At 70.8% G+C, this 115,343-nt stretch carries 99 protein-coding genes and 1 pseudogene (2 of these 100 cut by a window edge); 48 read left to right on the top strand and 52 right to left on the bottom strand.

Annotated features, from left to right (window positions below; translation table 11 throughout):
- The 3 genes in view from OG792_RS10350 to OG792_RS10340 are tightly spaced (at most 19 nt apart) and all read right to left on the bottom strand, a layout consistent with a single transcriptional unit that may run on beyond the window.
- Positions 1 to 376: the start of a Na+/H+ antiporter gene (locus OG792_RS10350; protein WP_329109080.1), read on the bottom strand. The gene continues 1,196 nt to the left of window position 1, outside the view; only the first 376 of its 1,572 coding nucleotides appear in the window; its start codon is at positions 374 to 376; its stop codon lies beyond the left edge, outside the window.
- A gap of 19 nt (positions 377 to 395) precedes the next feature.
- A complete protein-coding gene (locus tag OG792_RS10345; RefSeq protein WP_329109079.1) occupies positions 396 to 1,808 on the bottom strand; it encodes an NADP-dependent succinic semialdehyde dehydrogenase in 1,413 nt (470 codons plus the stop codon).
- A gap of 13 nt (positions 1,809 to 1,821) precedes the next feature.
- Complete coding sequence (locus OG792_RS10340; RefSeq protein WP_329109077.1) at positions 1,822 to 2,091, bottom strand: DUF6343 family protein; 270 nt, start codon at positions 2,089 to 2,091, stop codon at positions 1,822 to 1,824.
- Between the two features lie 116 nt (positions 2,092 to 2,207).
- Here OG792_RS10340 and OG792_RS10335 point away from each other — a divergent pair, with 116 nt between their 5' ends.
- Entirely contained in the window at positions 2,208 to 3,077 is an 870-nt protein-coding gene (locus tag OG792_RS10335; protein WP_329109074.1) for an SGNH/GDSL hydrolase family protein, read from the top strand.
- Here OG792_RS10335 and OG792_RS10330 read toward each other — a convergent pair.
- Positions 3,067 to 3,810 (bottom strand): EcsC family protein, encoded by a 744-nt coding sequence (locus OG792_RS10330; RefSeq protein WP_442932397.1) that lies wholly within the window; start codon positions 3,808 to 3,810, stop codon positions 3,067 to 3,069. The two genes, OG792_RS10335 and OG792_RS10330, sit on opposite strands and share 11 nt — an antisense overlap.
- A 72-nt stretch (positions 3,811 to 3,882) precedes the next feature.
- Positions 3,883 to 4,032 carry a hypothetical protein gene (locus OG792_RS10325; RefSeq protein ID WP_329109072.1) on the bottom strand — a complete coding sequence of 50 codons (150 nt, stop codon included), beginning with the start codon at positions 4,030 to 4,032 and terminating at the stop codon, positions 3,883 to 3,885.
- Positions 4,033 to 4,223: 191 nt separating this feature from the next.
- On the opposite strand from OG792_RS10325, the gene OG792_RS10320 reads away from it, so the two are divergent.
- Entirely contained in the window at positions 4,224 to 5,183 is a 960-nt protein-coding gene (locus OG792_RS10320; RefSeq protein WP_329109070.1) for a hypothetical protein, read from the top strand.
- On the opposite strand, the gene OG792_RS10315 is transcribed toward OG792_RS10320, so the two are convergent.
- Entirely contained in the window at positions 5,164 to 6,075 is a 912-nt protein-coding gene (locus OG792_RS10315; RefSeq protein ID WP_329109068.1) for a peptidase M23, read from the bottom strand. The genes OG792_RS10320 and OG792_RS10315 overlap by 20 nt on opposite strands.
- A 506-nt stretch (positions 6,076 to 6,581) precedes the next feature.
- Here OG792_RS10315 and OG792_RS10310 point away from each other — a divergent pair.
- The 3 genes from OG792_RS10310 (at position 6,582) to OG792_RS10300 (ending at position 8,827) form a co-directional block, all read left to right on the top strand.
- Positions 6,582 to 7,508, top strand: coding sequence for a proteasome assembly chaperone family protein (locus OG792_RS10310; RefSeq protein ID WP_329109067.1), 927 nt, complete (start codon positions 6,582 to 6,584; stop codon positions 7,506 to 7,508).
- Between the two features lie 116 nt (positions 7,509 to 7,624).
- On the top strand, positions 7,625 to 8,434 hold the full coding sequence (locus tag OG792_RS10305) for an exodeoxyribonuclease III (RefSeq protein ID WP_329109066.1): 810 nt from the start codon (positions 7,625 to 7,627) through the stop codon (positions 8,432 to 8,434).
- Positions 8,435 to 8,497: 63 nt separating this feature from the next.
- On the top strand, positions 8,498 to 8,827 hold the full coding sequence (locus OG792_RS10300) for an antibiotic biosynthesis monooxygenase family protein (protein ID WP_329109065.1): 330 nt from the start codon (positions 8,498 to 8,500) through the stop codon (positions 8,825 to 8,827).
- 145 nt (positions 8,828 to 8,972) lie between these two features.
- Here OG792_RS10300 and OG792_RS10295 read toward each other — a convergent pair whose 3' ends face one another.
- Together OG792_RS10295 and OG792_RS10290 are read right to left on the bottom strand one after the other, a co-directional pair.
- On the bottom strand, positions 8,973 to 9,164 hold the full coding sequence (locus OG792_RS10295; RefSeq protein WP_329109063.1) for a DUF397 domain-containing protein: 192 nt from the start codon (positions 9,162 to 9,164) through the stop codon (positions 8,973 to 8,975).
- On the bottom strand, positions 9,155 to 9,952 hold the full coding sequence (locus tag OG792_RS10290; protein WP_329109061.1) for a helix-turn-helix domain-containing protein: 798 nt from the start codon (positions 9,950 to 9,952) through the stop codon (positions 9,155 to 9,157). Before OG792_RS10290 ends, OG792_RS10295 begins: the two co-directional genes overlap by 10 nt.
- Positions 9,953 to 11,529: 1,577 nt before the next feature.
- Here OG792_RS10290 and OG792_RS10285 point away from each other — a divergent pair.
- Together OG792_RS10285 and OG792_RS10280 are read left to right on the top strand one after the other, a co-directional pair.
- Positions 11,530 to 11,709, top strand: a complete 180-nt coding sequence (locus OG792_RS10285) for a hypothetical protein (RefSeq protein ID WP_329109060.1) — start codon at positions 11,530 to 11,532, stop codon at positions 11,707 to 11,709.
- Between the two features lie 11 nt (positions 11,710 to 11,720).
- Positions 11,721 to 12,002: a hypothetical protein gene (locus tag OG792_RS10280; RefSeq protein WP_329109058.1), complete on the top strand. Its 282-nt coding sequence runs from the start codon at positions 11,721 to 11,723 to the stop codon at positions 12,000 to 12,002.
- A gap of 198 nt (positions 12,003 to 12,200) precedes the next feature.
- On the opposite strand, the gene OG792_RS10275 is transcribed toward OG792_RS10280, so the two are convergent.
- The 3 genes from OG792_RS10275 to OG792_RS10265 all read right to left on the bottom strand — a co-directional run bounded on the left by OG792_RS10275 (position 12,201) and on the right by OG792_RS10265 (position 14,439).
- A complete protein-coding gene (locus OG792_RS10275; RefSeq protein WP_329109056.1) occupies positions 12,201 to 12,929 on the bottom strand; it encodes a hypothetical protein in 729 nt (242 codons plus the stop codon).
- A gap of 110 nt (positions 12,930 to 13,039) precedes the next feature.
- A complete protein-coding gene (locus OG792_RS10270; RefSeq protein WP_329109055.1) occupies positions 13,040 to 13,897 on the bottom strand; it encodes a class F sortase in 858 nt (285 codons plus the stop codon).
- Positions 13,898 to 13,908: 11 nt separating this feature from the next.
- Complete coding sequence (locus OG792_RS10265; protein WP_329109054.1) at positions 13,909 to 14,439, bottom strand: hypothetical protein; 531 nt, start codon at positions 14,437 to 14,439, stop codon at positions 13,909 to 13,911.
- Positions 14,440 to 14,569: 130 nt separating this feature from the next.
- On the opposite strand from OG792_RS10265, the gene trmB reads away from it, so the two are divergent.
- The 6 genes and pseudogenes from trmB to OG792_RS10235 all read left to right on the top strand — a co-directional run bounded on the left by trmB (position 14,570) and on the right by OG792_RS10235 (position 19,836).
- Positions 14,570 to 15,289, top strand: coding sequence for a tRNA (guanosine(46)-N7)-methyltransferase TrmB (trmB, locus tag OG792_RS10260; protein WP_329109053.1), 720 nt, complete (start codon positions 14,570 to 14,572; stop codon positions 15,287 to 15,289).
- 90 nt (positions 15,290 to 15,379) lie between these two features.
- Positions 15,380 to 17,881, top strand: a complete 2,502-nt coding sequence (locus tag OG792_RS10255; RefSeq protein ID WP_329109052.1) for a DEAD/DEAH box helicase — start codon at positions 15,380 to 15,382, stop codon at positions 17,879 to 17,881.
- 88 nt (positions 17,882 to 17,969) lie between these two features.
- On the top strand, positions 17,970 to 18,311 hold the full coding sequence (locus OG792_RS10250) for an ArsR/SmtB family transcription factor (RefSeq protein WP_329109050.1): 342 nt from the start codon (positions 17,970 to 17,972) through the stop codon (positions 18,309 to 18,311).
- Positions 18,312 to 18,314: 3 nt separating this feature from the next.
- On the top strand, positions 18,315 to 18,821 hold the full coding sequence (locus tag OG792_RS10245) for an SRPBCC family protein (protein ID WP_329109049.1): 507 nt from the start codon (positions 18,315 to 18,317) through the stop codon (positions 18,819 to 18,821).
- Positions 18,821 to 18,890 (top strand): annotated as a pseudogene (locus OG792_RS34660) (dihydrofolate reductase family protein); the annotation flags it as partial. The gene OG792_RS10245 and the pseudogene OG792_RS34660, both read left to right, overlap by 1 nt.
- 253 nt (positions 18,891 to 19,143) lie before the next feature.
- Positions 19,144 to 19,836, top strand: a complete 693-nt coding sequence (locus OG792_RS10235) for a hypothetical protein (protein WP_329109046.1) — start codon at positions 19,144 to 19,146, stop codon at positions 19,834 to 19,836.
- 120 nt (positions 19,837 to 19,956) lie between these two features.
- Here the strand turns inward: OG792_RS10235 and OG792_RS10230 are convergent, their stop codons facing one another.
- The 5 genes from OG792_RS10230 to OG792_RS10210 all read right to left on the bottom strand — a co-directional run bounded on the left by OG792_RS10230 (position 19,957) and on the right by OG792_RS10210 (position 24,947).
- Positions 19,957 to 20,838 (bottom strand): DUF559 domain-containing protein, encoded by an 882-nt coding sequence (locus OG792_RS10230; RefSeq protein ID WP_329109045.1) that lies wholly within the window; start codon positions 20,836 to 20,838, stop codon positions 19,957 to 19,959.
- A gap of 200 nt (positions 20,839 to 21,038) precedes the next feature.
- Positions 21,039 to 21,983 carry an ABC transporter substrate-binding protein gene (locus OG792_RS10225; protein WP_329109044.1) on the bottom strand — a complete coding sequence of 315 codons (945 nt, stop codon included), beginning with the start codon at positions 21,981 to 21,983 and terminating at the stop codon, positions 21,039 to 21,041.
- Positions 21,929 to 22,816 carry an ABC transporter ATP-binding protein gene (locus OG792_RS10220; protein ID WP_329109042.1) on the bottom strand — a complete coding sequence of 296 codons (888 nt, stop codon included), beginning with the start codon at positions 22,814 to 22,816 and terminating at the stop codon, positions 21,929 to 21,931. The genes OG792_RS10225 and OG792_RS10220 overlap by 55 nt, the downstream gene beginning before the upstream one ends.
- A complete protein-coding gene (locus OG792_RS10215) occupies positions 22,816 to 23,904 on the bottom strand; it encodes a FecCD family ABC transporter permease (protein ID WP_329109041.1) in 1,089 nt (362 codons plus the stop codon). Before OG792_RS10215 ends, OG792_RS10220 begins: the two co-directional genes overlap by 1 nt.
- Positions 23,901 to 24,947: a FecCD family ABC transporter permease gene (locus OG792_RS10210; RefSeq protein ID WP_329109040.1), complete on the bottom strand. Its 1,047-nt coding sequence runs from the start codon at positions 24,945 to 24,947 to the stop codon at positions 23,901 to 23,903. Before OG792_RS10210 ends, OG792_RS10215 begins: the two co-directional genes overlap by 4 nt.
- A 115-nt stretch (positions 24,948 to 25,062) precedes the next feature.
- On the opposite strand from OG792_RS10210, the gene OG792_RS10205 reads away from it, so the two are divergent.
- Entirely contained in the window at positions 25,063 to 25,425 is a 363-nt protein-coding gene (locus OG792_RS10205) for a YciI family protein (protein WP_329109039.1), read from the top strand.
- A 62-nt stretch (positions 25,426 to 25,487) separates the two neighbouring features.
- On the top strand, positions 25,488 to 29,660 hold the full coding sequence (gene hrpA / locus OG792_RS10200) for an ATP-dependent RNA helicase HrpA (protein ID WP_329109037.1): 4,173 nt from the start codon (positions 25,488 to 25,490) through the stop codon (positions 29,658 to 29,660).
- Positions 29,661 to 29,681: 21 nt separating this feature from the next.
- Here the strand turns inward: hrpA and OG792_RS10195 are convergent, their stop codons facing one another.
- From OG792_RS10195 to OG792_RS10180, 4 genes are all read right to left on the bottom strand, one after another.
- Entirely contained in the window at positions 29,682 to 29,972 is a 291-nt protein-coding gene (locus OG792_RS10195; protein WP_329109036.1) for a DUF1540 domain-containing protein, read from the bottom strand.
- 119 nt (positions 29,973 to 30,091) lie between these two features.
- Positions 30,092 to 32,665 (bottom strand): hypothetical protein, encoded by a 2,574-nt coding sequence (locus tag OG792_RS10190; protein ID WP_329109034.1) that lies wholly within the window; start codon positions 32,663 to 32,665, stop codon positions 30,092 to 30,094.
- The gene (locus tag OG792_RS10185) at positions 32,659 to 34,200 is read right to left on the bottom strand and encodes an NACHT N-terminal helical domain 7-containing protein (RefSeq protein WP_329109032.1); all 1,542 of its coding nucleotides are present in this window, start codon (positions 34,198 to 34,200) and stop codon (positions 32,659 to 32,661) included. The genes OG792_RS10190 and OG792_RS10185 overlap by 7 nt, the downstream gene beginning before the upstream one ends.
- A gap of 39 nt (positions 34,201 to 34,239) precedes the next feature.
- Positions 34,240 to 35,289: a LacI family DNA-binding transcriptional regulator gene (locus OG792_RS10180; RefSeq protein WP_329109031.1), complete on the bottom strand. Its 1,050-nt coding sequence runs from the start codon at positions 35,287 to 35,289 to the stop codon at positions 34,240 to 34,242.
- 114 nt (positions 35,290 to 35,403) lie between these two features.
- Between OG792_RS10180 and OG792_RS10175 the strand changes: the two genes are divergently transcribed.
- Complete coding sequence (locus tag OG792_RS10175; protein ID WP_329109029.1) at positions 35,404 to 36,141, top strand: cupin domain-containing protein; 738 nt, start codon at positions 35,404 to 35,406, stop codon at positions 36,139 to 36,141.
- A gap of 12 nt (positions 36,142 to 36,153) precedes the next feature.
- Here OG792_RS10175 and OG792_RS10170 read toward each other — a convergent pair whose 3' ends face one another.
- Positions 36,154 to 36,459 (bottom strand): hypothetical protein, encoded by a 306-nt coding sequence (locus OG792_RS10170; protein WP_329109028.1) that lies wholly within the window; start codon positions 36,457 to 36,459, stop codon positions 36,154 to 36,156.
- Positions 36,460 to 36,539: 80 nt separating this feature from the next.
- The gene (locus OG792_RS10165) at positions 36,540 to 37,208 is read right to left on the bottom strand and encodes an NADPH-dependent F420 reductase (protein ID WP_329109027.1); all 669 of its coding nucleotides are present in this window, start codon (positions 37,206 to 37,208) and stop codon (positions 36,540 to 36,542) included.
- 265 nt (positions 37,209 to 37,473) lie between these two features.
- On the opposite strand from OG792_RS10165, the gene OG792_RS10160 reads away from it, so the two are divergent.
- From OG792_RS10160 to OG792_RS10140, 5 genes are all read left to right on the top strand, one after another.
- Positions 37,474 to 38,412 (top strand): ABC transporter permease, encoded by a 939-nt coding sequence (locus tag OG792_RS10160; RefSeq protein WP_329109026.1) that lies wholly within the window; start codon positions 37,474 to 37,476, stop codon positions 38,410 to 38,412.
- Between the two features lie 60 nt (positions 38,413 to 38,472).
- Complete coding sequence (locus OG792_RS10155; protein WP_329109024.1) at positions 38,473 to 39,474, top strand: ABC transporter substrate-binding protein; 1,002 nt, start codon at positions 38,473 to 38,475, stop codon at positions 39,472 to 39,474.
- Between the two features lie 7 nt (positions 39,475 to 39,481).
- Positions 39,482 to 40,279, top strand: a complete 798-nt coding sequence (locus OG792_RS10150; RefSeq protein WP_329109023.1) for an ABC transporter ATP-binding protein — start codon at positions 39,482 to 39,484, stop codon at positions 40,277 to 40,279.
- Positions 40,280 to 40,395: 116 nt separating this feature from the next.
- Positions 40,396 to 41,481: a hypothetical protein gene (locus tag OG792_RS10145; protein WP_329109022.1), complete on the top strand. Its 1,086-nt coding sequence runs from the start codon at positions 40,396 to 40,398 to the stop codon at positions 41,479 to 41,481.
- Between the two features lie 175 nt (positions 41,482 to 41,656).
- Entirely contained in the window at positions 41,657 to 45,106 is a 3,450-nt protein-coding gene (locus tag OG792_RS10140; protein WP_329109021.1) for a ThuA domain-containing protein, read from the top strand.
- Positions 45,107 to 45,198: 92 nt separating this feature from the next.
- On the opposite strand, the gene OG792_RS10135 is transcribed toward OG792_RS10140, so the two are convergent.
- The 3 genes from OG792_RS10135 to OG792_RS10125 all read right to left on the bottom strand — a co-directional run bounded on the left by OG792_RS10135 (position 45,199) and on the right by OG792_RS10125 (position 47,079).
- Positions 45,199 to 45,636, bottom strand: a complete 438-nt coding sequence (locus tag OG792_RS10135; protein WP_329109020.1) for a hypothetical protein — start codon at positions 45,634 to 45,636, stop codon at positions 45,199 to 45,201.
- Between the two features lie 14 nt (positions 45,637 to 45,650).
- A complete protein-coding gene (locus tag OG792_RS10130; protein WP_329109019.1) occupies positions 45,651 to 45,842 on the bottom strand; it encodes a type II toxin-antitoxin system HicA family toxin in 192 nt (63 codons plus the stop codon).
- 301 nt (positions 45,843 to 46,143) lie between these two features.
- Positions 46,144 to 47,079, bottom strand: coding sequence for a LysR family transcriptional regulator (locus OG792_RS10125; RefSeq protein ID WP_329109018.1), 936 nt, complete (start codon positions 47,077 to 47,079; stop codon positions 46,144 to 46,146).
- A 72-nt stretch (positions 47,080 to 47,151) separates the two neighbouring features.
- On the opposite strand from OG792_RS10125, the gene OG792_RS10120 reads away from it, so the two are divergent.
- The 4 genes from OG792_RS10120 (at position 47,152) to OG792_RS10105 (ending at position 51,197) form a co-directional block, all read left to right on the top strand.
- Positions 47,152 to 47,838: a succinate dehydrogenase cytochrome b subunit gene (locus OG792_RS10120; protein ID WP_329109017.1), complete on the top strand. Its 687-nt coding sequence runs from the start codon at positions 47,152 to 47,154 to the stop codon at positions 47,836 to 47,838.
- Between the two features lie 2 nt (positions 47,839 to 47,840).
- Complete coding sequence (locus OG792_RS10115) at positions 47,841 to 49,778, top strand: fumarate reductase/succinate dehydrogenase flavoprotein subunit (RefSeq protein WP_329111186.1); 1,938 nt, start codon at positions 47,841 to 47,843, stop codon at positions 49,776 to 49,778.
- Positions 49,775 to 50,539, top strand: coding sequence for a succinate dehydrogenase/fumarate reductase iron-sulfur subunit (locus tag OG792_RS10110; protein WP_329109015.1), 765 nt, complete (start codon positions 49,775 to 49,777; stop codon positions 50,537 to 50,539). Before OG792_RS10115 ends, OG792_RS10110 begins: the two co-directional genes overlap by 4 nt.
- A gap of 106 nt (positions 50,540 to 50,645) precedes the next feature.
- Positions 50,646 to 51,197: a hypothetical protein gene (locus tag OG792_RS10105; RefSeq protein ID WP_329109013.1), complete on the top strand. Its 552-nt coding sequence runs from the start codon at positions 50,646 to 50,648 to the stop codon at positions 51,195 to 51,197.
- Here the strand turns inward: OG792_RS10105 and OG792_RS10100 are convergent.
- Positions 51,164 to 53,671, bottom strand: coding sequence for a putative bifunctional diguanylate cyclase/phosphodiesterase (locus OG792_RS10100; protein ID WP_329109011.1), 2,508 nt, complete (start codon positions 53,669 to 53,671; stop codon positions 51,164 to 51,166). The genes OG792_RS10105 and OG792_RS10100 overlap by 34 nt on opposite strands.
- Before the next feature lie 273 nt (positions 53,672 to 53,944).
- On the opposite strand from OG792_RS10100, the gene OG792_RS10095 reads away from it, so the two are divergent.
- Together OG792_RS10095 and OG792_RS10090 are read left to right on the top strand one after the other, a co-directional pair.
- Entirely contained in the window at positions 53,945 to 54,922 is a 978-nt protein-coding gene (locus tag OG792_RS10095) for a serine hydrolase (protein WP_329109010.1), read from the top strand.
- A 215-nt stretch (positions 54,923 to 55,137) separates the two neighbouring features.
- Positions 55,138 to 56,166, top strand: coding sequence for an MBL fold metallo-hydrolase (locus tag OG792_RS10090; RefSeq protein WP_442932459.1), 1,029 nt, complete (start codon positions 55,138 to 55,140; stop codon positions 56,164 to 56,166).
- Positions 56,167 to 56,183: 17 nt separating this feature from the next.
- On the opposite strand, the gene OG792_RS10085 is transcribed toward OG792_RS10090, so the two are convergent.
- Together OG792_RS10085 and OG792_RS10080 are read right to left on the bottom strand one after the other, a co-directional pair.
- Positions 56,184 to 57,695, bottom strand: a complete 1,512-nt coding sequence (locus tag OG792_RS10085) for a deoxyguanosinetriphosphate triphosphohydrolase family protein (RefSeq protein ID WP_329109009.1) — start codon at positions 57,693 to 57,695, stop codon at positions 56,184 to 56,186.
- Between the two features lie 52 nt (positions 57,696 to 57,747).
- Positions 57,748 to 59,250, bottom strand: coding sequence for an APC family permease (locus OG792_RS10080; RefSeq protein ID WP_329109007.1), 1,503 nt, complete (start codon positions 59,248 to 59,250; stop codon positions 57,748 to 57,750).
- A gap of 235 nt (positions 59,251 to 59,485) precedes the next feature.
- Here OG792_RS10080 and OG792_RS10075 point away from each other — a divergent pair, with 235 nt between their 5' ends.
- The 3 genes from OG792_RS10075 to OG792_RS10065 all read left to right on the top strand — a co-directional run bounded on the left by OG792_RS10075 (position 59,486) and on the right by OG792_RS10065 (position 63,168).
- A complete protein-coding gene (locus tag OG792_RS10075) occupies positions 59,486 to 60,139 on the top strand; it encodes a GOLPH3/VPS74 family protein (protein ID WP_329109006.1) in 654 nt (217 codons plus the stop codon).
- Positions 60,140 to 60,238: 99 nt separating this feature from the next.
- Positions 60,239 to 62,650, top strand: coding sequence for a Tex family protein (locus OG792_RS10070; protein ID WP_329109005.1), 2,412 nt, complete (start codon positions 60,239 to 60,241; stop codon positions 62,648 to 62,650).
- A gap of 83 nt (positions 62,651 to 62,733) precedes the next feature.
- On the top strand, positions 62,734 to 63,168 hold the full coding sequence (locus tag OG792_RS10065) for a hypothetical protein (protein WP_329111184.1): 435 nt from the start codon (positions 62,734 to 62,736) through the stop codon (positions 63,166 to 63,168).
- Positions 63,169 to 63,190: 22 nt separating this feature from the next.
- Here the strand turns inward: OG792_RS10065 and OG792_RS10060 are convergent, their stop codons facing one another.
- Both OG792_RS10060 and OG792_RS10055 read right to left on the bottom strand, forming a co-directional pair.
- Positions 63,191 to 64,069, bottom strand: a complete 879-nt coding sequence (locus OG792_RS10060) for a maleylpyruvate isomerase family mycothiol-dependent enzyme (protein WP_329109003.1) — start codon at positions 64,067 to 64,069, stop codon at positions 63,191 to 63,193.
- 288 nt (positions 64,070 to 64,357) lie between these two features.
- Positions 64,358 to 65,161 (bottom strand): aminotransferase class IV family protein, encoded by an 804-nt coding sequence (locus OG792_RS10055; protein ID WP_329109001.1) that lies wholly within the window; start codon positions 65,159 to 65,161, stop codon positions 64,358 to 64,360.
- A gap of 1,162 nt (positions 65,162 to 66,323) precedes the next feature.
- Here OG792_RS10055 and OG792_RS10050 point away from each other — a divergent pair.
- Both OG792_RS10050 and OG792_RS10045 read left to right on the top strand, forming a co-directional pair.
- A complete protein-coding gene (locus OG792_RS10050) occupies positions 66,324 to 67,034 on the top strand; it encodes a response regulator transcription factor (RefSeq protein ID WP_329109000.1) in 711 nt (236 codons plus the stop codon).
- Positions 67,031 to 68,800 carry an ATP-binding protein gene (locus OG792_RS10045; protein WP_329108998.1) on the top strand — a complete coding sequence of 590 codons (1,770 nt, stop codon included), beginning with the start codon at positions 67,031 to 67,033 and terminating at the stop codon, positions 68,798 to 68,800. The genes OG792_RS10050 and OG792_RS10045 overlap by 4 nt, the downstream gene beginning before the upstream one ends.
- Before the next feature lie 82 nt (positions 68,801 to 68,882).
- On the opposite strand, the gene OG792_RS10040 is transcribed toward OG792_RS10045, so the two are convergent.
- The 8 genes from OG792_RS10040 to OG792_RS10005 all read right to left on the bottom strand — a co-directional run bounded on the left by OG792_RS10040 (position 68,883) and on the right by OG792_RS10005 (position 78,473).
- The gene (locus OG792_RS10040; protein WP_329108996.1) at positions 68,883 to 70,562 is read right to left on the bottom strand and encodes a hypothetical protein; all 1,680 of its coding nucleotides are present in this window, start codon (positions 70,560 to 70,562) and stop codon (positions 68,883 to 68,885) included.
- Positions 70,559 to 71,746: a glycosyltransferase gene (locus OG792_RS10035; protein ID WP_329108995.1), complete on the bottom strand. Its 1,188-nt coding sequence runs from the start codon at positions 71,744 to 71,746 to the stop codon at positions 70,559 to 70,561. Before OG792_RS10035 ends, OG792_RS10040 begins: the two co-directional genes overlap by 4 nt.
- Complete coding sequence (locus OG792_RS10030) at positions 71,743 to 72,945, bottom strand: glycosyltransferase family 4 protein (protein WP_329108994.1); 1,203 nt, start codon at positions 72,943 to 72,945, stop codon at positions 71,743 to 71,745. Before OG792_RS10030 ends, OG792_RS10035 begins: the two co-directional genes overlap by 4 nt.
- Positions 72,942 to 74,237 (bottom strand): glycosyltransferase, encoded by a 1,296-nt coding sequence (locus tag OG792_RS10025; protein ID WP_329108993.1) that lies wholly within the window; start codon positions 74,235 to 74,237, stop codon positions 72,942 to 72,944. Before OG792_RS10025 ends, OG792_RS10030 begins: the two co-directional genes overlap by 4 nt.
- Positions 74,238 to 74,323: 86 nt before the next feature.
- Positions 74,324 to 74,959: a GNAT family N-acetyltransferase gene (locus OG792_RS10020; protein WP_329108991.1), complete on the bottom strand. Its 636-nt coding sequence runs from the start codon at positions 74,957 to 74,959 to the stop codon at positions 74,324 to 74,326.
- A complete protein-coding gene (locus OG792_RS10015; RefSeq protein WP_329108990.1) occupies positions 74,953 to 76,221 on the bottom strand; it encodes a hypothetical protein in 1,269 nt (422 codons plus the stop codon). The genes OG792_RS10020 and OG792_RS10015 overlap by 7 nt, the downstream gene beginning before the upstream one ends.
- Positions 76,222 to 76,224: 3 nt before the next feature.
- The gene (locus OG792_RS10010; protein WP_329108989.1) at positions 76,225 to 77,280 is read right to left on the bottom strand and encodes a GNAT family N-acetyltransferase; all 1,056 of its coding nucleotides are present in this window, start codon (positions 77,278 to 77,280) and stop codon (positions 76,225 to 76,227) included.
- Positions 77,277 to 78,473 (bottom strand): aminotransferase class I/II-fold pyridoxal phosphate-dependent enzyme, encoded by a 1,197-nt coding sequence (locus OG792_RS10005; RefSeq protein WP_329108988.1) that lies wholly within the window; start codon positions 78,471 to 78,473, stop codon positions 77,277 to 77,279. Before OG792_RS10005 ends, OG792_RS10010 begins: the two co-directional genes overlap by 4 nt.
- Before the next feature lie 191 nt (positions 78,474 to 78,664).
- Here OG792_RS10005 and OG792_RS10000 point away from each other — a divergent pair, with 191 nt between their 5' ends.
- Together OG792_RS10000 and OG792_RS09995 are read left to right on the top strand one after the other, a co-directional pair.
- Positions 78,665 to 79,981, top strand: coding sequence for a lipopolysaccharide biosynthesis protein (locus tag OG792_RS10000; RefSeq protein WP_329108987.1), 1,317 nt, complete (start codon positions 78,665 to 78,667; stop codon positions 79,979 to 79,981).
- Positions 79,982 to 80,204: 223 nt separating this feature from the next.
- On the top strand, positions 80,205 to 81,401 hold the full coding sequence (locus OG792_RS09995) for a phosphotransferase (RefSeq protein ID WP_329108986.1): 1,197 nt from the start codon (positions 80,205 to 80,207) through the stop codon (positions 81,399 to 81,401).
- Here the strand turns inward: OG792_RS09995 and OG792_RS09990 are convergent.
- The 5 genes from OG792_RS09990 to OG792_RS09970 are packed head-to-tail and all read right to left on the bottom strand — an operon-like array spanning position 81,383 to position 86,355.
- Positions 81,383 to 82,225, bottom strand: a complete 843-nt coding sequence (locus OG792_RS09990) for an FkbM family methyltransferase (protein WP_329108984.1) — start codon at positions 82,223 to 82,225, stop codon at positions 81,383 to 81,385. The genes OG792_RS09995 and OG792_RS09990 overlap by 19 nt on opposite strands.
- Positions 82,226 to 82,245: 20 nt before the next feature.
- A complete protein-coding gene (locus OG792_RS09985; protein WP_329108983.1) occupies positions 82,246 to 83,262 on the bottom strand; it encodes an NAD-dependent epimerase/dehydratase family protein in 1,017 nt (338 codons plus the stop codon).
- The gene (locus OG792_RS09980; protein WP_329108982.1) at positions 83,262 to 84,602 is read right to left on the bottom strand and encodes a nucleotide sugar dehydrogenase; all 1,341 of its coding nucleotides are present in this window, start codon (positions 84,600 to 84,602) and stop codon (positions 83,262 to 83,264) included. The genes OG792_RS09985 and OG792_RS09980 overlap by 1 nt, the downstream gene beginning before the upstream one ends.
- Positions 84,603 to 84,655: 53 nt before the next feature.
- The gene (locus OG792_RS09975; protein ID WP_329108981.1) at positions 84,656 to 85,579 is read right to left on the bottom strand and encodes an NAD-dependent epimerase/dehydratase family protein; all 924 of its coding nucleotides are present in this window, start codon (positions 85,577 to 85,579) and stop codon (positions 84,656 to 84,658) included.
- Positions 85,576 to 86,355 (bottom strand): sugar phosphate nucleotidyltransferase, encoded by a 780-nt coding sequence (locus OG792_RS09970; RefSeq protein ID WP_329108979.1) that lies wholly within the window; start codon positions 86,353 to 86,355, stop codon positions 85,576 to 85,578. Before OG792_RS09970 ends, OG792_RS09975 begins: the two co-directional genes overlap by 4 nt.
- A gap of 116 nt (positions 86,356 to 86,471) precedes the next feature.
- Here OG792_RS09970 and OG792_RS09965 point away from each other — a divergent pair, with 116 nt between their 5' ends.
- On the top strand, positions 86,472 to 88,373 hold the full coding sequence (locus OG792_RS09965; protein WP_329108977.1) for a polysaccharide biosynthesis protein: 1,902 nt from the start codon (positions 86,472 to 86,474) through the stop codon (positions 88,371 to 88,373).
- On the opposite strand, the gene OG792_RS09960 is transcribed toward OG792_RS09965, so the two are convergent.
- The 3 genes from OG792_RS09960 to OG792_RS09950 form a co-directional block, all read right to left on the bottom strand.
- Complete coding sequence (locus tag OG792_RS09960) at positions 88,358 to 89,638, bottom strand: cytochrome P450 family protein (protein WP_329108976.1); 1,281 nt, start codon at positions 89,636 to 89,638, stop codon at positions 88,358 to 88,360. The two genes, OG792_RS09965 and OG792_RS09960, sit on opposite strands and share 16 nt — an antisense overlap.
- 18 nt (positions 89,639 to 89,656) lie before the next feature.
- On the bottom strand, positions 89,657 to 90,370 hold the full coding sequence (locus tag OG792_RS09955; protein WP_329108974.1) for a TetR/AcrR family transcriptional regulator: 714 nt from the start codon (positions 90,368 to 90,370) through the stop codon (positions 89,657 to 89,659).
- A gap of 99 nt (positions 90,371 to 90,469) precedes the next feature.
- Complete coding sequence (locus tag OG792_RS09950) at positions 90,470 to 91,693, bottom strand: helix-turn-helix domain-containing protein (RefSeq protein WP_329108973.1); 1,224 nt, start codon at positions 91,691 to 91,693, stop codon at positions 90,470 to 90,472.
- A gap of 500 nt (positions 91,694 to 92,193) precedes the next feature.
- Here OG792_RS09950 and OG792_RS09945 point away from each other — a divergent pair, with 500 nt between their 5' ends.
- Positions 92,194 to 92,382: a DUF397 domain-containing protein gene (locus tag OG792_RS09945; RefSeq protein WP_329111183.1), complete on the top strand. Its 189-nt coding sequence runs from the start codon at positions 92,194 to 92,196 to the stop codon at positions 92,380 to 92,382.
- 146 nt (positions 92,383 to 92,528) lie between these two features.
- Complete coding sequence (locus OG792_RS09940; RefSeq protein WP_329108972.1) at positions 92,529 to 93,221, top strand: GNAT family N-acetyltransferase; 693 nt, start codon at positions 92,529 to 92,531, stop codon at positions 93,219 to 93,221.
- A gap of 98 nt (positions 93,222 to 93,319) precedes the next feature.
- Here the strand turns inward: OG792_RS09940 and OG792_RS09935 are convergent, their stop codons facing one another.
- Positions 93,320 to 94,369, bottom strand: coding sequence for an aldo/keto reductase (locus tag OG792_RS09935; RefSeq protein WP_329108970.1), 1,050 nt, complete (start codon positions 94,367 to 94,369; stop codon positions 93,320 to 93,322).
- Positions 94,370 to 94,425: 56 nt separating this feature from the next.
- Here OG792_RS09935 and OG792_RS09930 point away from each other — a divergent pair, with 56 nt between their 5' ends.
- Positions 94,426 to 94,848: a MerR family transcriptional regulator gene (locus OG792_RS09930; RefSeq protein WP_329108968.1), complete on the top strand. Its 423-nt coding sequence runs from the start codon at positions 94,426 to 94,428 to the stop codon at positions 94,846 to 94,848.
- Here the strand turns inward: OG792_RS09930 and OG792_RS09925 are convergent.
- The gene (locus OG792_RS09925; protein ID WP_329108967.1) at positions 94,832 to 97,291 is read right to left on the bottom strand and encodes a lantibiotic dehydratase; all 2,460 of its coding nucleotides are present in this window, start codon (positions 97,289 to 97,291) and stop codon (positions 94,832 to 94,834) included. The two genes, OG792_RS09930 and OG792_RS09925, sit on opposite strands and share 17 nt — an antisense overlap.
- A 162-nt stretch (positions 97,292 to 97,453) precedes the next feature.
- Here OG792_RS09925 and OG792_RS09920 point away from each other — a divergent pair, with 162 nt between their 5' ends.
- Together OG792_RS09920 and OG792_RS09915 are read left to right on the top strand one after the other, a co-directional pair.
- Complete coding sequence (locus OG792_RS09920; protein WP_329108966.1) at positions 97,454 to 100,585, top strand: M14 family metallopeptidase; 3,132 nt, start codon at positions 97,454 to 97,456, stop codon at positions 100,583 to 100,585.
- 147 nt (positions 100,586 to 100,732) lie between these two features.
- Positions 100,733 to 101,572 carry an alpha/beta fold hydrolase gene (locus OG792_RS09915; RefSeq protein ID WP_329108965.1) on the top strand — a complete coding sequence of 280 codons (840 nt, stop codon included), beginning with the start codon at positions 100,733 to 100,735 and terminating at the stop codon, positions 101,570 to 101,572.
- Between the two features lie 21 nt (positions 101,573 to 101,593).
- Here OG792_RS09915 and pgm read toward each other — a convergent pair whose 3' ends face one another.
- Positions 101,594 to 103,240: a phosphoglucomutase (alpha-D-glucose-1,6-bisphosphate-dependent) gene (pgm, locus tag OG792_RS09910; protein WP_329108962.1), complete on the bottom strand. Its 1,647-nt coding sequence runs from the start codon at positions 103,238 to 103,240 to the stop codon at positions 101,594 to 101,596.
- A 43-nt stretch (positions 103,241 to 103,283) separates the two neighbouring features.
- Positions 103,284 to 104,516 (bottom strand): glucose-1-phosphate adenylyltransferase, encoded by a 1,233-nt coding sequence (gene glgC, locus OG792_RS09905; protein ID WP_329108960.1) that lies wholly within the window; start codon positions 104,514 to 104,516, stop codon positions 103,284 to 103,286.
- A 72-nt stretch (positions 104,517 to 104,588) separates the two neighbouring features.
- On the opposite strand from glgC, the gene glgA reads away from it, so the two are divergent.
- The 8 genes from glgA (at position 104,589) to OG792_RS09865 (ending at position 113,956) form a co-directional block, all read left to right on the top strand.
- Positions 104,589 to 105,821 carry a glycogen synthase gene (gene glgA, locus OG792_RS09900; protein WP_329108958.1) on the top strand — a complete coding sequence of 411 codons (1,233 nt, stop codon included), beginning with the start codon at positions 104,589 to 104,591 and terminating at the stop codon, positions 105,819 to 105,821.
- 74 nt (positions 105,822 to 105,895) lie between these two features.
- A complete protein-coding gene (locus tag OG792_RS09895) occupies positions 105,896 to 107,914 on the top strand; it encodes an alpha-1,4-glucan--maltose-1-phosphate maltosyltransferase (RefSeq protein ID WP_329108956.1) in 2,019 nt (672 codons plus the stop codon).
- Between the two features lie 20 nt (positions 107,915 to 107,934).
- The gene (gene glgB / locus OG792_RS09890) at positions 107,935 to 110,046 is read left to right on the top strand and encodes a 1,4-alpha-glucan branching protein GlgB (protein WP_329111182.1); all 2,112 of its coding nucleotides are present in this window, start codon (positions 107,935 to 107,937) and stop codon (positions 110,044 to 110,046) included.
- Between the two features lie 60 nt (positions 110,047 to 110,106).
- Positions 110,107 to 110,712: a TetR/AcrR family transcriptional regulator gene (locus tag OG792_RS09885; protein WP_329108954.1), complete on the top strand. Its 606-nt coding sequence runs from the start codon at positions 110,107 to 110,109 to the stop codon at positions 110,710 to 110,712.
- Between the two features lie 171 nt (positions 110,713 to 110,883).
- The gene (locus OG792_RS09880; RefSeq protein ID WP_329108952.1) at positions 110,884 to 112,179 is read left to right on the top strand and encodes a cation:proton antiporter; all 1,296 of its coding nucleotides are present in this window, start codon (positions 110,884 to 110,886) and stop codon (positions 112,177 to 112,179) included.
- Positions 112,180 to 112,233: 54 nt separating this feature from the next.
- The gene (locus tag OG792_RS09875; RefSeq protein ID WP_329108951.1) at positions 112,234 to 112,788 is read left to right on the top strand and encodes a Uma2 family endonuclease; all 555 of its coding nucleotides are present in this window, start codon (positions 112,234 to 112,236) and stop codon (positions 112,786 to 112,788) included.
- A gap of 147 nt (positions 112,789 to 112,935) precedes the next feature.
- A complete protein-coding gene (gene rnhA, locus OG792_RS09870; RefSeq protein WP_329108950.1) occupies positions 112,936 to 113,409 on the top strand; it encodes a ribonuclease HI in 474 nt (157 codons plus the stop codon).
- A 259-nt stretch (positions 113,410 to 113,668) separates the two neighbouring features.
- Positions 113,669 to 113,956 (top strand): hypothetical protein, encoded by a 288-nt coding sequence (locus OG792_RS09865; protein ID WP_329108948.1) that lies wholly within the window; start codon positions 113,669 to 113,671, stop codon positions 113,954 to 113,956.
- 97 nt (positions 113,957 to 114,053) lie between these two features.
- Here OG792_RS09865 and OG792_RS09860 read toward each other — a convergent pair whose 3' ends face one another.
- Both OG792_RS09860 and OG792_RS09855 read right to left on the bottom strand, forming a co-directional pair.
- The gene (locus OG792_RS09860) at positions 114,054 to 114,446 is read right to left on the bottom strand and encodes a hypothetical protein (RefSeq protein ID WP_329108947.1); all 393 of its coding nucleotides are present in this window, start codon (positions 114,444 to 114,446) and stop codon (positions 114,054 to 114,056) included.
- Between the two features lie 291 nt (positions 114,447 to 114,737).
- Positions 114,738 to 115,343, bottom strand: the 3' portion of a protein-coding gene (locus tag OG792_RS09855) for an aldo/keto reductase (protein WP_329108945.1). 438 nt of this gene lie beyond the right edge of the window; 606 of the gene's 1,044 nt are visible here — the last part of the coding sequence; the start codon falls outside the window, past its right edge — the gene reads right to left on this strand; its stop codon occupies positions 114,738 to 114,740.

The raw sequence follows: 115,343 nt of genomic DNA, 5'->3' as shown, positions 1-115,343 counted from the left end.
CGTCCGGCGGCGCGACGACCGCGCCGAGAGCCAGGCAGATCGCCAGCGGTACGTCCGGCAGCACGGCGTGCACCACGAAGCCGACCAGGAACGCGGTGAACAGCACCAGCCCGACGGCGAGCAGCAGGATCGGCCGCAGGTTGTACCGGAACGCCGGCACCGAGGTCTGGATCGCGGCGACGTACAGCAGCGGCGGCAGGATGCCGACCAGCACCAGTTCGGGGTCCAGGCGTACCAGCGGGAAGCCGGGGACGAACGACAGCGCCACCCCGACCACGAGCAGCACGATCGGCGCGAGCAGACCGAATCGGCGGGCCAGGGCGGCGCCCAGGGTCGCGATCGCCAGGAACAGAACGACCTCGAAGAGTGCCTCCATGCGGCACAGCCTAGGGGCGTTACTCGCTGTGCGAACCGGCGCCACCGCTGGCCGCGCCGTCACCCACCCACACCGTCTTGGTGTTGCAGAACTCCCGGATTCCGTACGCGGACAGTTCCCGGCCGTACCCGGAGTTCTTCACCCCGCCGAACGGCAACTCGGGGTAGGAGGTGGTCATGCCGTTGATGAAGACGCTGCCCGCGTCGAGGTCCCGGGCGAAACGTTCCTGTTCGTCCGGGTCGGTGGTCCACGCGTTCGAGCCCAGCCCGAACTTGGTGCCGTTGGCGAGTTCGATCGCCTGCTCGTACGACTCGGCCCGGAACAGTCCGGCCACCGGGCCGAACACCTCCTCGGTCCACATCCGCATCGACGGGGTCAGGTCGGTCACCACCGTCGGCGGGTAGAACCAGCCGTCGCCGTCCGGCCGCTGCCCACCGCAGAGCACCCGCGCACCGAGCCGTACGGCGTCGTCCACCTGCTCCTCCACGTCGATTCGCCCCTGTTCGGTGGCGAGCGGGCCGACGTCGGTGCTCGGGTCCATCGGGTCGCCGACCTGCAACGCGTCCATCCGGGCGGCGAACGCGGCGGCGAAGGCGTCGAAGACGTCGGTGTGCACGATGAACCGCTTGGCGGCGATGCACGACTGGCCGTTGTTCTGGCAGCGGGCGGTGGTGGCGACCTCGGCGGCCCGCTGGATGTCGGCCGAGGGCATCACCACGAACGGGTCGCTGCCGCCCAGTTCCAGCACCGTCTTCTTGATCTCCTGGCCGGCGATCCGGGCCACCGAGCGGCCGGCCCGTTCGCTGCCGGTGAGGGTGGCGGCCCTGACCCGTGGGTCGACCAGCACCTGCTCGACCGCCTCGTAGCCGACGATCAGGGCCTGGAACGCGCCGACCGGGAAGCCCGCGCGGCGGAAGAGTTCGTCGAGGTAGAGCGCGGTCTGCGGCACGTTCGACGCGTGCTTGAGCAGGCCGACGTTGCCGGCCATCAGGGCGGGCGCGGCAAACCGCATCACCTGCCAGAGCGGGAAGTTCCACGGCATCACCGCGAGCACCGGGCCGAGCGGTTGGTAGCGGGTGAAGGCCCGGATGGCGCCGACCGCCTCGGCGTCGCCCGGCTCGTCGGCGAGGAAGCCCTCGGCGTTCGCGGCGTAGAACCGGCAGGCCGAGGCGCACTTGGCCACCTCGGCGCGGGCCGAGGCGAAGGTCTTGCCCATCTCGACCGTCATCAGCCGGGCCAGCTCGTCGCACTCCCGCAGCAGCAGGTCGGCCGCCGCGTTCATCCACCGGCCGCGTTCGGCGAAGGTGGTGGAGTGCAGCGTACGGAAGGCGTCGTCGGCCCGTCCGATCGCCGCGTCGACCTGCTCCGTCGACATCGAGTCGTACGTCTTGAGCAGCTGTCCGTTGGCCGGGTTGATGGTGGCGATCGACATGTCGTACCCCCTGCTACTCGAAGAGCGAGTGGCGCGTACCCGGTGGTTCCTCCCGGCGTCGCTGGGCCCGCCGACGCAAAATGATCACCAGGTCGACGACGGCCACGGCGGCGAGCACGAAGAGGATCACCGCCGGCACCCAGTGGCCGGTGAGCACCACCAACACGCCCAGTCCGGCGGAGACCACCAGCCCGAACAGGGCCAGCACCAGCCGCAGGTTGAGCGCACTGTACGGATGCCCGACCGTCCCCTTCGCCCCGGTGGGCTGCGATTTTCCCGCCACCTGCCTGAACTACCCGGCCGAGTCCCCGGTTAACCCGTTCGCGTGTTCCGACCATCGTCGGGATCAGCGTAGAGTTACCGCACCCGTGCTTTCGGCTGAAGAATCGGGGTAATAAAGTGCCTCGTCGCTGGACCACCACGGCCGCTGTCGCCGTGCTCGCCCTCGCCGCGCTCGCCTGCGAGAGCGGCGGCGGTGGGATCGGGCAGCCCAGTCCCGCACCGCCCGCCTCCCCCTCCGTCCGGCCCGGTCTGCCGGCCGCGATGGCCGCGATCGGCGACTCGATCAGCACCGGTTTCGGCACCTGCCTGCTGCTGAGCGACTGCCAGCGCAACTCCTGGTCGACCGGGGACGGCCTGCGGGTCGACAGCCACTACCGGCGACTGCTGGCGGCCAACCCGGCGATCCGTGGCAACGGGCACAACGAGGCGGAGGCCGGCGCCCGCGCGCGACAGCTCGCCGGTCAGGCGACCTCGGCCGTGAACGACGGGGCGGACTACGTCACCGTGCTGATCGGGGCGATGGACGCGTGTCGGAGCCGGATCGAGGACATGACCGAGGTGACCCAGTTCCGGGCGGAGGTCGACCGGGCGTTGGCCGTACTCAAGCAGGGGCGGCCGAAGGCGCGGGTGCTGGTGATCAGCCTGCCCGACCTGTACCGGCTCTGGGAGATCGGCCACTCCGATACCCAGGCGGTCCGGGCCTGGAACCGGGGCATCTGCCCGGCCCTGTTGGCGAACCCGACGTCGACCGCCGCCGCCGACGTGAGCCGCCGATCGGTGTTCCGGGCCCGGATCGACGCCTACAACAAGCAACTCGTCGCCGCCTGCCGGGCGTACGGCTCCCGCTGCCGGCACGACGGCGGTGCGGTGCACCGGGTGCGGTTCAGCCTGGACATGCTGAACCGGCTGGACTACTTCCACCCGGACGTGGACGGTCAGAACAAGCTCGCCGAGGTCACCTGGGCCGCCTCCGGCCTCACCGGTTGAGCGCCCCGCTGACCGCCCGCCGGCCGTAGAGCTCGACCGTCCGCTCGGCCAGGTCGGTGGTGGCCGACGAGTTGGCCCAGGTGCCGAGGATGATCGCCGCGCCGGGAATCACCTTCGCGAAGACCCGCTTGGCGGCCCGGATCCCGGCCATCTTGGCCAGCCGTACGCTCAGCCGCAGCACCGCCTGACGCAGCGGGGTGTTGCCGCGACCGAACAGCGCACCGGCGCGTTCCCGACCCGCCGCCACCCCCAGTGCCAGCCTGGCCGTCTCGGCCGCCTTGTGCACCTTCTGCAACACCAGCAGGTCGGTGGCCCGGTCCGGGTGCTCCGGATCGTGCCCGTACGCGGCCGCGATGTGCAGCACCATCCGGGCCTGGGTCCAGGCCAGCACCCCGATGTCGAGCACCGCGCCGGGCAGCCCGGCGGCCCCGGAGACCGCGCCGGACAGCCGGGCCCGCGCGACGAATCGCTTCTTGGCGAGTTGGGCCACCCCGTCGCGATCGAGCCCGGGATGGGCCGTCCGGGTGGCCTCGACCCAGGCCCGCGCCTCCGGGCCGAGCCGGCGGACCGCCTCCAGGGCCAGGTGCTCGGGGGCGTACTGCGGGTCCTCGCGCATCCGTTCCCAGAGTCCGACCGGTGGCGCCGCGGTGGCTTCCCCGGCGTCGGCCGGGTCGGCGTCGGGAACAGCCAGGGACGGGTCGGGGCGGGTGGCGGCGGGTTCAGCGTCGGTCACGGGGAACTCCGAGGGGGGATCGCTGTGCGGACAACGGACGGTATGGGTGGGCCCGGTAGGGGTTGGACGCGGTCAGCGACGACGACCGTTGAACCGGGCCATGAGCTGGCGCAACCGCTGCTGGTTGCTCGGCTTGGCCAGCTCGCGCCGACCCCGGTCGACCAACTGCCGACCGCGGGGTGACTGAAGGAAAGCTCGGACCCGTCGTACCAGTGATGACATCTCGTACCCCTCTCGTGGTCCCTCAGTTGTACCCACCCCGGTCGAGCGCCACACCGGTCGTGCCGGGGACCGGTCCACAGTGGCCCGGAAGATCAAGGCACGGGCATCGATCCGGCGCCGGCTCGCCGACCCGGCTGCGGTAGCGTCGTCGGGCGTTGGAAACGGGTCCGGGACGCATACGGAGGACAACTTTGGCCGGGACAGGCGACGAGGATCCGGTGCCGCTGCGGATCGGCGGGTGGCTACCGCCGACCGGGCGCCGACCGGTACGGCCCGAGGACGCGGCGGCGACCGCGCTGCTCCCGGTGGTGCCCGCGTCCGATCCCGAACCGTCGGGCTCGGCACCGGTGCGGGGGCAGGCCGCCCGACGGCGGCGCGGTCCGTCCCGTGGTGGGCGGTGGCGGGTCACTGCGCTCGTCGCGGTCGCCACCGTGGCGGCCGCAGTTGGCGTACCGGTGCTGCTCGACCGGGGTCTGGCCGGTTCCGGGCCGGACCGGCAGGTCCAGCCGGCCCCGCCGGCCGTCACCGGGCCGACGGACCCGCAGCAGCCGCAGGCCACCTCGCCGGTTCCCGGCGTCTCCGACGGTGGCAGCCGAACACCCGCGGCCAGCCGGAGCGCGACCCGGACAACGAGTGCCACCCCGAGCGGCGCCCCGGCGGTCGCGCCGGGCACCGACGGCGGTACCGGGGCACCGCTGGCGGCACCGCAACCACCGGCGCCGAACCAGCCGGCCCAACTTCCGCCGCCGGCGGCGTTCACCGTGTCGGTCGAGGCGGAGGGTCCGGCGGCGGAACGCCGGGGCCGGACCGGCGTACGGTCGCGCGGCGGCGCCTCCGGCGGCTCGGTGGTCACCGGCATCGGCGACGGATCCGGCAACACTGTCCGGTTCTCCCGGATCACCGTGCCGACCGCCGGCCGTTACACGCTCACGTTGTACTACGCCAGCGGCGAGCGACGGTCCGGCACGGTCACCGTGAACGGCCGGCAGACCGAGGTGTCGTTCGCGGACACCGGTTCCGACAGTGATCCGGTCGCGGCGGTGTCGGTCACGCTGTCGCTGCGGGCCGGCGCCAACACGGTCGAGTTCGGCAACCGGCGCAGCCGGACGGCCGACCTGGACCGGATAGTGGTCAGCGCTTCGGCGGGATGATCGCGTCGACCACCTCGGTCGCCGCGCCCTCGTGCCGGGCGTAGTAGCCGGGGAACGCCGACACCTGTACGGCCTGCGCCGCGTCGGTCAGCGGCAACTGCTGCCAGCCGGGGATCCGCCGCAGCGCGTTGAAGAACTGGGCGGTCGCGTACGCGGGGTCCATGAGTTTGTCGACCGGGCCCCAGCCGCTGCTGGTTCGCTGCTGGAACAGGCCGACCGAGTCGTGGTCCCAGCCGGTGCCCTGGTTCGAGTGGTCCAGTGACTCGGGCAGGGCGTCGTTGGCCAGGTTGAGCAGGTTGCTCTCCTGCATCGCGGTCGCCACGCCGATGATCAGAGCGCGGCGGGGCATGCCCATGTCGTGACCGGTCCGGACGATCGCCTTGGCGTTGTCCATCTGCACCCCGGTCAGGCCGGCGACCGGGCCGGGGTCGACCGGCGGCGGGGGCGGCGCGGGGGCGGCCGGGCTCGCTGCCGGTACGTCCGGATCCGGGGTTGCCGCCGGGCTGGCCTCCGTACGCTTCTCCGACCGGGAGGCGGGCTGTTCCGCCCGGGCCCGCTGGACGAGGGCGGCCCGCTCGGCGCTCGACCCGCTCTCGGCGGGTGTGTTCCCGGTCACTATCCGGCCCTGGGTGAAGGCGAGCAGGCCGAGGGCGCAGAGCAACCCGACGGCCACCGTACGCGGCACCGGGCGGGTGTGCCGCAACGAGCCCCACAGCCGGGCCCACGTACGCGTCACGCTCCGCAGTCCGGTGGCCATCCGGTCGAGCCGGCCAGGGGTGTCGTCGTGCTCGCCGTACGGATCGGGAACCGGCTCGACGGAGGCCGCCTCGGCCGAACGGTCAGTGGTGCCCACGGCGTCTTCCTCGGGAACAAGTCTGTCGTCGTCACGCATCCGACGAGGCTAGGCACGGAAAACCGCGACTACGCAGGGTGACGCCGTGGCGCTCGCCACACTTGCCGCTCGGTAACCGGGCAGCCGGCGACAGGCACGAACCCCAACGGTCACATCCGGCGAAACGGCCATACCTCCGATAGCCCGTTCGTCGGATCATCCGGGCATTTACCTTCGAATCAACGGGTACGACCGGCGGCAGCACCTCCCTTCCACCGTTAGGGTGACCGCCACACCGAACGATCAGAGTCTCCGGTATCCACCGTTCGGACAACCGCCCTGGTCGGAGACGGTGCCGCCGACGCGCGGCAGTGGGCGTACGGCCGGGTGTTCCGAACCGTTGGCAGCAAACCGACGGCGCCGACCCCTGCCCAGAGCCCGAATCGCGAGTCATGCTCAAGGGGGGTGACAGAGTCGCCGGACGGAATGGACCAAGATGGCGTAAGCGTTGCGTACACCGAGGTGCCGTCTGTCGTAGGCGCATCCCGTTGAGGAGGTCCTTACCGGTGCTCGATCCGCACGAGCTCTACCAGCTCACCGACGACCTGCCCGAGCTGGGTCAGCCGGTGTTGATCCAGGCGCTGACCGGCTTCACCGACGCCGGCAACGCGACCCGGCTCGCCCGGGAGCAGCTCCTGTCGACGCTGGAAGGTCGGCCGATCGCCACCTTCGACATCGACCAGCTGCTCGACTACCGCTCCCGCCGACCCACCATGGTCTTCGTGGAGGACCACTGGGAGTCGTACGAGGATCCCAAACTCGAACTGCACCTGCTGCACGACGACGCCGGGACGCCGCTGCTCCTGCTGACCGGCCCGGAGCCGGACATGCAGTGGGAACGGTTCACCAGCGCGGTGATCGCGCTGTCCAGCCAGCTCGGCGTACGGCTGACCGTCGGGCTGAACTCGATCCCGATGGCCGTACCGCACACCCGGCCCACCGGGGTCACGGCGCACGGCACCCGACCGGAGCTGATCGCCGGCCACGAACCGTGGTTGCAACGGGTGCAGGTGCCGGGCAGCGCCGGACACCTGCTGGAGTTCCGGCTCGGTCAGATCGGCCGCGACGCGGTCGGCTTCGCGGTGCACGTGCCGCACTACGTGGCCCAGACCGAGTACCCGGCCGCCGCCGAGTTGCTGCTCAGTTCGATCTCCCGCTCCACCGGGCTACTCCTGCCCACCGAGGGCCTGCGCACCGCCGCAGAGCAGGTCCGGACCGACATCGACCGGCAGGTCGCCCAGACAGACGAGGCCGGCGCTCTGGTGCACGCCCTGGAGGAGCAGTACGACGCGTTCACCCGTGGTCGCGGTGGCGCCAACCTGCTCTCCGCGCAGACCGGGCCGCTGCCGACCGCCGACGAACTCGGCGCGGAGCTGGAACGCTTCCTCGCCGAACAGCAGGGCCCCCGACCGGGCGACACCCCGAACACCTGACGGTCCCCGTCCGGTCGGCGGCGCTCCCCCGCCGCCGACCGGACGGCCGTCGGGCGCGCGGGACGTCCGGCGCGGCAAGGCCGGCGACCAAGCCCGGCGTACGGCAGGCTGTGCACATGCGCCTGGCTACCTGGAACGTCAACTCGGTCAAGGCCCGCCTCCCCCGGTTGCTGGCCTGGCTCGCCGACACCAAACCGGATGTCGTCTGCCTTCAGGAGACAAAGTGCCCGGACGGCGGCTTCCCGGTCACCGAGGTCGGCGAACTCGGCTACACCACCGCCAGCCACAGCGACGGCCGCTGGAACGGGGTGGCGATCCTCTCCCGGATCGGGCTCGACGACGTGGTGGTCGGCTTCCCCGGTGAGCCCGGCTTCCCCGAGCCCGAGGCGCGTGCCCTAGCGGCGACCTGCGGCGGCGTACGGGTCTGGTCGATCTACGTACCGAACGGGCGCACCCCGGACTCGCCGCACTACGCGTACAAGCTGGCCTGGCTGGCGGCGCTGCGCGGGGCACTGGCCGCCGAACTGCGACCGGACCGCCCGCTGACCGTGTGCGGGGACTACAACGTCGCCCCGACCGACGCCGACGTGTGGGACCCGGCGCTGTTCGTCGGCTCGACCCACGTCACCCCGGCCGAGCGACAGGCCCTCGCCGACCTGCGCGAACTCGGCCTGAACGACGTGGTGCCGACGCCGATGAAGGGCCCGCACCCGTACACCTACTGGGACTACCGGGCCGGGATGTTCCACCAGAACAAGGGCATGCGGATCGACCTGGTGTACGCCACCGACACGTTCGCCGACGCGGTCTCCTCGGCGTACGTCGATCGGGAGGCCCGCAAGGGCACCGGACCCTCCGACCACGCGCCGATCGTGGTCGACATTGAATCGGCGATCGGTGGCGGGCCCGTGGTCGCCGTCCTGTGACACGCCACCGTTGCAGCAGCCTGGCGGGAGACGTCGGGCGGCGCAGCCCCTAGGCTGGGTGCCATGGCAGTCGTGAAGATCAACGCGATCGAGGTCCCTCCGGGCGCGGGCGAGGAACTGGAACGGCGCTTCGCCGCCCGCAAGGGCGCGGTGGACAAGCAGCCCGGCTTCCTCGGCTTCGAGCTGCTCCGCCCGGTGGGCGGGGAGACCCGCTACTTCGTCTACACGAAGTGGGAGAGCGAGGAGGCGTACCAGGCGTGGGCCGCCGGCCCGTCCCAGGCAACGCACGGCCAGGGCGGCACCACGCCCGGCGAGCGCCCCAAGCCGGTCTCCACCGGCGCCAACCTGCTGGAGTTCGAGGTCGTACAGCTCGCCGGCCCGCCGGCCGCGTAGCCGGCCCGACCGGTCAGGGTCGCGGGCGGCGCCCAGCGCGACGGTGACGGGGCTCTCGGCGTAGGCGATGCCCAGCGTCGTCGCCCCGGCCCGGACACAGCGCCGCCCCCGCGCCGGTCCGGTCACGGGGGCGGTGCGAGGTTTGCTAGTGGTGGTGCTTGGCGAGGTTGACGAACGCCCGCCACGCGCTCGGTCCGAAGGCCAGGGTGCCGCCGTCACGGTCCTTGGTGTCCCGCACGAAGACGCGCCCGGGGAGGTTGTCGGCTACCTCCACACACGACCCGCCGTTGCCGCTGGACTTGGTCGACTTCCGCCAGTTGGCGCCGGTCACGTCCATGTCTTTGCCACTTCCTTGATCCGCTGGAGTGATTGCCGACCTGGGAGGGTGTGATTCCGGACTATCTCCCACGTCTGGGCCAGCCTAGCAACATCACTAGCATCATCAACGATCTGTGCGCGGAGCTGGTTGTCCGCATGCGCGACCCGCCGCCCATCGGGCAGCTCGGCGATGATGAACTGTCCGGACATCCCGATGTACATTCCCGCGTCGGCCGGTACTAGCCCAACCTGAACATGGTCAAGCTCCCCCAGTTCGATAATTCGCTCGCACTGAGCCAGCATCAATCCCGGCCGATCGAGCACCGGTCGATGGATGATTTGCTCATCGATGATCACGTTCAGTTGAGGTGGCGTCTCGCGCTCCAGAATCTTCTGTCGGTCCAGTCGGGACGCCACCGCCTGGCTGACTTCCTCCGGAGTGAACCGCCCGCCCGCCAACGTTGCCCGCGCGTACGCCTCGGTCTGCATAAGTCCTGGTACACAGGTTGCCTCGTACCAGCGAAGCGTGAGTGCGGCTGCCTCGTACTCAATCCACTGCCGCAGCCAGGTTGGGGAGAGTTCGAGCTTCGCCAGCCTGCGCATCATCCGCGCGTACCTACCGCCGGTCTTGAACACCTCATCGATCTTATCGACGTACGGAGGCGTCGGCGGACGCTGGCCGGTCTCGACGGAGCTGACATGTGACCCGGAGTATCCGATAGCTTTCCCGAATTCCTCCTGACTCATGTCGCGATCGGTGCGCGCCAAGCGCAGCTCCTCCAGGACATATTCGATCAATTCGCTCATCGATTCCCCATCCGTTGCTCGCGTGTTCCGTCCCGTTGCGCTCGATTGCTCGATCAGGCCCTGACCTGCACAGACCCTGCGCACCTCTATCGACGGTAGTGCAGTCCTCATCAGACTGTCACTAAGCAGTTCCGCTCGAATTCACACCCATCGGATGTCGCCCACATCCACAGGGACGGGCGGGACTGCGCGGGGCTACCCCGGACTCCCAGCCGGGCTGCTCCGCTTTCAACACTGAGGAGATGCGATGTTCGACTACCGCCGATGGCGAAGCCGCCTATGGCCCTGGGCCCTCGAAAGCACCGAAGCGCAACCGCCCGTCCCACCCGCTGCTCCGCCTCCACTGGCCCGCCCGGCGCGAGCCGACGCGCCGACGATGAACCTGGGGCCGCTGCTCATGTTCGGGCAGCGCACGGACCACCGCGTGCCCCGCAACGGGGGCCGGCATGCCCGATGAGCCGTTGGTCAAGGTCGGTGACGTGTTCACGATCGATCCGACGTCGTACCTGCTCGGTCATGGGCCGTTCGAGTGGCCCGAGGGTTGGCAGGACCTGCGTCTGCGGGTGACGCACTACCCCGTTGACGTGGACTTGGGTCGTACGGATTGGGTTGCCCTGGTGGGGGTGGAGCTGGGTCCGGACGGTGAGCGGGTGGCGGGTTGGGTTGGTGTCGTGCGGACCACTGCGCTTCCGGGTTACCACCGGCCTCCGTGTCCGTTCGGGTGTGTGCGGTGTCCGACCGCGAGCGACCCGAGTCGGTGGTCATGACGCGACGATGTGCCGGTCCCTGCGTACTGCCGCGCCTGCTGCGCGATGTTCACCCGGCTGTTCGAGATGGAGGCGCATCTGTGAGCGATGACGAGACGAACCCGACCGCCGCTCCGGAGATCTCCGGTGAGGGGCCGGGCGCGTCCGGCGGAATCCCGTCGTGTGACTGATGGGTGGGGAATTGAGTATTGAGACGTTGAAGTGGATCGCTCGGAGTGAGGTTATGCGGCACCGTAATTCGCGCCTCTGGCGGCCGGTCTGCCTCCATTGTACCCAGTACGGGTGCCCGTATATGGATCGTGCGATCGAGTTTCTTCAGGCTCTCGCGCGGGACGTGTGCACCGGTACGCAGAACGGTGCAGAGGAAGGTGAATTGTGAGTAGGCAGGATGAGCCGTTGACGAGGGCCGGTATCTGGTGGGCCGCCGGGATGACGCTTCGGGGTCATGTCAATGGTCGGCGGTGTCCGCAGTGTCGGGCGGATGGGTGCGAGCAGTTGGCCTGGGCCCAACGCGAACGCCAAACAATGGCACCGGTGCCACTGGAGGCCCGGTGACGGACGAGCCGCCTACCCCGGCGGCGGACGGGCCGCTGTGCATGAACTGCGGCAGCGACAACAGGAAGTGCGACCGGTGCGGGGGTTGGGTCAAGCCGGGGTCGAAGTCATGGCTGCCGTGGGCACCATGCTCCTGCCCATGCTGGACGCGCAAGACCCGACCACCCGCCCCGACGATACCCATGATCGAGATCGGCAAGCGTCGTCGTGGCTGACCCGGACCGGTCGACGCTCACGAAGATCACAGTCAACCTGATGCCCCGCGCGGTCGACGCACTCACCTCGGCGTGCGCCCGGTCACGGGACACGAAGACCGACACGATCAACCGGGCACTGGTCGCCTTCGACCTGGTCCTCCACCTGACGGAACAAGGCGAGGGAAGCCTCACGGTGCGGAACCCCGACGGCAGCACCGAGCGGGTCCACCTGCTCTGAACGGAGGAACCGTGGAACACGACCCCGACGACGGCGACCCGAAGGGCGCCCCGCACCGGCCGGGCGACGACTGGCGGTGCAAGGACGACAACGAGGAATGGCCCTGCCAGGTCTTCCGCCGCCGCATGTGGTCCCTCTACCAGGGAAACCGGCCCCGACTCGCCGAAGTGATGGGCGGCTTCCGCGACAAGGCAACAGCGACCCTGCCCGACCTGACCCCCGAACAGGCCGAAACCCGCTTCATCGGCTGGGTCCACGACCCACCGGTCCGCCGCCGACTACGGGCGATCTGACCGCAAATTGGCCGACGAGGCACTACCAACTGTGGCCGGGTGGGCAGCAGGGCGCCGCCAGGGAAACTCATGCTTTTAGTTCGTACACCATCTTTTGTGTGCGTACGTCAAAGATGGTGTACGAGAAGAACGCGTTATACGTCCGCCCGGGGTGTCCCGACGGCGTCGGTTGGCGGGTGTGGTGGTGCTGGTCACGGGTCACATCGGCCGGGTGTGGTCCGGGGGCGTGGGAGGCGGGCATCTTGCCGGGAGCGTGACCTGCCCCGGCAGGTGGCTGAAGGTTGTCATCGTGAACCACTCGTCCAGTTGCGGGTCGAAGAGGTTCTGGAAGCCGAACTGCAACACCTGCCACCACCGGCTCGGATCCCGCTGGTCAACGTAGACATCACCGAGCGCGATCGGGAAACGGAAGAACTCACCCGGCTCGGTGAAACCGCCGACGACACCGACCCGCCAATGATCGACGTACCGGTCCTTGCGGCCTTGCAGGACCTCCGGTCCCACGAAGCGGGCGGTCCTCAGCGTCTCGTTCAGAATCTCGCGATTGAAGACTCCTGGAATTTTGCTGCACGGGCGCGGTGGGTCCAGTGGGATGTTCGGCCACTTGTACGTGAGCGTGTAGAGCGTGTTCTGGTAGATCAGATTGGTGAACCAGATTGGATGCTCCGGTCCCCCGGCGATCATCTGACTGTCGCCGCCCCTTCCCTGCCAGGTGAAGGGAACGTCTATACCGAGGTCACGCACTATGTATCGGCCGGTTCCCCGGAAGTCCGCCGGCAGTTGAGGGGGACGCGGCTCCTTCGGGCCGATGGTCCCAGTGGTCGCGGTGGCGTCGGCCGGAGCCATCAGCGGAGCGCTCGCGCCGAGCACCAGGACGAGGAGCAGTACGGACCCTGCGGCCCCCACCACGGTGGTCAGCTTCCGCATGGCTGCCCCATTTCTAGAGGATGATCCCGCCTCGATCCTCCTCGCCGACCACGCGAATCCGTTTCTCATCACGGGTTGAATCCACCGGGTGGGTGAACGGCGGTCGGGGGTCAGGCGTCGCGGGAGTCGACCAGGGAGGCGAAGGCGACGATGTTGTCCGCGTACCCGATGCTGCCGCCGATCCATTGGCCGCCGCAGGTGATCAGGCGCAGCGCCGGGCGCTCGTACGAGCCGTAGAGTCGGTCATCCGGGAGCTTGGCCTTGTCGAAGTGCTCGACCGAGTTGACCTCGAAGATGGCTACCGAACGGTCCTCGCGGGTCACCCTGATCCGGGCGCCGGGGCGGAGCTTGGACAGGTCGTGGAAGACCGAGGGGCCGTCGCGGGTGTCCGCGTGACCGACGATGATCGCCGGGCCGAACTGCCCCGGCGTGGGGCCGCGCTCGTACCAGCCGGTCTCGTTGTGTTTGTCCAGCGCCGGTACGGCGATCGAACCGTCGTCGGCGAGCCCGACCCGGTGCACCGGCGCCCGTACGTCTATCGAGTCGATCTCCACCTTGATCGGTGGACTCGGCTCCAGCACCGGGAAGTCCAGCGGCGGCGGTCGGTCCGATCGGCTCAGCAGGGTGGCCCAGAGGCTGCCGCCGGACTGCCCGAGCCCGGCACCGGTGGCGAAGACGCCGACCAGCACGAGGACCACCGCCAGCGGCCCGATCCAGCGGCGGCGGCTGGGCTTCTCCGAGCGACCGGGCCGGGGTCGGGGCGCCGGCTGGGCGACCGTACGGGCCGGGGCCGGGGCCGGGCCGGGGCGGCGAGCGGTGGTCGGACGGGTGTGGTCCGACGTCCACCAGGACTGGTCCGCCGGGCGGGACGGTGCCCCGGTGGACCGGGGCTGACCAGCGCCCGAGCGGGACTGGTTGGTCGACCGGGACGGGTTGGCCGGGCGGCCGGCGGAGGACGGGCGGGCCATCGGCGTACCGATCAGGGGTTGTGCTGGCGACGGACCGGTGCGGACGGCACGGCCCCGGACCGGCGGCGCAGCGCGACCAGGCCGAGTACGCCGCCGATCAGGGTGACCGCGAGCCCGCCGCCGAGCAGCAGCGTGCCGGCGTCCGGGCCGGCGGAACCGCCGAAACCGGTCGCCGGGCCGCGCTTGGGCCGACCGGCCGCCACCACGTTCAGCATGGTCGAGGCGTTGCGGCCGTCCGGGCAGTTGAGTTTGACCCGGAACGTGCCGGCATCGGTGCCCTCCGGCACCAGCGCGGCCGCGGTCAACAGGCCGTCCTGCGGCTGGGCGGTGACGGTGCCGAAGCCCGCCGACTCGACCGTGGCCGGCATGGTGTTGTCACTGCAACTGGCCCGGATGCCGACCAGGTAGCCGGCCTCGACGGTGCTCGGGCTGAGCTGCACGTAGATGTCACCGGCCAGGGCCGGGGACGGCACGAGCAGGACGCCGGAGAGGGCGAGGGTGGCGGCGAGCAGCGCGCCAGCACGTCGATGTGGAGTCGCCATGACACCTCCCGGCACCCGTCGGGCAGCACCTGGCGGGCAGCACCTGGCCTGCCGTACGGAAAAGATTCTCTCATTGCGTGACGACGAGCACACGCGTTCGCTCTCGCTGATCGCGTAGGCTCACATTCCTGTGACCTCCACCGACCACCCCCCGACCGACACCACCGTGCCCGCACGGCAGGTCGTCGGGATCCGCACCTTCCATCCCCGCCGGGGTCGACTCAGCGGGCGGCATCTCGACGCGCTGGACCGGCTCTGGCCCAGTTGGGGACTGATGGTGCCGGACCCACCCGAGGTGCAGGTGGATCTGTCCACCCTGTTCGGTCGCCGGGCCCCGGTGGTGCTGGAGATCGGCTCCGGAATGGGCGACGCCACCGTGACGATGGCGGCCGCCGACTCTGGCCGAGACTATCTCGCGGTCGAGGTGCACACGCCGGGAATCGCGAACCTGCTGGCGGTCACCGAACGTCGCGCGCTGACCAACGTACGGGTGGCCCGGGGCGATGCGATCGAGCTGCTGCACTGCCTGCCCGAGGCGAGCCTGGACGCGGTGCACGTCTTCTTCCCCGACCCGTGGCCGAAGGCGCGGCACCACAAGCGCCGGCTGGTCCAGCCGGCCCACGTCGAGCTGCTCTGCTCCCGGCTCGTTGCCGGCGGAACCCTGCACTGCGCCACCGACTGGCCCGAGTACGCCCAGCAGATGCGCCAGACGCTCACCGACGAACCCGCCCTGGTCAACGCGTACGCCGGGTACGCGCCCCGGCCCGAGCACCGCCCGGTGACCAAGTTCGAACGGCGTGCGCTGGCCGCCGGCCGCCCGATCTTCGACCTGATCTTCCGCCGCCGCTGATCCCGCCGCTGATCCCGCCGCTGAGCACCCAGGGGGTGGACAGGAGGTGGATTGGCGTTGGCGGGGTGATCCAGGCACGATTGACCGGCCATGACGCTCACCGATCAGCTGCCGGGCAGCCCCGACCCAGACCTGCTCTTCGACGCCTTCGCCAACTGGGCCAAGGATCAGGGGCTCACCCTCTACCCCCATCAGGAAGAGGCGCTGATCGAGATCGTCTCGGGCGCCAACGTCATCCTGAGCACCCCGACCGGCTCCGGTAAGAGCCTGGTGGCGACCGGTGCCCACTTCGCCGCCCTCGCCGGTGACCGGGTCAGCTTCTACACCGCCCCGATCAAGGCGCTGGTGTCGGAGAAGTTCTTCGCCCTCTGCGACGTCTTCGGCGCGGAGAACGTCGGCATGCTCACCGGCGACGCCAGCGTCAACGAGGACGCGCCGATCATCTGCTGCACCGCCGAGATCCTCGCCAACATCGCGCTGCGCGACGGCGACCAGGCCGACGTCGGACTCGTGATCATGGACGAGTTCCACTTCTACGCCGAGCCGGACCGGGGCTGGGCCTGGCAGGTGCCGCTGATCGAGCTGCCCCAGGCGCAGTTTGTGCTGATGTCGGCCACGCTGGGCGATGTCAGCCGGTTCACCGATGACCTGTCTCGGCGTACCGGGCGGGACACCGCCGTGGTCAAGAACGCCGAACGGCCGGTGCCACTGCTTTTCTCGTACGTGACCACGCCGATGCACGAGACGCTCGAAGAGCTGCTCACCACCCACCAGGCGCCGGTCTACGTCGTGCACTTCACCCAGGCGGCGGCCCTGGAACGAGCCCAGGCGCTGATGAGCATCAACATCTCCACCCGGGCCGAGAAGGACGCCATCGCCGAGGCGATCGGCAACTTCCGGTTCACCGCCGGCTTCGGCCGTACGCTGTCCCGGCTGGTCCGGCACGGCATCGGCGTACACCACGCGGGCATGCTGCCGAAGTACCGCCGACTGGTGGAGACGCTGGCCCAGGCCGGACTACTCAAGGTCATCTGCGGTACGGACACCCTCGGCGTCGGCATCAACGTGCCGATCCGGACCGTGCTGTTCACCGCCCTGTCGAAATACGACGGCATACGGACCAGGCTGCTCAAGGCGCGCGAGTTCCACCAGATCGCCGGGCGGGCCGGTCGGGCCGGGTTCGACACCATGGGCCGGGTGGTGGTGCAGGCCCCCGAGCACGTGATCGAGAACGAGAAGGCCCTCGCCAAGGCGGGCGACGACCCGAAGAAGCGGCGCAAGGTGGTCCGCAAGAAGCCACCGGAGGGCTCGATCGGCTGGGGCCAGCCGACGTACGAGCGGCTGATCGAGGCCGAGCCGGAAACGCTCACCTCCAGCTTCCACGTCAGCCACTCGATGCTGCTCAACGTGATCAGCCGGCCCGGTGACGCGTTCGCCGCCATGCGGCACCTGCTCACCGACAACCACGAGGAGAAGGCCGCCCAGCGCAAGCACATCCGCCGGGCGATCGCCATCTACCGGGCGCTGCTCGCCGGTGGCGTGGTCGAACAACTCGACGAGCCGGACGCGTCCGGCCGGCGGGTCCGGCTGACCGTCGACCTCCAGTTCGACTTCGCGCTCAACCAGCCGCTGTCGCCGTTCGCGCTGGCCGCGATCGAGCTGCTGGACACGGAGTCGCCGACGTACCCGCTCGACGCCCTGTCGGTCATCGAGGCGACCCTGGACGACCCGCGCCAGATTCTCTCCGCCCAGCAGTTCAAGGCGCGCGGCGAGGCAGTCCAGCAGATGAAGGCCGACGGCATCGAGTACGAGGCCCGGATGGAGCTGCTCAACGACGTCACCCACCCCAAGCCGCTGGCCGAACTGCTCGACGCCGCGTACGAGATGTACCGGCAGGGCCATCCGTGGGTCGCCGACCACCAGCTCGCCCCGAAGGCCGTCGTCCGGGACATGTACGAGCGCGCGATGACCTTCGTCGAGTACGTCGCCTTCTACGGGCTGTCCCGCTCCGAGGGGCTGGTCCTGCGCTACCTGGCCGACGCGTACAAGGCGGTCAAACAGACCGTGCCCGAGGACGCCAAGACCGAGGAGCTGATCGACCTCATCGAGTGGCTGGGCGAGCTGGTCCGCCAGGTCGACTCCAGCCTGATCGACGAGTGGGAGCGGCTGCGCAACCCGACCGAGGAGGGCGTCGAGCAGGTGGTCGACCTGCGCCCGCCGGCCGTCACCGGCAACCTGCGCGCGTTCCGGGTGCTCGTACGCAACGCGATGTTCCGCCGGGTCGAACTGGCCGCCCTGCGCCGCTACGACGAGCTGGGCGAGTTGGACGCCGAGTTCGGCTGGACCGGTGACGACTGGGCCGACGCGCTGGAGCCCTACTTCGAGGCGTACGACGAGATCGGCACCGGTCCGGCGGCGCGCGGCCCGGCGTTGCTCCTGCTCGACCAGCAGCGGGACAAATGGACGGTCCGGCAGATCTTCGACGACCCGAACGGCGACCACGACTGGGGCATCAGCGCGGAGATCGACCTGGCCGCCTCCGACGAGGCCGGCGCGGCGGTCGTCCGGGTGACCGAGGTCGGCCAGCTCTAGCCGCCCGCGCTGGGCTGAGCCAACGAGGTCCGGGCGCCTCTGATTCGTCTGGCTTGACGTATACCGATAACGGCATATGATGGCGCTCATGGCACGAGCAGCGACGACGTCGGACGTCTTCAACGCGATCGCCGAGCCGCAGCGCCGGGAGATCCTGTCACTGCTGCGGGCGGGTGAGCGGCCGGTGACCGAACTGGCCCAGGAGCTGGGGATGACCCAGCCGGGGGCGTCCAAACACCTGCGGGTGCTCCGGGAGGTCGGGCTGGTGCGGGACCGCAGGGCGGGCAAGCAGCGCCTGTACGGCCTCGACGCCCGCGGGCTGCGACCGATCCACGAGTGGACCGGCGGGTTCGAGCGGTTCTGGAACGAGAGCTTCGACCGGCTGGACGCGTATGTGCAGGACCTCAAGCAGGCAAGGCAGGAGGAGTGACCGATGGCAACGACAGGACGGGACGCGCCGGCGCGGTCAGCGACGGCCGACCGCGAGATCGTGATCTCCCGGCTCATTGACGCGCAACGGGAGCTGGTGTTCGAGGCGTTCACCGAGGTCCGGCACCTGTCGCGATGGTGGGGACCGGAGGGGTTCACCACCACCACGCGGGCGTTCGAGTTCCGCGTCGGCGGGGAGTGGGACTTCGTGATGCACGGACCGGACGGGACGGACTACCAGGAGTGGATCTCCTGGACCGAGATCGCCCCGCCGGAGCGGATCGCGCTGCGCCACGGTGAGTCCCGCGGCGACCCGAACGCCTTCGAGTCGGTCCTGACGTTCGCGCTCGACGGCGCGGCGACCCGGATCGAGATGCGCACGGTGTTCCCCACCAGGCAGCTGCGCGACGAGGCGGTCGAGAAGTACCACGCGATCGAGGGCGGCCAGCAGACCCTGAGCAACCTGGCTGCCTACGTCACCGAGATCGTTCGAAGGGGAGCTGGGGGCTGATGGCCGGGAAGGTGTTCTTCAGCGTGTCGATGTCGCTGGACGGGTTCATCGCGCCCGAGTCCCTCGGGGACCTGATGGGGCAGCAGTGCGCGGAGCCCTCCCCGAGGGTGACACACCTGACCTACGCCGTCCGGGAGCGGTAGGCGCACGCGCGGCGTCCTTCGGTAACCGGACACTCGCAAGGTTCGGGCGGACGCGGCAAATCTCGCCGTACCGGACAGCAATATTTCGCTGTCCGGTACGGCCGTTTTCGGCTGGGCGGAGCGGTGCCGATCAATTAGAATGGGTGTACTAATCCAGCTCCTGACCTGGGAGGACAGCCGTGACTGCGCCCGCCTCCAGTGCGCCAACCGCAACCACCGCGCCCGCCGCCGCCACCCAGCCCGCCGCCCCTGTCCTGCCCTACGCGACCCTGCTCGCCTTCTCCCGTTACGTTGACCGCACCGGCCCGGCGAAGGCGAACTTCGTCGGCGGGCTGCGCAAGCAGCGGGCCAGCCGCTCCGGCTTCAACCCGCACGGTCAGTTCGTCAAGGCGCTCAAGGCCGACCTGGCGTTCCACACCGGCGGCACCCACCTGAACCAGGTTCCCGATCTGGTCAAGCCCCGCTGGCGCCCGCTCTACCAGGCGCTGGTGCCGGGCGCGCTGGCGTACCTCAACTCGCTCGGCGACCCGCGCTCGATCGAGTTGGCGCAGACGCACGACGCGCTCGGCCTGCTCGGCGGGCTACCCGTCAAGATCAACCCACACCTCGGCCTGCGGTTCGCCGACGGTCACGCCGAAGCGGTCCGGCTGCACTTCGACGAGACACCGCCGAGCGACGAACTGGTGCTGGCCAGCCTGCACCTGATGGCCCGGCACATGGACCAGGTGCTCCCGCACGCCGAGCCGGTGCTGGTCGACCTGCGCCGGGGCGTCACCCACCGCCGCAACCCGTCCACCCGAGCCGAACAGGTCGAACGCTGGCTGGCCGGCGAGGCCGTCGCCTTCAGCGCCATCTGGTCCACCGCCGCCTAACCCACCCGCCCCACCCGCCCCACCACCAAGATCCTCACTCGTGTAGAGAAAGAGTGGCTATCCAGGCCCCGGATAGCCACTCTTTCTCTACATCCGTCCCCTCTGGCAGCCAGCGCGGAGTCAGCGACGGGACCCGAGTGCGGCGCGGATTTCAGTGACGATGCCGTCGAAGTCCTCGCGTAGGCGCTTGGCGGTCACGTGGATGACGATCCAGCCGTCCCGTACCAACTGGTTGAGTCGTTGCCGATCCCGGTGGAACTGGGACGGGTCGTTGTGCCAAAGGCCGTCGTACTCCACGGCCACCTTGCGATCCGGCCAGGCGAGATCGACACGGGCGAGAAACTGTCCCGCCCGGGCGATCACGTACTGGGTGATCGGGACGGGCAGCCCGGCCAGCACCAGCCGGACCCGCAGCCGGCTCTCCTGTGGCGACCCGGCACCACCGTCCAGGAGTTCCGCCGCGCGGACCAGCTTCCGCCAGCCTCGGTCGCCGGCATGCGCCAACGCATAGTCGCGCAGCCGCGCAACGGTGACCGCACCGGCCGCCGCCAGCGAATCGAGAACGACAACCGCCTCCACCGGCTCCGCCCAGCAGGCAACATCCCAACAGGTCCGTTCAATCCCGGTGACCGGAATCCCGTCGATCCGGTGTGCTTCTCGTTCATCCCAGGTCGCGACGTGGACAGACATTCCCCGCATCGGCCCGAACCGAGACTCGGGCCGAACAAGCACCTCGACCGGCGCATCGGCAGCCGGGGAGACGCCGCCGTACAGCGCCGCCGCGGAGCGGCCGGCAAGCAGACAACCGGGCGGGAACAACCAGTTGGCGGCCGCCCGACACCGAGTCCGATGAGATATCTCGACCCGAGAATCGGCGTACACATTGTGCAGCACCTGCCGCCAAGCCCCACTACGCAACTGATTCTTCGTCAACACTCCCCGATTAACCACATCCCGCCCATAAAACACCCTTCCCACAAGCTCCACCGGACGCCAAGCCATTCGACCCATCCCCCCACCCTCCCCCACCCACCCCCGCCCCAAAACCCCCTGTGGATAACCCGCTCCGCAGGGCACTAATGTAGAGAATGAGTGGTTATCCGGGCCCGGATAACCACTCATTCTCTACATTAGTGCGGATCTTGGGGCGCGCGAAGCGCGGAGGGGGAGGGGGAGGGGGAGGGGGAGGGGGAGGGGGAGGATCAGGCGGTGGGAAGGTACTTTTCGAGGTCGTCGAGGATCTTGCCGGCGGCGGTGACGCCGATGCCGGTCATCCAGGTTTCGTCGGCGACGGTGTACGCCTTGCCGGCCTTGACCGCGGAGAGGTTGCGCCAGAGGTTGCCGCCGGTGACGGTTGTCTGCTGCACGACGGCCTTCTCACCGTACGCGGACACGAAGATGACGTCGCCGTCGACCTCGCTGATCCGTTCCGGGCTGACCTTGTCGAACCGCTTGTCGTCCTTGTTCGCCAGCAACTGCCGCTCGGTACGGCCGAGGCCGACGTCACCGAGGACGATGCCGGAGAACGACTCGGGCCCGTACACCCGGATCTCGGTCGGCATGAAGCGGACGATGGAGATCTTCTTCGCCGCCGGGTCACCGATTGTGGTGCCGACCTCCTTGGCCCGCTTCTCGTAGCCGGCCATCAGGTCCTTGGCTTCCTGCTCCTTGCCGAGCGCCTGGCCGTCGAGGAGAAAGTTCTCCTTCCAGGTGATGCCCACCTTCTCGGTGAACACGGTCGGGGCGATGGCGTTGAGTTCGTCGTAGAACTTCTCCTGGCGGAACTTGCTGCCCAGGATCAGGTCCGGCTTGAGCGCGGTGATGGCTTCGAGGTCGGGCTCGTTGAGCACCCCGACATCCTTGATCGAGCTGACCTTGTCGCCGAGGTAGGTCGGGAAGCCGCCCGACTCGCCGGCACGGGCGGCGCCGACCGGGACGATGCCGAGCGACAACGCGCTGTCGATCTTGTCGGTGTCGAGCACCACTACCCGCTGGGGGTGGACCGGGACCTCGGTGGTGCCCATGGCGTGCACGACCGGGTGGGTCTGCGCCTCGTTCGCGCTGGCCACCGGGTCGCTCTTGGCGCATCCGGTCAGGCCGACACCGAGGGCGAGGACCGCGGCGAGGGTGGCGGCGGGACGGCGCATGGTGTTCCTTTCGGTTCAACTTCGACGGGTACGGCGGGTGCCGTACCCGCTGGGGACGGGGTGGTGAGGGCGGGGATCACCAGTGGCGCACCGCTCACCGGGCAGGGCACGACCACGCAGTCGAGTCCGAAGACGTCGCGGACCAGGTCGGCGGTGAGAATCTGCCGTGGTGGACCGGCGGCGACGACCGCACCGGCGCGCATGGCGACGAGGTGGTCGGCGTACCTGGCCGCCTGGTTGAGGTCGTGCAGGACGGCGACGACGGTCCGGCCGCGCTCGACCCGCAGGCGGTGTAGCAGGTCCAGGATCTCCACCTGGTGGGCCAGGTCGAGGAAGGTGGTCGGTTCGTCGAGCAGCAGCGCGTCGGTCTGCTGGGCCAGGGTCATCGCGATCCAGACCCGCTGCCGCTGGCCACCGGAGAGGGTGTCGACCGCACGGTCGGCCAGTGAGTCGACGGCGGCGAGCCGCATCGCCTCGCGTACGGCCTCGGCGTCCTGCGTCGACCACTGCCGCCACCAGCTCTGGTGCGGCTGCCGGCCCCGGCCGACCAGGTCGGCGACGGTCACCCCCTCGGGCACCAGCGGGCTCTGCGGCAGTACGCCGAGCCGCCGGGCCACCTCGCGGGTGGGCAGTTCCCGGATGGCGGTGCCGTCCAGCAGGACGGTGCCGGCGCGCGGGGTGAGCAGCCGGGCCATGGTGCGCAGCAGGGTGGACTTGCCGCAGGCGTTCGGGCCGACGATGACGGTGAAGGCGTCGGCCGGCAGGTCGAGGTCGAGCCGGTCGAGCACGGTCCGCTCGTCGTAGCCGGCGACGAGTTCACGGGTGGACAGCATCACGAATTCCTCCGGCGGCCGCGAACGAGCAGGAACAGCAGGTACGGCCCGCCGATGGCCGCGGTGAGTACGCCGGCGGGCAGTTGCGTCGGTGCGAACAGGCGCCGCCCGGCGAGGTCGGCGAGCACCACCAGCAGGGCCCCGACCAGCGCGGCGCAGAGCAGTGGTGGCCGTTCGGCGCGGACCAGCCGCCGGGCCACCTGGGGTGCGACGAGGGCGACGAAGTCGACCGCGCCGACCTGGGCGGTGACCATCGCCGCGGCGAGTACGCCGACACCGGCCAGGCCGAACCGTCGGGCGGTCGGGCGCAGTCCGAGCCCTCGGGCGGTGTCGTCGTCCAGGGCGCTGGTGTGCAGTGCCCAGCCGGCCCACACCAGTGCCGGCAGCAGCAGCGCGAGGGTGATCGCGATCCAGGTCGCCTCGGTCCAGCCCTTGCCGGCCAGGGTGCCGACCAGCCAGATCTGGGCCCGTTGGCCGTCGATCGGGTCGGCGGAGAGCATGACGACCTCGGTGACGGCGCGCAGCGCGATGGCGACGGCGACGCCGGCCAGGACGAACCGCTGGGCGGCCAGTCCGTGCCGGGCGCCGAGGGCGAACACCGCCCCGGCCGCGACCAGGCCACCGGCGAGCGCGCTCGGGGCGATGATCGCGGCGGAGGCGCCGGTGGTCAGCGCGATGGTGGCGACCAGGCCGGCGCCCTGGGTGATGCCGATGACGTCGGGGCTGGCGAGCGGGTTGCGGGCGACGCTCTGGATCAGGGTGCCGGCGATGCCGAAGGCCGCGCCGACGGCGACCGCGAGCACCACCCGGGGCAGCCGGAGCCGGTTCACGACCACGTCGTACGGGGTGCCGGTGCCGTACGGGGCGCCGAGGTTGCCCAGCGAGTGCAGTACGTCGACCGGGGCGACGTACGGGGTGCCGAGCGAGAGGCTGAGCACCATGGCACCGGCGAGCAGGAGCAGGAGCGCCGCCGCGACCAGGACCGAGCGGCGCCGGACGAGCAGGCTGATCCGGCCGAGGTGCAGCAGGGAACGACCGGGCAGCAGGTCCGCGTCCCGAACGGGGGCAACGGTGGCGGGGGCGCTCATGCGGTTACCACCCGCGCCCGGCGGACCAGCAGGATCAGCAGCGGTGCGCCGATCAGGGCGGTGACGATGCCGGCGGGGATTTCGCCGGGCGGGGCGATCAGCCGGCCGACGATGTCGGCGGCGAGCAGCAGCGCGGGGCCGAGTAGCACCGAGACGGCCAGCGTCCAGCGTTGGTCGGCGCCGACGAGTGCGCGGGCCAGGTGGGGTACGGCGAGTCCGACGAAGGCGATCGGGCCGGCGGCGGCGACTCCGGCGCCGGTGAGCAGCACCGCCGCCGCTCCCCCGCCGATCCGGATCAGCCCGACCCGGTTGCCGAGGCCGCGGGCGACGTCGTCGCCGAGGGCTAGCGCGTCGAGCCCTCGGGTGACCATCGCGGCGAGCAGCAGGCCGGCGAGGATGAACGGGATGACCTGGGTGGTGACGTCGACGTCGCGTCCGGCCAGCCCGCCGACCACCCAGAACCGGTACTCCTCGAAGGTGCGGGCGTCGACGGTGAGCAGACCGATGGTGATCGCGCCGAGGCTGGCGTCGAGGGCGGCTCCGACCAGGGCGAGGGTGACCGGGCTGGCGCCGTCGCGGGTTCGGCTGGCGACGGCGAAGACGAGCAGGCCGGCGAGGAACGCCCCGACGATGCCGAACCAGACGTACCCGTTGAGGGTGCTGACGCCGAACGCGGCGATGGCGGTGACCACGCCGAGCGACGCGCCGGCGCTGATGCCGAGGATGCGCGGCTCGGCGAGCGGGTTGCGGGTGAGTGCCTGGAGCAGCGTCCCGGCGACGGCGAGGGCCACGCCGACGGCCAGCCCGAGCACCGTACGGGGGATGCGCAGGTCGTTGACGATGCTGCTGGCCTCTCCCCCGTCCGGGTCGAACAGGGCGTGCCAGACCTGTGCCGGTGCGAGTGGTTTGCTGCCGAGGGCCAGGCTGGCCAGCACCATCAGGCCGAGCAGGATCAGCGCTCCGAACACGACGGTGGTCCGGGGCAGCCCGGACCGGCGGGACGGCGTCTGCGCCACCCGCGGTCGTTCCGCAACGTCCTGCACCTGTCCTCACCTCCCCTGCTTAGGATCGCCTTACCTTAGGATCCGGTCGGTCCCCGGCCTAACAAGAGATGACCGATCTCACCGCCGGCCGCCCCGGGCGCCCTAGCCTGGAGGCATGCGCTTCGAGCACCACACGGTGGTCCTGGTACGCCGACCGACCGCTCCGCCGGAGCTGCCGGTGGCGGCCCTGACCCGGCTGTGGGATGCCCACCGGGCCCACCAGGAGGGCCTGGTCGAGCAGGGGCACGTGATCGCCGCCGGTCCGCTGGTCGGGCCGGACGGTTCGGACGGCGGTGAGCTGTGCGTGTTCGTCGGCGAGCCGGAGCTGGCCGGACGGCTCTACGACAACGACCCGGCGGTACGGGCCGGGCAGCTCTCGGTCGAGGTGCTGATCTGGGGTACGCCGCCGGGCAACGTCCGGTTCGGCAACGTGGCGTTGCCGCCGTCGCTGCTCGAACCCGGCCCGTCGGGCGAGTGATTTCGGCGACGGGGGATAACCGCGGGCGCTCGTCGGCGACGCTGCCTATCCTTGGCGACGACATGCAGACACCATCCGCCCGCGCGCTGCCCGATCCGATCCGCGAGGTGCAGGCCCGCCTGCCCGAACTGATCTTCCGCGACCAGCGCCGCATCCAGCGCCGACTAGACGGCATACGCCGGATCCGGGACCCGCTCAAGCGGGAGCTGGCCGGCGAGGAACTGATCGCCGAGCTGGCCGGCGCGCAGGAGCGGCTGGCCCGGCGACGGGCCGCCGTACCCGTGATCACGTACCCGGCCGAGCTGCCGGTGAGCGAGAAGCGGGACGACATCGCGGCGGCGATCCGGGACCACCAGGTGGTGATCGTCGCGGGCGAGACCGGCTCCGGCAAGACCACCCAGATTCCGAAGATCTGCCTGGAGCTGGGGCGGGGCGTACGGGGGCTGATCGGGCACACCCAGCCGCGCCGGCTGGCCGCCCGTACGGTGGCCGACCGGATCGCCGAGGAGCTCGGCACCGAACTGGGTGGGGCGGTCGGTTACAAGGTGCGTTTCACCGACCAGGTGAGCGACCGGAGCCTGATCAAGCTGATGACCGACGGCATCCTGCTGGCCGAGTTGCAGCAGGACCGGATGCTGCACCAGTACGACACGCTGATCATCGACGAGGCGCACGAGCGCAGCCTGAACATCGACTTCATCCTCGGTTACCTGCGGCAGCTGCTCCCCCGCCGACCCGACCTGAAGGTGATCATCACCTCGGCGACGATCGACCCGCACCGCTTCGCCCGGCACTTCGGCAACCTGACGGGCGAGGCCGGCGGCGGCGGAAACGGGGACGGAAACGGCGACGGCAGCGGGGTGCCGCCGGTGGTGGAGGTGTCCGGGCGGACGTACCCGGTCGAGATGCGCTATCGGCCGCTGGTCGAGGTCGCCGAGGAGGAGACCGAGGACGGCGAGAACGTACGCGACCAGGTCCAGGCGATCGGCGACGCGGTCGAGGAACTGGCCGCCGAGGGGCCGGGCGACATCCTGGTCTTCCTCAGCGGCGAACGGGAGATCCGGGACACCGCCGACGCCCTGGGCCGGCTGGTCCAGGGCAAACCCCGGCTGCGCGGCACCGAGATCCTGCCGCTCTACGCCCGGCTCTCCACCGCCGAACAGCACCGGGTCTTCCAGTCGCACGCCAATCGTCGGGTGGTGCTGGCCACCAACGTGGCCGAGACCTCGCTGACGGTGCCCGGCATCAAGTACGTGATCGACCCCGGTACGGCCAGGATCTCCCGCTACAGCCACCGACTCAAGGTGCAGCGGCTGCCGATCGAGGCGGTGTCGCAGGCGTCGGCCAACCAGCGCAAGGGCCGCTGCGGGCGTACGTCGGACGGGATCTGTATCCGGCTCTACGACGAGTCGGACTTCCTCAGCCGGCCCGAGTTCACCGAACCGGAGATCCTGCGGACCAACCTCGCCTCGGTCATCCTCCAGATGACCGCGATCGGGCTCGGCGACATCGCCGCGTTCCCGTTCATCGACCCGCCGGACCGGCGCAACATCGCCGACGGGGTCAATCTGCTGCACGAGTTGGGTGCGCTGGACCCGGCCGAGACCGACCTGAACCGCCGACTCACCCCGCTCGGCCGCAAGCTGGCCCAACTCCCGGTCGATCCGAGGTTGGCCAGGATGGTGTTGGAGGGCGAGACCAACGGCTGCGCCGAGGACGTCATGGTGATCGCCGCCGCGCTGTCCATCCAGGACCCACGGGAGCGACCGGTCGAGAAGCAGGCGCAGGCGGACCAGTCGCACGCCCGCTTCGCCGACCCGGAGTCGGACTTCATCACCCTGCTCAACCTCTGGCGCTACCTGCGCGAACAGCAGCGCGAGCTGTCCTCCAGCGCGTTCCGCCGGATGTGCCGGGCCGAATACCTCAACTACCTTCGGGTACGCGAGTGGCAGGACATCTTCAGCCAGCTCCGCCAGGTCGCCCGTACGCTGGATGGCGGCAACCCGCGCGGACAGCGACCGGGCCGCGACCGCCGGGACCGGGGCGGCGCCGAGCCGGCCGCGACAACCGGGCGCGAGGTCGAGCCGGCGCGGTCCGCCGAGCCGGCGCCGGACGGGGACGACACCGTGGTCATCGTCGATCCCCGGCGGATCCATCAGTCGCTGCTCGCCGGCCTGCTCTCCCACGTCGGCGTCAAGGACATCCAGGGTTCGGCGAAGGACGCGGCGGCCGGCTCGGGCGGCGGCAGACGCGGCAGCGAGTACATCGGCGCCCGGGGCGCGAAGTTCGCCATCTTCCCCGGCTCTGCGCTGGCCCGCCGTCCCCCACTGTGGGTGATGGCCGCCGAACTCGTGGAGACCTCCCGCCTCTGGGGCCGGGTGGCGGCCAAGGTCGAACCGGAGTGGGTCGAGGCACTGGCCCAGCACCTGGTGAAACGCACCTACAGCGAGCCGCACTGGGAAAAGAAGCAGGCGGCCGTGGTGGCCCAGGAGAAGGTCACCCTGTACGGCATCCCGCTGGTCACCAACCGCAAGGTCAACTTCGGGCGGATCGACCCGGAACTGTCCCGCGAACTGTTCATCCGGCACGCCCTGGTGGAGGGCGACTGGCAGACCCCGCACACGTTCTTCCACGCCAACCGGGAACTGCTCGGCGAGGTCGAGGAGTTGGAGAACCGGGTCCGGCGGCGGGACATCCTGGTCGACGACGAGACCCTGTTCGACTTCTACCAGCAGCGCATCCCGGCCGAGGTGGTCTCCGGCCGGCACTTCGACAGCTGGTGGAAACGGGCCCGGCGGGAACAGCCGGAACTGCTCACCTTCGACCGCAACATGCTGATCAACAACGGTCGCGCCGGCGTCGCCGCGACCGACTACCCGGACGAGTGGCACTCGGGCGGACTGGCGCTGCCGTTGACGTACCGCTTCGAGCCGGGCACGACCGCCGACGGGGTCACCGTCGACATCCCGCTGCCGATGCTCAACCAGGTGCCGGCGGAAAGCTTCGACTGGCAGGTGCCGGGGCTGCGGGAAGAGGTGGTGATCGCGCTGATCCGATCACTGCCGAAGGCCGTACGCCGGAACTTCGTCCCGGTGCCCGACTATGCGCGGGCCGTGCTCGCCGCGATCAAACCCGGACCGGAGTCGCTGGTCGACGCGCTCACCCGCGAACTGCGCCGGATGACCGGGGTGACCGTGCCCCGCGAATCGTGGGACGTGGAGAAGCTGCCCGCCCACCTGCGGGTCAACTTCCGGGTGCTGGACGACAACAACAAGGCGGTCGCCCAGGGCCGGGACCTGCCCGCGCTGCAACGCCAACTCAAGACCGAGGTACGCCAGACGGTCGCCGCCGCCGCGCCCGAGTTGGAACGGCGCGGGCTGCGAGAGTGGAGCATCGGCACCCTGCCCCGCGCGATCGAGCAGGTCCGGGCCGGTTACCGGGTGAGCGCCTATCCGGCACTCGTGGACGAGGGCGAAACCGTCGGCGTACGGGTCTTCGACTCCGAGGCCGAGGCGCAGCAGGCGATGTGGGCGGGCACCCGCCGGCTGTTGCGGCTCACCGTCGCCTCCCCGGTGAAGTTCCTCCAGGGTCGGCTGAGCAACGAGGCGAAACTGGCGCTGAGCCGAAACCCGCACCGCAACGTACTCGACCTGCTCGACGACGCGGCCGGGGCGGCGATCGACAAACTGATCGCGGACGCGGGCGGGCCGGCGTGGGACGCCGAGGGCTTCGCCGCGCTGCGCGACAAGGTCCGGGCCGACCTGGTCGACACCGTGGTCGAGGTCGTCGGCCGCGTGCAGCGGGCGTTGAGCGCGGCGTACGCGGTGGAGCAGCGGCTCGGTCGGACCACGAGCCTGACCCTGGTGGCGGCACTGGCCGACATCCGGGCCCAGCTCTCCGCCCTGGTGCACCGGGGCTTCGTCACCGAGACCGGCTATGCCCGGCTGGCCGACCTGCCCCGCTACCTGACCGCTGTCGAACGGCGACTCGACCGGCTGCCGCAGGATCCCGTACGCGACCGCAACCAGTTGGCCCGGATCACCCAGGTCCAGCAGGAGTACGACCAACTGCTGGCCAACCTGCCACCGGGCCGCCGCAACGACGACGCCGTACGGCAGATCCGCTGGCTGATCGAGGAGTTGCGGGTGAACGTGTTCGCCCAGGCGCTCGGCACCCCGTACCCGGTCTCGGAACAGCGGATCTACCGGGCGATGGACCTGGCCGAGGGCCGCTGACGGCGCTTGTCGGGCCGTGGGTCAGGCCATCGTGAAGGTCTGGCAGTCGGCGGCGTCGAGTCCCGGTGCAACGGTGATCGCCGAGGCGTGACATTCGAGGCCCTCGTTGTGCCGGCACTCGGTCCGCTTGCACGCGCCCACCTGGGCGCTGGCGGTGTCGAGGCCGCCCTTGTCCGCGCTGTCGAAGAACGTGTCGCACTGGGAGTTGCCGAGACCGATCGTGATCGCGAAGGCATGGCAGCCGTCGTGGTTGTAGCCGCAGCCGGTAACCGAGCAGTCCTGTACGCGCGGCATTTCCAACATCTGGGTCATGGGTTTTCCTCTCCCTATTTCCCCACACGTTAGAGCGGCCCGCTGGCGGCGGCAGCCGGTTCGGCGAATCAATCGGTCCGCGTATTTCACGCTTCCCAGTCGATAAGGGTTGCCTTTCCTTAGGAGCCAGATCGCGGTTCCGGCGGCGGTGCCGCGCCCTGCTCACCGGTGACCTGAGCCTCCAGCCAGGCAAGGTCGTTCGCCGTACCGACAGTGAGGACGTACTGATCCGAGGCCCTGCCGCCCCCGTGGACCAGGCGCCGAATCCACCTCAGTTCCGGACTGCCACCGTCCGCTTCGAGGGGGTCGAAGGGGTCGAATGAGTTGAAGGGGTCAAAGGGGTCGAAGGGCTCTCCGAGAGTGGGCGTGTCGAGCAGCATATTTCTGACGAACAAGAGCAGGTGTTGTCCCTTATCCCAACGTCGGGCCGCCCGAAGGAGGACCACCAGGATCCTGCGAGCCAATACGTCATCGACAGCGCGCAACGCTCGACTTTCGCCATCACGGTTTCCACGTCGTTGTTCCCAGGCTTCCCCGTCCAGGGTCATCGCCGTCAATAGTTCTCGGCTACCATTTTCACCGCTCGACAGCAGTTGAACGCTGAGGTCACGTAGGAGCGAGGCCGATCGGGGTAACGCGGTATCTTCCGTCCCCACAATCTCAAGCAGTTCGATCCAGGACAGAACCGGAACCTGCATGAGGCTTGTGGCGGAACTCAACTGGACCGCGAGCACCTCATCGGCATTGCTGTTCCAGCTTGGCGCCAAAAACTCGACGCAGGCGCGGGCATACTCGATTGCTGTCTCGACGTCAAGGGCCGGCCCAGGCTCAACTTGACGAAGCATCTCGGAGAGAGATTCGTATCCCCAGGTCCGCGCCCGCAAGCGCGCCGCCCGTAACAATGGGGCAGCCAGCGGCGTTTGAAGCAGCTCGGGCATCGACATCGTCACTTTGCCAATAAGATCGTTCTGCCAGAGCGGCTCGAACCTGCTCTTGACCCCGGTCAGTAGGGCCACCTCATAGGGCGACAGGGTGACAAGGCGCTTAGGGAGGTCGGCGTGGCGCACCGGATTTCGATGGAGAATTGCCTCCGGCCCGCCGGACGCTTGCAGTAGTTCGAACACGCTCCAGACCGAGCCTGGGCGCAGATCGTCGGTGGAAGACAGGGCCGACGCGTATCCGACTACGTTCCACAACGTCGTCTGGAATCGTGTCCGATACAGTGCAGTCCGATCCTGACGTGCCGCGTGCGCCAGCCGCTCTACCGATGCGTCTATCCCCTGTCGTTCGAGCGCGTCGAGCACACTCATTGTCCTGCTCGACGACAGCCCGTGCAGGCGTTCCATCGCAAGACCGGCGAGACCAGTGGATAGGTCATCCGACAGTGCCTCGCTCAGGTTCAGTAGTGCCTCGACCGACGACCTATTTAGCGGCACGGGTCGGCTAATTTGGGGCCATATGAGGACAACCTCCCTGGCACGCTCGGTCCGCAGCGCGGCGGTCACACCGGCCATCGCATCGAGCGAGAACCATGACCGCCACTGCTGGATCAAGCGATCCCACGGACGAGTGGTGGCACCGCCGCCGCCCGGATTGGAATCGCGGAACTCGTACGCGTCGTCGCCGACGACCGCTGCCAGGACCACCAGGTTCAGCGTGTAGATCGACAAATGGCCCAGCAGCGCGACAGGCTCGTACGGCGTCTTGTCCGCGCCGGCGGTAAACCAGGACGGGGGTGCGGCATGGAGAATGTCCTCCAACTGCCGGTCCACGACCAGACGGAGGCAGGTGGCGATCTCCGCCCGATCACGGCCGACTTGGGCCAGCCGGTGCGGTAGCCACTCACGCAGCATCTCCAGCACCACCGGACGGCTGTGTAGCACCGTGTACGAGAGACAGGCGAACCAGTTCTTGTCCGGGAGCGTCAACTGCTCCTGCAACACCGTTGCCAACCCGGGATTTTTCCGCAGGTCGGAAACCCGCTCACTGTGGGCGAGGACCTGCCGTAGGAGAAAGTCCGCCGCGAGAAACTCACCGAAGGTGTTGTGCAGGAACTCGAACGCGGCGGCCTCGCCCTGCGAGAAGTCGTCCGGGTCGCCCGACCGGCTCCGCGACTCGTGGATGAAGAAGAAGATCCCCAACAGGAGATCGGCCTGGGTGAGCGGCACGGCACCCGCTCGGGTCGGCACGGTTTGCCCGGTATCGAAGTAGGCAATCTCCGCGTTCAGGTCCCTGCGGTTCAGGTGGAGCGCCTGCCGGTTGAACATACCCATGGCGGCCACGCCGAGCCGTCCGAGATCGGCGTCAATCAACGCCTGACGCTCAGCGGGCGGGAGTGCTTTGAACCGCGGGCCAGCCTCGCCTTTTGTCCGCTCCCGTTCCACGAAGCGGCTGAGCAGACTGTGATAGAGCATGGTCTGGTCCAGGTTGACATCGCCGAGCTGGTTGGCCTGGGAATCGTAGAGCGCGAGCATCAGCAGCAGTAGCGGTTGACGGGCCAGGTCAACCAGTCTGCCCACTTCCGGCAGATCGAACGGCCGCACCTGGGTCTGCTCGAAGTAGCCCGCGTTGACGGCGTTCCAGGTCTTGCTCCATTCCCGACGCCGTGACTCGTCGAACTCTTCCAGGCGCAGTACCGACGAACCGATCGGGATGACCGCCTTGTCGATCAGCGTTATCCGGCTCGTCACCACGATCCGGACCGGCCGACCTGCGCCTCGCGCCGTTGGAACCGGTGCACCTCTTCGAGATAGTTACTGAACACCCGTCCGTTGGCCTGTAGCAGCTCGTCGTAGCCGTCAAGGATGATCACGAGCGGGTTGTCGGCCAGGCTCTCGGCGAACACCGCCCAGTTGACCTCGTCGCCCGAGTCGTCGTAGATCTGGCCCTCGATCTGGCTCTGGAACTTCGTCTCCGGGTCGATGTCGCGCAGCTCGATCCGGACCACGTTGAACGCGGGCGGCGCGAGCCGGGCCGCGATCACCTCGGTGAGCAACGACTTACCAGAGCCCGCTTGACCGAGGACGAGCAGCGGCGCCTCCGTGCTGTACGGCGAGGAGAGGTACCGCACGACGAACCCGGCCAGGTCTTCCTGCCTACTCGCCGCATTCCAAACGCGCTCGTCCTCAAGGTTGAGCTGCCGACTGGCGTAACGAACCGTCCGGTACGCCTGCGGAACGAACGCCTCGGCCTTACTGGGGTAAGCCAGTGCTGGTCCACCGTCCGGGTCGTCGTAGTCGTCCTTGATGATCGGCTCTTCGATTCGCGCCGCGTAGACGGCGGCGAGCGCCGCCGTCACCCGTTTCGTGTCTGCCGAGCCGGGCGCGGAGGGCCGCGCCGGTTGCAGTGCGCGGATCGAGTGCGCCAGCCGACGGAGTCCGACGTCAAGGCCGACGATCGCGCCCAGCACTGCCCGCAATTGCTCGTTTGTTTCGGCCGCCTGGTCCACGATCAGCGACTGGGTCTTGGCGTGTTCGTACATGGTGGCCCAGGTGAAGAAGTCACGGTTGCTGAGCATGAGATCGAGATACTGGGCGTAGTAGTAGCGGACGGCAAGGTTGGGCAGGCCCCCGATCCGCTGCTCAATCATCTCCCGTTGAGTGGCCTCAACCCTGTCTGCGAGGTCGAGGCGATGAAAAGTGAGAGCCAGCTGCTGGCTCATTCCCCGATACAGCGTCAGCCGTTCCTGGTCCTCGGTGCCGAACGTCGCCGTTGGATGCGGAAGGGATACCGGCGGAAGACCGGCGTACGGATCGGTCGAAGGCTCTCTGGGTTCGGAGACGCGCTCGGTCGTATGCCGCTGGAGGGTGTACTCACGCTCCGCGTCGGACAGCTTCAACGGCGCGAGCAACGGGCCCACAATCTCGTCATACGCGGAGAAAAACGCGGTGTAGGTGATCAGGAAGTGCCCGGCGGCGAGGGATTCGCTGCGTTCCAGGAAGGTGCCGTTACGGCCGACCAGCTTTCGGGCAACTTCGTTGGCGCGTAACACAAGATCGTTTTTCATGTCGAAGAGCCCGAGCGACGGCACCGCGGCCGGTCCCAGCAGCACCGGCGAGAGGATCAGACCGGCCGAGAGGAGACGGTCGACGGCCTGGATCACGGCGCTGTCCGAACCGGCGTCCGCTACGAGTTTGCGTACCTCGACATAGGTGACCTTGGTACCGAACTGCCGCTGCGCGCGTACTCCCCGAAGCGTCGTGTTTGCTGCCCAGGCGCATGCTTCCACAGTGGTCGGAGCGGAATCAATTGGCGTACGGAATCGTGATCACGGGTTGCTGCGCAGCGGTTTCGGGGTCGTGTGAGTTGGCGGCGGTGGGGCGGTGCTCTGGCGGCGGATGAGTTCGGCCGGGATCTGTTCGGCGTGGTTCGGTTCCGGCGGTTGCAGGGCGAGGGTCATGGCGCGGGCGCCCATGTCGGCGAGGGGGAGGCGGACGGTGGTGAGGGTGGGGGTGACGTCGCGGGCGATGGGCATGTCGTCGAAGCCGGTGATGCTGATGTGTTGGGGGACTTTGATGCCGCGGGTGCGTAGGAGGGCGAGGGCGCCGATGGCCATGGTGTCGTTGAGGGCGGCGATGGCGGTGAGGTGGGGTTGGGTGTCGAGGAGGTGGGCGGTGGCGGTGGCGCCGCCGTCGCGGTCGAAGTTGGCGTAGGCGATGTTGCGGGTGGGGAGTTTGTGGCCGTGGTCGCGGGCGGCGTGGCGTAGGCCGGTGAGGCGGTCGGTGGTGGTGGTGAGGTGTTTGGGGCCGGCGATGACGCCGAGGTGGGTGTGGCCGAGTGCGTAGAGTTCGGTGCCGATGAGGTAGCCGCCGGTTTCGTTGGCGGGGATGACGGCGTGGCCGGTGTGTTCGTGGCGGCCGATGACGGCGATGTGGCCGCCGGTGGCTTGGTAGACGCGGAGTTTGGCGTCGAGGGTGTTGGTGAAGGTTTCGTTGTGGTGGCCGCTGCCGGCGAGGATGATGGCGGCGGCTTGGTGGGCGCGGAGGAGTTCGACGTATTCGAGTTCTTTGTCGGGGTCGCGGTAGGTGTTGCAGATGATGACGAGTCGGCCGTGTTCGGTGGCGATGCGTTGGAGTCCGCGGGTGATTTCGGCGAAGTAGGGGTCGGATACGTCGTGGACGATGACGCCGACGGCGGATCGGTGGTTGCGGGCGAGTAGTTGGGCGTGTGCGTTCGGGACGTATTGGAGTTCCTCGACCGCCGCCAACACCCGCTCCCGCAACTCGGGCGCGACCCGGCGGGAACTGCGACTGACGATCCGGGACACGGTCGCCGGGGACACCCCGGCCAGCCGGGCGACGTCGGCGAGTGTGGTCATCGGCGGCCTCCGTCCGGACCAGCTCCGGCACGCGTACGCGTTGACGGTCGTCAACGCCGGAGACTAGCGTCAGACGGGCCGCAGGAAAACCCTTTCCCATGAACGGTGGTCCGCATGAACGGCCAGTCCGCCCCGTTTCCCCTGCCCCTGCCCGGTGGAGTCGGTGTCTCCCGGCTCTGCGTCTACGACACCGTCGCCCCGGACGGCGCCGTCGGCGGTACGCCGCACCTGCACCTGTGCTGCGCCGAGGCGTACGTGGTGGCGGCCGGCGCCGGGCTGGTGCAGACGCTGACCCTGAGCGGGTACGCCGAGACGCCGCTGCGCCCCGGCTCGGTGGTCTGGTTCGCCCCGGGCACCATCCACCGCCTGGTCAACCACGGCGGGCTGGAGATCGTCGTACTGATGCAGAACAGTGGGCTGCCGGAGGCCGGGGACGCCGTGTTGACCCTGCCCCCGGAGGTGCTCGCCGACCGGGCCGCGTACGCCTCCGCCGTGGCCCTGCCCGGAGGCGGTGCGCCCGGCGGCGACCCGGCGGCCGCGTACGCCCGACGTGACCTCGCGGTGCGCGGCTTCGAGGCGCTCCGCGACAGCGTGACCGGCGGCGACCCGGCGCCGTTGCGGGAATTCCACGCCGCCGCGATCCGACTGGTCCAGCCGCAGCTCGACGCCTGGCGGGGGCGCTGGCGCGAGGGCGCGCTACGGGCGGCCGAGCAGACCGGTCGGCAGTTGGACGCGCTCGCCCGGGGGGAGGCGCCGCACCTGGCGGACGCGGCCGTGTACGGGTTCGCCGAGCCGCGCGAGCAGGGCCGGCAGGGCATGTGCGGGCTGCTGGACACCTACCCGGTGCACTGAGGTGCCGACCCGTCAGGTCGGTCGCCGCCGTCGACCGGCGTTCGGGTCGGGGATCCAGCCGAAGAAGCGGGCGTCGAGCTGTCGGGTCGACAACTCGGGCAGCTCCAGCATGGCCCGGTCGTGGAAGTGGCGTAGGTAGATGCGCAGTCTGGCCGGTTCCCGCCGGTAGAGCACGAGCAGGCGACGCCGGATGACCGGGCACGGCCATTCGCCGTGGCAGTCGACGCAGCGCCACCGTTGGTCGTTGCGGTGCACGGCGGTCAGGTCGTCGCTGTCACCACGGGTACGAAGGTCTTCCACTGTCGACAGACCGGTCACGAGCTGTCACCTCCCGATGCCCATACCACCACCGGGAGCGGGGTGGGCGACGCACCCGAGGTGCGTCGCCCACAGCGGAGTCAGCCGAGCAGGGCGCGGAGCGTGTCGGCGTCGACCGACACGGCCGGCACCTGCCAGAAGTCGGGCTTCCCACCGGTGTACGAATCGCCGTACGCCCTGGTGCCGGGCGCGAAGCGGCGGCCCTCGACGAGCGGCCCGGCGTCGACGGTGTCGTAGCCGATCGCGTCGAAGAACGCGGTCACGGTCGCCTTCGCGGCCGGGTCGTCCCCGGCGACGGCCAGCGCGCTGCGGTCGGCGGCACCGACCGGTCGGGCCAGCGCCTGGAGGTGGACGTAGTAGATGTTGTTGAAGCCCTTGACCACCCTGGCCGCCGGCAGGTGCTGCTGCAACAGCTCGCTGCTGGTGGTCGAGTCGTCGTCGAGTTCCGCGATCTGCCCGTCGCGTTCCGGGTAGTAGTTGTTCGTGTCGATCACGACCTTGCCCGCCAGCGGCTCCACCGGCACGCTGCGGTACGCCTTCAGCGGGATGGAGACCACCACCAGGTCCCCGGCCTCGGCAGCCTCGGCCGGCGTCGCCGCGCGCGCCCCGGGCCCGAGTTCGTCGACGAGTGTCTGGAGCGTCTCCGGCCCGCGCGAGTTGCTCAGCACCACGTCGTAGCCGGCGGCGATCGCCAGCCTAGCCACGGTGCCGCCGATGTTTCCGCTGCCGATCAGTCCAACAGTTGTCATGTCTGGCCCCAACCCCCGGTCGGTCGGCCGCATTCCCCGCGCCGGAGTGTTCCGTCCGCCACGCCCGTCGGTCCGGGGCGTGGCCCGTCGGACCCGGCACCGATCGATAACGATCGCATCGATGATCGTTATGGGAAAGCCCTTGCCCAAAGCGGTACAGGGCTTCTACTGTCCCGAGAAAGCGCTTGCCCGCCCCCGAGCGCCCGTACCCGCACCGGCCCCCGACCATCCTGACGGGACACCCGATCACCGAGGAGGAGTGCCCGTGTCCGACCGCACCGTCGACGACGGGATCGACCTCGCCGCCCCGGTCCAGCCGACGGCGACAACGGCCGAGCGCCCGACCGGGCCCACCGGTCGCACCGGCACGCAGTCACCGCCGCAGCGCCGCCCGCGTACGCGCCGCAGCCTCGGCAGTCGCCTCGGTCGGCTGGCCGACGCACTGTGGCGCCCCGCGCTCCTGCTCGCCGCGCTGTTTGCCGTCTGGTGGTTCGTCGCCGCCCGCGAGTACGTACCGAACTACCTGGTGCCGACGCCCGGCCAGGTCTGGACCACGATGGTCGACCAGTGGGCCTTCCTGCTCCGCAACACCTACGTCACGCTCTACGAGACGGTCATCGGTTTCGTGCTCGCCGCCCTGCTCGGGCTCGGCACCGCGATCCTGATCGCGTACTCGCCGACGATGGAGAAGGCGCTCTACCCGATAGTGCTGTTCGCCCAGGTCATCCCGAAGATCGCGATCGCCCCGCTGCTGGTGGTCTGGTTCGGCGTCGGCTTCACCCCGAAGATCGTGCTGGCCGTACTGATCGCGTTCTTCCCGGTGGTGATCTCCGGCGTCGCCGGCCTGCGGTCGACCGACCCGGAGCTGATCGACCTCGCCGCGACGATGGGCGCCGGGCCGTGGAAGACGTTCCGCCGGATCCGCTTCCCGAACGCCCTGCCACACCTGATGTCCGGCCTCAAGGTGGCGGTCACCCTCGCGGTGGTCGGCGCGGTGGTCGGCGAGTTCGTCGGCGCCGACGAGGGCCTCGGGTACGTGCTGCTGCTGGCCAACGGCAACCTCGACGCCGCGCTGCTCTTTGCCGACCTGTTCCTGATGTCGCTGATCGGCATCGTGCTGTTCGTCATCGTCGAGCTGGCCGAGGCGCTGCTCATCCCCTGGCACGCCAGCCGCCGCTCCGCCGTACCGCTGACCACGTCCTGATCCCGGCCCACGGATTCACCCACCACACCGTCCCGCCACCCGTACAGGAGGCGCACCACCATGAGACGTCTCGCGTTCACCGCCGCCGCGTTCCTGCTGCTCGGATCGGTAGCCGCCTGCGGCGGCTCCGACGGACAGCCCACCACCGCCGACGGCCGCAAGCAGGTCACGCTCACCCTGAACTGGGTCCCGTACGGCGAGCACGCGCCGTTCTACTACGGCCTCAAGAACGGCTTCTACGAGGCCGAGGGCATCGAGCTGGAGATCAAGCCCGGCGGCGGCTCGGGCAAGACCATCCAGGCGGTCGCCCAGCAGCAGACCGACTTCGGCTGGGCCGACACCCCGCCGCTGCTCAAGGCGATCGCCACCGGGATGAAGGTGAAGAGCGTCGGGGTGTTCCTCCAGAAGGGACCGACCTCGATCGAGTTCCTCGCCGACAAGGGCATCAGCAAGCCGGCCGACCTGAAGGGCAAGACCGTCGGCGGCACCCCGGGCGACGCGATCTACGCCACCTTCCCGGCCTGGCTCAAGGCGAACGGGCTGTCCGACAGCGACGTCAAGGTGGTCAACCTGGATGCCGCCGGCAAGGTAGCGGCGCTGGCCGAGGGCCGAGTCGACGCGATCCAGGGCTTCTTCCACGACCAGGCCCCGACGATCGAGGCGAAGACCGGCAAGAAGGTCGACTACCTGCTCTACGCCGACTGGGGCATGAACATGCTCGGCACCGGCGTGGTGGTCAACGACGCCACCCTGAGCAAGGACCCGGAGCTGGTCAGGGCGTTCGTCCGGGCCACCCAGAAGTCGTGGGCCGAATCGGCGAAGGACATCCCGGCGGCCACCGACGCGATGGTGGAGCTTGCGGAGAACGAGCCGGCCAAGGACGTACTGGTCAAGCAGTTGACGTTGGCCGTACCGCTGCTGGAACTGACCGGCGGCGCGCCGGGGGTGAACCCGCCGGCCAAGTGGACCGAGACGATCGACCTGATGACCCGGTACGCCGAACTCAAGGACGCCGGGGCACCGGAGAAGTACTGGGACAGCGGCTACACCAGCCAGGGATGAGTCACCGATGACCAGCGCCCCGAGCACCACCGCCACCGGCACCGCGGTCGAACTGACCGGGCTGACCGTACGGTTCCGGTCGAAGCGGTCGCAGACCACCGCGGTCGAGGACGTGACCCTGCGGGCGGAACCGGGTGAGTTCGTCACCATCGTCGGCCCGTCCGGCTGCGGCAAGTCCACCCTGCTCAAGATCGTGGCCGGGTTGGTCCGGCCGACCAGCGGCTCGGTGTCGCTGCTCGGCCGACCGGTGACCAAGCCGCAGCGGGACATCGGCTTCGTGTTCCAGCGGGCGGCCCTGCTGGAGTGGCGCGGCGCCCGCCGCAACATCCTGCTCCAGGCCGAGATGCGCGGGCTGGACCGCCGGCAGTCCGCCCGCCGGGCCGACGAGTTGATCGAGCTGACCGGCCTGACCGGCTTCGAGGACGCGCTGCCGCACGAACTCTCCGGCGGCATGCAGCAACGGGTGGCGCTCTGTCGGGCGCTGCTGCACCAGCCCAGGGTGCTGCTGATGGACGAACCGTTCGGGGCGCTCGACGCGCTGACCCGCGAGCAGCTCAACACCGAGCTGAACCGGATCTGGCGGGAGACCGGCACCACCATCCTGCTGGTCACCCACTCGATCGCCGAGGCGGTCTTCCTCGGCACCCGGGTCGAGGTGATGAGTCCCCGACCGGGCCGGATCGTCCGTACGCTGCCGGTCGACCTGCCGGCCGAACGCAACTACGCGGCGGTGATGTCCGACCCGCGCTTCGACCGGTTGTCGACCGAGATCCGGGAACTGCTGGGGGCGGGAGCCAACCACTGATCGCCCCGCTGGGCGGGCAGTCCGCCCGACTCGACCAGCCCCGTCGGTGGACCGCCGCCGCCGGGGCCTGGCTCGGCCTGGGCGCCGCGCCGGCCGCCCTGATCCTGGGCGCGGGCATGGCCGACCGGCACCACGGGGCGGTGCCCGTACTGGCGTTGGTGGGTGGGGCGGCACTGATGGCGCTGCTGCTGTTCGGGCAGGGCGCGCTCGGGGTCCGGCCACCGTACGGCGACGGCGGCACGCTGACCGAGGTGGCGCCGCGTTACCTGCCGGCGGCCGGGCGGGCCGTACTGAGCGTGGTGCTCGGCGTCGCCATGATCGGCTGGTTCGGCTTCAACGTCGGGCTGGGCGGGGCGTCGCTGGCCACGGTGCTGCGGCTGCCCGGCCCGGTCGGGGCGCTGCTGCTGGCCGGGGCGGTGCTGGCGGTGTCGTACGCCTCGCCCCGGCTCGGCAACCGGATAGCGGTGGCCACCACGCTGGCGGCACTCGGCCTGGTCGCGCTCTGTGTGGCCCAACTGCCGCCGACGTCCGCGCCGGTCACCCTGGATCCGGGCGGCTGGGCGACCGCCGCCGACATCGCCGCCATGACCGGGTACGTCTCCGTGTTCGCCCTGCGCGCCCCGGACTTCAGCCGGGGGCTGGCCAGCCGGCGTGACCTGGGCTGGTGCGTGCTGCTGCTGGTGGCGCCGGCGGTGGCGGTCGGCGTGGCCGGGGCGGGGGTGTGGCTGCGCACCGGCTCGACCGACGTGGTGGCGGTGCTGGCCGGCAGCACCGGGCTGGCCGCGTACGGCAATCTGTTCGTCACCGCGGCGGTGTTCGCACCGGCGCTGACCACGACGTACTCCGGGGCCCTGGCGCTGCGTGGCGGCTGGCCGGCGCTCTCCCCCACGGCCGGGATGTTGATCGTCGCGGTGCCCGGCGCGGTGCTTGCCGCGGCCCGGTTCGACCGGTTGCTGCTGCCCTGGCTGGCGGTGCTCGCCGCGACGTTGCCGCCGCTGATCGTGCCGATGGCGACCGAGGCGTGGCGGCGCCGGCGCGGGCATCCGGCCAGGATCGTGCCGGTCTGGACCTGGCTGCCGGCGGGCCTGGTGGCGACCGCGCTGACCGCCGCCGGGCTGACCGTCGCGGCGGTCACCGGACTGGCGCTCGCGGCCCTGGCCACGGCGGTGCACGTGGGTGCCGGCCGACCCCGACCAACATGATCGATTACGGCTATGCCAGAAAAGGCTATCCCGATTCTTTGCCGGTACGCGAAAACGCCCGCACCGGGATCCGGACCTTCACACATTGACCATTTCGGATTGGTTACGTAGGCTTGATCCGTCGGCGGCAGGAAAGCGCTTTCCATTATCCGTCCCTATTACCGGGAGCGCCTGCATGAGACGCTTACGATCCATCCCGATCGCCCTGCTCGCGATCACCGCCCTCGTCCTGACCATTGCCCCGGCTCCCGCATCGGCAGCGGCCCGGTTCCGGGTACTGGTCTTCTCGAAGACGACGAACTTCTACCACGACTCGATCCCGGCCGGCGTCGCCGCGATCCAACAGCTCGGTCTCACCCACGACTTCGAGGTCGAGGCGACCACCGACGCGGCGGCGTTCACCGACGCCAACCTGGCCCGGTTCGACGCCCTGGTGTTCAACAACACCAACTCCACCCCGGCCGCCGGTGACCTGCTCAACGCGGCCCAGCGCACCGCCTTCCAGAACTTCGTCCGCTCCGGCGGCGGCTGGGTCGGGCTGCACGCGGCGACCGCCAGCGAGCGCGACTGGGTCTGGTACGAGGGCCTGGTCGGCACCATCTTCGACTACCACCCGGACTTCGGCTCCACCGGTGGCGTCTTCCCCGGCCGGATCAAGGTGTTGGACAAGGCCCACCCGTCCACCCAGGGCCTGCCGGAACTCTGGGAACGCAGCGAGGAATGGTACAACTGGAAGACCAACCCCACGAACAAGGTGCACACCCTCGCCCAGATCAAGGTCCGCGACGGGATCAACGGCCTGGACGAAGGCGTCGACCACGCCTATTCCTGGTGCCAGAACTATGACGGCGGTCGATCCTGGTACACCGCCGGCGGGCACGCCTCGTCGTCGTTCAGCGAACCGTACTTCCTCAACCACCTGCGCGGTGGCATCGAATGGGCGGCCGGCGCGATCCCCGGCGACTGCGCCGCCACCAAGAGCAGCAACTTCCAGAAGGTCCCGCTGGTCAGCGCCGACCTGGCCGACCCGTTCGAACTGGCCGTGGCGGCCGACCGGCGGGTCTTCTACATCCAGCGCACCGGCGCGGTGAAGGTGATCAACCAGAGCACGCTCGGCGTCACCACCCTGGTCGACTTCGCCTACACCCCGGCCCAGACCAGCCAGTCCGACGGGTTGATCGGCATGACCCTGGACAACAACTTCGCCACCAACAACTGGATCTATCTACTGTGGTCGGACAAGACGCTCAACCAGCTCAATCTGTCCCGGTTCACGGTCACCGGCAACTCGATCGCGCTGACCAGCGAGAAACGGCTGCTCACCATCCCCACCTACCGGGGTGAGGGCCGGGCCAACTCGCACATGGGCGGCTCGCTGGCAATGGACAAACAGGGCAACCTGTACGCGGCCATCGGCGACAACACCGACCCGTTCGACTCCAGCGGCTTCGCCCCGATCGACGAGCGCCCCGGCCGCCGGGCCTGGGACGCGCAGGCCACCTCCGGCAACACCAACGACCTGCGTGGCAAGATCCTGCGGATCAGGCCGCAGACCGACGGTACATACACCGTGCCGACCGGCAACCTGTTCGCCCCCGGCACCGCGTTGACCCGCTCGGAGATCTACGCGATGGGCATGCGCAACCCGTTCCGGATCACCGTCGACCCGATCACCAATGCTGTGCTGGTCGCCGACTACGGACCGGACGCCACCGCGGCCAACCCGAACCGGGGACCGGACGGAATCGTCGAGTTCAACCGGATCACCACCGCCGGCAACTACGGCTGGCCGTACTGCGTCGGCAACAACATCCCGTACAACGACTACAACTTCGCGACCTCGACCTCCGGGGCGAAGTTCAACTGCGGGGCGCTGGTCAACAACTCGCCGAACAACACCGGCCTGACCAACCTGCCCGCCGCCCGTTCCGCGCTGGTCTGGTACGGCTACGGCGCGTCCACGCAGTTCCCCGAGGTCGGCACCGGCGGCGGTGGCCCAATGGGCGGCCCGTCGTACGACTTCGACCCGGCCAACACCCGGACGACCAAGTTCCCGCAGTACTACGAGGGCAAGTGGATCGTCTACGAGCTGACCCGCAAGTGGTTCAAGACGCTCTCCATCCACAGCACCGCGCAGACATTCACCAACGCCCGGTTCGGGCCAACCGCCGTCGGTGACCTCCAGTCGATCAACGGCGTACTCGGTGACTTCTCCTGGATCCAGCCGTTCGACGCCGAGTTCGGGCCCGACGGTTCGCTCTACGTGATCGACTTCGGTGCCGGCACCGGCAGCGGTCGGGGCGGCACCAACGAGGGCGCCGGCATCTACCGGATCGACTACGTGGCCACCGGCCGCCCACCGGTGGCGAAGGCGAGCGCCAACCGGGACAGCGGGCCCACGCCGCTGGCCGTGACGTTCTCCAGCGCCGGTTCGGCCTCCGGCGACGGGGCGCCGATCAGCTATGCCTGGGACTTCGACGGCAACGGCAGCACCGACTCCACCGCCGCGAACCCGACGTACACGTACACCGCGCGGGGCCGGTTCACCGCCCGGCTGACGGTGACCGGAACGGGTGGGCAGAGCGCGGTGGCGACCACCGAGGTCATCGCCGGCAACACCCGGCCGGTGGTCACCCTGAGCGTGCCGAACGGCGGCTTCTTCGAGTTCGGCGACCGGGTGCCGTACACGGTGACGGTCACCGACCCGGAGGAGGGCACGATCGACTGCTCGCGGGTGATCGTGCAGACCCAGCTCGGCCACGACTCGCACGCCCACCCGCTGGACAACTACACCGGCTGCTCCGGGGTGGCGGTCACCGACAGCAGCGCCGGTGACGGGCACGGACCGGGCCAGAACCTGTTCACCCTGCTCACCGCCCAGTACACCGACGGCGGCGCGACCGGTGGGGTGCCGGCACTGGTCGGCTCGACCCTGGTCGAGTTGCAGGTGAAGCCGAAGGAGATCGAGCACTTCGACGGCGCCCACGCCGGCATCCAGGTGCTCGACCGGGCGACAGCCAAGGCCGGCAAGCGCCTCGGCGACGTCGACCACAACGAGTGGGTCAACTTCGGGCCGGTGAACCTCCAGGGGATCAACTCGGTGACCGTCGGGGCCAGCTCCGGCAGCAGCGGCGGGACGATCGAGTTCCGGTCCGGCTCACCGACCGGGCCGGTGCTCGGCACCGTCGCCGTCCCGAGCACCGGCGGCTGGGACAACGTCATCTCCCCCACCGCCAACCTGACCAACCCCGGCGGGACCATCACCCTCTACGCCGTCTTCGTCAACCCGGCGCAGGTGGGCGGCACACCGGACCTGATGGCCGTGGACTGGTTGCGGTTCAACGGCACCGGCGTCAAACAGGAGAGCGGTACGACGGTGAGCATCACCGCCACCCCGACGAGTGGCACGGCACCCCGGACGGTCGCGTTCACCGGTACCGCGGTTGTCGCGCCCGGCCGCACCATCACCGACTACTCGTGGGACTTCGGCAACAACGCCGCGGTCGTACACACCGCCAACGCCAGTCACACCTTCACCCGCAAGGGCAGCTACACCGCCCGTCTGACGGTGACCGACAGCAGCGGCGCCACCACCTCAGCCCAGGTGGTCATCACCGTCACCTGACGTACCTCCGTGATTGTGACGCCGGATCGGAACGGGACAACCCGTCGAGATCCGGCGTCACCACCACAGGAGGGCGGCCCGGTCCGACGTACTCAGGCGGCAGCCGTCCGCCCGGATCCTGTGGCTGGCTTGCCACCACGTTGCCCGACCTTGCGTAGCTTCGTTTTCGAGGCGGTCAGCTGAGAGACCCGCTGCGGCGAAATGCCGAGTAATTTGCCGGCGTCGCGCACCGTGTACCCCTCCGCGAGCAACTTCCGAGCCGCCTCGACGGTGGCCTCCTCGGCCGACCGCTCAGCTTCGACCAGCCTGGCGCGTGCCCGACGCGCTGCGTTCACCTCGCCGGGCACCTCCGGCCGCACCTCGATGTCGAAGCTCTCGGGAGACACGTCAAGGAGCGCTGCGATGGCGTCTCGGGCCATCGCTTCCACCTGGTCTAGCCTGCGCGCCTGCGAAAAGACACCCGGCAGTTCGGCAACGGTGATCGCCCACCAGTTGTCCGTCCGCGTGCAGGTGGCGGTGTATGTAGCCATCGACTGGTCCCCCCTTACCTGAGCCCGAGGTTGCGCAGGATGCCCCGCGCCGTCAGCTCGTTGATCTCTTTGTGGCGTGGCACGGTGAACTGCTGCGATCCGAACCGGTAGACGGTATGGCTGCCGCCTTCGCGCACGAAAATGAAGTCGCAGCCCGCCTCGGCGGCGGCCTTGCTGATCACCGTGAGGAGGTCGGCCCGCTTCATGCCGTAAGTCTAGTGCGGTAGACGCTTGTTGTCTAAGGCACTAGACGAACGTGTCCGTCGAGATCAGGCGTCGCCACCGCCGACGGTGACCAGATGGGGATGACGGGGAGCTGATCGTCGACGCGTCCGAGGATCCGGGTCCATTCGGCGAGGACACGCCACTCGTCTTCGGGCGTGGTGGTGACGACGGCGCCACGTACCCTGTCCCATCCTGAGGCGGTCATTCTGCCTCGGGCACTTTCAAGTGGCCAGCACCGCGATGCCGGCCGGGACGAGGCCGGCGGGCAGCCGATCGCGGGCCCTACAGCGGCTCGACACCGGGCGGCAGCGCCCCCTGTTCGGCGGCCGTACGGACGTAGTTGAGCAGGATTCCGCGCAGTGCCCGCGCCGCGTGCGTCGGTACGGCCTCCCGGCGCCGGGCCAGCGCGATCGTCCGCCGTACGCCGGGCGGGGCGAGCTGGGTGACCCGGATCCGGGGCCGTCGGGCGACCACGATGCCCGGCACCAGCGCCACCCCCAGCCCCGCCTCGACAAAGCTGAGCACGGCGTCCATTTCGCCGCCGTCGACCGCCAGCGTCGGTTCGAAGCCGGCGTCCCGGCACGCCGCGAGGGTGACGTCGCGCAGGTCGTAGCCCTCGCGGAACATCACCAGCGGTTGGTCGCGCAGGTCGACCAGGCGCAGGGTGCCCATCGGGCTGGCCGCCGGTAGCGGGTCGAGGGAGGCGACGACCAGGCTCTCCCGCAGGATCGGTTCCACCCGTAGGGCGGGGTCGGGTCCGGGTGCCGGTTGGATGATCAGCGCCAGGTCGAGTCCGCCGCGCAGCAGGTCGCGTACGAGGTCCTGGGAGCCGCCCTCCTGGACGGAGAGGTCGACGCCCGGGTGGGCGTCGCGGAACCGGCGCAGCACCTGCGGGGCGAGCGAGGTGACCAGGCTGGGCGTCGCCCCGAGCCGGACCCGACCCCGGCGTACGCCGACCAGCTCCTGCACCTCGCGCCCGGCGGTTTCGACGTCGGCCAGGATGCGCTTGGCCAGTGGCAGCAGGACCTCACCGGCGGCGGTGAGGGTGATGTTTCCCCGGATCCGGTCGAACAGCGGGGCGCCGAGGTCGACTTCGAGGGCGTGAATTTGCTTACTCAGCGAGGGCTGGGTGATGCCGACATTGTCGGCCGCATGAGTGAAATGCCGGGTTTCGGCGACCGCTACGAAGTACCGCAACTGGTGGAACTGCACCTGCATAGCCTACGACTATCGAGACTGCGACTCCGATGCATTGGACGACTAATCACAGCTCCTCCTAGCGTCGGTGAGGTGGCAGTAGAGACGCGGTCGCCGGTCCGCTCGTCGGTCGGCAAGAAGGCAGTGATGGCGGTGACGGGCATCCTCCTGGTGCTCTTCCTCATCGCGCACATGCTCGGCAACCTCAAGATTTTCTTCGGTGCGGCCTCGTTCGACCACTACGCGCACTGGCTGCGGACCATCGGCACGCCACTGCTGCCCGAGGTCTGGTATCTCTGGCTCCAGCGCGGCGCGCTGACGATCGCCCTGCTGCTGCACATCTGGGCCGCGACCGCGCTCGCCGTGGCCGCCCGCAAGGCCCGCCCGATCCGGTACGCCCACCGCAAGCCGGTCCAGGCCAGTTACGCGGCCCGGACGATGCGCTGGGGTGGGGTGATCATCCTGCTGTTCGTGGTCTACCACCTGCTCGACCTGACCACCGGCACACTCAACCCGCTCGGCGACCCGGGTCACCCGCACGCCAACGTGGTGGCCGACTTCGCCCCGGAACGCTGGTACGTGACCCTGTTCTACACCCTGGCCATCGTCGCGCTCGGCTTCCACCTGCGGCACGGCATGTTCAGCGCGTTCCGCAGCCTCGGCCAGCAGTCGCCCCGGGGTGAGCGCCGGGCCCGCGCCACCGCCCTCGTCTTCGCCGTCGGGCTCTGCGGCGGCTACCTGCTGGTCCCCTTCGCCGTACTAGCCGGATGGGTGTCATGACCATGGAAATGTTCCGCTACGGCGAACCGGTCGCCGATTCGAAGGCACCGGACGGGCCGATCGAGACCCGCTGGGACCGGCGCCGCTTCGAGGCCAAGCTGGTCAACCCGGCGAACCGCCGCAAGCTGACCGTGCTGGTGGTCGGCACCGGGCTGGCCGGCGGTTCGGCCGCCGCCACCCTCGCCGAGCAGGGCTACCGGGTGAAGTCGTACTGCTACCAGGACAGCCCGCGCCGGGCACACTCGATCGCCGCCCAGGGCGGTATCAACGCGGCGAAGAACTACCGCAACGACGGCGACTCCGTACACCGGTTGTTCTACGACACGGTCAAGGGCGGCGACTTCCGCGCCCGCGAGTCGAACGTGCACCGGCTCGCCGAGGTCTCGGTCAACATCATCGACCAGGCGGTGGCCCAGGGGGTGCCGTTCGCCCGCGAGTACGGCGGACTGCTCGACACCCGCTCGTTCGGCGGCGCCCAGGTGCAACGGACCTTCTACGCGCGCGGACAGACCGGTCAGCAACTGCTGCTCGGGGCGTACCAGGCGCTGGAGCGGCAGATCGCGCTCGGCCGGGTGGAGATGCACACCCGGCACGAGATGCTGGAGCTGATAGTGGTCGACGGCCGGGCCCGGGGCATCGTCGTCCGCGACCTGGTCACCGGCAGGACAACCACGGAGTACGCCGACGCCGTGGTGCTCGCCTCCGGTGGTTACGGCAACGTGTTCTACCTGTCCACCAACGCCAAGGGCTGCAACGTCACCGCCACCTGGCGGGCGCACCGCAAGGGCGCGTACTTCGCCAACCCCTGTTACACGCAGATCCACCCGACCTGCATCCCGGTCTCCGGCGACCACCAGTCGAAGCTGACCCTGATGAGCGAGTCGCTGCGCAACGACGGCCGGGTCTGGGTGCCGAAGCGGGCCGGCGACGACCGCAACCCGGCCGACATCCCCGACGACGAGCGGGACTACTTCCTGGAGCGAATGTACCCGGCCTTCGGCAACCTGGTCCCGCGCGACATCGCCTCCCGCGCGGCGAAGAACGTCTGCGACGCGGGAAACGGGGTCGGGCCGACCGGGCTCGGCGTCTACCTCGACTTCGCTGACGCGATCGGCCGGCTCGGCCGGCACACCGTGCAGGAGCGGTACGGCAACCTCTTCGAGATGTACGAGCGGATCACCGGCGAGGACCCGTACCGGGTGCCGATGCGGATCTATCCGGCCGTGCACTACACGATGGGTGGGCTCTGGGTCGACTACGACCTCCAGGCCACCATCCCCGGCCTGTTCGTCATCGGTGAGGCGAACTTCTCCGACCACGGCGCCAACCGGCTGGGTGCCTCGGCGCTGATGCAGGGGCTGGCCGACGGCTACTTCGTGCTGCCGAACACGATCGCGAACTACCTGGCCGCCGGCCCGTTCGGCCCGATCGACGACAACCATCCCGAGGTGGTCGCCGCCCGCGCCGACGTCGAGGACCGGGTGGCTCGACTGCTCGCGGTCGACGGTGACCGTACGGTCGACTCGTTCCACCGTGAGCTGGGTCAGATCATGTGGGAGCACTGCGGGATGGAACGCAGCGACGCGGGGCTGCGCAAGGCGATCGAGCAGATCCGGGCCCTGCGGGAGCAGTACTGGCGTCGGGTCAAGGTGTCCGGCGACGCCGACGGCATCAACCAGTCGCTGGAGAAGGCCGGCCGGGTCGCCGACTTCTTCGAGCTGGCCGAGCTGATGTGCGTCGACGCGCTGCACCGTACGGAGTCCTGCGGTGGGCACTTCCGGGCCGAGAGCCAGACCCCGGAGGGTGAGGCGCAGCGCGACGACGAGCACTTCAGTTACGTCGCGGCGTGGGAGTTCGCCGGGGCCGACCACCCGCCGGTGCTGCACAAGGAAGACCTGCACTTCGAGTACGTCCACCCCAGCCAGCGGAGTTACAAGTGAATCTGACCCTGCGCATCTGGCGACAGTCCGGCCCGGCCGACCGTGGCCGGATGGTCTCCTACCGGGCCGCCGACGTCTCCCCCGACATGTCGTTCCTGGAGATGCTCGACGTGCTCAACGAGCGGCTGATCCTCGACGGCGACGACCCGGTGGCCTTCGACCACGACTGTCGGGAGGGGATCTGCGGCTCCTGCGGCATGGTCGTCAACGGCGTACCGCACGGGCCGGAGCGGGCGACCACCATCTGCCAGCTGCACATGCGGCACTTCTCCGACGGGCAGACGATCGACATCGAACCGTGGCGGGCGAGGGCCTTCCCGGTGATGAAGGACCTGGTCGTGGACCGGAGCGCGTTCGACCGGATCATCGCCGCCGGCGGTTACATCTCGGTGCCGACCGGCAGCGCCCCGGACGCGCACGCATCTCCGGTGCCCAAGGTCGACGCCGACGCGGCGTTCGAGTCGGCCGCCTGCATCGGCTGCGGAGCCTGCGTCGCGGCCTGCCCGAACGGGTCGTCGATGCTGTTCACCGCCGCGAAGGTCACCCACCTGAGCATGTTGCCGCAGGGTCAGCCGGAGCGGGCCGGTCGGGTGCTCGACATGGTCGCGCAGCAGGACGCGGAGGGATTCGGCGGCTGCACCAACATGGGCGAGTGCACCGCCGTCTGTCCGAAGGTGATCCCGCTGTCCACCATCGGGCGACTGAACCGCGACTTCCTCAGGGCCGCGAGCACGCGCGGTGGCGCACCGGGCACAGACTGAATCCCCTGGTACGCCGCCCGACACAACGTTCGACGGGGTGGTCCGGACTCGGTAGTGTGACCCGCGAGTCAGGGGATCATGAGGTGACGGTGGCGGGGGCGACAACATGCTCATCACGGCGGACCAGGTGGTGCCGGAGCATCTGACCGAGGCGACGTGGCGGCTCTACAACAACGCGTTCGACGAGTTGCGGGCCGCCGCCGTGCAGCGACACGTCATGGTCCGGGACGAGTTCGACGTGGTGCTCGCCGACGCCCGGGTGACGAAGTACCTCGGGCTCGACCCGGACCAGCCGGACGAGGTGCTGGCGCTGGCCACGTTCACCAACGACCTGGACGCCGTACCGTTGATCTCGCCGGACTACTTCGCGCGCCGCTGGCCGGTGCTCTACGCCGAGCGGCGGATCTGGTACATCGGCTTCTTCGCGATCGACCCGCAGATCCGTGGCGACGGGGTGTTCGAGACGGTGATCGAGCGGATGTGGCAGCGGGTGCTGGCCAGCCGGGGCATCGCGGCCCTGGACATCTGCCGCCGGAACAACGACATCGGCCTGCCGAAGGCGATCCACCAGACCCTGGACCAGCTCACCACCGGGGTCCGGAGCGCCCCGCTGGACGAGCAGGTCTACTGGTTGTTCGAGCCGCCCGAGTCGAGCTGAGCGGTGTCCGGCCCGACCACCGGGCCGGCCCCGTCCGCGCCGACGGCCAGACCTGACCAGCGTTGCGCGAACAGGTTCGGGCGTACCGGGCCGCCCCAGAGCCGGCCCTGGCCGAGCAGCACCCCGAGCGCCTCCAGCACCGCCCGCTGGGTCGGCGTCTCGACCCCCTCCGCGACGACCGTCAGCCGCAGCGCGCTGCTCATCGCGACCACCGCCCGTACGATCTCCTCGTCCTCCGGGTTGCCGCCGAGCCCGCCGACGAACGCCTGGTCGACCTTGACCCCGGTGACCGGGTGCCGGCGCAGGTAGCCCAGCGCGGAGTAGCCGGTGCCGAAGTCGTCCACGACTATCCGTACGCCCATCCCGCGCAGTTCGAAGAGCACCTGGTCGGTGCCGGCGGACGGGTCGACCATCACCGACTCGGTGATCTCCAGGACCACCACCCCGGTCGGTACGTCGTGCCGCAGCAGTGCCTCGGCGATGCTGTCCGGCAGGCCGGGGTCGCGCAGTTGCCGGGGCGAGACGTTGACCGAGATCCAGAACTCGTCGTCCACCACGCCGTGGCGCCGCCAGTCGGCGAGCTGCCGCAGCGCCTCGTCCAGCACCCACCGGCCGATCGCGGCGATCAGGCCGGTGTCCTCGGCGATGGAGATGAAGTCCAGCGGTGACACCGCGCCCCGGACCGGGTGGTCCCAACGCAGCAGCGCCTCCGCCCCGACCAGGCGGCCGCCGCGCAGTTCGACTATCGGCTGGTAGACCAGGTGGAGCTGCTCCTTGGCCAGGGCGTGCCGGAGGGCGAACTCGATCTCCACCCGGTCGCGTACCCGGTCGCGCATGGAGGTGTCGAACAGGGCCCACTTGCCCGGCCCCTCGGCCTTGGCGTGGTACATCGCGATGTCCGCGTCCCGCATCAGCGACTCGGCGGTCACCGGTGCCGCGTCGTGCTGTTCGGCCGCCGCCGCCGTGGGCAGGCCGCCCCAGCCGCCGGTGCTGCCGGTCGGCTCGTCCACGCCGTACGCCAGCCCGTCCCGGCTGCCGGTGTGCTCGCCGGTCGGGACCACGGTGGTGCCGACCAGACCGACGGACGTGCTGACCACCACCTCGATCCCGCCGACCTGCAACGGTGCGGCGAACGAGCCGAGGATCCCCTCGGCGAGTTCGACCGCCTCGTCGCGGGTCCCGCTGAGTACGACCACGAACTCGTCGCCGCCGACCCGGGCGACCACCGCCGCCGACGGCACCAGTGCCCGTAACCGCTGTCCGACCTGGACGATGAGCTGGTCGCCGGTGTCGTGGCCCCAGGAGTCGTTGACCATCTTGAAGCCGTCGAGGTCGAGAAAGTACACCCAGATCCCGGTCGGTACGGCCGCCGAGCGGCGCAGTAGCCGGCCGACCTCCCGGGACAGCGCCCGCCGGTTGGGCAGGCCGGTCAGCGGGTCGTGGGTGGCGTGGTGCTCGTACCGCCGTTGCGCGGTGGCGTAACCCTGCACCGCCGACACGGCCCGGACCAGCAGCAACGCCACCATGACGGCCCCGGCGAGGGCGGGGACGAGCCGCTCGACCAGCGTCGGCTGGTGCAGTGCGGCGATCAGCACGAACGGTGCGGCCAGCGCCGGGCAGATCAGCAGCAGCCTGGGCCAGGACCAGGCCTGCACCGGCAGCGGCATGGCCCGGCCGAGGTAGACCACCGAGGGGTGCAGTGCGGCGGCGCCGACCATGGCGAAGCCGATCAGGAACGGCAGGTCCAGGATCGGTGCCCCGGACAGGGTGCCGGTCAGCCCGACGATCGCGTACGCCAGGTCGCCGAGCAGCAGGGACGTCATCATGCCGACCAGCAGCCAGTAGCTGGGCCTTCGGGCGGCGGTGGTGAAGGCGAGGTTGACCAGGAGCAGGAGCAGCACCACGTCGAAGACCGGGTACGTCCCGGCGAGCGCCGACACCATCACCGACCGGCCCTGGATCGACGCCGCCGGTACGGCCAGCAGCAGCACCGAGACACAGGCCGCGCCGAGGCAGACGATGAGCCCGTCGATGACGGCGTGCCGTTCGAGCCCTCCCCTGGCCCGCAGCAGGCCGCCGACGCCGAAGATCATCAACAGGTAGCCGGGGACGGTGAACGCGTCGGCGGCCAGGGCGGAGATTCCGGTCCGGTGCGCGGCCCAGGGCCGGACCAGCGCCCCGATCAGGAACAGGAAACTGGCGGCGCTGAGCAGGTACCAGGGGTGGCGCGGGGCGGCCCGGTGCCACCGGGGGCCGAGCACCAGGACGGCGGCGGTGCCGACGCCCACGGCGGCGAACAGCAGGGCACCGAGTGCGTCGGAGAGGTGGGCGGCGTACAGCAGCGCGGCGAGGACGCCGGCGGTGAGGTACGCCAGCGAGCCGGACGCGGAGGCCCGGTCGACCGGGGTCGAGCGTCGCATCGAGATCGCCCCCAGCGAACCTTCCGTCTTCTGACCGACCAGCAGGCGCACCACGCTACCAACCGGATCATCCGACGTGCTGTGGATGATCGACTGAACTTCGTGGGCCGATCGGATGAGTGAGTGCCAACAACCTGTCCCACCCGCCACGACCACTACCCCGAACGCTGGCGGCGGAATCCGACCGCCGTCGCCGGACGATCAACGGGCACCCGGAGCGATCCGCGGTGCTCTATCGTGACCGGATCGAGCCCACGGGGGGTTCGTCACGGCTCCGATCGGAGAACCACCTTGTCGAAAACGGTTAACCGCAGGACTGCGCTGGGCATGGGCACGGCGGCAACGGCGGGCCTGGTGTTCGGCACCGGCACCGGCGCCTCGGCCGCGACCGAGCGGGGTTCGGCGACCGACGCCCTCGGACCGGCGGAGCGGCGGGTCGGGAAGATCTACTACCGGGCCTCGACCGAGGCGGGCGGGACCTGGCGGGCCCGGATCAGCGTCACCGCCGCCGACGGCAGCGCCCTGCCGGCGGTGGAACAGGGCGCCGACGAGCAGGTCGAGGCGTACAGCGTGAACAAGGTGGCGGTCGCCGTCGCGGTGCTGGACAAGGTCGATCGTGGCCTGCTCCAGTTGAGTCAGACCGTCGAGGTGACCGCCGCGATCGTGATTCCCGACGGTGACGGCATCTTCCGGCTGGACGGGGCGTACCCGAGCACGGTGACGGTCGGCCACGCACTCGCCGCCCTGCTCACCGTCTCGGACGACACCGCCGTACGGCTCTGCGGCCTGGTCTGCCCGGCGTTGGAGATCAACCAGATCCTGGTCGCCAAGGGCTTCCCGAACACGCAGGTCGTACCGGTCGCCAACCCCAACCGGTTCTTCCTCGGCACCACCACGCCCCGGGAGACCCACGACCTGCTGCGGGCCCTGGTCGCGGGCACCCTGCTCTCCCCCGGCTCGACCGCGTTCCTGCTGGCCGCGCTGCGGTCGCCGATCGCCTATCCGGACGGCATCCGGCACGACATGTCGTCGGGCGAGCGGGAGCGGGTGGCGACCAAGGCCGGCTGGTTCGACGGTGGCCGCAACGAGGCCGGCGTGATGTTCGGCATCGACGGCACGCCCAGGCTGACCTACGCGATCTTCGCCGACGGTCAGGCCGACCCGGACAACTTCGGCCCGACCCACCCGGCCACCCGGGCCCGGTCGGTGATGGGCCGCCGGTTCCTGGAGACGGTCACCGAGCCGGGTCCGGCCTCGGCCAGGTCCCGTACCGGTTCGGCGTACCGGCCGAGCAACGGCGGCTGACGAATCCTTGCTCGATCCGGGGGGCCGGCTACCCGCCGGTTCCCCGGACGGGGAAGGATGGACGGATGGGTAGGCGGGGGGCGACGAGCGAACCGAGCCGGGGCCGGGACGACCGGTCGCGGGCGGGGCGCCGCTGGCGCCGTCGGGCCGGTGGGCTGCTCGCCCTGGCCGCCGTCGCGACCGCCGCCTGGGCCGTTCGGGACGTCTCGGTGGCAATGGGCGCGCGGGCCGCCGGGGAGCGGGCGGCCAGACTGCGGTCGTCCCCGCAGTTCGAGGGCGAGGGTTTCCGCAACCAGGCGAGCACCCGGGCGGTGATGGCCGAGTCCGGCCGCAACGTCCTGCTGGAGTTCCTCTTCGGCGGGCACCGGCGCAAGCCCACCGACCCGGTCCCGCTGGTCGACCCCGGCACCGCCGACCCGGCCTCGGCGCCCGCCGACGAACTCAACATCATCTGGTACGGACACGCCTCGCTGCTGGTCGAGATCGAGGGCCGACGGGTGCTGGTCGATCCGATGTGGAGCCAACGGTGCTCGCCGTCGCGCCTGGCCGGGCCGCGCCGGTTGCATCCGCCACCGGTGCCGCTGGAGCAACTGCCCCCGGTCAACGCGATCCTGATCTCGCACGACCACTACGACCACCTGGACCTGGCGACCGTACGGGGGTTGCTGCGGACCCAGTCGGCGCCGTTCCTGGTCCCGCTCGGCGTCGGCGCCCACCTGGCCCGGTGGGGGGTGCCGGAGGCGCGGATCATCGAGCTGGACTGGACCGAGAGCGCCGACGTGGCCGGGCTGCGGTTCACCGCGACCGCCGCGCAGCACTTCTCCGGGCGCGGGTTCACCCGCAACCGCACCCTCTGGGGCTCCTGGGTGATCAGCGGGCAGACCCGCCGGGTGTTCTACTCCGGCGACTCCGGCTACTTCGCCGGCTACGCCGAGATCGGCCGCCAACACGGCCCGTTCGACGTCACCCTGATCCAGGTCGGGGCGTACGCACCGGCCTGGCCGGAGATCCACATGTTCCCGGAGGAGGCGATCACCGCCCACCTGGACCTGCGCGGGGAGCTGCTGATTCCGGTGCACTGGGCGACGTTCAACCTGGCCGTGCACCCGTGGGCCGAGCCGATCGACCGGCTGTGGCGGGAGGCGAAGGCCCGCGACGTCCGGTTGGCCGTACCGCGACCCGGTGAACGGGTGGTCGTCGACGCGCCACCGCCGGTCGACGGCTGGTGGCAGGCCATCGTCTGACCCGGTGGGTCGGCCGGTCAGAGGACGAAGGCGTCGGTCCAGAGCTGCCCGGAACGGCCGGAGAGGGCGTCGAGCAGCGCCACCGCCTGACTGTCGGTCAGCGAGGCGACGAAGTCGATGATCGCCCGTCCGCGCGCCTTGGCCGCCCGATCGACCGTACGCGGATGAAGTTCCGCCTCGGCGAGGTCGATCAGGTCGTGCAGCCGGCGCGGCAGCCGGGCCTCCTCGCGGGGGTCGAGAATCCAGTCGAGCAGGGCCTGGACCAGGGTGTCCAGCAGCCGGGCCTGGCCGCGCTGGTGCAGAGCCAAATCCGGCCGGGCCAGCACGAACTGGTGGTGGACGAACTTGAGCACCTGCACCTCGTGCCACTGGGCCGGGGCGAGCAGCACGTGTCCGGCCCGGACCGGCGGCTCGGCCACCACCGTGATCGCGTCGACCAGCCGGCGGGTCCACCGGGCCGAGAAGCCCGACACGCCCTGCTCGGCCTCGATCGAGCCGTCGAACGGTGCGGCCAGCAGCCCGTCGACCAGTTCCAGCCGTACGTGTTCGACCGCCGCGGCGAACGCCACATCGTCGCTGATCCAGGCGTCCTTGCGGTGCAGTTGCCGGCGCAGCCGCTCGATCGAGGCACCGGGGCGGCGCAGCCCGTGGTCCAGGATGGCGTCGGTCATCGCCCGGAACCGGTCGCTGTCGCGCTGCCAGGCCAGCAGTTCGGCCGCCACCGCACCCTGGCGCAGGACCCCGACCCGGTGGAAGTCCTCCACGTCGTGGATGGCGTACGCGATGTCGTCGGCGGTGTCCATGATCGATGCCTCGACGGTCTGCTGCCAGTCGGCGATCCGCCCGGCGAACGGCGCCCGAGCCTGCCGCAGGTCCTCGACCTCGGTGCCGTACGCGCCGAACTTCCCCGAACCGCTCGTCGGGTCCTCCGGTGGCGCGGTCGCCCCGCGCGGCGGCGGGTCGAACTGGCTCGGGTGCGGGTCGGGGTAGCCGGACCGGGTCCACGGGTACTTGAGGATGGCGGCGCGTACCGCGGCGGTCAGGTCCAGGCCGATGGTCGCCATGCCCCGGATCTCGGTGCTGGTGACTATCCGGTACGACTGGGCGTTGCCCTCGAACCCGTCCGGCAGCCCGAGCCGCTGCCGGGCGATCCGGTCGAGCACCTGCTCACCGAGGTGCCCGAACGGTGGGTGACCCAGGTCGTGGGCGAGCGCCGCCGCCTCGACCACGTCCGGGTCGCAGCCGCCGAGCGAGTCCAGCAGGTCGCGGTAGCGCTCGTCGGCGCTCAGCCGTTCGGCGACCGCCCGCCCCACCTGGGCGACCTTCAGGCTGTGCGTCAACCGGTTGTGTACGAGCAGCCCGGAGCCGCCCGGTGAGATCACCTGGGTGACGCCGCCGAGCCGGGCGAAGAACGGTGAGCTGACAATCCGGTCCCGGTCGGCGCGGAACGGGCTCCCGGCGAGGTCGCCGAGCGCACCGGCGCTGCCGCCGAAGAGCCGCCTGGCCCGGGGATCCGCCGAAGACTCCATGATCAGACGCTAGCCCAGCCGGACCGGGCGGGTGTGCCCAGCCCCGGTCACCTCACGCCTGCGCCTCGACCCGGTCGGCGGCACCGGCCGGCTGTGGCGTCGGGACCGGCTCGCGGGTGCCGCCGCCGATCCGGGCGTAGACCCCCGGTCGCAGCGACCGGAGGGCGACGCCGCGCAGCAGGCCGAGCAGTGCGGCGAGCACCGGCAGGGCCGGGAGCAGGGCGCGCAGGTAGGTCGGGGTGCCGGGGGCGAGCAACGTACCGAAGTCGGCCAGCAGCACCACCAGGACCACACTGAGTCCCATGGTGGCCAGCGTCGGTGCGATCAGTCGCTGCCAGCGGGACTCGGCGGTGACCGTACGCCCGTTGAAGAACCCGACCACGGCCACCGACGTCAGCGTGAGCAGCACCAGTACGCCGACCGCGCCGACGCCGCTGAGCCAGGCGAACATGTCGGTCAGCGGGTCCCGGCCGGCGGCGGCGAAGCCGAGCAGCACCGCCAGGGCGAGCCCGGTCTGCACCAGCGAGCCGGCGACCGGGGCACCGGTGCGTACGCCGACCCGGCCGAGCGCGGCGGGCAGCACCCGTTCGAAACCCAGGGCGTAGAACTGCCGGGCCACGCTGTTGTGCCCGGCGAGCAGCGCGGCGAGTACCGCCGTGCCGAGCAGCACCTGGGCGGCGACGCCCAGCGCGGCCCCGCCGTGCCGGGCGAGCACGTCGGCGACCAGTTGGGGACCGGCCACCGCGGCCACCGTCGCGGTGTTCTCCGGCCCGGTGGCGACAGTCAGCGCCCAGGCGCAGAGCGCGTAGCAGACGCCGGTGCCGGCGATGGCGAGGTAGCCGGCGCGGGCGACGGTCCGGCCGGGATCGGTGACCTGCGTGCGGTGGACCGGGCCCGACTCCACCCCGACGAAGGCGGCGGTGGCCAGGGCCAGCACGGCACCGAGCCCGGCCACCGGGAGGTTCGCCGGGTCGAGTCCGGCGGCGTCGACCCGGCCGCCGGCCGGGTTGTCGAGCGCGAGCGCGACCAGGGCGGTCAGCACGAGCAATTCCAGGAACAGCAACCCGACGAGTACGGTCCCGGACAGGTCCACCTGGAGTACGCCGAGCAGCCCGACCACCGCCCAGGCGAGCAGCGCCCAGATCCACCAGTCGAGTTCGATGGAAATTTCATCCCCGACGAACTCGCCGACAATCGCGCCGATCAGTCCGTAGAGGCTGATCTGGAGCGCGTTGTAGGCGACCAGTGCGGCGAAAGCGGCGCCGACCGCCCCGGCCCGGCCGAGCCCATTCGCGATGTACGAGTGGACCGAGCCGGGGTTCGGCACGTACCGGCCCATCGCGGCGTAACCGACGGCGAAGACGCCGAGCAGGATCGTCAGCATCAGGAAGCAGAACGCGGCGCCGACGTTGCCGCTGACCGCGTACATGATCGGGATGGCCCCGCCGACGGCGGTGAGCGGCGCGGCGGTCGCGGCGACGAAGAGCGCGAGCCGCCCGGTGCCGATTCGACCGGGGCGCAGCGGGATACCGGGGACGGGCGGCTCGGTTGGCATCTGCGGTCGCTCCTGACCGGTCAGAACATTGTCGATCGACAATCAGGAGAGGCTATGGCCGAATCCGGCGGCCGACAAGTTCGTACGGGGATCCGACAGTTTCGTCCCGGTCGAGTCCATTGCCCGACGTAACGATGGGAACGGGTTGAGTGACGTGATTCCTTGCCGTAGCGTCCTGCATCAACACGCGGAGCAATCGAAGCGTCACGACGGTACCGGGCGGGGCCGGAGAGCCATGAACAACTTCCTGGGCGATACCGAACGACTCGCCGATGAGCTGTTCCTCATCGGGCACGACGACTACAACGGCCGCCCGCTGGCCGCACCGAACCTGCTCGACCCGGCCCTGGCCGGGGCGATCCTCGCCGAACTGGCCCTGGCCGGGCGGATCCGGATCAACCGTGGTGAGGTGTTCGTCGCCGACAACCGGGCCTGGCAGGATCCGGTCGCGGACCGGGCCCTGGGCGAGATCGTCCGGCACGGCGACGGCTACGACGCCCAGGGCTGGCTGGAGTTCATCCGCCCCCGGGTGCACGAACAGGTCGGTCTCCGGCTGGTCAGCGCGGGGGCACTGCGGCGGGAGAGCAGGCGCGGCCTGAGCCTGCGGGTGAAGGTACGTTGGCCCGGCCGCGATCCGAACCGGGTGGCCGCACCCCGGGTCCGGCTCGCCGCCGTCCTCGAACGCTCGGACCAACCGCTGGACATTCGCAGCGCGACGCTGGCCGCACTGGTCCGGGCCGGGGGCATGATCCGGGTGCTCGGCCTGCCCGAGCACGCCGTGGCGCAGCGGATCTCGGCCGCCCGCCGACTGCTGCCGCCCGCCCTGGCCGACCTGCTGAACGCGGTCGACGCCACGGTGGCCGCCGCGACCGTCACCCCCCGCCGCTGACCCCCGCCCTTCCCATCCACCGGGCGGGTGGCGCGACGCGGACCGGCGACAGACGGCAGAATGCGTACGTAACCCACCCGGAAAAGGCGGACCTGGATCGTGACGACGTCTGTTCATCAGCGGATCGCCGAGGAGCTCGGCGTACGCGAGCGGCAGGTAACGGCCGCCGTCGAGCTGCTCGACGGCGGGGCCACCGTGCCCTTCATCGCCCGTTACCGCAAGGAAGTCACCGGCATGCTCGACGACGCGCAGTTGCGCACGCTTGAGGAGCGGCTGCGTTACCTGCGGGAGTTGGCGGAGCGGCGGGCGGCGATCCTGGAGTCCATCCGCAGTCAGGGCAGGCTGGACGACGCGCTCGAAGCGCAGATCATGGCGGCCGACTCGAAGGCCCGGCTGGAGGACATCTACCTGCCGTACAAGCCGAAGCGGCGGACGAAGGCGCAGATCGCCCGCGAGGCCGGGCTGGAGCCGCTGGCCGAGCGGCTGCTCGCCGATCCGGGTCTCGACCCGCGTACGACGGCGGCGGCGTTCGTCGACGCCGAGCGGGGCGTGGCCGATCCGACGGCGGCGCTCGACGGCGCGCGGGCGATCCTGGTCGAGCGGTTCGCCGAGGACGCGGACCTGATCGGGTCGCTGCGCGAGCAGATGTGGTCGCGGGGCCGGCTGGCCGCCCGGGTACGCGACGGCCAGCAGGACGCGGGCGCGAAGTTCTCCGACTACTTCGACTTCAGCGAGCCGTACACCCGGCTCGCCTCGCACCGGGTGCTGGCCATGTTCCGGGGTGAGAAGGAGGGCGTGCTCGACCTCACCATGGAGCCGGAGGAGGCGCCCGAGGCGGAGTCCGGCCCGGTCGGACCGACCAGGTACGAGGCGGAGATCGGCGCCCGGTTCGACGTCTACGACCGGGGGCGGCCGGCGGATCGCTGGCTGACCGACACGGTGCGCTGGGCGTGGCGTACCCGGATCCTGATCCACCTCGGCGCGGACCTGCGGATGCGGCTGTGGCAGGCGGCCGAGGACGAGTCCGTACGCGTCTTCGCGATGAACCTGCGCGACCTGCTGCTCGCCGCGCCGGCCGGCAGCCGGACCACGATGGGCCTGGACCCCGGCCTGCGTACGGGCGTGAAGGTGGCCGTGGTCGACGCGACCGGCAAGGTGCTGGCGACCGACACGATCTACCCGCACGAGCCGCGCCGGCAGTGGGACGCCTCGATCGACTCGCTGTCCAAGCTGGCCCGCGCCCACTCGGTCGACCTGATAGCGATCGGCAACGGCACCGCCTCGCGGGAGACCGACAAGCTCGCCGGTGACCTGATCAAGCTGCACCCGGACCTGAACCTGACCAAGGTGGTGGTCTCCGAGGCCGGCGCGTCGGTCTACTCCGCGTCGGCGTACGCCTCCCAGGAACTGCCGGGCATGGACGTGTCGCTGCGCGGCGCGGTCTCCATCGCGCGCCGGTTGCAGGACCCGCTGGCCGAGCTGGTCAAGATCGAGCCGCGCTCGATCGGGGTCGGCCAGTACCAGCACGACCTGTCCGAGGCCAAGCTCTCCCGCTCGTTGGACGCGGTGGTCGAGGACTGCGTGAACGGTGTCGGCGTGGACGTCAACACCGCCTCCGCGCCGCTGCTGACCCGGGTTTCCGGGATCGGTGCCGGGCTGGCGGAGAACATCGTGCTGCACCGGGACACGCACGGCCCGTTCCGGACCCGCCGGGCGTTGAAGGAGGTCCCCCGGTTGGGGCCGAAGGCGTTCGAGCAGTGCGCCGGCTTCCTGCGCATTCCGGGCGGCGAGGACCCGTTGGACGCCTCCGCGGTGCACCCGGAGTCGTACCCGGTGGTGCGACGGATCCTCGCCAGCACCGGAACCGACCTCGGTTCGCTGATCGGCAGGAGCACCCTGCTGCGGGCGCTCAAGCCGACCGACTTCGTGGACGACACGTTCGGCCTGCCGACCGTCACCGACATCATCGGCGAGTTGGAGAAGCCGGGGCGGGACCCTCGGCCGGCGTTCCGTACCGCTACCTTCGCCGAGGGTGTGGAGAAGATCGGTGACCTGACGCCGGGCATGCTGCTGGAGGGTGTGGTCACCAACGTCGCCGCGTTCGGCGCGTTCGTCGACGTCGGCGTGCACCAGGACGGGCTGGTGCACGTGTCGGCGATGTCGAACAGCTTCGTCAAGGACCCTCGGGACGTGGTCAAGTCCGGTGACGTGGTGCGGGTGAAGGTGCTCGACGTGGACGTACCCCGCAAGCGGATCTCACTGACCCTGCGGCTGGACGACGAGGCCACGCCGGGCGCTCCGCGTACCGGTGGTGGTGGTGAACGTCGCGACCGGCCGGCGGGCGGCGACCGCCGGGACCGGGGCGGCGCCGACCGGGGTGGGCAGCGCGGTGCCGGCGGCCAGCCACGGCAGGGGCGCGGTTCGTCGCCGGCCCCCGCTGCCGGCGGGGCGATGGCCGACGCGCTGCGCCGCGCCGGCCTGGACAAGGGGCTCGGCAAGTCCGGCCGCTGACCCACCGGACGACCTCACCGCCCGCCGCGACGATCCCGGTCGCGGCGGGCGCGGTCTTCTTCAAGACCCTGGCGTACGGTCTGCTGATGGTCGAGGACGGGCGGGCCGCCTGGCGGGAGGAGCACCGCCGAGCGGTCGAGGTACGTGCCGAGGCGGACCGGGCACGCCGCGCCGCCGAGACCGGGCAGGCGCGGGAACTGGTGACCGCGTTCGTCCGGGAGGCCGAGCGACGTGGTCTGCCGGTGGTCGCGCTGACCGCCGTCGCCCCGACCGGTGCCCGCTACCGGACCGGACTGACCGGCTGGTACGTCGACGTCAACCTGACCAGGGCGGTCAGCCCGGCGGGCGAGTTCTACCTGTTGACCGTGCCGACGAGTTGGCGGGCGCGGCTGACCGGGGTGACCGTCGAGCCACGGGAGCCGAGACTCGTCGTCGGTGAGGGTGGCCGCGACGGCGAGTCGATGCCGCTGCGCCAACTCCTCGACCGCCGCCTCGACGCCGGCACTCGCTGGCCCTGATCCGGGCCGCCCGCCGGCACTTTCACCCCGCGCTGGGTGGTCCGGCCCCGGCGGCGCCCGGGGGCATTGCCACCGCTCCCGACATGATGAGACCGAGCAGGCTCATGGCGTTGACGACGGGCTCCGGCGCCCGCAGGGCCTGGGCCAGTCCGGCGCCACGGCCGGTGAGGCTCTCCATCACCTCGATCGTCGACCCGTGCCCCTGCGGGCCGGAGTCGGTCCCCATGACGACGTACACGTCGCCGTCGTCGATGCCGATCTCGTAGCGTGACTCGCCGCCGTTGCGAAGTTCGAGCGTCACGGACTGCGGGTTACCCGTGCCGGCGGCGACACCCGCGGCGATCAGGAGGCCGTACATGGTGATCATGGGGAAGTCCTCGGGCTTGGACTCCGGCTCCACGCCGAGGGCCAGTGCCACGTCCCGCTCGTGGATCCAGGCGTCCCAGAGGGAGTGCAGGGATCGGGTGGACCAGTGCACCTGACGGCCGGTCGGCGCCACCATCATGCCGTCCTCCGGCACGCCGGGATGTTTCGCGAACTGCTCCCGCTCCTCCTCCACCAGGCTCCGCAGTTTCTCGATCGTCGCCTCCGGGCTGAGCTGTGGCGAGTCCGCCAGCCACCTGGCGGGAGTGCGGTTCGGGTCGAACGGGGTGTGCCGCATGAAGCGCTCGATCCCCGGGCCGCCGCTCAGTGAGATGACGTGCAACTCGGCAATGTTGATCACGTGTCCGACCAGGTCGTGCACCGACCAGTCCGGGCACCGGGACTTCGCGTTCCAGTCCGCCGGATCGAGCTTCGAGATGAGATTTATGAAGTTCGCCCGCTGCCGGCGGAATTCCCCGCCGATCATCTCCGGCCCGGCGTCGGACCCGCGCTTCTCGGTCAATACATATTCACTCACCGGCTACCCCTCCCCACGGAAAACACGATGGTACGTCATAACCCGCGCCACAGACCCGACCGTACGACGAAAGAATCACAACATCTCTCGACTGTCTGTCCACACCCGAGGGTGCCGTGACCCATCTACGCGCAATGGGCGCAACTGTGACCGGCGGCAGGCGACGAAACACCGGTCAACCCCTCATACAGGGAACAAGTTATGAATTCCGCCATCTACCAGGGCGCCGACCGGCATCAATGCGGGTCACCCACGATTCTCGGGAGTTCGGCTGCACCCGGCCGGCCGTTATGGTGAGGTCAGAGGTTCGTCCCGGTGGGCCCGGTGCAGCAGCTCCACGAAGGACGGCGCCTCGGGCAGCGACACCCCGCCTATCCGGTGTACGGCAACGCCCGGCGTCCACGAGTTCATCACCACCGCCCCGGCCAGGCCCGGCAGGTCGGCGAGCGTGATCTCCCGGGTCCGCTGGGGAACCCCGAGTCGGTCCAGCCGCCGGCGGACGATGCCCATGGTGGTCCCGCCCAGCATGTCCGCCTCCGGCCACACCACCGAGGTCCCGTCCCAGAAGGCCAGGTTCCAGATGGTCGCCTCGCTCAGCCGCCCCCGGCGGTCGACGAACACGGCGTCGTCGAAGCCCTGTTCGACGGCTCGACGGACGAAGTACGTCTTGGCCACCTCGCCGACGTGCTTCACCGCCGGCAGGGCCCGCTCGTACTCGACCGTCGTCAGCGTCAGCGGGCCCGGCGGGCCGGACACCGCCGGCCCGGTACGGACCAACACCTCGGGCTCGGCCATCACCCCGTCCGGGGTGAACCCGGCCGTCGGCGAGTACAGCGTGGCCGTCAGCGAGAGGTCGGCCGGTCCCGCCCCGATCGCCGCCCGCAGACAGGACCGTACGCGCTCGTCGGGCAGCGCCCGGCCGAACATCCGCACCGAGGCGACCCGCAGCCGCTCCAGGTGAAGGTCGAGGCCCCGGACCCGGCCGCCGCGTACCTGCATGGCGGTGAAGTGGGCGTAACCCGCGAAGGCCAGCGGCGCCAACTCCGCGACGGTCGCCGGCCGGCCGTTACGGTGAACCACGAAGGAGGTCATGCCGCCAACCTAGGTTCCCGCACCGAGACGAGCGCATCGGGCTCCGCACACCGCGGGAGCGTACGTTGCCGCACTGGTGCCACGTCGGCTAGTCGCGTTTGGATTCCACCGGCCGGGGCGGACTCATTTCGCGGTTACGGTTACGGTTGCGAAAGCGGACGGCCGTCCGCTGCACCCGGTCGTGGCGACCCGTGACCGGGAATTCATTAGAGCGCTCGTCGGCGAGCGGACGGAATTGAGCGAATGAGCGTCGGCACGGCGATTCAGTCGTCACCGCGACTGCCGGGCACCCCGATCCCGCGCAATCGCCGAATGCGTTGTCACCGCCCGTTCGGCGGTACGGCGCTCGATCCCTGCACTCGTCCACCGCATTGACCCGGGCCAGCGGGTTGGGGGCGCGGGCCGGGTGGCGGTGAACAAACACGCTGCTGATCCCGACGCCGCCCTGACCACCGTGACCGCCGTCCGGGTCGACCAACCGACCCGGGAGACACCGGGGCAGGTCGACGCGACCGGGGCGGCGATCCCGAACGGGCTGTCGCCGATGACGATTGTGACAATTGTTGCGGCCATCGCCACCGGACGCGTACGGGCACCACGATACCCTTCTTGGTATTGATGCACGCCCATATAGATGCACCGTTCGGCGTCATCCCCGCCGGCGTTGTCCAGCAGGTGCTACGCGGCCCACTCCTGCTCTCGGTGGCGTTGCCGGCGCAGGTGTACCTCGGCCACGGCGGTTGCGTCGGAGAGGGCCGCGACCCCGTACGATCCGTGATCGCCAGTGCCCTCGTTCGGAGCGGGCACGGGCGGTGGCGCGTACCCGTGCTCGGTCTGCGACGGCGGGCCGGAAGCGCGGGTGACGGCCGCCGCCTCGGCGCGGCGGACCGCCAGGGTTACCCTGATCCGGCGCCGAGCCTCCCATCGCAATCGCGCATCGTGGCTGGTCAGACGCGATCCGAGCGAGCCGCCCGGTAGCTGAGGTACCGACATGCGGGCTACCGTAGGCGGCCGGGTGTGAAGAACCGATCAAGAAGCGGTTGCCTCACCGTGCGCCGAACCGGACGTTCGGTGCCGTACGGCTTCCGCATCCTGTCTTCACGAATACTTAACGGGTCACCGGTTGAATCCGCCCGACCGATACCCGTCAGGATGGGGAGTCATGGGCGCACGGATCCTGGTTGCCGAGGACGATCGCAAGCAGGCGAACCTCGTTCGGATCTACCTCGAACGGGAGGGACACAGCGTCCTGCTGGTCGGCGACGGTCGGGCCGCCCTCGACCAGGTACGGGCCCGCCGCCCCGACCTGGTGGTGCTCGACGTGATGATGCCGGTGGTCGACGGGCTGGACGTGTGTCGGGTGCTGCGGGCCGAGTCGGACCTGCCGATCCTGCTGCTGACCGCCCGTACCACCGAGGACGACATCCTGCTCGGTCTCGATCTCGGCGCCGACGACTACCTGACCAAGCCGTACAGCCCTCGTGAGCTGGCCGCCCGGGTACGGGCACTGCTGCGCCGCGCCGGTGTGGTCAGCGCGGGCGGGCAGGCGGTACTGCGGGTCGGTGACCTGGAGATCGACGCCGGCCGGTTCGAGGTACGGATCTCCGGGCGGCCGATAGTGCTGACCGCCAAGGAGTTCGGCATCCTGGAGGTGCTGGCCAGCGAACCGGGCCGGGCGTTCACCCGGGCACAGATCATCGACAAGGCGTTCGGGTTCGACCACTACGTACTGGAACGCACGGTCGACGTACACGTGATGAACCTGCGCCGCAAGATCGAGGCCGACGCCACCGAACCCCGGTACGTGCAGACCGTCTTCGGCCGCGGCTACCGGTTCTCCGACACGGGTGTTCCGGCGGCGGTCACGTCGTGAGCTTCCGGTTCCGGGTGCTGGGGCTGGTCATGCTCGTGGCGCTCAGTGCGACCGGGGCAACCGCCTGGCTGACCCTGCGCCAGGCCCGTCAGCAGCTCAGCGCCACGGCCAGCGCCGACCAGGCACAGATCGACATGATCAGCTCCGAACTCAGGGCGTACGCCAGCCGCCAGGGCACCTGGGAGGGGGTACCCACCCTGGTCCAGCGGCTGCACCGCGACACCGGCCAGCGGATCCATCTGGAAACCGACGTCGACGTGGTGGTCGACACCGACACCGAGGAGAACCCGGACCGGGCCACCCGACCGCTCGGCCCGCTCAGCGCCTTGGTCAACCCGCGACCGACCCTGTCGCTGGCCGGCGTACCCACCGCGCAGCTCGCCGCGAGCACGGTCAACGCGATCGGGAACTACCGCTCCGGGATTCTCCTCGCCGCCTGCCTCACCCGATCGGGGGTCGGAGTGACCACCACACCCGGCGCGCTCGGTGTGCCCGCGTTCGAGCCCACCGCGGACGACGAGCGGTTCGCCCCGGACCTGACCGAAAACTGCCGGGTCGGCACCGCCCAGGCGGGACGGGACACCGAGGCCGACCTGACCAGGACCGACAACTGCATCGCCTCGAAAGACTCCTTGCCGGCACCCAACAGCCCCGACCGGGCCACGCCGGATAGCGGCAGCCCGCTCGCGCCGACGCAACCGACGGGCAGCAGCTCGGTGCGACCCGTACCGATCCCCACCGATGGCTCCACGACCCCGGACGACACGATCAACTGCCTGACCCAGGTCTTCAACCTTCAGATCAACGACGTGGCGCCGCAGCCGGCGCGGCTCTACCTGGGCGCGCAGGGCGACCCGGCAGCGGCGCTGACCAGCGGGCCGATGCTGGCCGGGGTGGCCGGCGTGGCCGGGGTCGCGATCCTCTGCACCGCGTTGCTGAGCCACCGGGTGCTCCGCCCGATCGGCCGGCTCACCGCCGCCGCGCAGCGGCTCGGCCGGGGCGACCTCGGGGGCAGGGTGCCGGTCGAGGGCCGGGACGAGCTGGCCGAACTGGGCCGCTCGTTCAACCAGATGGCCGACTCGCTGCAACGGGGTGAGGAGCGACAACGCCGGCTGGTCGCCGACGTCGCGCACGAACTGCGCAGCCCGCTGGCGAACCTGCGCGGCTACCTGGAGGCGCTCAAGGACGGGGTGATCACCCCGGACCCGGAGCTGTTCGCCTCGCTGCACGAGGAGGCGGTGCTCCAGCAGCGGATCGTCGACGACCTCCAGGAGCTGGCGCTGGCCGAGGCGGGCACGCTCGCGTACCACAGGGTGTTCGTCGACCTGGCCGAGTTGCTGGAGACCTGCCGTACCGCCCACCTGGCGCTGGCCGAGGCGGCCGGGATCACCCTGCGGGCGGTCGCCGAGCCGGTCACCGTGCACGCCGACCCGGACCGGTTACGGCAGGTGGTGGGCAACCTGATCACCAACGCGCTGCGGGCCACCGCACCGGGCGGCAACGTCACCCTGTACGCCTCCCGGATCGACACCACGTCCGCGCTCGTACGGGTGTCCGACGACGGCTCGGGCATCGCGCCCGACGCACTGCCGCACGTGTTCGACCGGTTCTGGCGGGCGGACTCGGCCCGTGGGCGGGGCACCGGCGGCAGCGGCCTCGGACTCGCCATCACCCAACAGATCGTCACCGCCCACGGCGGCACCATCACCGTAACCAGCACCCCCGGCACCGGCACCACCTTCACCCTCACCCTCCCCCTCCCATAACCCCCTCCCTCCCCTCCCCTCTCCCCCCTCCCCCACCCCCCTCTTTCGCGATCTAGGGCGAATGGTGGCGATCGGAGATCATCTAGCCCCCATTCGCCCTAGATCGCGGAGACAGGGGGCGGGGGGAGAGGGGGCGGGGGGAGAGGGGGGTGGAGGTTAGGGCTAGGAGGGTTATGGTGGCTAGGGGGATGAAGCGGCCGAGGAGGAAGACGACGATGTTGTCGAGGTCGCTGCTGAGGACCAGGACGGTTGCCACGCCTAGTGCGGGAGCCAGCAGTTTCGGCACCAGGTCGGGCTGGTCACGGGCACGTCGGTAGAACCGTCGGGACCAGCGGACCAGCAGGCCGAGCGGGACGAACGAGGCGACCGCGCCGACCGGGCCGAAGTTGAGCATCGCCTCGCCCGCGATGCCGTAGATCCTGGTCGCCCACTGGCCGGTCTCCCGGTCGTAGCTGCCCGGCCCGAGCAGGACCTCGGTGCCGATGACGAGCTTGGTGGTCGGGCGCTCGGGCAGCAGCCAGCCCGGCGCCAGCAGGGTGACCGCACCGAGGTACGTGACGCCGTACCCGAGGTCGCCCTCGCCGTGGCGCTTGCGTTCCAGCAGCACCGCCTGCATGTCGGCCCGAGCGAGGTCGTTGAGCAGGACTTTCGGCAGGTCCCGCCCGGTTTCCGAGGAGATCTGCTCGATGCTGCGGTCACCGCGTACGACGTCGACCACCTCGACCCCGGCGCTCTTGTAGAGGCCGTACAGGTACATGAACAGCACGAAGATCAGCCCGCAGACCAGCAACGCCTTGCGGGAGATGGTGAAGACGATGAGGTGGACCAGGATCAGGGCGAGCAGCATCGGCCAGACGGTGTTGCTCCGGCTGCCCCGCAGCCCGCCGACCAGGAACTGGACCGCGGCCAGGCTGACCAGCAGCCACACCACCAGCGACCGGCGCCGGGCCAGCGCCTCCCGCCACCTGACCAGGACCAGCGCGAAGGCGATCAGCGGGAACGACTCGGCGAGCATCAGCAGCCAACCCATGCCGGTGAGCGCCTCGCGGTCCTGGGTCATCACGGCCAGGAATCCGCTCAGGCCGCCGAACACGACGATCTCGAAGCCGAACGCGAGCACCCCGGCGGCCACCGCCAGCGAGCCGACCAGGTAGAACCGGGACACGTTGAGTCGCACGCGCCACGCGGTGTGCCGGCCGCGGACCGGGTACGACAGCAGCCACCGGTAGATCAGCAGGCCGATCAGGTTCAGGATCGCCATCGCGCCGAGCGCGTCGCGCCACTCCTGTGGCGGGCTGACGAACAGTGCCCAGTGGTCGAGTGTGACGTGCAGGATCGGGGCCAGGTAGAAGAAGTGCAGCCCGAGCAGTCCGAGCAGGGCCTGCGGGTCGAAGATGTCGAACTGGCGGCGGAACCAGCCGACCACGTCGAGGGCGATCAGCACCCCGCAGGCGGTGACCGGGAGCAGGAACCAGTGGTGCAGCCGGGCGTCGAGGATCGCCAGCAGCAGGCTGACCGCCGACACCAGCCCGCCGGCCAGGGCCCAGTTCACGGTGTCCGGCCCGGTCCGGCCCGACCGCCGGCCGCGACCGGTGGGCCGGTTGCGGCCCGCCGGCCCGATCCGGCCCGCCGGGCGTGGCGCGTCCACGGTACGGGGCGAGCCGGCCCGGTCGACCGGACCGCTGACCTGGTTCGGCGGACCGCCGACGTGGCCGACCTGACCGTTGAGGTGGCCCGCCGGACCGGGCGGTGTGGACCTCATCGGCGGCCGATCGTCCAGAGGGTCCGCCACTGCGCGACGGCGTTGGCCAGCAGGAACGGCGACGAGTGCAGGCTCCGGCGGATCTCCGCACGCTCCACCGGGCCGAGTTGGATCTGGGCCACCGCCGCGTCCGCCCACCGCTGCGGGCCGTCGGCGAGCGGCAGCAGGGCGAGTCCGCGTACGCGGGGTTCGACCTCGCGCAGGCACGGCAGGTCGGTCGCGAGCACCGGAACCCCGGCGGCCAGCGCCTCCAGCACCACGCCCGGCAGTCCCTCCCGCCGCGACGGCAGCAGCAGCACGTCGGTGGCGGCGAGCACGGAGGCGATCTCGTCGGACTCCCCGGCGAGCACCACCAGCGGGTCGTCGACAATCTCCGGGTACGCCCCGAGCAGGTCGTCGGCGCCGCCCGGCCCGACCACGAACAGCCGGGCGTCCGGCCGGTGGGCGCGTACGGCGCGGTGCACCTCGATCAGGAACGGCCGGTTCTTCTCCGGTGCCGACCGACCCAGGTACGCCAGCACCGGCACGTCGCTCGGCAACCGCCACCGGGACCGGGCGGCCTCGCGTTCCCAGCCGCCCACCCGGCTCGGGTCGACGCTGTTGTAGAGCACCCGGTAGCGGCGGTCCCCGGTCGGCGGGCCGGCGAGGGCGAGCGCCGCCGTGGTCACGCCGAGCACGTCGGTGGCGACCCGGCGGAGCAGTCGGCGCAGCACGGCCCTGCGGATCCGGCGGGCGCGGGTGTCGGGGCGGCCGTCGCCCTCGCTCCACATCCGGGCGATCCGCACCGGCACCCCGGCGAAGCGGGCGACCAGCAGGATCACCGCGCTGGTGAGGCTGACGTGGGAGACGACCACGTCGGGTCGCAGCGCCCGCAGGCAGCGCCACAGCCGGGGCCCGAAGGTACGCAGCGGGGTAACCGGGCACTGGGTCACCCCGGCGCCGGTGGCCCGGAAGTCGTCGGCGAGGCTGCCCTCGCGCCCGTTCAGGGTGACGAAGGTCTGCCGTACGTCGGTGGACGGGATCGCCCGGCACAGGTCGAGCGAGACGGTCTCCGCCCCGCCCCGGTCCAGCCAGCCAATCACGTGCGTCACCCGTACCGCCCGGTCGGTGACCGGGTACGGGCACTCGCCCGGCCGGGTGGGGTGGTCGCCGAGCCGGTCCCGGCGGGTCGGTGAGCTGGTCATGTCCGACCACCGACCGGGGTGCGGCGTGCGGTCGCGTCGCGCACCGTGCGGTAGAACTGGTCCCGGCGCGGGCGCAGCGAGGCGAGCGAGTAGTCCCGGGCCCGGTTCAGGTTCCGGGCCGAGGCGGCGGAGAGCCGCTCCGGCTGGGTGAGGAACCGGCGGATCGCCTCGGTCAGGGCGGCCGGGTCGTCCGGCGACACCAGGTCGGCGTCGGCGAGCAGTTCGGGGATGCCGCCGACGGTGGAGCCGACCGCCGGCAGGCCGCGCGCCATCGCCTCGATCAACGCGCGGGGCAGGCCCTCGGTCCGGGACGGCATCACCACCAGGTCGGCCGCGTCCAGGTGCGCGCGGACCGCCGCGCCCGCCGGTACGGTGCCGGCGAAGGTGACCCGGTCGGCCACCCCGAGTCGGGCGGCGAGCTGTTCGAGGCGGGGCCGGAACCGGCCGTCGCCGAGGTGCACCAGCCGGGCGTCGATTCCGGTGCCGGTGAGCTGGGCGAGCGCCTCGATCACGGTGTCGATGCCCTTGTAGAGCTGGTCCAGCGAACCGATCGAGATCAGGGTGCCCGGCCTCGGTGACCGCTCGATCCGCCGGGGGCCGGACACGAACGCGTCGGCGGGCAGGTCCACGCTGGAGTAGGCGGCGCTGACCGTACCGGGCCGGGTCGGGTAGCGGGACTGGAGGTGGCGCTCGGTGACGTACGCGACCGCGCCGGCGCGGCGGCACAGGTGGCGCAACCGGGTGGTGCCCCAGTGCCGCAGGAACGGGCGCAGCGGGTGGTCCACCACACCGGGGGCGAACACGTCGTACGGGTCGCCGACGACCTCCACCGCGTACGGCAGCCGTTGCCGCTCCCGCCAGCCGGCCAGCATCGACCCGGTGGGCGACGGAACGCGCAGGATCACCGCGTCGCCGGGCCGGGCGGCGGCGCACACCGCCTGCCGGATCTCCCGCCAGCGGGACAGGTACTGGCGCGGCCCGATGTAGTGCGGCACCGGCCAGAGTTCGACCCCGGGACCGTCGACCCGGTGCGAGCCGCCGGCCGGCTCGTCGACCTGCCGGATCCGGGCCACCACCCGGACGGTGTCGAACGCCGCCAGGTACCGGCTGAAGAACGGGTACGCGGGACCGTCCTGGGTCCAGACCGAGCCGTCCGGCGTACGGGAGAACCGGGTCTCGCTGGTCACCACCACTCTCATCGGGACCGTACCTCCGCCGCCGTCCGTTCCACGATGTCGGCGATCGCCTCGGCCGCCGGTCCGTGGTCGAAGAACCGCACCATCCGTTCGCGGGCGGCGTCGCCCCGGCGCGGCAGCACCCCCGCACCGAACTCCCGGTACGCCGACGCCAGCGCCGCCTCCAGCGGCCCGACCCGGCCCGCCGGTACGACCCAACCGCTGGCCTTGTCGACCACCTCGGGCAGCCCTCCGGCGTCGCTGACGATGCTCGGCAGGCTCATCGCGCCCGCCTCGACCGGGGCGCCGTGCCCCTCCGACAGCGACGGGCTGACGCTCAGGTCGGACGCGTTGTAGTACGGGCGTACCTCGGTCACCGATTCCAGCCAGGTGATGCTCGGGTCGGCGTCCACCTCGAACCGGTGCACGAGTTCCCGGCGGTGCCGCTCGCCGGCCGGGGAGAACCCGCCGCCGATCAGCAGCAGGTGGGAGCGGGGGCGTCGGGCCTGGAACGACTGCCAGGCGGGGAGCAGGATGTCGTGCCCCTTGATCCCCCGCCCGTGGTACGTCAGCCGCTTGGGCGCGTACACGTAGGCGACCATGACCACGACGAACGCGTCCTGGTCGATGCCCAGCTCGGCCCGGATCTTGGCCCGCAGGTCCGCTGCGGTCGGCCCGTCGGTCCCGGTCGGTCCCGACCGCTGCCCGTCGGAACGCCGCTGGGCCACCACCGGTTGCCGCCCGGTGACCGCCGGCCCGGCCACGGCACGCTGCTCGGCGACGAAACGTTCCCGGCTGAAGTGGCCGGTGTCGATGCCGGGGGTGGTCGACGGGCGGCGTTCCGCCGGTACGCCGAGGGCGCCGTAGCGGCGGGAGGTGTACTCGGTGCCGCAGACGATGACGTCGTCCGCGCGCCAGAGCCAGCGTTCGACCAGCCGGATGATTCGGGATTCGAGGAACAGCGGGCCGACGACCACGTGCACCCGGCCGAGCCGGAGCCCGACCGAGGTGAACCGGGCGGCGAGGGCGGACGCGTACAGGTGGTATTTGAGGATGTCGAGCCGCAGGTCGCGCAGCAGCCGGCGCAGCCGCCACAGGCCGCGCAGCGTCGCCGGGCTGGGCCGGAAGCGGAAGTCGAACGGCGACTCGACCACCTCGAACCCGCGCCGGGCCAGTTCCGCCGGCAGTGGTCCGGGGCCCGGTGGCAGCACCACCAGCACCTGGTGGCCACGGCGGCGGAGCTCCTCCACCTGCGGGAGGAGCCATCGGCCGCTCTGCCGGTGCTTGAACAGGATGGCCACGCGCAGTCCTGTCACTGTCGGTCTGTCCCTTCTGGACTGTTCGGGTGCTGAACGGTTCGGGTGCTGGACGGTTCGGGTGCTGGACGGGGAACGGTCGAACGTCAAATACGGGCGGCCGGGTCGAGGTGCCGGGCCGGGTGGTCCGGGGTGGGCTGGACCGGCACCGGGGTCGGGCCGCAGGCGCGCTCGACGTACTCCGGGGCGTCGGGCAGGGCGTCGAACTCCGGCCGCAGGATCGCCACCCGGGTCAGGTCGTGCCACCGGCCCCGGCGGAACACCGCCTCCCGGTCGCACCCCTCGACCTGCCAGCCGCATCGCCGCACGTAGGCGCCGAGACTGCCGGCATTGAAGTCGAGGATGGTGCTGTGCAGCCGGCGCAGCCCGACGTCGTAGAACGCCCAGGCCATGGTCAGCATGATCGAGTCGGTGCCGGCGCCCCTCGGCGTCGCGCCGGGCATGAGCTTGACGGCGGTCAGGGCGGACCGGTTGTGCCAGTCGACCTCCCACAACCCGGTCAGGCCGACCGGTCCCCCGGTGATCCGGTCGACCACGGTGAGCCGGCGGTTGCGGGGATCGCGGGAGGCGCCCTGGAACCAGTCCCGCTGGGCGTCGCGCGCCACCGGCCAGTCCCAGCCCACGACGTTGCCGCGTACCTGCGGCGCGTTCGCCAGGTCGGTGAGAAAGTCGAGGTCGTCGGCCTGCATCGGGCGCAGTCCGACCAGTCGGCCGGTCAGCATGGTTCTCCTCGTCGGCTGCTGCTCGGGACGCCACCGTCGGTGGGGATGACCTTCGGGACGGCACCGCCACCATCGGCGGGAACGGCCTTCGGGACAGCACCGCCACCATCGGCGGGAACGGCCTTCGGGACGCCACCGCCGCCGGTCGGGACGGCGTTCGCGGCTGTTGCCGGGTGGATCTCGCGTACCAGTTCGGCGACCCGGGCCAGGTCGGAGCCGGTGCTGCGGTAGTCGGTGTGCAGGAAGAGCATCCGGCGGGAGAAGCCGACCCGCTCGTCCATGGTCAACTCGACCGGCAGCCGGTCCGTCGGCGCCGGGTCGAGGCCGAGCCGCCAGAGCACCGCCGGATAGACCCGGCGGTCGACCAGCGCCTGCCGGACCGCCTCGCGTCGCCGGTGCGAATCGAACTCCAGCACCACCCCGAGGGTGTGCGCGCGGGCCCGAAGCCCGGACAGCCCGGACAGGCCGGCGGCGAGCAGGGCCGCGTTCTCGATCCGGCGGCGCCGCAGCCGGTCGACCGGCAGCACCCGCAGCATCTGACGGGACAGCTCCGAGATGCCGCTGACGCCGCTGTCCCGGAACAGATCCTCGCCGGCCGCGTACCGGGCCAGGTACTGCTCCTTGTCCACCGGCCCGCCGGCCAGGTACGCCGCCTTCAGGTACATCGCGGACAGGACCCGGTCGACCAGGCCCAGGTGCCGTGCGGTCGGTGGGCCCGCCGGGGGCACCGGACGGCCGGTGTCCGACCAAAGGGCCCCGCCGTCGGGCAGCGGCAGCGTCTTGCGCAGCGAGGCGAAGACGTAGTCGGCGCGGACCGAGGCGAGCCAGGGCGCACGCGGATCGTGGGTGGCGTCGACCACCAGCGTCGCACCGGACGCCGCCGGCACCACCGGGGGCGCACCGAAGTACGACACCGCCACCACCGCGTCGGTCGGCTCGGCCACCGGCGGCGTCCCACCGGTCGGCCCGACCGGATAGCGCCGGACCGGCAGTACGTCGACCACCGCGTCGACCACGTCATCGCAGTAGTACGCGGGCAGGTGCAGCGCGGTCCAGCCGTACTCGCGCCGGCCGAACTCGACCAGGGCGCGCAGGGCCTGGCGGCCGGAGCCGAACAGTTCGCCGTACGTGGGGGCCGGGTCGGGGTGGGCGGGCGTACCGGCCCAGTCGGGCTCGGCCGGCAGGTGCAGCGGGAAGCTGGAACCGACCTCCCAGGGCCGTCCGAGCAGGGCGGGGCCGGGGTCGCGGCGATCGTCGGCCATCGGTCAGCCCCGACCCAGCCGGTAGCCCGGGAAGTAACCCGAGCAGCGCAGGTCGTCGGCGGTCCGGCCGAGCGTACGGGCGTGCTCGTCGAGCAGGGCGGTGTAGTGCCGCTCGTCCAGCACCACCGACCCGGTCCAGAACGGGGTCCGTCGGCCTCCGAAAGCGCGCTTGAACTGGAACAGGCCGTCGTCGGCGCGGACCCCGCCACCGAGGTGGACCAGGGTGCAGCCGCTCTCCGAGGCCCACTCCAGGATGGTCCAGAGCAGCAGGTTGTTGGCGCCGTCGCGGACGGTCCTCGGGTCGGAGCCGGCGAGATGGTAGTGCGCCCGGTCCCGGTGGCGCAGGACGAGGGCGGCGGCGACCACGGCGCCGCTCGGGTCGCGTACCTCGGCGATCAGCAGGGCCTTGCCGAGGCCGTCGACCAGGGAACGGTAGTAGTCCTCGGCGAACAGGTATCCGGGAGCGCTGCCGACCCGGAGCATGGTCTGCTCGTACAGTCGTCGGAAGGGTGAGCCGGCGACCACGTCGTCGTGACCGGCGGACCGGATGGTGCCGGCGAGGCCGGCGTTGCGGGCCTTGCGGATGGCGGTACGGGAGCGCCCCTCCATCCCGGCCCAGATGGCGGTGCTGCCCCGGCTGACCGCAACGGTGACGGTGTCCGCGCGCCGGGTCAGCTCGATCACGCCCAACTGCTGTACGGCGCCGACCGAGGCCGGGTCGAGCGGGGAGAACCGGAGGAACAGGGTGACCAGTCCGGCGTCCCGCCAGTGCTCGACGGCGCCGTTCCAGAACCGCTCCAGTTCGGCCGGGGTGCAGCCGGGGTCGACGTGGATCCCGGAGTAGCCGTACGGGCTGACCGCGTCGGATGTGCTGTCGTCGAGCCGGCGGACCACGTACGGCAGCAGGATCCGGTCGGCCCGGTGGACGAGTTGCCAGGTGCCGGGCTCGGTGCCGGCGGCGGCCCGGCCGTAGCCGGCGGTGAAGTAGACGTCCGGGCAGTTCGCCTCGAACATGGCCCCGGTGGTGTCGCCGTCGACCGGCGCCAGGTCGGTGCTCATCGCCGCACCAGGAACTGCTCGATGGCGTGGAAGATCCTGCCGGTCTGGGTGTCGTCCAGCGCCGAACCGCTGGGCAGGGTGAGGCCGTCCTCGAACAAACGCTGGGCGGCACCGGTGAGTACCGCGCGGGCCTGGTCGAAGACTGGTTGCAGGTGCATGGGTTTCCACACCGGACGGGTTTCGATGTCGTGGCCGGCGAGGTGGGCGCCGAGCTGCTCGGCCCGCCAGCCGGCCCGGTCGGGGTCCACGACGATGGTGGTGAGCCAGCAGTTGGCGCCGCGCGCGCCGGCCCCGTCGGCGGCGATCCGGACCCCGACCGGCCCGCCGTCGCCGCCGGGCCCGTGCTCGTCACCCTCACCGAGCAGCCGTACGCCGGGCACGGCGGCGAACAGTTTGGCGTACCGTTCGCGCAGTTCACGGCGTCGGGCGAGCATCTCGTCCAGCCGGCTGAGCTGGGCCCGGCCGAGGGCGGCGAGCAGGTTGCTGAGCCGGTAGTTGTAGCCGATGTCGTGGTGTTCGTAGTGCGGCATGGGTTGCCGGGCCTGGGTGGCGAGGTGGCGGCTGCGGGCGATCAGCCCGGCGTCGTCGGAGACGAGCATGCCGCCGCCCGAGGTGGTAATGATCTTGTTTCCGTTGAACGAGAACGCGGTGATCCGGCCGAACGACCCGGCCGGTCGACCCCGGTACGTCGCGCCGAGCGACTCGGCCGCGTCGACCAGCACCGGCACCCGGGCGGCGGCGCAGACCGGCAGCAGTTCGTCGTAGTCGGCGCAGGCGCCGAACATGTCCACCGGCACCACCGCGGCGACCTGCCGACCGGCGACGCGCAGCCGGTGCAGCAGCTCGGCGAGCAGGTTGACGTCGATGTTGCCGGTGGCCGGTTCGCAGTCCACGAAGACCGGTTCGGCACCGGTGTAGACCACCGCGTTGGCGGTGGCCACGAAGGTCAGCGTGGGTACCACCACCACCCGACCCGGACCGGCGCCGAGGGACAGCAGGGCGAGGTGCAGTGCGGCGGTGCCGGAGCTGACCGCGACCGCGTGGGCGGCTCCGACCCGTTCGGCGACCTCGCGCTCGAACGCGTCCACCTCCGGGCCGACCGGCGCCACCCAGCCCGAGCGCAACGCCCGGACCAGGTACGACTCCTCCAGCGCTCCGACGTCGGGCGGGGAGAGGTACACCCGGCCGGTCATCGTGCTGGCGCCCGGTCGGGGACGGCGCGACGCCGCCCGGAGTTGCCAGGACGAAGCTTCACAGACACGGCCTCCGACCCCAAACGCTCCCAAAGTATTCAAAGGGTTTGTATCAGTTCGAGGCCCGTACAAGGGTGCGTTTTGGCTATTCTGGTCGAATTCACTGACCTGCCCGGACAAGGCGGTACAGCATGGAGAACGCGGGAACGGGCAGGCGGGTCGCGGCTCACCGCCGGCAATCCCCGCTGGCCTTCCTGACCGGTTCCAGCCTGGCCCAGTCGGCCAGCTACGCGCTCAGTGCCGTACTGGCCAGCAAGTTGCTCGGGCCGCACCAGCGCGGGCTGATGGTGCTGGGCATCACCACCGCCAGCATCGCCGGCCTGCTCTCCGGGCTGGGCACCGGCTCGGCCCTGCGCTCCCGCCTGCCCACCGTCACCGGCACGCCGGCCGGTCGGCACCTGCTCGCCTCGTACACCTGGTGGTCGGTGGTGTCGGCGGTGGCCGGGAGCGGGCTGGCCGTGGCGCTGACGGTGCTGTCCGCACCGCTGATCGACCCCGGCCTCGCCGATCCACCGTTCCTGCTGGCGGTACTGGTGATCACGGTCGGCTACGTGGCCCTGACTCAGTTCCCCGACGTCTGGTACGCCGCCGGCCGGTTCCACGCCGGCAGCGGCTGGGCGGCCGCCATTGCCGCCGGTGGCCTGGTCGGCGTGCTGGTCGGCGCCCTGCTCGACCGGACCGCGTGGGCCCTGCTGCTGGCCCAGGGGCTCGGCATGGTGGCGGTCACCGTGGTCCAGGGTTACCAACTGCGGGTGGTCGGACTGTTCCGACTGCGCTCCCCCGACCGACGGGAACTGGTCGACCTGCTCCGGCACGGCTGCCGGGCGCTCGGCCTGACCATGGGACTCGCCCTGGCCCTGCGCGCCGACCGGTACGTGCTCGGCGCGGTGGCCGGCGCGGCCACGGTCGGCATCTACTCCGTCGCCGCCACCCTGAGCGAGGGGCCCAGGCTGGTGCCCGCCGCCCTGGGTCAGATCGTCAACCGGGAGGTGTCACTCGGTGGCGGACTGTCCCAGGTGGCCCGAGCCCGGCGCAGCGCCCTGATCTCGTCGGCACTGATGGGCCTGGTGGTGGCGGTCGGCGGCTGGTTCCTGGTCGTACCGGTGTTCGGTGACGCGTTCGCCGACGCGCGCCCGCTGCTGCTGGTGCTGCTGGTCGCCGAGATCGCCTTCGCGCCGTTCGCGGTGGCCAGCCGGGCGCTGCTCGGTGGCGGCTGGATGACCACCGCAGGGCTGCTCGGTGCCGGCGGCAGTGTGGCCGCACTGATCCTGTTCGCGCTGGCGATCCCGCTCTGGGGCGGGTACGGCGCGGCCGTCGCCTGCATCCTCACGTACGCCGGGTTGTCGGTGGCCTCCTGGCGGCTGCTGCGCCGCCGGCTCGGCCGCAACGTCGCACCCCGTCCACGCGAGACGGTCTCACCACCGATCCGGATCGGACGATCCACGTAGGGCCGATCATTTTCCGTCACGGTTGACGTCCCGCCGTCTGCCCGCCGACGTCGAGCCGGTCGGGTCACGGATCGCTTTCGGTCCTCATTCGACACCTTTCTGCCGGACACCCGATCCGGCATACTTCGCATAGAACACGGTCAATTGAGGGGTCGGGGGCCGTAGGCGAGGAGAACGGTGGTTGAACACGGGTGCGCGTACCACCACTGACCCGGAGTCCACGATGGTCGCGAGAATGGCGCGGTACGGCGGGCACGTGCTCCGGGAGCGTCTCGCCCGCCGCCGCGCCACCGGCCCGACCGACATACCCGTACGGACGAACGAGGTCACCCGCGAGTGGCTGACCGCCGTACTCTGCGCCGGTTGCCCGGGTGCGGCGGTCGAGGCGTACGAGGTGGCCGAGGTGAGCAGCGGCACCACCACCCGCTGGCGGGTACGGGTCGACTACAACGACGACGGCCGGGACGCCGCCCTGCCCACCGCGCTGTTCGCCAAGACCACCGCGCGCTGGACCCAGCGGCTACTGCTGGGCACGGCCGACGTGCTCACCGGGGAACCGGACTTCTACCGGCACCTGCGCCCGCACCTGGAGATCGAGACACCGTACGGCTACCACGGGGCGGTCGACCCGGCGTCGGGGCGCTCGATGGTGCTGCTGGAGGACGTCGCCGCCACCAGGGGGGCGATCTTCCGTACGGCCCAGACGCCGGTCTCCCGGGCCGAGATGGCGGACCTGCTCACCGGCATGGCCGGCTGGCACGGACGGTACTGGGACGATCCGGCGTTGGCCCGGCCCCCGTTCGCGCACCGGACCCCGGACGCGTTCGTCGCCAACCTCGCCCGGTTCGCCCGGCTGCGACGGCGGGGACGGGTCGGCGCCCGACGGGCCCGGATGGTCATCCCGGACGCCGTCGTGCCGCGCTACGACGATCTCTACTCGGCCCTGTGGCGGTCGCTGGAGCTGACCGCCGAGGGACCGCTGACACTGCTGCACGGCGAACCGCACATCGGCAACGTGTACCGGACCGGTGCCGGGCGGATGGGAATCACCGACTGGCAGCTGGTCATGCGCGGCAGTTGGGCGTACGACGTCGCGTACGCGATCGTGACCGGGCTGACCGTCGAGGACCGCCGGGCCTGGGAGCGTGACCTGCTCGGCTCCTACCTGGGCCGGTTGACCGCGACCGGGGTGGCGGCGCCGGATTTCGACGACGCCTGGTTGGCCTACCGGCAGCAGACGCTCTGGCCCTACTTCGGTCGGCTGCTCGCCACCGGCCGCAGCCTGGTCCAGCCGAGGTTCCCGCCCGACCCGAGCAATTTCGGGATGCTCGAACGCGCCGCGAACGCCGTCCTGGACCTCGACGCCCTCGGCGCGGTCCTGGGCGCGCCCCGCCGGCTGGGTCAGGGCCGGGAGGCGTAGACGTAGTGGCGGACCCAGGGTCGGGGGTCCTGCGGGCGGGTCCGGATGGTGTAACCGGCGTCCTGCAACAGGGCGGTGACCGGGCCGAAGGTACGTTGCCAGGCCCGGTCGGTGCCGTCGGCGTACGGGGGTTCGGAGAGGAAGTCGTGGCAGGAGACGACCAGGTTCTCCACCATCGCGAGCTCGTCGAGCGACTTCTCCAGCACCGGCAGTTCGGCACCCTCGATGTTCATCTTGAGCAGGTCGATCCGGTCCACCCCGAGCTTGCGTACGATCTCGCCGAGCGTACGGCCGACGACCTCGACCCCGCCGGTGGCCGCGCCGGTGAGTCCGTTGCGGATGTGGTCGACCCGGTCGTCCCCGAGGTACACCGGACCGGGGTCGCCGACCACGGCGCACTCCAGCGCGGTCACGTTGGACAGGCCGTTCAGCTCGACCGTACGGCGCAGGCAGGCGAACGTCCGGGGGTGCGCCTCGATGCTGACCACCCGCCCGGCGAGTCCGACCAGCCGGGACAGCAGCCGGACCTCGCTGCCGACACCGGCCCCGACGTCGAAGATGGTGTCGCCCGGCTGTGGTTGGTAGTCAAAGAGGAAGAGGTCCCGGGTGGCCTGGTCCTGGGCGCGGGCGGTGAGCCCGCCGAGGGTGGTGTTGACCACGACGCCGGTCGGGTAGCGGTGCACCCAGTGGCCCTCGGTGTACCGGACCCGGCAGCGGGACTGGGAGCGGGCGGACAGGAACAGCGAGCCGAGCCCGGCGACGACCCGCCGGTCGACCCGCTCGTCCAGGGTGTCGAAGAGCCGCTTGCGGAGGCTGCTCGGCATGGTTGGTGCTCCGATCGGGCTCAGTGGGCCGGGCTGACCAGCGGGCCCGGCTGCCGAGGAGTGGCGCCGCCGGTGCGGTCGAGCCGGTCGCGGTACCACTCGAAGGTGCGGCGGACGCCGTCGGCCAGTGGCACGGTCGGTTCGAAGCCGGTCAGCCGGCGCAGTTTGCCCAGGTCGGGGCAACGTCGGGGGACGGAACCGGGTGGGGCCGGCAGGCGCTGGATGGTGGGGCTGGCGCCGGCCAGGTCCAGCACCAGGTGGGCCAGGTCGGCGATGTTGGTCTCGGCGGTGTCGTCGCCGATGTGCACGATCTCGCCGGCCGCCTCGGGGCAGGCCATCAGCCGCAGCATCGCCTCGACGGCGTCGTCGACGTGGCAGAACGCCCGGTACTGGTCGGCGCCCCAGACCCGGAACGGGTTCTCGCCGCGCAGCGCCCGCAGGGCCATCTCGGGGATGACGTGGTCGGCGCCCATCCTCGGGCCGTAGACGTTGTGGAACCGGCCGACGACGGCGGTGCAGCCCTTTGCCGCCGCCCCGTGGACGAAGGCCGCCTCGCCGAGCAGTTTGCTGATCGCGTACGCGAACCGGGGCGAGGTCACGTCGGCCACCATCACCGGCACGTCCTCGGCCGTGGGTACGGCCACGATGCCGGCGTCGACGCCGCCGGCGTACACCTCGCTGGTGGAGCTGAAGAAGATCCGTCCACCGGGGCCGACCCAGTCCAGCAGGTGCAGGGCGGTGAGCGTGTTGACCCGGATCACCCGGGCCGGGTCGGCTTCGACGTTGCGTACGCCGACCACCGCCGCGAGCAGGTAGATCTGGTCGTAGCCGGGCGGCAGTTCGGCCCAGGCCCGTGCGCTGGTCAGGTCGGCGGAGCGGATGTCAACTTCGGGATGCGCGCGCAGCGCGCCGATCCGCTCGTCGTCGCGGCCCCGGGAGAAGTCGTCCACGACGGTGACGGTGTGCCCGTCGGCCACCAGCCGGTCGGCGAGGTGCAGGCCGACGAAGCCGGCCCCGCCGAGGATCAGCGCGCGCATCAGGCACCTCTCGCCGGAGCGGGCACGGGTGCCGGCGTACGCGGGTAGGGCAGGTAGCCGATGCCGGCGTAGCGGATGCCGGCGGCGGTGATGGCCGCCTCGTCCAGGATCCGCCAGGAGTCGTAGACCAGCGCGGGTCGCGGGCCGCCCCCGCCGAGCAGGGTTTCGATCCGGATCGCCCGGTAGTCCGGGTGGTCGTTGATGACCAGGACCGCGTCGGCGTCACTGAACGCCTTGTCGATGCTGGTCGGCTCGCCGCCGTGGCGGTGGATCACCTCGTCCGGGACCATCGGGTCGTGGCCGACGACGGTCATGCCGGCCGACCGGAACACCGGCATCATGGTGGCGATCGGGGTGCCGCGCATGTCGTCGGTGGGCGGCCAGCCCTTGTAGGCCCACCCGAGTACGGCCAGCCGGGCGCCGACGGTGCCGCCGCGTACCTGGCGGAGCAGGTCGACCACCCGGTTGGCGACGTGCACCGGCAGGTACTCGTTGAGTCGCCGGGCCGCGCCGACCAGGAACGGTCCGGGTTCGCCCCCGGCACTGTTGATCATGATGTACGGGTCCTTGGAGAGGCAGCCACCGCCGACGTACCCGGGCTTGCTCAGGTCCGGCCGGGGATAGTCCAGGTTGGCCGCCCCGATCACCTCCAGCGGGTCGAGCCCGTGCCGTTCGGCGATCAGCGCCAGCTCGTTGCCGAACGAGTAGATCAGGTCGGTGTGGCAGTTGTTGGAGAGCTTGACCAGTTCGGCCGCCTCCAGGCTGGACACCGGTACGACCCGGTTGGCGAGCCCGCCGAAGAAGTCGATGCCGGCCTGCCGGCTCTCGTCGTCCAGCCCGCCGACGACCTGCGGCAGCTCGACCAGTTCGCGCAGCGCCTGGCCCTGGATGGTCCGTTCGGGGGCCATCACCAGCCTGGCCCGGCCCCAGGCGGCGAGCAGCGCGGGCAGCACCACCCGGCGGCTGGTGCCGACCGGTACGGTGCTGCGGACCACCACCAGTGTGTCCGGTCCGCACCAATCGGCGACCTGTTCGGCGGCGGCGGCGAGGTTGGTCAGGTCGGGTTGCCGGGTGCGGTCGTCCACCGGTGTGGAGACCGAGATGACCGCCACGTCCACGTCGGCCGGCAGTTCGGTGGGTACGAAGACATTCCTGCCCACGGTTTCGGCGAACACCTCCTCGATGCCGGGCTCGAACAGGTGGACCCGCCCCGCGCGCAGCGCCTCCCGGACGGCCGGGGAGGTGTCCACGCCGTGCACCTCGTAGCCCTTGCGCGCGAGCGCGGCGGCCAGGGTCAGGCCGACATAGCCGAGTCCGACGACCCCGATCTTTCCGTACAACTCCGGCCTCCTTGGTGAGAACGCATAGGGAAGGGGCGCGTGCCGCCGTCGGGTCAGACGGATGCTCCGCTGGTCAGTGGCGTCCGGGCGATGACCGCGGCGTCCCACAGGTCCCGGACCGAGTCGACCAGGTCGTGGCCGGGTGCCCAGCCGAGCACCCGCAGCGCGAGCGAGTTGTCCCCGCACATCCAGGGCACGTTCGCCGTCCGGGCCGCCGCGGCGGCCGGAGCCTCCTCGCGGATGGTGCCGTCGAACCCGGCGGTCCGGGCGAGCAGCCGGACCGCGTGCCGGGTGGCGACCGCGTGCCCGCTGGAGATGTTGAACACGAGGTGGGGCGGGTCGGCCGCGCGGATCACCGCCCGGACCGCGAGCGCCACGTCGCGGACGTCGACAAAATCACGGTACGCACCGAGCGGTCCCAACTCGATCTCCGGCGCCCCGGTCTCGCCGGCTTCCAGCAGCAGCGCCGCCGCCCGGCCGAGCACGTTCTCGGTGGACAGTCCGGGGCCGATCGGGTTGAACACCCGCAGCACCACCGCGTCGATCCGGCCGGTGGACCGGGCCAGTTCGACCAGTCGGGTGCCGGCCAGGTGGCTGAGTCCGTACGCGCTGACCGGGGCGGCGGGTTCGTCCTCGGCGACCGGCGCACCGAACGGGACCGGGCCGTACTCGCCGGCCGAGCCGAGTCGGACCAGCCGGGCCCGGGGGAAGCCCACCGCGATCGCCTCGATCAGCTTGGCGGTGACCAGGGTGTGCGCGTGGACCATCGTGGCCCCGTCGCCGGTGAGCCGTCCGGTGCAGTTGACCACGGCGTCCGGCCGGGTCGCGTGGACCAGTTCGGTCAGCTCCGTCACCCCGGCGGAGAGCAGGTCGCACTCGACCCGTCCGGGGCAGATCAGTTCCGTGTCGGGTGCGAGTACGGCCCGGACCCGTGCGCCGACGAAGCCGGACGCACCGAAGAGCAGGACCCGGCTCACACCGGCTCCCGTACCCCGGTGGGGAGCAGGGTCGAGCGGAGGTCGTCGAAGGTCCGGTTCGCCTCGTCGTAGTCCTCGGGCCGGCCGATGTCGAGCCAGTAGCCGTCGAACGGGTAGCTGGCCGGGTGCCGACCGGTACGGATCAGATCGATCATGAGCTGGTCGAACCCGAACGGCAGTCCGACCGGGTACGGCGCGATGGTGTCCCGGGACAGGCCGTAGAGGCCCATGCTGACCTCGTAGTCGAGGGTGGGCTTCTCGGTGAACTCGACCACCCGGTCGCCCCGGCTGACCAGCACCCCAAAATCGATCTTGACGCTGCGCCGGAAGGTGGCCACGGTCAGCGGCGCCCCCGAGGTGCGGTGCGCGGCCAGCAGGTCGGCGTAGTTGATGTCGGTGAGGATGTCCCCGTTCATCACCAGGAAGTGCTCCGGCAACCGGTCGCGCAGCCCGAACAGCGGACCGACCGTGCAGAGCGGTACGCGTTCCTCCACGTAGTCCACCCGCAGGCCGTACCGGGAGCCGTCGCCGACGAACGCGCGGATCAACGATCCCATGTGGTTGATCGCCAGGGTGGCGTGGGTGAATCCGTGGTCGGCCAACTGGAGCAGGACGATCTCCAGGATCGCGTGGCTGTCCCCGATCGGCACCAGCGGCTTCGGCAGCGACGTGGTGTACGGCCGCAGCCGGACTCCCTTGCCGCCGGCCATGATCACCACGTGCATGTCGCCCTCCACGCTCCTTCCCACCTGCCGGGACCGGTCCTCTGTCGTCAACGACGGCACCTTCCACGAGTCACGCAAATAGCCCGAGCACGCAAACAAAGCGAATGAAGCGCCTAAATAATGTGAAACAGTCCACCTAAGATGAAAAGAGGGACTAGGTGTTTGGTATGCCACTCGCCGCAGCCCCCACCCCCCACCCGCAGCCCGTACGCCGCCGACCCGGTGCCCGGCGTCGCACGGTGGCGCTGCTCGGTGTCGACACCGTCGCCTGGATCGCCGGTTTCCTCACCGCCGCCTGGACCCGGTACGAGTTCGACCTGAGCACCCACGTGGTGAGCCGGGTGCTGGTCGCCGGCCTGGTCGCCAGCGCCATCTTCACCGGGCTGACCACCGTGCACCGCCGCCGGCTCGGGCGGCACCCGCTGGGCAGCCTGCTGGAGGCACGCGCGCTGACCGGCGCGGTCGCCGGCACCGCCGCCCTGATCGTGCTCGGCGTGCTGCCGCTGGCCACCCACCCGATCCCGGCCAGCACGCCCCCGGTCGGCGGGGCGATCGCCCTGCTGCTCATGCTCGCCGTCCGGTCGGTGCACCGGCACCGGCGCAGCCGGTCGCTGCGCCCGAGCACCGGTTCGGCCGTACCGGTGCTGTTGTTCGGTCTCGGCTCGGCCGGTCAGTCGCTGCTCAAGGCCATGGTCAGCGACCCGCGGGGCAAGTACCTGCCGGTCGGGCTGCTCGACGACGATCCGGAGAAGCGGCACCTTCGCCTGGACGGCGTACCGGTGCTCGGCGGGCGCCCGGAGATCACCGCCGCGATCAACCTGACCAGGGCGAACACCCTGATCCTGGCGATCGCCAGCGCCGGGCCGGAGCTGATCCGCCAGGTCCGCGCGACCACCCTGGAGGCCGGCGCCGAGTTCAAGGTGCTACCCCCGGTACGCGAACTCGTCGACCACCGGATCAGCGTCGCCGACGTACGCGACCTGAAGATCACCGACCTGTTGGGACGCCCGCACGCCGTCGCCGACCTCGGCACCCGGGGTGCGGAGGTGACCGGCCGGCGGGTGCTGGTGACCGGTGCCGGCGGCTCGATCGGCTCCGAACTGTGCCGGCAGCTGATGCGGGCCAACCCCGGCGAGCTGATGATGCTCGACCGGGACGAGTCGGCCCTGCACGCCCTGCAACTGTCGCTGACCGGCCGGGCCCTGCTCGACGGCCCGGAACTCATCCTCGCCGACGTACGCGACGCCGAGGGGATCGCCCGGGTGGTCGCCGAACGCAAGCCGGACATCGTCTTCCACGCCGCCGCGCTCAAGCACCTCACGCTGCTGCAACGGCACCCCGGCGAGGCGATCAAGACCAACGTCTGGGGCACCCTCGCGGTGCTCAGCGCCTGCCGGGACGTGGCCCGGTTCGTCAACATCTCCACCGACAAGGCGGCGAACCCGATCAGCGTGCTCGGCTACTCGAAGCGGATCACCGAACGGCTGACCGCGCACACCGCCGCCGCCACCGACGGCACCTTCCTCAGCGTGCGCTTCGGCAACGTACTGGCCAGCCGGGGGTCGGTGGTCGGCGCGTTCCAGGCCCAGATCGAGGCCGGACTGCCGATCACCGTCACCCACCCCGAGGTGACCCGCTACCTGATGACGGTGCAGGAGGCGGTGCAACTGGTGTTGCAGGCATCGGCGATCGGCCGCGACGGCGAGGCGCTGGTGCTGGACATGGGCGACCCCGTACGCATCGACGACATCGCCCGGCAGCTCGCCGCGCAGGCCCCCGGCGCCCCGCGGATCGTCTACACCGGCCTGCGTCCCGGGGAGAAACTGCACGAGGACCTGATCGGCACCGGCGAGATCGACCTCCGGCCGCTGCACCCGCTGATCTCGCACGTGAGCGTGCCGCCGCTCGACCCGATCGAGGCCAGCGCGCTGGACCCGTTCGACGACCCGGCCAGGGTGATCGATCGGCTCGCCTGGCTCTGCGAGCAGCCGGCCACCTTCGGCCCGCCGGTCGTGCTGGTCCCGAACACCCGCGACGGCCGCCCGGCGGACGGTTACCCGATCCGCTGACCGCCGAGTCGTACCGGTAGCGCGCGCAACCGCCACGCACCCGGCACCAGCTCGCGGTCCAACTCGTCCGGGGCTACGGCCAGCGTCAGATCGGGGAACCGGCGCAGCAGCGCCCCGAACGCCACCTCCCCCTCCAGCCGGGCCAGCGGCGCGCCGAGGCAGTAGTGCAGCCCGTGGGCGAAGGCGACGTGCCGTTCCCGGTGCCCGTCCCGGTCCCGGCCGAGGTCGAGCCGATCCGGGTCGTCGAACGCGCGCGGGTCGAAGTTCGCCGCGACGAGGATCGGCATCACCGCCTCACCCCGACGGATCGGTACGTCCCCGACCCGGAGGTCCTCGGTCGCGTACCGCATCCGGGTCGCCGTCGCCGGGCCGCACCAGCGCAGCAGCTCGGGTACGGCACCCGGCATCAGCTCGGGCTCGTCGCGCAGCCGGGCGAGCTGGTCGGGATGGGTGAGCAGGGCGGCGGTGCCGTTGCCGATCAGGTGCGCGGTGGTCTCGTGGCCGGCGATCAGCAGGGTCAGCACCATGGCGATCAGCTCGGTGTCGCTGAGCCGGTCGCCGTCCTCGTCCTGGGCCCGGATCAGCGCGGAGACCAGGTCGTCCGCCGGTTCGGCCCGCCGCGCCGCGATCACCCGTTCGGTCGACTCGACCAGCTCGCGCAGGGCCTCGGCCATGCCCGCGCCGGACGGCTCGACCAGCGCGGCGCTGGCCCGCTGCCAGCCCGGCCGGTCCTGCGCCGGGATGCCGACCAGCTCGCAGATCACCACCACCGGCAGCGGGTACGCGAAGTGTCGGAGCAGGTCGACGGCGTCGTCCCGCACCGCGCCGGGCAGCCGGTCGAGCAGGTCCTCGGCGATCTGCTCGATCCTGGGGCGCAGCAGCTCGACCCGGCGGGCGGTGAACGCGCGGGAGACCAGCCGGCGGAGTCGGTGGTGGTCGGCGCCGTCGAATTCGAGGATGTTGGCCAGCAGGTAGCGGATGTGTTCCTCGGCGACGCCCCGGGACCGGAGCACCATCTCGGCGAGGTTGACCCCGGCACCGCCCGGCACGTTGGCGGGGTTGGTGACGAACCGAGGGTCCGCCAGCACCGCCCGGACGTCCTCGTGGCGGGTGACGACCCACGGTGGTGCGATGCCCGGAATCGTGACGCGGGTGATCGGGGTCTGCTCCCGGATCCGGGAGTATCCGGTGAACGGGTCGCGCAGCAACCGCTCGTCCATCAGGTCGAAGGTGCCCTCGGCAGCGTCGGGCCGGGTAGCGGTCATGACTTTCCCCCATGCTGGTCAGAAGGCGAACTGCCGACTCAACCGCTGGTGCAGTTGGTCGAGGGTGCGGTGCAGCAGGGCGCGTACCTGTTGGGCCGCCGGGTCGGGTGACCGGTCGGCGGCCGGGGTCTCGAAGGCCGCGCCCGCGATCCGGGCGACGAAGTCGGCGGTGCCTTCGGCGTCCGGCGCCCCCGGCTCGGTGGCCAGGTAACCCGTCAACAGCGCGACGAACCCGTGCCGCTGCTGTTCGGGGTCGTCGTCGGTACGGGCGACACCGTGCTCGCGCAGGATGGCGAGGTAGTCGCCGATCACCCGGTCCCGCTCCTGCGGTACGTCGCCGAGCTCGGGGCTGTGTGCCAGCGCGCCCAGGGTGTCGGCGTCGCCGGTGAACAGTGCCCGGCCGATCGGGTCCTCCCGCAGTCGGCGGTAGCCGAACCGGGCCACCCGACCCGGCAGTACGGCGGCCGGGTCGTCGTCGATCTCCCGCGTCAGCGCGTCGACCAGCACCACCACCGACCGGGTCAGCACGGCCAGGAAGAGCGCCTCTTTCGTCGGGAAGTGCAGGTAGACGGTGCCCTTGCCGACACCGGCCCGGCGTGCGACCTCGCCGATGGTGATCCGCTGGTAGCCCCAGGAGACCAGCAGGCGGCCGGCGGCATCGATGATCCGATCGGCCCGCAGACCGCGCTCGACATCGACCGGATCGGCGGCACGTCGTTCGATCTGGTCCACCCGGATCCCCTCTCGTGACCGCGTGACCAGATTTGACTATCTGGTCACGCCCTGCCCGAGGGAGAGGGTATGGCAGCGCGGAACCCGTACGCAAGCCGGTCACACTCGCGCCCCCATCTGCGTCGCCAGGTCCGTGACCAGCGCCGGTGCCGCACCCTTCGTACGCCGAAGGATGTCCGCCATCAGCTCGTGCGCGATCGGCCGCCCCCGGATCTCCCACGGCGCGACCCGATCCGCCTCGACCAGCGCCTCACCGGCGTGGCCGGTCTCCCCGACCAGCAGGTAGCCACGGGCGAGGTCGAGCAGGTGGTGCGCCCGACGCTCCGGCAGCAGCGCGGCGAGCGCCCGATGATCGATCTGGTTCTCGTGGATGGCGACCGCCTGCCGCCCCTCGCCCAACTCGACCGCGGCCGCCGCCCGGTGCAGTTCCACGTTCGTCGGCCCGAAGCTGGTCCAGTACTCGTTCCGGTCCCCGCCGAGCACCCTCGCGGCCTCGTCGGCGAGGCGGAACAGCTCGCGCACGCCCTCGTTGTCACCGAGCCGGGCCGCCGCCATCGCGGCCTGGAGCAGCAGCGACCCGTACACCGAGAGCCGGGCCGGGTCGGCGGCGCCGGGATCGGCCGGTGCGAGTCGCTGCGCCATCACCATGTTCGCCTCGAACGCCGGCCGGGCCCGGCCCATCGCGAGCAGGGCGTTGGCCATCCTGCTGGTCGCGATGGCGGCGAGCAGTTCGTCCTCGGCACGCAGCGCACTCCCGATCGCCCGGTCCGCGGCGAGCCGGGCAAGCTCGGACTCGCCGAACTTCCGCAGCGCCGAGGAGGCGATCTGAAGCACCTGCCCGTGCAGGCTCGCCGCCTGCCGACCGGCATCCCCCCGGTGATAGGCGTCCGCCGCCCGGCTGTCCCGCAACAGTCCGGGCAGCCCGCGTACCAGCACGCCGTAGCGGGCGTACTGGTAGGTGAGCCAGGCGTGGTTGACCGACTGGGCCAACTCGTGCAGCGGCGTGGCCGGGGCACGGCCGATCGCGGCGGCCGGGGCGGACCGCTCCAGCGCCTGCCGGAGATCGTCCAGTTCCCGCTGCTCGTAGCTGCCCAGGGCGGTGGATCCGCGCTCCAGGTCCCGGTCGAGCAGCATCGCCACGTCGATCTGGAGCACCACGGCGATCTGGTAGAGCATCGAGAACTTGTCCAGCCGACGGTCGCCCCGCTCGACCTTGTCGACCCAGCTCTTCGACCTGCCGATACGATCGGCGAACACCTGCTGGGACATCTTCCGCTGGCCACGCCAGTAGGCGACCCGACGCCCGATCGGCAACTCGTCCATCAGGCGGTCGGGTTGCGCCGGATCCGACCGGACACCCCAATCGAAAAGAATTCGTACGGCATCGAGCCCGTCGGGGAATCAAACCTTCCACGATTACGGGGTTGCTTGCGATTTTCCGTCACTGGCGGCGGACCTGCGGTTGTTGTCCCCTCATCGGGGGTCACCGGGCTATCCGAACCGAGCGTCACTTGCGATTCACGTTCCTCGTTGGACATCGCTCTCCCTCTCGTGGTTGGTCGCGCCCGGTCGGGTTTGTTGCCGACGAATTCGAGCGCTCCCGCTAGTGACACTCTGCTGTGGAACCCCCTACTGTCGAGAGCGGTTACGCCTCTGCGTGGGTTGGTATCGAATCGACGGTTCGCGTGAGACACGCGACTGATTTTGTGAGGACGGTGTGGGATCCGATGGATGACCGGCTGCTATCCAATCCCACGCGATGCCCCCGCGCCGACCCGGCCGGGGGCATCGCACCCCCTAACGACGAAAGGGCGGACGAGATGGTGAACCCGACCGGAGCGATCTGGCGCACGAGCACCCGCAGCAGCACCAACGGCGGCGACTGTGTCGAGGTGGCCGACAACCTGCCCGGACACGTACTCGTCCGGGACAGCAAGGACCCCGACGGCGCGACGCTGGCGTTCACCCCCGTTGCCTGGCGCGCCTTCATCGTCGCCACCGGGCGCCGCTGACCCGCTGCCGGTAGTCGCCGTCTGCCGGCGTCGGCAACGTGGTGGGCTTCACAGCTCTTCGCCTGATCACGCTCGGGGTCGTACGCCGCACGCGCCGGATAGCCTTGCGCGTTGGACGATGACCCCGACCGGGAAATGTGGCAGCGATGAACATCAAGCCGGACGAACTCGACATCTCAGCTAACCCCGTCTGGACCTCGCTCACCGGTCGGCACGCCCGCTTCACCACCTCCCACGGTCGGGCCGTCATGTTCGAGCCGGACATCTCACCGTTTGCCGCCGTGACCGACTGGAACGACGAAGGCGCCTGGGCCGACCTGGCGAAGCTGGCCGGACCGCAGAGCGTGGTCGCGGTGGCCGGTGTCGGACTCGTCCTGCCCGCCGGCTGGGACGTGGTGTGGCACGGGGAGGGTCTGCAACTGGTCGACGTCGCCGTGGAGGCCACCGAGGACGCGGAGGCCGTACGGCTGACCGCCGAGGACGTACCGGAGATGCTGGACCTGGTTGCGCGTACGGAACCGGGGCCGTTCGCGCCGCGCACGATCGAGCTGGGAACGTACCTGGGTATTCGCCGCGACGGCGCGCTCGTCGCGATGGCGGGTGAGCGGCTGCGGGTGCCCGGCCTGACGGAGATCAGCGCGGTCTGCACCGATCCCGGCTATCGCGGCCAGGGTCTGGCCAGCCGGCTCGTCAAGGCAGTGGCGGCCGGCATCCGCGCACGCGGCGAGACGCCGTTCCTCCACGCAGCCGACTTCAACACCAACGCCATTCGACTGTACGAGTCAATGGGCTTCAAGGTACGCACGGAAATCACCTTCGCCGCCGTCCGCACCCCCTGAACAAGAGCCCCTCATGTAGAGAAATAGTGGCTACTCCCGAGGGAATAACCACTATTTCTCTACATTAGTGCCGTCCCTGGGGTGGGGGTGGGGGTGGGTTAGGCGGCGGGGCGGTCGGACAGGGGGCGGCGGCGGTGGGTCGGGTTGGTCAGTGACGGCGGGTTCCAGGCGCCGTCGGGCTGGTAGACGTTGGTGCCCGGCGGGACGATTTGGTCGATCCGGTCCAGGGTGGCGTCGTCCAGGGTGAGCGAGGCGCCCTTGAGCGCGGACTCCAGGTGTTCCATCGTGCGCGGGCCGATGATGGCCGAGGTGACGCCGGGGTGGGTGACGGTGAAGGCCAGGGCCAGTTCGGGCAGCGTGCAGCCGATGCTCTCGGCGACTTCGACGAGCTGTTCGACGATCTCCAGCTTGGTCACGTTCACCGGCAGCGAGGGATCGAAGCGGGCCGGGGTGAGCCGGGCACGGCCGACCGACAGGTCGACGGACTGACCCCGGCGGTAGCGGCCGGACAGGAAGCCGGAGGCGAGCGGGCTCCAGACGAGCACGCCCATGCCGTACCGCTGGGTCACCGGGAGCACGGACGTCTCGATTCCCCGGGCCAGTATCGAGTACGGCGGCTGCTCGGTCCGGAACCGCCCGATGGCGCGCCGGTCGGCCGCGTGGTGCGCCTCGACAATCTCCTCCGCCGGGAAGGTCGAACAGCCGAACGTACGGATCTTGCCCTGGCGTACCAGGTCGTCCAGGACCGAGAGGGTTTCCTCGATGTCGGTGGTGTGGTCGGGGCGGTGGATCTGGTAGAGGTCGATCCAGTCGGTCTGCAACCGCTTCAGACTGTCCTCGACCTCCCTGAGGATCCAACGGCGGGAGTTCCCGCCCCGGTTGCGGCCCTCGCCCATCTGGAAGTGGACCTTGGTGGCGAGCACCACGTCGTCCCGCCGGCCCTTCAGAGCCTTGCCGACGATCTCCTCGGACTCCCCCATCGAGTACATGTCCGCGGTGTCGACGAAGTTGATGCCCTGGTCGAGCGCGGCGTGGATGATCCGGACGCTGTCGTCGTGGTCGGGGTTGCCGGCGGAGCCGAACATCATGGTGCCGAGGCAGTGGACGCTGACTTCGATGCCGGTGCCGCCGAGGATTCGATAACGCATGGTCGGCAACCTATGACCTAGAGTCGACTCTAGGTCAAGCTCGTATCCTTGGCCGCATGGACAGCCGCCCCACGGAAAACCCCGGCTTGAGCATCGGGCAGGTCGCCGAACGCACCGGGCTGAGCGTCCACGCGCTCCGCTTCTACGAGCGCGAGGGCATCCTCGAACAGGCCGTACGCCGCGACAGCGGCGGCCGCCGGGTCTACACCGAGTACGACGTGGCCTGGCTGCGGGTCTGCATCATCCTGCGCACCTCCGGCATGCCGCTGCCGACGATCCGCCGCTACACCGAGATGGTTCGGCAGGGCACCGGCAACGAGACCGAACGCCTCGCCCTCATGCTCGAACACCGCGACCGGGTCAACGCCCAGATCGCCCGGCTCACCCAGTCCCTCGACCTGATCAACCACAAGGTCGGCGTGTACGAGGACATCCTCTCCGCCGACCCGTCCGGCTCCTGCGTCATCCCCGCCCGGTAGCGCCGCCGGACGACGGCGTGGCCCACTGGTCCACGGCGACGAACCGGAACTCGGCGCAGTAGCGGCGGCCGGCGGTGTCGGCGAGCCAGAGCTGGTCCGGGCCGGGCAGCATCTCGGTGACGGTCACCCGGGCACCGGCCGGGTCGAGCCGGGTGGCCCGGCGGACCGCCCGCGCCAGCACGTCCACCGAGGCGAGACTCGTCAGGTCCAGGTGGATCGGCTTACGCTCCCCGGTGACCCGGACGAAGACGTACCGGGGCAGGTTGTGTCGATTGACCCAGCGGCGTACGGCCAGGAAACGGTTTGCCTCGTCGGGCTCGGCGAGCAGGGCCAGGTCCACCATCCCGAAGCTCCACGACTCGCGCTGCACCACCAGCCGGTCGAGCTGCACCCTGGGCGTGTGCGGGGCCGGCGGCAGCAGCCGGAACCGCTGCAACAACTTGGCCGCCACCAGCTCGGCGACGACCTCCAGCAACTCGTACTCCGGGCCGCCGGAACGACGACGGACCATCAGCCGGCCGCCGACCTCGGTCAGCTCGCAGGCGCCGACCAACAGGTCCCGGTCCGGGTCGTAACCGCAGGTGTCCGGGGCGAAGACCAGCCGTACGTCACCCGGCCCGGCCAGCTCCGGGGCGACCCGAACCGGGGTGCCGCCCTGCGCCTCGGTCGCCCCCATCAGCACCACCCCCGGCGCCAGGTCGGCGGCCATCGCCGCCCGCATCCGCTCCGGCTCCGGGTGGTGGGCGAACCAGCTCGCGTACCGCATGGTGTTCGCGCCGGGGTGCAGCTCGCCCAGGATCCACCGGAAGTCGCCGGCCTCGACGGCGGCCGGGTCGGCGGCGGCGAGCATCAGGTCCGGGCTGTGCTGCACCGCGCCGGCCCAGCCGGGCCGGGTGGCCGGGAACGCGGCCCGGACCGCCGCCCGCAGTGCGGCGCTGTCCCGGTGCACCCGGCGCTGCGGCGCGACACCGTCGGCGGCGTCGGCTCCGGGCAGCGCCAACAGTTGCGCCCAGCGGGCCTGTAGCGCCCGGGTCAGCGGCCGGGCCAGCGTCTCCGTCGGTTGAACCAGCAGGTCGTGGGCGAGCAGCCAGAAGTCGGCGAACGGCACCGGGCCGGCACCGGACGGGCCGGCGAGGTCGCGGTAGAGATCGCGGAACGCCCGGCGGTAGAGCGCCGCGCCGGCCGAGGTGTACCAGCGGGCACTGTCCAGCACCAGCCCGAGCGGGGCCCGCAACGGATCCAGCAGCGCCGGGCCCAGGGTCACCCGGTCGGCCCGCCGGCACTCCTCGAACAGCAGCGTGCGGCCCGCGTACGTCTGGCCGCTCTCGCGTTGCGCGGCCCGGTCGGTGAGCCGAGTGAAGGTGGCGTCGAGCCGGTCCAGGGCCGGCAGCAGCAGCGCCGCGTCGCCGGCCGCCGCCGCGACCTCGTCGCGGGCCGAGGTCAGCTCGGTCAGCGCGGCGACCGCCGGGTCGCGGACCGCCGGGTCGTCCACCCGGTCCAGAATCCGGCGCAGGGTGATCTCCGAGCGGAGGTCGTCGGCCGGCGCCTCCAGCTCCCAGGTGATCCACCGGGCGGCGTGCAGGCGGTCGAGGGTGGCGAACACCTCGGCCGGGTCGGTGGTGCCGGCGGTCGGGTCGGCCAGCACCTCGGCCACTATCGCCACCGGCAGACGTACGCCGTCGCAGGCGCGCAGGACGGCCGCCGCGCACGGGTCCAACTCGATCGGGTCGGCCAGCGGCACCCGCAGTCGACCGTCGACCACGTCGACCAGCGGCATCCGGCGGGGCGCCAACCAGCGGCGCAGGGCCGGGGCGTGGGCCGAGGCCACCGCCGCCACCGCCCAGTGCTCGAAATAGAGCGTACGGGCGGCGACCGGGTCCGCCGTCCGGGTGTGCCGCAGCGGTGTCAGCTGGTCGGGGACGATCGCGGCCCAGCCGACCGGGCCGAAGAAGCCGATCGTGTCGTTCTTCGCGCAGTACCGGTGCAGGTAGTTGGTGACCAGCGCCTCGTACCGGCGGTGCCGGCCGGTCCGTACGACGGTGTCCGGGTCGCGACGCAGCAGGGTGTCCAGGCCGGTGCGTACGGCGTGCGGGTTCTGCCAGGTGACCGCCTCCCGGAAGCGCGGCTGCGCCGCGACCCGGTGCAACGCCGCCGCCAACTCCCGACCGGCCACCCGGAACCGCTCCCGGTACGCCTCGGTCGCCGGTGCGTCCGGCCCGGCGGTGCCGATCAGTCGGTCGGCGGCGGCGGCGAGGTCGGGGCTGGCCAGCCCGTCGAGCAGGTCGAACGCGAAACCCGTGCCGCGCAGACAGACCGACCACCAGAGCGCCCACTCGCCGTCGACCAGCGACACCAGGTGCGGCGCGGTGCCGGTGACCCGGTCCTCGGTTGGTGCTTCGTCGAGGTCGGCCGGCACGGAAACCTCCACAACAGACGGCGACATCAGGGCTGCGCCACGGTACCGCGACGGGGTGCCGTCGGGAATGGCAGAGCAGTGGGTCATCACCCGGTCACTGATCGCCCCGGACCAACCGATCGAATCATTGACACGTCTGATCCAGCACAGAATGCTCGCGCCTAGAGATCCTTCGAACGAGGGGGCGCAATGCGCAAAACACGGCTGGCGATCGCCGGCGTGTTCACTTTGGTCGGCGTCATGGTGCTGACCGCACCGGTCAGTGCGAAACCACCGGCCACACCGAACGGCAACAACAGCAACCTGGAGGTGTACGTCGGCTCGGCCGATGCCAAACAGCTCGACGTACTCCGAGATAGCGGTGTCGACGTGGGACACGCGGTCGGCGGCGTCGACAAGGCCGGCAAGTCCGCCCTCCAGGTCGTGCTGACCCCGGAGCAGGCCGCCCGGCTCGCCTCCAAGGGCGTCGCGCTGTCGGTCAAGAAGGTACGCGGCAAGGAAGCCTCCCGGGCGCTGCGCGAGCAGTCCGCCAACGGCTGGACGGCGTTCCGGTCGTACAGCGAGCCCGGCGGCATCCGGGACGAGATCACCTCGACCGCGGCCCGGTTCCCGAAGCTGACCAAGGTCGAGACGATCGGTCGGACCACCCAGGGCAAGCCGATCCTCGCCGTCAAGGTCACCAAGAACGCCAAGAACGTCGAGGACGGCAAGCGCCCCGCCGTGCTCTACGGCGCCGCCCAGCACGCCCGTGAGTGGATCACCCCGGAGATGACCCGCCGGCTGCTGCACCACGTGCTGGACAACTACGGCACCGACCCGGAGATCACCCGGTTGGTCGACACCACCGAACTGTGGTTCCTGCCGGTGTCGAACCCGGACGGCTACGACTTCACCTTCACCGAGGGCAACCGGTTGTGGCGCAAGAACCTGCGCGACAACAACGGCGACGGTCAGATCACCAGCGGTGACGGCGTCGACCTGAACCGGAACTTCTCCTACAAGTGGGGCTACGACAACGAGGGCTCGTCCTCGGACCCGTCGAGCGAGACCTACCGCGGCCCCGGCCCGAACTCGGAGCCGGAGACCAAGGCGCTGGACGGCCTGTTCCGGCGGGTGGGCTTCGAGTTCTACATCAACTACCACTCGGCCGCCGAGCTGCTGCTCTACGGCGTCGGCTGGCAGGTCGACACCCCCACCCCGGACGACGTGATCTACAAGGCGATGGCGGGTGACGACGCCAACCCGGCGATCCCCGGCTACGACCCGGACATCTCGGCCGAGCTGTACACCACCAACGGTGACACCGACACCCACGCCACGGTCCGCTACGGCACGCTCGGCTTCACCCCCGAGATGACCACCTGCGAGACCGTGTCCGCCTCCGACCCCAACGACGAGTGGCTGGTCGAGGACTGCGCCAGCGGCTTCAACTTCCCGGACGACGAGGACCTGATCGCCGCCGAGGTGGCGAAGAACCTGCCGTTCGCGCTCGCCGTCGCCAAGTCCGCCGCCACCCCGGACAATCCGGTGTCGGTGGTCGGGCGCAGCACCCCGGACTTCGAGGTCGACAAGTTCGACGTCTCGTACGGCACCCGCCAGCCGGTGGCCACCGTCGCCCGGCGCTCGCTGAAGAACGTACAGATGCACTACGTCGTCAACGGCGGCAAGCCGAAGTCGGTCGCGGTCAAGGAATGGCGCGGCGGCGAACGGTACGGCGACACCCACGACGACTACTACGCCGAGGTACGCGGCACGGTGACCGGCACCAAGGCCGGTGACCGGGTGGAGGTCTGGTTCACCGGCACCAAGCCCAAGGGCGGCGGGACCACCGCCAGTGAGCACTTCACCTACCAGGTCAGCACCGACATCGGTGGCGACGTGCTGGTGTTGGCCGTCGAGGACGTGACCGGGCTCAGCCCGGCGCAGACCGGCACCAGCGCCAAGTACGCCGACGAGGTGGCCGCGGCGCTCACCGCCGCCGGCAAGACCAGCGACGTCTACGACTTCGACACCCGGGGCCGCAAGGCGCCGCACCCGCTCGGCGTGCTGTCGCACTACCCGGCGGTGGTCTGGGAGACCGGCGACGACGTGATCCTGCGGGCGCCGGGCCAGGTGCCCGGCACCACGGCCAAGGCCGCTATCGAAACCGAGTTCGCCGTTCGGGACTACCTCAACGAGGGCGGCAAGCTCCTGGTCAGCGGCAAGAACGCGCTGCTGGCCCAGTCGGCGGACGGTGGCTACTACTACGCACCGGGCGCCCCGCCGGAGTGTGCCGCGCCGGGTGGCACCTGCCTGCCGATCCTCAACGATTTCCAGCAGTACTACCTGGGCGCGCACACCTACGTCGGTGGCGGCGGCCAGGACGGCGACGGCAACCCGTACCCGGTGGTCGGCAAGGACGGGCCGTTCGCCGACTTCAACGGGGTGCTCAACGCGCCGGGCTCGGCGGCGAACCAGGACCACACGGCGTCGTTCCTGACCACGTCGAGCTTCCTGCCGCCGGACCAGTTCCCGCAGTTCAGCAGCTCGGCTCCGGTCGGCTGGGGCCGGCCGGGCGGCGCACCGTTCGACCCGCGCACCGGTGAGTGGTACCTGTTCAGCGGCCAGGCGGACTCCGCGTACAAGCGGCTGACCCGGACCGTCGACCTGACCGGGGCGACCAGCGGCGCGTTGAACTTCTTCATCTCGCACGACGTCGAGGCGGACTGGGACTACGTGTTCGTCGAGGCACACGAGGTGGGCACCGACAACTGGACCACGTTGCCGGACGCCAACGGACACACCGGCACCGGCACCGGCGAGAGCTGCGCGTCCGGCTGGGTGGAGACGCTGCACCCGCAGCTCGGCCACTACATCGGCGCGGACTGCTCGCCCACCGGCAGCACCGGGACCTGGAACGCGGGCACCGGTGCCTCCGGTGGCTGGCAGGAGTGGTCGATCGACCTGTCGGCGTACGCCGGCAAGCAGGTCGAGCTGTCGATCTCGTACGCGTCGGACTGGTCCACCCAGGGCCTCGGTGTCTTCGTCGACGACACCAAGGTGACCAGGGACGGGGTCACCGTCGCGGAGACGTCGTTCGAGTCCGACCTCGGTGGCTGGACGGTGGCCGGTCCGCCGGCCGGTTCCGCCCCCGGTTCGAACGACTGGTCGCGTGGCCAGACGGCGTTCGAGGAGGGTTCCGTGGTGACCACCCCGGACACCGTCTACTTCGGTTTCGGTCTGGAAGGGCTCGCCCCGGCGGCCCGCAACGACCTGGTCGCCAAGTCGCTGCTGCACCTGTTCGACAGTCCGGCCAGCGCCGGCAAGCAACCGCTGTCCTAACGGCTCCAACGCACCACGCGTAGCGGGACCAACGCGCCACGCGTAACGGCACCAACGCGACACGGCGGGGCGGTCGGCACGAGCCGGCCGCCCCGTCGGCGTACAAACCCTTTGCGGTGCCGGTGCGGGCGCTGGGACAATCGCCCGATGCCGACCTTCACCAGTGCGGACGGGACCACGCTCGCCTATCACGTCACCGGCACGGGTGAGCCGCTGGTCGTCCTGCCCGGCGGGCCGATGCGCGCCTCGGCGTACCTCGGTGACCTGGGCGGGCTCGGCGCGCACCGGACCCTCTACCGGCTGGACCTGCGCGGCACCGGCGACTCGGGCACCCCGGCCGATCCGGCGTCGTACCGCTGCGACCGACAGGTGGCCGACGTCGAGGCGCTCCGCGAGCGCCTGGGCCTGGACCAAATCGACCTGCTCGCCCACTCGGCCGGCGGCGACCTCGCCACCCTGTACGCGGCCAGCCACCCCGAACGGGTCAGCCGACTGGTGCTGATCACACCGGCCCTGTACTCGCTCGGCGTCGAGTTCACCGGCGAGCAGCGGCAGGAGGCGGTCGCCCTGCGCGCCGACGAGCCGTGGTACGCGGACGCGGCGGCCGGCTTCGCGAACATCCTCGCCGGCAGCCCGACCGACGAGGACTGGCGGGCGGTCGTCCCGTTCACCTACGGCCGCTGGGATGCCGCCGCACAGGCGCACGCCGGGGCCGGTGCCGGGCAGCGCAACCTCGCGGCGGCCGAGCTTTACTACGCCGTGGAGGCGGCCGATCCGCCCGGCGTCAGGGCGGCCCTGTCGGCGCTCGGTGCCCCGGTGCTGGTCCTGGCCGGAGAGCTGGACACCGGCCCACGACCGGCGACCGCCCGGGAGGGGGCAGCGCTCTTCCCGAAGGGCGAGAGCGCCGTCCAGCCGGGTGCCGCGCACTACCCGTGGCTGGACGACGCCGACGCCTTCACCCGCCTGGTGGCGGGCTTCCTGCGCTGATCCGGGGCCACCGCCGCCGGGTCACGCCTTGGCCAGCACCTCGGTCACCAGGGCGCGGGCCTCCTCCTGGATCCGGGTCAGGTGCTCCTTCCCCCGGAACGACTCCGCGTAGATCTTGTAGACGTCCTCGGTGCCGGACGGGCGGGCCGCGAACCAACCCGACTCGGTGGTCACCTTCAGCCCGCCGATCGCCGCGCCGTTACCCGGTGCGTTGGTCAGCGTCGCGGTGATCGGCTCACCGGCCAACTCGGTAGCGGTCACCTGCTCCGGCGAGAGCTTGCCCAGCGCCGCCTTCTCCGCCCGGCTGGCCGGGGCGTCGATCCGGGCGTACGCCGGGTCGCCGAACCGGGCCACCAGCTCCGCGTAGTGCTGGCTCGGCGACCTGCCGGTGCTCGCCTGGATCTCGGCGGCGAGCAGGCAGAGCACGATGCCGTCCTTGTCGGTGGTCCAGACCGAGCCGTCCCGGCGCAGGAAGGAGGCGCCCGCGCTCTCCTCGCCACCAAAGCCGACCGAGCCGTCCAGCAGCCCGGGCACGAACCACTTGAAGCCCACCGGCACCTCGATCAACGTACGGCCGAGGTCGGTGGCGACCCGGTCGATCATCGAGGACGAGACCAGCGTCTTGCCGATCGCGGCCTGCGGGGACCAGTCGGTCCGGGTCCGGAACAGGTGCGCGATCGCCACCGTCAGGTAGTGGTTCGGGTTCATCAGACCGGCGTCCGGCGTGACGATGCCGTGCCGGTCGGCGTCGGCGTCGTTCCCGGTGGCGATCTGGTAGTCGGCGCGGGCGGCGATCAACGACGCCATCGCGTACGGCGACGAGCAGTCCATCCGGATCTTGCCGTCCCAGTCCAGGGTCATGAACCGCCAGGTCGGGTCGACGGCCGGGTTGACCACCGTCAGGTCCAGCCCGTGCCGGTCGGCGATCTCGCCCCAGTAGCCGACGCTCGCCCCGCCCAGCGGGTCGGCGCCGATCCGCACCCCTGCCTCCCGTACCGCCGCCAGGTCGACCACCGAGGGCAGGTCGTCCACGTACGCGCCGAGGAAGTCGTACCGGTCGGTGGTGGCCGCCGTCCGGGCCCGCGCGTACGGGATCCGCCGGACCCCGGCGAGCCCATCGGCCAGCAGCCGGTTGGCCCGGTCCTGGATCCACTTCGTGGCGTCGGTGTCCGCCGGCCCGCCGTTGGTGGGGTTGTACTTGAACCCGCCGTCGGAGGGCGGATTGTGCGACGGGGTGACCACTATGCCGTCGGCCAGGCCGCCGCTGCGGCCCCGGTTGTGGGTCAGGATGGCGTGCGACAGCGCCGGGGTCGGGGTGTAGCCGTCCCGGCTGTCGATCAGCACGGTGACCTCGTTGGCGGCCAGCACCTCCAGCGCGGTGACCAGCGCCGGCTCGGAGAGCGCGTGCGTGTCCCGGGCCAGGAACAGCGGCCCGTCGACGCCCTGGTCCCGCCGGTATTCGCAGGTGGCCTGGGTGATCGCGGCGATGTGGTCGGCGTTGAACGCGGTGTTCAGACTCGACCCCCGGTGCCCGGAGGTGCCGAACGCGACCTGCTGGCCGGGATCGGTCGGGTCGGGATGCTCGGCGTAGTACGCGGTGACCAGGTGCGCTACGTCGATCAGGTCGGCGGGGTCGGCGGGCTGGCCGGCACGGGCGTGGACCGACATCGGCGATTCTCCTCCTGGATCTGACAAGGGGTACAGGCTGACCTTACGGCTCCACCCGCTGGCCCTTGCCGATGACGACGATCCCGCCGTCGGAGACGGTGTAGCGGGTCCGGTCGAGTTCCAGGTCCACGCCGATCTCGGCCCCCTCCGGGACCACGACATTCTTGTCCAGGATGGCGTTGCGGACGACCGCGTGCCGGCCGATGTCGACGCCCTCCATCAGCACCGAGCCCTCGACGTGCGCCCACGAGTTGATCCGGACGTTCGGTGAGACGACCGAGTTCTCCACCAGCGCCCCGGAGACGATCACGCCGGGCGAGATCATCGAGCCGATCGCCCGGCCCACCCGCTCCTGCCAGCCGTGTACGAACTTGGCCGGCGGCCACGGCGGGTGGTCGGTGTAGATCGGCCAGGCCGAGTTGTAGAGGTTGAAGATCGGGTGGATGGCGATCAGGTCCATGTGCGCCTCGTAGAACGAGTCCAGCGTCCCGACGTCGCGCCAGTAGCCCTGGTCCCGCTCGGTGCTGCCGGGGACCTCGTTGTCGCGGAAGTCGTAGACGTTGGCCTCGCCCCGCTCGACCAGCATCGGGATGATGCTGCCGCCCATGTCGTGCCGGCTGCCCTTGTCGGCCGCGTCGCGCTCGACCACCTCGCAGAGCACGTCGGTGGTGAAGACGTAGTTGCCCATCGAGGCGTAGATCTCCCCCGGCGCGTCCGGCAGCCCACGGGCGTCGGTCGGCTTTTCCCGGAACGCCTGGATCCGGCGGCCGTCGGCGGCCACCTCGATCACCCCGAACTGGTCCGCCTGGCTGAGCGGCTGGCGGATCCCGGCGACGGTGACCCCGGCGCCGGAGGCGATGTGATCCTCCACCATCTGCCGGGGGTCCATCCGGTAGATGTGGTCGGCGCCGAACACGATCACGTAGTCCGGCTTCTCGTCGTTGATCAGGTTGAAGCTCTGGTAGATGGCGTCCGCCGAGCCGGCGAACCACCACGGGCCGCGGCGCTGCTGGGCCGGGACCGGGGCGACGTAGTTGCCGAGCAGGTTCGACATCCGCCAGGTCTTGGTCACGTGCCGGTCCAGCGAGTGCGACTTGTACTGGGTCAGGACGACGATCTTGAGGTAGCCGCCGTTCGCCAGGTTCGACAGGACGAAGTCGATCATCCGGTACATGCCGCCGAACGGCACGGCCGGTTTGGCGCGGTCCGTGGTGAGCGGCATCAGGCGCTTGCCCTCGCCGCCGGCCAGGACGATGGCGAGGACCTTGGGCGACATGCCCCGACGCTAACCACACCCGGCCGTTCGCACCAGTCGTACCGGGCAACATGCTGGACTAGTGTGCGGAACGTGGCTGAAACCGCACCGTACGACCGCGAACTCCGGATCGACCTGCTGACCCGCGAATACCCACCGGAGGTGTATGGCGGGGCCGGGGTGCACGTCGAGTACCTCGCCCGGGACCTGCGACCCCTGGCCGATCTGCGGGTGCACTGCTTCGGCGCGCCGCGTACCGGGCCGGACGACCCGCCGGGGGTGACCGCGTACCCGGAACCGGTGGAGCTTTCCGGCAGCAACGCGGCGCTGCGGACCATGGGCGTCGACCTGGCGATGGCCGCCGGTTGCGCCGGGACCGACCTGGTGCACAGCCACACCTGGTACGCCAACCTCGCCGGCCACGTGGCGAAGCTGCTGCACGGGGTGCCGCACGTGGTGACCGTACACAGCCTGGAGCCGCTGCGGCCGTGGAAGGCCGAGCAGCTCGGCGGCGGCTACGCGCTCTCCTCCTGGTGCGAGCGGACCGCGCTGGCCGCCGCCGACGCGGTGATCGCGGTGTCGGCCGGGATGCGGCGGGACCTGCTCGCCGCCTACCCGGAGGTGGCCGCCGAGCGGGTCCGGGTGGTGCACAACGGCATCGACACCCGCCAGTACGCCCCGGACCCGGCGACCGACGTGCTGCACCGGCTCGGGATCGACCCCGACCGGCCGAGCGTGACCTACGTCGGCCGGGTGACCCGGCAGAAGGGCCTGCCGTACCTGCTCCGGGCGGCCAGCTCGCTACCGCCGGAGACCCAGCTCGTACTGCTCGCCGGTGCCCCGGACACGGCCGACATAGCGGCCGAGGTCGAATCCCTGGTCGCCGAGCTGCGGGCCAGCCGGTCGGGTGTGGTCTGGGTGGCCGAGATGCTGCCCAAGCACGAGGTGATCCAGGTGCTCAGCCACAGCACGGTCTTCGTCTGCCCGTCGATCTACGAGCCGATGGGGATCGTCAACCTGGAGGCGATGGCCTGCGAGACGGCGGTGGTGGCGACCGCCACCGGCGGCATCCCGGAGGTGGTCGACGACGGGAAGACCGGGCTGCTGGTGCCGATCGAGCAGGCCGGCGACGGCACCGGCACCCCGCTTGCGCCGGAGGTGTTCGTCGCCGACCTGGCCGCCGCGATCAACGAACTGCTGGCCGACCCCGCCCGTACCGCCGAGTTCGGCCGGGCCGGGCGGCGGCGCGCGGTCGAGCACTTCTCCTGGGACGCCATCGCGGAGCGGACGATGGGGGTCTACCGCTCGGTCCTGCCCGTCCGCTGACGGCAACCCGCCCGCGCGGGGATGATCGGATTTCGACCGGGCGCCGGGACGGCCGGGGCAGTAGGTTGGGCACCGTGACGGGACGGTTTCCGATCGAAGAGATCACCCCCTCGGTGGCGTGCGGTCGCTACCCGGCCAAGGCGGTGGTCGGTGAACTGGTGCCGGTTTCCGCGCGGGCGTACCGGGAGGGTCACCGGGCACTGGGCTGCAACGTTGTCTGGTCCGGCCCGGACGGCGAGGCGCGCCCGTTCACCCGGATGCGCCCCGGCTGGGACGACCACTGGCACGCCACCATCACCCCGGACGCGGTCGGCGACTGGACCTTCGCCATCGAGGCGTTCGACGACCCGTACCTGACCTGGCGGGACGCGGTCACCAAGAAGACCGCCGCCGGGCAGGACGCGGCCGAACTCGGCAACGACCTGGCCGAGGGCGCCGCGCTGATGGAGGCCGCGTCCGCGCTGGTCCCGGCCGATTCCCGAGCCACCGTACGGGCCGCAGCGGCGGCACTGCGCGATCCGGAGCTGCCGTTGGATCAGCGCCTGCACCCCGCGCTGGACCTGGCCGAGCTGCTGTGGGCGTACCCGGTCCGGCGGTTGGTCACCCGAAGCGACGATCATCCGTTGTGGACGGATCGGCCACGCGCCCTCTTCTCCGCCTGGTACGAGTTCTTCCCCCGCTCCGAGGGGGTCGCCCCACCGGGCGAGGGCAAGCCAGCCGAGCACGGTACGTTCGCCACCGCCACCGCCCGGCTCCCCGGCGTCGCGGCGATGGGCTTCGACGTGCTGTACCTGCCGCCGATCCACCCGATCGGCCGGGTCAACCGCAAGGGCCCGAACAACTCCCTGGCCGCCGGCCCGGACGACGTCGGTTCGCCGTGGGCGATCGGCGCGGCCGAGGGCGGCCACGACGCCATCCACCCGGCCCTGGGTACGGCCGAGGACTTCCGCCGGTTCGTCGGCGCGGCCGGCGAACTCGGCCTGGAGGTCGCGATGGACCTGGCGTTGCAGGCCGCGCCCGACCACCCCTGGGTGACCGAGCACCCGGAGTGGTTCACCACCCTCGCCGACGGATCGATCGCCTACGCCGAGAACCCGCCGAAGAAGTACCAGGACATCTACCCGCTGGACTTCGACCGCGACCCCGAGGGCATCCGGGCCGAGGTGCTGCGGGTGGTGACGCACTGGATCAGCCAGGGCGTACGGATCTTCCGGGTGGACAACCCGCACACCAAGCCGTTCGACTTCTGGCACTGGCTGATCGGCGAGGTGAAACGGCTCGACCCGGACGTGCTCTTCCTCGCCGAGGCGTTCACCCGGCCCTCGGTCATGCACGGCCTCGGCAGGATCGGCTTCACCCAGTCGTACACCTACTTCAGCTGGCGGTACAGCGCCGACGAGCTGCGCGAGTACTGCACGGAACTGGTCAACGCGGCCGACTACATGCGGCCCAACTTCTGGCCGAACACGCCCGACATCCTGCCCGAGCCGCTGAAGCTCGGCGTACCGTCGATTTTCAAGATCCGGGCGGTGCTGGCCAGCCTGCTCTCCCCCTCCTGGGGCATCTACACCGGCTTCGAACTGCTCGAACACCAGGCCCTGCCCGGCGCCGAGGAGTACGCCGACAGCGAGAAGTTCGAGCTGCGCCCCCGGGACTGGACCGCCGCCGAGGCGCAGGGCCGCTCGCTGGCGCCGTACATCGCCCGGCTCAACGCCGTACGGCGGAAGAACCCGGCGCTGCACTGGCTGCGCAACCTGCGGTTCCACCACAGCGACAACCCGGCACTGTTCTGCTGGTCCAAGCGGGACGAGCGCACCGGCAACACCGTCCTGGTGGTCTGCTCGCTCGACCCGCAGCACGTCCAGTGGGGCAACCTCAGCCTCGACCTGCCGGCACTCGGCCTGGACTGGCCCGACCGGTTCACCGTCTACGACGAGCTGAGCGGCGCCCGGTACGACTGGGGCCAGCACAACGTCGTCGGCCTCGACCCGAACCACCCGGCGCACGTGTTCACCGTGCACCGCAACGACCCGCCGCCACCGCCACCGACTACTGTCCCGACCGTGCCCGCCACCACCGAGACCGCGAAGTGAGCCCGCTGATGGACGTTACCTTGGACTCGCTGGTCGCCGGGGTGGCGTACGACCCGCATGCCCTGCTGGGGGCGCACCCGCGCGGCGGTCAGACCCTGGTCCGGACCTGGCGGCGCGGCGCGCGGGAGGTTTCGGTGCTGGTCGCCGGGGACCGCTACCCGATGCGCCGGGTGCACGACGAGGGCGTCTTCGAGGCGACCGTGCCCGGCACCGTGCTCGACTACCGGATCGAGGTCGACGGCGAACCGCGCGACGACCCGTACCGCTACCCGCCGAGTCTGGGCGAGGTGGACCTGCACCTGATCGGCGAGGGCCGGCACGAGCGGCTCTGGACCGCCCTCGGCGCCCGCCCCCGCCCCGGTGGCGGGGTCGCCTTCGCCGTCTGGGCGCCGAACGCCCGCAGCGTACGCGTGGTCGGCGACTTCACCGGCTGGGGCGCGCACGAGGGCTGGCCGATGCGCTCGCTCGGCGGCAGCGGCGTGTGGGAGATCGTCGTCCCCGAGGCGATGCCCGGCCAGCGTTACAAGTACCGGATCCTCGGCCAGGACGGGACCTGGCGGGACAAGGCCGACCCGCTGGCCGCGCACACCGAGGTCCCGCCCCGGACCGCCTCGGTGATCTACCGCTCGTCGTACGAGTGGAACGACGGCGAGTGGCTGGCCGCCCGCACCCGACGGCACCCGCACCAGGAGCCGATGAGCGTGTACGAGGTGCACCTCGGCTCGTGGCGCCCCGGCCTCGGCTACCGCGAGCTGGCCGAGCAGCTCACCGCGTACGTGGTGGACCTCGGCTTCACCCACGTGGAGTTCATGCCGGTCGCGGAGCACCCGTTCGGCGGTTCCTGGGGTTACCAGGTCACCGGCTACTACGCCCCGACCTCCCGGTTCGGCGAGCCGGACGACTTCCGCTACCTGGTCGACCGGCTGCACGCGGCCGGCATCGGGGTGCTGCTGGACTGGGTGCCGGCGCACTTCCCCAAGGACGAGTGGGCGCTGGCCCGGTTCGACGGCACCCCGCTGTACGAGCACGCCGACCCGAGGCGCGGCGAGCACCCCGACTGGGGCACGTACGTCTTCGACTTCGGCCGCCGTGAGGTGCGCAACTTCCTGGTCGCGAACGCGCTCTACTGGTGTGCGGAGTTCCACGTCGATGGGCTGCGGGTGGACGCGGTCGCCTCGATGCTCTACCTGGACTACTCCCGCGAGGACGGCAAGTGGCTGCCGAACCAGCACGGCGGCCGGGAGAACCTGGAGGCGATCGGCCTGCTCCAGGAGACGAACGCGACCGTCTACCGGGAGCACCCCGGCGTGGTGATGATCGCCGAGGAGTCCACCGCCTGGCCGGGGGTGACCCAGCCGACCCACGGCGGCGGGCTCGGCTTCGGCTTCAAGTGGAACATGGGCTGGATGCACGACACCCTGACCTACCTGAGCAAAGAGACGGTGCACCGGCAGTTCCACCACAACGAGCTCACCTTCTCCCTGGTGTACGCCTGGAGCGAGAACTACCTGCTGCCGATCAGCCACGACGAGGTGGTGCACGGCAAGGGCTCGCTGGCCGGCAAGATGCCCGGCGACACCTGGCAGCGGCTGGCCAACACCCGCGCGCTGCTGGCGTACATGTGGGCGCATCCGGGCAAGCAGTTGCTCTTCATGGGCAGTGAGCTCGCCGACGACCGGGAGTGGAGCGAGGACCGGGGGCTGGACTGGAACCTGCTGTACGACCCGGCGCGGGCCGGGGTGCAGCGGCTGGTCCGGGACCTGAACGCGGCGTACCGGGCGGCCCCGCCGCTGTGGTCGTTGGACACCACCCCGGACGGGTTCCGCTGGATCGTCGGCAACGACGCGGGCAACAACACGGTGGCGTTCATCCGGATCGCCGCCGACGGGTCGCCGCTGGTCTGCGTGGCGAACTTCTCCGCCGTACCGCACGACGACTACCGGCTGGGCATGCCGGTGGCGGGTGTCTGGCGGGAGACGGTGAACACCGACGCGGAGAGCTACGGCGGTTCCGGGGTGGGCAACCTCGGAACCGTACGGGCCGAGCCGGTGCCCTGGCACGGCCAGCCGGCCTCGGCCACGCTGCGGATCCCGCCGCTCGGCGTGCTCTGGCTGCGCCCGGCCCCCCGCTGACGGCGATAAAGTGGAGGAGCGCCTCCGATACAGTCGTGGGCGGGTCCACCAGGAGGAACGGTGACGGAGCAGACGCCGCCGGGCACGGCCGGCGAGGCCGCCGAGGCAGCCCGCGTCGCCGTACGGCGGCCGCACCGGGCCGACGCCCGCCGCAACTTCGACGCGCTGCTCGGCGCGGCCCGCGACGTCTTCGCCGAGAGCGGCACCGCCGCCTCGCTGGAGGAGATCGCCCGGCGGGCCGGAGTCGGCATCGGCACCCTCTACCGGAACTTCCCCACCCGCCAGGACCTCTTCGACACCGTCTACCTCGGCGAGGTCGAGGAGCTGTGCCGGGCCGCCGACGAGGTCACCGAACTACCGCCCTGGGACGGCTTCGTGGTCTGGCTGCGGCGCTTCGTCGACTACGCCGCCACCAAACGGGCGATCTACGAGTCGCTCAACCGGGACTCGGAGGCGTTCCGCTCCTGCCGCACCGCCATCTACGGCGCCGGCGAACCACTGTTCGTACGCGCCCAGGCGGCCGGCGCGGCGCGTGCCGACGTCAGCTTCGACGACGTACTGCGCATGATCAGCGGGCTCACCGCGACCGGGTTCGTCGACGAGCGGCAACGCGAACGGGTGCTCGGGATCGCCCTCGACGGCGTACGGAGACAGCCGGCGGGGTAGTCGGGTGCCATGGACAAACCCGCGGGAGTGCTCCCCCGATCGCCGCCCTGTCCTGAGCCCGTGGTCCGGTCCCGGCCTGAGTCGTCGGCCACTAAGGGAGTGGGCGGACCCGGGCCGGGGAAAGGCTAGGCACCACACCTGCCCGTCGGGCAGATCGGGAGGGGTGGTGGCGTGGAGCCGGTCGACGTGGCGTTCGCTCTGGTCGGGGTCGGTGCACTGCTGGCCGGCATCCTGCCCCGGATGCTGGAACACCGGCCGCTGTCCATGCCGATCGCCTTCCTCGGCCTCGGCATGCTGGTCTTCCTGCTGCCGACCGGGCTGCCCAGCCCCGATCCCCTGGCCCACCCGCAACTGACCACCCACCTGACCGAGATCGGGGTGATCGTCGCCCTGATGGGCGCCGGGCTGAAGATCGACCGCCCGGCGGGGTGGCGACGCTGGTCGTCGACCTGGCGACTGCTGGCCATCGGGATGCCGCTCTGCATCGTCTGCGTCGCCCTGCTCGGCTGGTGGTGGGCGGGGCTGGTGCCGGCCGCCGCGCTGCTGCTCGCCGCCGCACTCGCGCCCACCGACCCGGTCCTCGCCGCCGACGTGCAGGTGGGCGAGCCGACCGACGTCGAGGACAACGAGGACGAGGTCAGGTTCGCGCTCACCTCGGAAGCCGGGCTCAACGACGGGCTGGCGTTCCCCTTCGTGTACGCCGCGATCGCGATCGCCGGCACCGGCCTCGCCCCCGCCGGCTGGCTCGGTCACTGGCTCACCGTGGACGTGCTCTACAAAATCGCGGTGGGGGTGGGTGGCGGGCTGTTCGTCGGCTGGCTGCTCGGCAAGCTGTTCTTCCGGGCCCCGGCACAGTTGCGGCTGGCCCACCACGCCGAGGGCTTCGTCGCCATCGCCGCCACCTTCCTCGCGTACGGGCTGATCGAGGTGGTCGGCGGCTACGGCTTCCTCGCCGTGTTCTTCGCCGCGCGAGCCATCCGATCGGCGGAACGTACGCACGAGTTCCACGGGGTGCTGCACAACTTCGCCGAGCAGATCGAGCGGCTGCTGACCGTACTGCTGCTGTTGTTCCTCGGCGGGGCGGTGGTCGACGGCCTGCTGGCGCCGCTGACCTGGCCCGCCGCCCTGGCCGGGCTGGCGCTGCTGTTCGTGATCCGGCCGCTGGTCGCCTGGCTCTCGCTGCGCGGGGCACCGGGGCGACCGACCGAGCACTGGGTGATCGCATTCTTCGGCATCCGCGGCGTCGGCTCGATCTACTACCTCGGGTACGCCACGAGTCACGCCGATATTCCGCAGATCGAGCTGGTGTGGGCGACCGTCGGCCTGGTGATCATCGTGTCGGTGGTGCTGCACGGGGTGGCGGCCACGCCGGTCATGCGGCTACTCGACCGCGCCGGCGAACGTACCGAACAACGAGCGCAACAGGGCCGCGTACGTCCGACCGCGCACGCCGGGGCAGGCGACTGACGGCCGAGGCGGCGCTACCAGGATCAGCTCCACACTTCGCCTAGGATGAGGCCCATGAGCGCTGAGGCCGTCGGCATGCACATGCCCGCCATCGTGACGCTCGACGACGTGGCGGCGATGAACGCCGCCGACCCGAACGGCCACCGCTACGAGACGAGCCCCGAGGGGGTCCTGTCGGTCATGCCGCCGCCCGACTCGGAACACGCGATGATCGCCAGTCGGATCTTCGCGTGGTTCATCCTCGCCGGCTGGCCCGCCGAGCAGGTGCTCCAGGCCGCAGGCGTCCGTATCAGCGGACCTCAGGGCGACGGAGGCCGGATCCCCGACCTGACCGTGTGGCGCAAGCCGCCGCCCCGGAGCGTCTGGTCGGCCGTGGGTGACATCGTGCTGGTGATCGAGATCGTGTCGCCCGGCTCCGAGGCGATGGATTCGGTCACCAAGGTTTGCGAGTACGCATCGGCGGGAATCCCCGAGTACTGGGTGGTGGACCGGGACGGGGCACAGACGGTTGCCCTGCACCGGCTGACCGCGCGCGGCGGCTACGAGGAGCGGGCGCGGATGCCGTTGGCGTGGCTGTTGCAGACCTCGCCCACCGAGCACGTGGAATAGGCGGCGAAATCCGGCTCCGAGCTGCGGGCGACGGTTCGCCGTCCGCCGTCGGCACGGCATCGATGGGTACGGCGGGCAGAGGCGTACCGATGCATCGGGGTGTGGCGTCGGAGGGGCACCGCTGGGTGGGACCGGTAGATTGCCGGCATGACGGACCAGGCGGCCGAGAAGGTCGTGGTGATCTACACCGACGGCGCGTGCAGCGGAAACCCCGGACCGGGCGGCTGGGGTGCGGTGCTGCGCTACGGCGAGCACGAGCGCGAGCTGTACGGCGGTGAGTCTGCACCCACCACGAACAACCGGATGGAACTCATGGCCGCCATCCGGGCTCTGGAGAGCCTGAACCGCCCGGTGACCGTACGCCTGCACACCGACAGCACGTACGTCCGCAGCGGCATCACGAGCTGGATGGCGAACTGGAAGCGGAACGGCTGGCAGACCTCGGCCAAGCAGCCGGTCAAGAACGCCGACCTGTGGCAGCGGCTGGAGCTGGCGGTCAAGTCACACAGGGTCGAGTGGCTCTGGGTGAAGGGACACAACGGCGACCCCGGCAACGAACGCGCCGACGCCCTGGCCAACCGCGGCGTGACCGATGCCCGGAGCGCTCTGCCGGGTCGGTAGGTGGGGCTGGTCCGAGGTCGAGTTCGAGCGGGGGACTCATAATCCTTCGGTCGCGGGTTCGAGTCCCGCCCACCCTACCGGTCACAACAGGGCTGCTCATCGCCCAGAAGCTCGCCGAGATCGCCCCGGCTGAAGTGCCGACCGCCGTCCGGTCAACCCACGCGGTGAGAGCAGATCAAGGTCGCTCCCCGTGGCCGTTCGCGTCGCGGGGCGGTCGTCGTGACGCAAACGAGCGCAGTCCGGGATAGCCTTAGCGCATATGGCTACCTATCGCAGCGCCTCAGTGCTTCTCGCCTCGGACGGCACCAGAACCCCCGGCACCGCCGCGCTCTTCGCCGAGCCCGCCCGCAAGGGTGGGACCCAGCCGTGGGCAGGCGACTTCCGACCCGCCAACAGCGCCGGCAATGGCCCCAAAAACGCGGTCGGGAAGACCTTTACGTTGGAGTTGCCCGACGGCAGCACCGGCAAGGTCGTGGTCCAGAGCCTCAAGAACGGCAAGGGAGGCGTCGTGCTGGCGCTGATGGGCGAGGACGCACCTCCCTTCTGACCAGGAAACCGATCGCCGCCGACGCCGGTAGGCGACCCTGTCGATGTCAATGCGCATGCCCTGGGTCGGCGGCGGCCCGCCGCCCCAGGGCCACCGGTCAGCGGCGGCCGGTGGCCAGCGCGACGAGGTACTGTCCGCCGCCCGCGTCGACACTCGCGGTCACCGGCAGTCCCGGCACCAGCCGGGAGAACCGATCGACCAGCCAGTCCGCCGTCTCCTGGGCGTCCTTCTTACTCGGACAGCGGGCGACCAGCTCCCTGCCACCCTTGCGTTCGAGTCGTTCGGCGACGGTGATCAGCGGTGCGGGCTCCACCACGTGCAGACGGTCCGGCCAGGCGATAACGACCTTGACCGCGCCCTTGCGGGTGTTGCACGCACGGTGCGCAAGTCGCTCGGCCACCTTGGCCTTCTTGTCGGCGGTGCGGCTGTCGACGCTGGGACCGCGCGGGTCGTTCACCGACATGTCGGCGTCGACCGGCTCGTCGCACACCCAGCATCGCCAACCGTCACGCCTTGCGACATCATCGAGAAGACTCATCCGAGCAAACTAGCCTGTCGACGCCCAGCCAACGACAGCCCCAGGCGGAGATGTCAGCGTCCGGCGTCGGGACGACGTACCCGGTAGTGATCTGGGCCGGTGACGATCCCGTGGCCCGGGGAAACACGCCCAGCGCTGTCGGCGGACCGCGCCACGCGGGCGAGCCACCGTACCTGTGGCCGCGTCCCGGACAACGGCGTCCGGGGCGCGGCCACAGGGGCATTCAGCGGAAGCGGCCGTCCGCTACGCCTTCCCGGCCGTGGACGCGCCGCCCTGGTTGGCGACGGCGCTGAAGGCCAGGCCGGCGTTCCGGTGTCCGGCCACCCGACCGGCGACGGGTTCCAACTCGGCGAGTTCCGCGTCGGTCAGGGTCAGATCCGCCGCCGCGAGGTTCTCCTCCAGGCGGCCCCGGTTACGCGTACCCGGAATGGGTACCACCGCGACGCCGTGGACCGGCGCCCGTTGGTGTACCCAGGCCAGGGCGACCTGTGCCGGTGTCACGTCCCGCTCGGCGGCGATCCGGCGCACGGGCGCGAGCAGGTCCACGTTGTGCGCGAAGTTCCCGTCGGCGAAACGCGGCATCCGGCGGCGGAAGTCGTCCGGGGCGAGTTCCCCGGCGCTGGCGATCCGTCCGGTGAGGAAGCCCCGTCCCAGCGGCGAGTACGGCACCATCGCCACGCCGAGTTCGGCGGCCGTGGCGACGACGTCCGGCTCGACGTCACGGGAGAAGATCGACCACTCCGACTGTACGGCGGCGATCGGGTGGACCCCGTACGCCGTACGCAACTGCGCCGCGGTCACCTCGGACAGTCCCAGGTGCCGGACCTTGCCTCGGGTGACCAGTTCCGC

The organism is Micromonospora sp. NBC_01699, assembly GCF_036250065.1.
Lineage (GTDB): Bacteria > Actinomycetota > Actinomycetes > Mycobacteriales > Micromonosporaceae > Micromonospora_G.
This window is presented reverse-complemented; position numbering and strand designations above follow the sequence as displayed.

Bases quoted from the DNA above. Each gene is read 5' to 3' on its own strand.
- OG792_RS10345 (WP_329109079.1), bottom strand. From the start codon at position 1,808: ATGTCGATCGCCACCATCAACCCGGCCAACGGACAGCTGCTCAAGACG.
- OG792_RS10325 (WP_329109072.1), bottom strand. From the start codon at position 4,032: ATGTCATCACTGGTACGACGGGTCCGAGCTTTCCTTCAGTCACCCCGC.
- OG792_RS10315 (WP_329109068.1), bottom strand. From the start codon at position 6,075: ATGCGTGACGACGACAGACTTGTTCCCGAGGAAGACGCCGTGGGCACC.
- OG792_RS10305 (WP_329109066.1), top strand. From the start codon at position 7,625: ATGCGCCTGGCTACCTGGAACGTCAACTCGGTCAAGGCCCGCCTCCCC.
- OG792_RS10300 (WP_329109065.1), top strand. From the start codon at position 8,498: ATGGCAGTCGTGAAGATCAACGCGATCGAGGTCCCTCCGGGCGCGGGC.
- OG792_RS10295 (WP_329109063.1), bottom strand. From the start codon at position 9,164: ATGGACGTGACCGGCGCCAACTGGCGGAAGTCGACCAAGTCCAGCGGC.
- OG792_RS10290 (WP_329109061.1), bottom strand. From the start codon at position 9,952: ATGAGCGAATTGATCGAATATGTCCTGGAGGAGCTGCGCTTGGCGCGC.
- OG792_RS10285 (WP_329109060.1), top strand. From the start codon at position 11,530: ATGCCCCGCGCGGTCGACGCACTCACCTCGGCGTGCGCCCGGTCACGG.
- OG792_RS10275 (WP_329109056.1), bottom strand. From the start codon at position 12,929: ATGCGGAAGCTGACCACCGTGGTGGGGGCCGCAGGGTCCGTACTGCTC.
- OG792_RS10270 (WP_329109055.1), bottom strand. From the start codon at position 13,897: ATGGCCCGCCCGTCCTCCGCCGGCCGCCCGGCCAACCCGTCCCGGTCG.
- OG792_RS10265 (WP_329109054.1), bottom strand. From the start codon at position 14,439: ATGGCGACTCCACATCGACGTGCTGGCGCGCTGCTCGCCGCCACCCTC.
- OG792_RS10255 (WP_329109052.1), top strand. From the start codon at position 15,380: ATGACGCTCACCGATCAGCTGCCGGGCAGCCCCGACCCAGACCTGCTC.
- OG792_RS10250 (WP_329109050.1), top strand. From the start codon at position 17,970: ATGGCACGAGCAGCGACGACGTCGGACGTCTTCAACGCGATCGCCGAG.
- OG792_RS10245 (WP_329109049.1), top strand. From the start codon at position 18,315: ATGGCAACGACAGGACGGGACGCGCCGGCGCGGTCAGCGACGGCCGAC.
- OG792_RS10230 (WP_329109045.1), bottom strand. From the start codon at position 20,838: ATGGCTTGGCGTCCGGTGGAGCTTGTGGGAAGGGTGTTTTATGGGCGG.
- OG792_RS10225 (WP_329109044.1), bottom strand. From the start codon at position 21,983: ATGCGCCGTCCCGCCGCCACCCTCGCCGCGGTCCTCGCCCTCGGTGTC.
- OG792_RS10220 (WP_329109042.1), bottom strand. From the start codon at position 22,816: ATGCTGTCCACCCGTGAACTCGTCGCCGGCTACGACGAGCGGACCGTG.
- OG792_RS10215 (WP_329109041.1), bottom strand. From the start codon at position 23,904: ATGAGCGCCCCCGCCACCGTTGCCCCCGTTCGGGACGCGGACCTGCTG.
- OG792_RS10205 (WP_329109039.1), top strand. From the start codon at position 25,063: ATGCGCTTCGAGCACCACACGGTGGTCCTGGTACGCCGACCGACCGCT.
- hrpA (WP_329109037.1), top strand. From the start codon at position 25,488: ATGCAGACACCATCCGCCCGCGCGCTGCCCGATCCGATCCGCGAGGTG.
- OG792_RS10195 (WP_329109036.1), bottom strand. From the start codon at position 29,972: ATGACCCAGATGTTGGAAATGCCGCGCGTACAGGACTGCTCGGTTACC.
- OG792_RS10180 (WP_329109031.1), bottom strand. From the start codon at position 35,289: ATGACCACACTCGCCGACGTCGCCCGGCTGGCCGGGGTGTCCCCGGCG.
- OG792_RS10175 (WP_329109029.1), top strand. From the start codon at position 35,404: ATGAACGGCCAGTCCGCCCCGTTTCCCCTGCCCCTGCCCGGTGGAGTC.
- OG792_RS10165 (WP_329109027.1), bottom strand. From the start codon at position 37,208: ATGACAACTGTTGGACTGATCGGCAGCGGAAACATCGGCGGCACCGTG.
- OG792_RS10155 (WP_329109024.1), top strand. From the start codon at position 38,473: ATGAGACGTCTCGCGTTCACCGCCGCCGCGTTCCTGCTGCTCGGATCG.
- OG792_RS10150 (WP_329109023.1), top strand. From the start codon at position 39,482: ATGACCAGCGCCCCGAGCACCACCGCCACCGGCACCGCGGTCGAACTG.
- OG792_RS10145 (WP_329109022.1), top strand. From the start codon at position 40,396: ATGGCCGACCGGCACCACGGGGCGGTGCCCGTACTGGCGTTGGTGGGT.
- OG792_RS10140 (WP_329109021.1), top strand. From the start codon at position 41,657: ATGAGACGCTTACGATCCATCCCGATCGCCCTGCTCGCGATCACCGCC.
- OG792_RS10135 (WP_329109020.1), bottom strand. From the start codon at position 45,636: ATGGCTACATACACCGCCACCTGCACGCGGACGGACAACTGGTGGGCG.
- OG792_RS10130 (WP_329109019.1), bottom strand. From the start codon at position 45,842: ATGAAGCGGGCCGACCTCCTCACGGTGATCAGCAAGGCCGCCGCCGAG.
- OG792_RS10125 (WP_329109018.1), bottom strand. From the start codon at position 47,079: ATGCAGGTGCAGTTCCACCAGTTGCGGTACTTCGTAGCGGTCGCCGAA.
- OG792_RS10115 (WP_329111186.1), top strand. From the start codon at position 47,841: ATGGAAATGTTCCGCTACGGCGAACCGGTCGCCGATTCGAAGGCACCG.
- OG792_RS10105 (WP_329109013.1), top strand. From the start codon at position 50,646: ATGCTCATCACGGCGGACCAGGTGGTGCCGGAGCATCTGACCGAGGCG.
- OG792_RS10095 (WP_329109010.1), top strand. From the start codon at position 53,945: ATGGGCACGGCGGCAACGGCGGGCCTGGTGTTCGGCACCGGCACCGGC.
- OG792_RS10090 (WP_442932459.1), top strand. From the start codon at position 55,138: ATGGGCGCGCGGGCCGCCGGGGAGCGGGCGGCCAGACTGCGGTCGTCC.
- OG792_RS10085 (WP_329109009.1), bottom strand. From the start codon at position 57,695: ATGGAGTCTTCGGCGGATCCCCGGGCCAGGCGGCTCTTCGGCGGCAGC.
- OG792_RS10080 (WP_329109007.1), bottom strand. From the start codon at position 59,250: ATGCCAACCGAGCCGCCCGTCCCCGGTATCCCGCTGCGCCCCGGTCGA.
- OG792_RS10075 (WP_329109006.1), top strand. From the start codon at position 59,486: ATGAACAACTTCCTGGGCGATACCGAACGACTCGCCGATGAGCTGTTC.
- OG792_RS10055 (WP_329109001.1), bottom strand. From the start codon at position 65,161: ATGACCTCCTTCGTGGTTCACCGTAACGGCCGGCCGGCGACCGTCGCG.
- OG792_RS10050 (WP_329109000.1), top strand. From the start codon at position 66,324: ATGGGCGCACGGATCCTGGTTGCCGAGGACGATCGCAAGCAGGCGAAC.
- OG792_RS10040 (WP_329108996.1), bottom strand. From the start codon at position 70,562: ATGAGGTCCACACCGCCCGGTCCGGCGGGCCACCTCAACGGTCAGGTC.
- OG792_RS10035 (WP_329108995.1), bottom strand. From the start codon at position 71,746: ATGACCAGCTCACCGACCCGCCGGGACCGGCTCGGCGACCACCCCACC.
- OG792_RS10030 (WP_329108994.1), bottom strand. From the start codon at position 72,945: ATGAGAGTGGTGGTGACCAGCGAGACCCGGTTCTCCCGTACGCCGGAC.
- OG792_RS10020 (WP_329108991.1), bottom strand. From the start codon at position 74,959: ATGCTGACCGGCCGACTGGTCGGACTGCGCCCGATGCAGGCCGACGAC.
- OG792_RS10015 (WP_329108990.1), bottom strand. From the start codon at position 76,221: ATGGCCGACGATCGCCGCGACCCCGGCCCCGCCCTGCTCGGACGGCCC.
- OG792_RS10010 (WP_329108989.1), bottom strand. From the start codon at position 77,280: ATGAGCACCGACCTGGCGCCGGTCGACGGCGACACCACCGGGGCCATG.
- OG792_RS10005 (WP_329108988.1), bottom strand. From the start codon at position 78,473: ATGACCGGCCGGGTGTACCTCTCCCCGCCCGACGTCGGAGCGCTGGAG.
- OG792_RS10000 (WP_329108987.1), top strand. From the start codon at position 78,665: ATGGAGAACGCGGGAACGGGCAGGCGGGTCGCGGCTCACCGCCGGCAA.
- OG792_RS09995 (WP_329108986.1), top strand. From the start codon at position 80,205: ATGGTCGCGAGAATGGCGCGGTACGGCGGGCACGTGCTCCGGGAGCGT.
- OG792_RS09990 (WP_329108984.1), bottom strand. From the start codon at position 82,225: ATGCCGAGCAGCCTCCGCAAGCGGCTCTTCGACACCCTGGACGAGCGG.
- OG792_RS09985 (WP_329108983.1), bottom strand. From the start codon at position 83,262: ATGCGCGCGCTGATCCTCGGCGGGGCCGGCTTCGTCGGCCTGCACCTC.
- OG792_RS09965 (WP_329108977.1), top strand. From the start codon at position 86,472: ATGCCACTCGCCGCAGCCCCCACCCCCCACCCGCAGCCCGTACGCCGC.
- OG792_RS09960 (WP_329108976.1), bottom strand. From the start codon at position 89,638: ATGACCGCTACCCGGCCCGACGCTGCCGAGGGCACCTTCGACCTGATG.
- OG792_RS09950 (WP_329108973.1), bottom strand. From the start codon at position 91,693: ATGGACGAGTTGCCGATCGGGCGTCGGGTCGCCTACTGGCGTGGCCAG.
- OG792_RS09940 (WP_329108972.1), top strand. From the start codon at position 92,529: ATGAACATCAAGCCGGACGAACTCGACATCTCAGCTAACCCCGTCTGG.
- OG792_RS09935 (WP_329108970.1), bottom strand. From the start codon at position 94,369: ATGCGTTATCGAATCCTCGGCGGCACCGGCATCGAAGTCAGCGTCCAC.
- OG792_RS09930 (WP_329108968.1), top strand. From the start codon at position 94,426: ATGGACAGCCGCCCCACGGAAAACCCCGGCTTGAGCATCGGGCAGGTC.
- OG792_RS09925 (WP_329108967.1), bottom strand. From the start codon at position 97,291: ATGTCGCCGTCTGTTGTGGAGGTTTCCGTGCCGGCCGACCTCGACGAA.
- OG792_RS09920 (WP_329108966.1), top strand. From the start codon at position 97,454: ATGCGCAAAACACGGCTGGCGATCGCCGGCGTGTTCACTTTGGTCGGC.
- OG792_RS09915 (WP_329108965.1), top strand. From the start codon at position 100,733: ATGCCGACCTTCACCAGTGCGGACGGGACCACGCTCGCCTATCACGTC.
- pgm (WP_329108962.1), bottom strand. From the start codon at position 103,240: ATGTCGGTCCACGCCCGTGCCGGCCAGCCCGCCGACCCCGCCGACCTG.
- glgC (WP_329108960.1), bottom strand. From the start codon at position 104,516: ATGTCGCCCAAGGTCCTCGCCATCGTCCTGGCCGGCGGCGAGGGCAAG.
- OG792_RS09875 (WP_329108951.1), top strand. From the start codon at position 112,234: ATGAGCGCTGAGGCCGTCGGCATGCACATGCCCGCCATCGTGACGCTC.
- rnhA (WP_329108950.1), top strand. From the start codon at position 112,936: ATGACGGACCAGGCGGCCGAGAAGGTCGTGGTGATCTACACCGACGGC.
- OG792_RS09865 (WP_329108948.1), top strand. From the start codon at position 113,669: ATGGCTACCTATCGCAGCGCCTCAGTGCTTCTCGCCTCGGACGGCACC.